Raw genomic sequence first — 115343 nt, forward strand, 5'->3', positions numbered from 1 at the left:
ACTATTATTGAAATGATAAGTCTATTCAAAACTTTCCCTTCTAAAGTATATCGAGTAAATAAAACCTTCTTTTATGAAAGAGAATCAATATAAAGTGGATGGATGAGCAAGTAAATCTCGTTCATTCAGCCAAGTCTTTTTTCCTTTCGCAGGCATAAAATGAATAGATGGAAAAAAGGGGGGATTGGATGAAACAGAGGTTATTACTATGTTTGCTTTTATGCGGTGTGATGCTGTATTATGCCGTGCCGCGCTTGTCGTTGGAAAGTGGCGGTTTGGAGAGCCTGTTTGCCGGAACCTGGTTGTTGTTTGCCTTGTTGGCGGTAGCGGGGAACTTGACGGGAATACTATATTCTCCTAAAAAACAAAAGGTAAAACGCCAGCTGAAATACAAAAGGTTGCGCCAATACTAGCAGTTGTTTGATAAACTAGGCTCTTTGACCTTATAATGGAGAATAGGAATACCGTGAAAAGGGTGAAGCGCTTGGCTACAAAGCATGAACAAATATTAAAACATATCGATGGGCTTCCTGTTGGCGAAAAGATTTCCGTCCGTCAAATTGCGAAAGCATTGAATGTTAGTGAAGGTACGGCATATCGGGCAATTAAAGAGGCGGAGAACCAGGGCTACGTGAGCTCGATTGAGCGGGTAGGCACGATTCGTATCGAGAAAAAGAAAAAAGAGAATATTGAAAAGCTCACTTTTGCTGAGGTAGTTAATATTGTGGACGGACAAGTTCTGGGCGGGAAAACAGGACTTCATAAGACATTAAATAAATTCGTCATCGGGGCGATGAAGCTGGATGCCATGATGAGATATACAGGTGCAGGAAATCTGCTGATCGTCGGGAACCGTACCCAGGCCCATGAGCACGCGTTAAATGCGGGTGCAGCGGTGCTGATCACCGGTGGATTCGATACGGAAGAGCCCGTTAAAAGGTTGGCGGATGAATTGGAGATGCCAGTCATTTCTACGAGTTACGATACCTTTACCGTTGCAACGATGATCAATCGGGCAATCTATGACCAATTGATCAAAAAGGAAATATTGCTGGTGGAGGATATTTTGACACCCGTACAGGAAACGACCTTTTTAACGGTGGGTGACCGGGTTCAGACTTGGCATGAACTGAATCAGGAATCAGGGCATAGCCGTTTCCCTGTTGTCGATGACAATATGAAGGTTCAAGGAATGGTCACATCAAAAGATATCATAGGTCAGGAAGAATTGACGCTCATTGATAAGGTAATGACGAAAAGCCCGATGACAGTAGGAGATAAAATGAGTGTTGCATCATCTGCACATATGATGGTTTGGGAAGGCATTGAATTAATCCCGGTCGTGAATGACAGTCATATCCTGAAGGGAATCGTGAGCAGGCAGGATGTGCTGAAGGCCCTGCAAATGAGTCAAAGGCAGCCTCAGGTCGGCGAAACAATCGACGATACGATCACAAGTCAGCTTGTGATGACTTCGAATCGTGGCAAGGGTGAGGAAGTGTATAACTATGTCGTCACTCCGCAGATGACCAATTATCTCGGGACCATTTCAAGCGGTGTTTTCACGACATTGGTTACGGATTCAGCAAACCGGGCACTTCGAAGCTATAAGCGCGGTGACTTGGTCGTGGAAAATATGACGATTTATTTCATCAAGCCAGTCCAGATCGACAGCACGCTTGAAATCCATCCGCGTGTCCTTGATGTAGGACGTAAATTCGGAAAAGTGGATGTCGAGGTGTTTAACCAAGGCAAACTTGTCGGTAAGGCGATGTTAACCTGCCAATTGCTTGATCGATCATGATAAATAAATCAAAAAGGATAATCGATATTCGATTATCCTTTTTGATTTGCGGCTTCTTCAATTGCATGCGGCAGGTAAAATCTATACATTTTATAGCCTCCCCAAACGCTGAATAGGCCAACGGAAATGAAAACGGCAGAAATGATATAAGTGGTGGTTGTGTGGAATAGAAAAAGCTGATTGATTCCGAATAGTGCGACAAACGCACCAAGGGCAATGGAAGACTTCCCTGAAATCCACTTCTTTTCCATCGGCATTTTAGTTCGGACCGATTTAATCTTATAAAACAAATAGACCCCTAGTGAAAGAACGATCAAGGTGACAAGAATAGGCATCGTTTAAAATTCCCCCAATTTAACATATGTACCTTTTTATTGTAGCGGGAAATGAAAAAGAATGCCACAGTAAACCGAGATGACTCTTCCTATTTCCTCAATTTTTTGATTAAATGAAATATATAAAATCTTAATTAGGTTCGATAATACATATTTTTAGGGGAGATCAATATGAAAGCTGAAATTTTAGCAGATATAAAGCGTTATGATACTATCATTCTCCATCGCCATGTCCGACCAGACCCGGATGCTTATGGTTCACAGGGGGGATTGGCGGAAATCCTGAAGGCATCTTTCCCTGAAAAGCGAATTTATACGGTTGGGAAAGAAGAACCGTCACTGAATTATTTAAGAAGGCTCGATGTGATTTCTGATGAAACATATCAAGGTGCTTTGGTCATCGTTTGTGATACCGCAAATACCGACCGGATTTGTGATTCAAGGTATAAGACGGGGGATAAGCTGATTAAAATTGACCATCATCCTAATGAAGATCCATATGGGGATATGCGCTGGGTCGATACATCAGCAAGTTCTGCAAGTGAAATGATTTATGATTTCTACCAATTCGGTAAAGAAAAAGGTTTGAAGATGAGTGATGAAGCGGCGCGCCTTCTATATGCAGGCATCGTTGGCGATACAGGTCGTTTCCTATTCCAAAGCACGACTGAAAAGACATTTGCCTATGCGAGTGAATTGATTCAATATTCGTTCTCCCGCCCGCAATTATATGAGGAGATGTATGACGTCAATGAAAGTATCGTCAGGTTGAATGGCTATGTGCTGCAGCATTTTGAAATCCTTCCAAATGGCACGGGGAAAATGATCATCACAAAAGATATACTAGAAAAATTCCATGCTTCGGCATCAGAGGCTTCTCAGCTCGTCTCCTCGCTTGGTTCGATTAAAAACGTGAAATCATGGGTCTTTTTCATTGAAGAGGATAAAGAAATCCGAGTCCGTTTCCGTTCCAAAGGGCCAATCATCAATACGATTGCCCGTAAATATAACGGCGGAGGCCATCCGTTTGCAGCAGGGGCTTCGATCCATTCCTGGGGTGAAGTGGATAATATCCTTGCCGATTTGGAAGAGTTGAATAAAGCGAATTAGAAAATGATTTTTTGTTGAAACGACATGAAGACCAAATCAAAGTGATTTGGTCTTTTAGCTTTGCGGATATAATGAGGACTTAGTCGGAAAGCGGTTTTATCAAGAGCTCCTCTTTACTTTGATTTCAATGTTCATTTTCGTATAAAACATGATTTCCACGACTTCAAGGTTATAACGCTTTTTATTAATGGTCACGATTTTATTTTCGATTGATTTTTTCAATAGCATCTTTCCATTGTATACGCTGACGACATCTTTAGCGAGAAGGGAGGAAAGGTCGTCCTCTATCACATCCTCCGCTTCCGCGACACTCAGCTGATCGAGACTGTATGTTTTTCCATTCGTAATCGTCACCTCGACCTCTTGAATCGTTAAGATCTCTTCATTTTGCTGGTTTAATTTTTTATACTCCTGCTCCCAGATCCCAATTTTTTCGTTCAAATCCTTGATCTTTTCTCTTTGGTCATGAATGATCCGTATCTGTGTTTCTTGCTGAACCCCATACATATAAAAGAAAATCACCCAGCTGATCAAACCGCCAAGTGCGGCTCCGGCAAAAAAACGCTGCCAGGTGGGTGCCCGGTGATAGGGGGGGATCCTCATGATGATATATGCTCCTGGGTGAACCAGTTGATGATCAGCGCTCCTGTCTGTGCTCCCCCAAGTGCAGATAGAATCAATAGGACCTGCTTGACTATATCCTTCGTTTCTCCGTGGAAAATACCGCGTTCGAAATTATAGACCATATCAAAGGTTCCGCCGATGGCAGCGACAATCGCCCAAATGCGCAGGCTGTCTGATAATCGAAACACAGTCGTCATTGGGGCTTGTCCCGTGAAAAAAGCAGCCAGCCCACCGATTATCGACCCGCCAAGCAAAACTCCTAGCGATATGAAAAAACTGTTGATAAATGCCGGAACAAAGGCTTCATTCATGTATCATCATCCTTTTGGCTTTATATTCTTCTACTCCATTTATATGGGAAGTACACAGGTAATATGATAGTCTGCGGAAATCAGGGGTGATAAATTGGATTGGTAATGAGAACATATTTTCTTTTTTTGAAATAAACACTATAATGAAAAGAAACATGCCTTACAAAGGTGGGAGAAAAAACGTGTATACTCATCTCCATATTCAGAGCGGATACAGCCTGCTGACAAGTACGGTGAAGATCACTGATCTTGTGGCCAAAGCGAAAGCGGATGGCTGTACAAGTCTTGCCTTAACCGATCGAAATGTTATGTACGGTTCGGTCTATTTTTATAAAGAATGCAAGAAACAGGGAATAAAGCCGATCGTCGGCATTCTTGCAGATGTCCTCGATGAACAGGAATCGGCACATGGCCTTCTTTTATTAGCAAAAAATCTGCAAGGATATCAAAACCTGCTTAAAATAAGCAGTGCCATAAAAACGAAATCCCCGTCAGGCATTCCAATGAACTGGCTTAAAGCCTACTCTAGGGGCTTGATAGCAATCACACCGGGTGCGGAGGGGCAAATAGAAACGCTTTTGAGAGAAGAAAATCCTGAAGAAGCCAAACAGGCTGCAGGTCGATTTTTGCAGATTTTTGGCCATGATAACTTCTTTGTATCCATACAAAGACTTTCGATCGCGAATGAGGAAAAAGGCAACGAAGCCATAAGTCAGTTGGCGAGAGATTTAGAGATAAAGATTGTCGCGACGAATCCAGTCTATTATTTGAACGAAAGCGATGCACTCGCTCAAGAAGTCCTATTGGCAATTGGAAATGGCGACAAGCTTGCGGATGAGACGCATACGGTTCTTGAATCCAATCAATTTTATTTGAAAAGCCGGGCCCAGATGGCAGAACTATTTCATGACAGACCGGATGCACTCGAAAATACACTGCATATTGCCGCGCAATGCAATCTGGAAATTCCATTTCACCGTTCACTTCTTCCTAAGTACCCTACTGAAGATGGAGTCACAGCCGAGGAAATGCTCGAAGCCATCTGTTTCCAAGGGCTGAAGAAAAGATTGCCGGAGCCATCCATTCAATATGAAGAGCGCCTGCGATATGAATTGGATATCATCACCAAGATGAAATTCAGCGATTACTTTTTGATCGTTTGGGATTTCATGAAATTCGCTAAGGATCATCAAATCCTGACTGGTCCTGGAAGGGGATCGGCCGCCGGATCGATGGTCGCTTATGTACTGTCAATAACGGATGTCGATCCAATCGAACATTCCTTGCTGTTCGAGCGTTTCCTGAATCCTGAACGTGTCTCGATGCCGGATATCGATATTGATTTTCCGGATAACCGCCGTGAAGAAGTGATTGCCTATGTCGCGAAGAAGTACGGGGAACTTCATGTAGCACAAATCATTACATTCGGAACATTGGCTGCCAAAGCTGCTTTAAGGGACACAGGACGTGTTTTCGGCTTGAATTCAAAGGAACAGGAAGCGGTATCGAAAATGATTCCAGGCCGTCTGGGCATCACGCTTCCCGAAGCTTTCAAGGAATCGAAAAGGCTCAGGGAATTCGTTAATGAGAGTGAGATGAATCAAAAACTTTTTCAAACCGCTTTATTGCTTGAAGGGCTGCCCCGCCATGCTTCGACACATGCCGCCGGCGTCGTCATCAGCGATCAGGCACTGACCGAGCATATCCCGATTCAGGGAGGGCATGACGGCATCCATCTTACTCAATATCCAATGGACCTTCTTGAAGAACTGGGACTTCTTAAAATGGATTTTCTTGGGCTTCGCAATTTAACGCTCATCGATAATATTTTAAAGAACATCCAAAAGGGAACGGGGAAAAAACTGGACCTGTCCCATATCCCGATGGATGACCCCGAGACGTTAGCCCTTTTAGGGAGAGGTGAAACAACTGGAGTGTTTCAATTTGAATCGGATGGCATCAGAAAGGTTTTGATCAAGCTGAAACCGAACCGGTTCGAGGATATTGTCGCGGTCAATGCCCTATATCGTCCAGGTCCCATGGAAAACATACCGCTGTTCATCGAGCGAAAACATGGACTGGCTCCGATTGATTATCTGCACGAGGATTTGAAAGATATCCTTGAGCCTACATACGGAGTCATCGTTTATCAAGAACAGATCATGCAAATTGCCTCTCGCCTCGCCGGATTTTCACTTGGAGAAGCTGACCTGCTCCGTCGAGCCGTTTCGAAGAAGAAGAAGGATGTGCTGGATCAGGAGCGGCAGCATTTTGTGAGCGGCTCTTTGAAACAAGGATATTCCGAAAAAACGGCAGATGAGATTTATTCCTTGATCGTCCGCTTCGCTAACTACGGATTCAACCGTAGTCATGCAGTTGCGTACAGTGTCATTGCTTATCAGCTTGGTTACTTGAAAACTCACCATCCGGAATATTTCATGGCAGCACTCATGACATCGGTAGTGGGGAATGATGAAAAGATTTCCCAATATATCCGTGAGGCAAAAAAGAAAGGGATAACGGTTCTGACTCCCTCGATTAACCGGAGCGGATACCCGTTTTTACCGGAAAAGGAAGGGATTCGCTTTAGTCTTGGAGCCATAAAAGGAATAGGCGGTACAGTTTTAAAAGAAATCTTTGCTGCAAGAAGGCAAAAGAAGTTCGCTGATTTATTCGATTTCTGTTTGCGCGTTTCGGGGAAAATCGTAAATCGAAAAGTATTGGAGGCGCTTGTGCATTCAGGTGCTTTTGATGAATTCGGTGAGGACCGGGCAACATTATTGGCGAGTTTGGACATAGCGATCAGCCATACGGAATTGGTAAATCCAGATGATGATCTATTCGATATGTTTTCGGATGGCGAGTTTTCACTCAAACCGAAATACAACCGGGTCGAGCCCATTCCTATCGAGCACAAACTCTCATTGGAGAAAAGCGCATTGGGGCTTTATCTATCGAATCATCCGGTGACCAGCTACAGGGAACTATTTCAGTACTTCGGCTGTTTGACCATAGACGAGGCTACCAATAAAAAGGAATCAAAAGTCTTACTTGGCGCATATATTACGTCGGTTAAAACCATAAGGACAAAAAAGGGCGATGTAATGGCCTTTTTAAGCGTCAGTGATGAAGAGGGGGACATTGAGGCGGTCGTTTTTCCCAATGTATATAAAAATCACTCTGCCGACTTGAATCATGGACAACTCGTTATGCTGCAGGGGACATTGGAAGAACGGGATGGAAAAACCCAGCTCCTGATCAGGAACGTATATCCGCTTGAAAGAGTGAAAAGGATGAAAGAGGAACAAAACGGAACGGTTTTCCTGAAAATCGAGGCTGGCAAGCAAACGAAGGACACACTGCAAAAAATAAAAAAAATTTTAATACAGCATAGCGGCGAAACAAAGGTCATGCTTTTTTACGAAAGGGAAAACCGCTATGTACAGCTATCTTATTGGGATTGGGTCAATCCTACAGATAGTTTGATGCAGGCATTATTTGGCTTGGTCGGAAAAGGTAATGTGGTTTATAAGCGAGAATAACTGTTTTACAACTTAAGTAGTTATGTTATATTGAAAACAGGCCGCTGTGGTCTGACCACTAGATTTCAGCATATAAGATTTGGGTTACCCAATTTGTTTTTAGGAGTGAAAATATGTCATTAAGAGAAGAAGCTTTACATATGCACCGCATGAATCAAGGGAAATTAGAAACAGTTTCAAAAGTACCTGTTAAGAATGCAGAAGATTTAAGCCTTGCATATTCTCCTGGTGTCGCAGAACCGTGTAAAGAAATATACGATAAGCCAGAAACCGTTTATGACTATACAATGAAAGGGAACACTGTCGCTGTTATTTCTGATGGAACGGCTGTGTTGGGACTTGGAAACATCGGCCCTGAAGCCGCTTTGCCGGTTATGGAAGGAAAAGCCGTTTTATTTAAAAGTTTCGCTGGAGTGGACTCTTTTCCAATCTGTTTAAAAACGACGGATGTGGATAAAATTGTAGAGACAGTTAAATTACTCGAACCGACATTCGGGGGAGTGAACTTAGAGGACATTGCCGCACCAAATTGTTTTGAAATTGAAGAACGACTTAAGAAAGAAATGAATATCCCTGTTTTTCATGATGATCAGCACGGTACGGCCATTGTAACTGTTGCAGGTCTTGTAAATGCCTTACGACTTGTTAATAAATCAATATCAGAAATTAAAGTGGTAGCGAATGGAGCCGGGGCTGCGGGTATTGCTATCATTAAATTGCTTTATAGCTATGGAGTTCGTGACATTATTATGTGTGACACGAAGGGTGCCATTTATGAGGGCCGTTCGTCAGGCATGAATGATATAAAAGAGCAAGTGGCGAAAATGACCAATCGTAATAAGGTTTCAGGACCTTTGGAAGCGGTCATTCAAAACGCTGATGTATTTGTAGGTGTTTCTGCCGCAGGTGCGTTAACCAAAGAAATGGTTACATTAATGAATAAGGATGCGATCATTTTCGCGATGGCTAATCCAGATCCGGAAATCATGCCGGTGGATGCGAAAGCAGCGGGTGCCAAGGTTGTTGGAACGGGCCGTTCGGATTTCCCGAATCAGGTCAATAATGTCCTTGCATTCCCGGGTATTTTCCGTGGGGCCTTGGATGTACGTGCAACTCATATCAATGAAAAAATGAAGGTTGCTGCTGTAGAGGCCATTGCCGGTTTAATTGAGGAACATGAGTTGAACGAAGACTATGTTATCCCTGCTCCTTTTGATGATAGGGTAGCGCCTGCCGTTGCAGCTGCTGTTGCCAAGGCAGCGATGGAAACGGGAGTGGCTAGGATTAATGTGGATCCCGAGAAAATTAAAGAAAAAACAAGGAAATTAGCGATCATTGGAAAAAGTGAGGAATAATTAATTTGGCAGATCGGACTTCTTCATCTAAAATTTATCTCGATGTCGTTGAGAGCCTACGTAGCATGATTGAAGCGGACAGCCTCCTTCCGGGAGATAAAATCCCATCAGAACGGGAGTTATCGGATCGTTTTAATGTTGGCCGTTCCTCTGTACGGGAAGCATTGCGTGCCTTAGAGCTATTAGGATTAATAGAAACAAGGCGTGGTGAAGGGACATTTATCAGGGATTTCCAGGAGCATAAGCTAGTAGAGCTTCTGGGAACCTTTTTTTTGCAAGATAAAAAAGTACAAGAAGATTTGGCTGAGACGAAAAGGCTGATTGAAATTGACTGTTTACGGATCGTTGCCTTTTTCGCTACGGCTGAGGACATCAAACGATTAATGGTCTGGGTCAAGACAAATGAGTTTCATGATGATGATTTCTTCTTAAGAATTGCCATATTGAATCGCAATAGATTGATGGAAAGAATTTGGCGCATTGTCAACAGCTATGCTAGAACATCAGAGATGGTAGTGGGTAATGTGAAAAAAGAAGATTATCTGACACTTCTTACATATTTACTCGAAAGGGATGAAGAAAAAGCCATCGAAACGTATCTTATTAGAATTAGAAATATGTCGAAGGACGAGTGACACCTTTTTACACGATACTAATTTAATTTCTGATATAGTTTGTACCAAGTATCATATAATAGATAATTGGTGGTAAAGGGAGGATTAAGCTTGCTTAAAGAGCTATTTGCGAAGTCTAAGAAGAAATATGCAACAGTTCCTTTAGATCGGGAGAAACAAGACGTACCAGAAGGAATTATGACAAAATGCCCCGGCTGTAAAAAAATCATGTATACAAAAGAATTAGTGAAAAACAATAAAGTCTGTCTGCATTGCGGGTTCCATCATTCGATGTCATCCCATGAGCGTATCGAATGTTTATTCGACGCCGGCAGTTTTAATGAATTTGATAAAGAAATGATTTCAGTTAACCCACTTGAATTTCCGGATTACTTGGATAAATTGGAAAAGGACAAAAAGAAGGCCAAGATTAATGAGGCCGTTGTTACAGGAGTAGGGAGCATCAATGGGTACCAAGTATCAACAGCCATCATGGACTCCAATTTCCGGATGGGAAGCATGGGCTCCGTTGTTGGTGAAAAAATCACCCGTGCCATTGAACGTGCAGGTGAATTGAAAATTCCGTTTATCATTTTTACGGCATCAGGCGGCGCTCGGATGCAGGAGGGTGTTTTAAGCTTGATGCAGATGGCAAAGACGAGTGCTGCACTCAAGATGTTCAGTAATGAAGGCGGACTGATCATATCAATGATGACCCATCCTACCACAGGTGGCGTTTCGGCAAGTTTCGCGTCACTTGGTGATATTAATCTAGCCGAACCTGGAGCCCTTATTGGTTTTGCGGGACGAAGAATCATTGAACAGACGATTCATGAAGAGCTTCCAGAAGACTTCCAAACATCTGAATTCTTGATGAAGCACGGCCAATTGGATGCGGTTGTCAAACGTACGGAAATGAAAGAAACTTTGACGACAATCCTTAAAATTCATGCCCCGGGTGGTGAATGGTTATGATTTACGAATTAGAGTTCGAGCGTCCCGTTACGGACCTGAGAAATAAGATTAAAGAGCTAAAGGCGATTACGAAGGATGCTGACGTAGACCTTACAGTTGAAATCGAAACGTTGGAAAAGCGTCTAGAGAAGCTGGAAGTGGATATTTATAACCATTTAAAACCGTGGGATCGCGTTCAGATTGCCCGACATCCAGCCCGTCCGACGACGCTTGATTACATTCCGAGATTATTCAATGACTTCATAGAGTTTCATGGAGACCGTTATTATGGGGATGATGAAGCGATTGTGGCTGGAATCGCAGAGTTTGATGGACTTGCCGTGACTGTCATTGGTCATCAAAGAGGTAAGGATACGAAGGAAAATATCCGCCGTAACTTTGGCATGCCCCATCCGGAAGGATATCGAAAAGCTTTACGTCTGATGAAACAGGCGGAAAAATTCAATCGTCCGATTATTTGTTTCATTGATACGAAGGGAGCTTTCCCGGGTAAAGCTGCTGAAGAGCGCGGACAAAGTGAAGCCATTGCGAAAAACCTTTTTGAAATGGCAGGGCTTAAGGTGCCGGTCATCAGTATTGTCATTGGTGAAGGTGGAAGCGGCGGTGCATTAGCACTTGGTGTTGGAGACCGAATTTTCATGCTTGAGAATTCAACATATTCGGTAATTTCTCCTGAAGGGGCTGCGGCATTGCTGTGGAAGGATGCTTCTCAGGCTAAGAGGGCTGCGGAATCGATGAAAATCACGGCTCCCGACTTAAACCGTTTAGGAGTCATCGATGAGATCATTCCTGAAGTGAGAGGCGGCGCCCATCGAGATGCAAATTTACAGGCAGAAGCCATCAAGGAAATCCTGAAACGTTCATTCAATGAACTTCTGCCGTTGAATAGTGATGACCTTATCAACCAGCGTTACATGAAATTCAAGAAAATCGGTGAATATGAATTTGAAAAACAATCTGAGGGGAAACCTAAGGAAGTTGAACAGCATTCATAATACATTTTGCAAAAAGGAAAAACGTGCTGCCAAGGGCAACACGTTTTTTCAGCCTTTAATGGCGGGCATATGTATTCATTACCGAAACCTGTAAAGAATATGGTTTGTGTGAAGTATGTAAACTTTTACACCATTTTACTTCAATTTCTGTAGAGAATCGGTTAGGCTTATAACATCAAGTGAGCATAAGTGTAACAGATACTGCTTATTGAAGCTTGAAAAAGGGTACAATGATATAATGAGCTTAAAATTGATTTAGTGCTGTAGAGAGGTGACATTTATGAAAAGAATTGGTGTATTGACTAGTGGAGGAGATTCTCCAGGCATGAATGCGGCAGTCCGGGCGGTTGTCCGTAAAGCAATTTTTCATGAAATGGAGGTATTCGGGATTTATCATGGATATCAGGGCTTGATAAATGGCAATATAAGGCAGCTTGAACTTGGATCGGTCGGGGATATCATTCATCGAGGCGGTACAATGTTACATACGGCTCGCTGTCCGGAATTTAAGACGGAGGAAGGCCAGCTGAAAGCGATTGAACAACTGAATAAACTTGGTATTGAGGGCATTGTCATAATAGGTGGCGATGGTTCTTACCGCGGAGCGAAAGCTTTGACTGAAAGGGGCTTCCCTTGTATCGGAGTTCCTGGAACGATTGATAATGACATACCGGGCACGGACTTTACGATTGGTTTCGATACGGCCCTGAATACAGTAATCGACGCTATCGATAAAATTCGTGATACGGCAACTTCTCATGAAAGGACTTATGTGATTGAAGTAATGGGAAGAAATGCCGGGGATATTGCGCTTTGGGCCGGACTGGCTGGCGGAGCGGAAACGATCCTTTGCCCTGAATACGAATATGATATGGAAGATCTGATTGGGAAGCTGAACCGCGGACATGACCGTGGGAAAAAGCATAGTATCATCATTGTAGCTGAAGGTGTTGGAAGTGCCGTTGATATTTCCAGGAAAATTGAGGCGAAAGCAGGATTTGAAACCCGTGTAACGGTTCTGGGCCATGTCCAGCGCGGAGGATCTCCTTCGGCAAACGACCGTGTATTGGCAAGCCGACTTGGAGCCAAAGCTGTTGAATTGCTTCTTGAAGGCAAAGGGGGCAGGGCTGTTGGGATAGAACAAAATCGACTAGTTGATTATGATATCATCGAAGCCCTTGCTAAACCGCATACAATTGACAAGAAAATGTACGATTTATCCTCTGAGTTATCCATTTAAATCAGTATTGATCAATGATAATAATTGCTATCTAAAGAATTGGGTATATGTAAGAAGAGACTTATAACACTACGCTCCCTGTCTTCAAAAGGTGGGCAGGAGGCGATTTTTCCTTAAAGGAGGATGACACCATGCGAAAAACCAAGATTGTTTGTACGATTGGCCCCGCAAGTGAAAGTATAGAAAAGCTGGTTCAATTAATAGAAGCGGGGATGAATGTAGCTCGGCTTAATTTTTCTCATGGAAATCATGAAGAACATGCCGCTAGAATCCGCAATATCAGGGAAGCGGGTGAAGAAGCAGGTAAACAGGTTGCTATCCTGCTGGATACAAAAGGACCTGAAATACGGACAAATAATATGGAAAATGACTCCATAGAGCTGGTAGCCGGCAATGATGTCATTATTTCCATGAATGAAGTCCTGGGAACACCTGAAAAATTCTCAATTACCTATGAAGGGCTTCTGTATGATGTCCATCCAGGATCTAAAATCCTTTTGGATGATGGATTGATCGGTCTTGAAGTGATGAAAATAGATGAGGTAAGAAAAGAAATCATTACCAAAATATTGAATAGCGGTACACTTAAGAACAAAAAAGGCGTAAATGTTCCAGGTGTTTCTGTTAACCTGCCTGGCATAACGGAGAAAGATGAACAGGATATTCTTTTTGGAATCGAACAGGGTATCGACTTTGTTGCTGCCTCATTTGTTCGCAGGGCTTCCGATGTACTTGAAGTGCGTGAATTATTGCAGCAGAATAGAGCGGAGCATATTCAAATCATCCCTAAAATTGAAAATCAAGAGGGTGTAGACCGGCTTGATGAAATCTTGGAAGTTTCAGATGGTTTGATGGTAGCCCGTGGCGACTTGGGAGTGGAAATTCCTGCAGAAGAAGTGCCATTAGTCCAAAAACAAATGATTAAAAAATGTAACAATGCCGGGAAACCAGTCATAACGGCGACACAAATGCTCGATTCGATGCAGCGTAACCCAAGGCCGACCCGCGCAGAAGCAAGTGACGTAGCCAATGCCATATTTGATGGAACGGATGCCATCATGCTTTCTGGTGAAACGGCTGCTGGAACCTACCCTGTAGAGGCTGTTCAAACGATGCATAACATTGCTTCACGTGCTGAAACTGCCCTTGATTATCGGGATATATTATCAGTCAGAAGCAAAGTGAACCGTCATAATGTTACGGATGCAATTGGTCAATCCGTTGCCCACACCGCGCTTAATCTTAATGCCGGAGCAATCATCACCCCTACCGAAAGTGGCCATACGGCAAGGATGATTTCTAAATACCGCCCTAAAGCACCGATCATTGCCGTTACATCCAATGATCATGTTTCAAGACGGCTTGCACTGGCTTGGGGAGTCTACCCGCAGATCGGTCCCAAAGCGACGACTACCGATGAGATGCTTCAAACTGCTATTGATGAAAGCTTGCATTCCGGCTTAGTGTCCCACGGGGATTTAGTCGTCATAACAGCCGGTGTGCCAGTTGGTGAAACAGGTACGACTAACTTGATGAAAATTCATGTGTTAGGGGAGGTTCTTTTGAAGGCTCAAGGAATCGGCAGGAAATCTGCGAAAGGTGAAGTGGTTGTAGCTAAGAATGCCAAGGAAGCTTTGGAAAAAGTGACCGAAGGCTCTGTACTGGTTACAATTGGTTCGGACCGCGATATGATGCCAGCGATTGAAAAGTGTGCGGCATTGATAACGGAAGAAGGCGGTTTGACAAGCCATGCAGCTGTTGTAGGAGTCACATTGGGCATTCCGGTCATCGTTGGGGCGGAAAACGCGACCAAAGTTTTCACGGATGGGCAAAGAATAACGGTCGATGCAGGTCGTGGAGTCATTTATGATGGACATGCCAACGTTTTGTAAAACGAAATTTTGGCTGATTCCGTGCCAATGAGGTAAGATGGATGTACCGCACCAGAAATGGGCTGTGCAGGAGGAATGTAGATGAAATATTTTTTATTGTTTATCATTGCGATGCCGGTCATTGAAATCATTGTCCTATTGCTGTCAGGCAATATGATTGGTTTTTGGCCAACGCTGTTCCTGATTGTAGCCACAGGTTTAATCGGAGCCTATTTGGCTAAACGGCAAGGGATGGAAACATGGAAAAGGGCACAGGAACAGATTCGTTACGGAATGATGCCAGGAAATGAAATCATTGATGGAATCTGTATCTTTATCGGAGCTGCACTGTTGCTGTCCCCTGGCCTCATCTCGGATATCATGGGATTGCTCCTTGTATTTCCGCCAACCCGGAATCTCCTCAAACCGATTGTTATCCGGTTTATCATGAATAGGATGAATAAAGGGAAAGTCACCATCATTCGGCATAAATAATATAAGGCTGCCTAAAAGCTCTAGCTTTTAGGCAGCCTTTTTGGTCTGGAAAAAAGAAGTCTTCAAAAGCATCCAAGGTTTTTTCATAGGCTCCATAGGGAGATAATCGGTTTTGTCTGTTTCACCATAATTGAAGAATTCGGATGAAAGTGAAGTAGTGTATAATAACAGGATTTTTTATCCATTACCCCAACGAAAACATGGATAAATCAGGCTTTTTCATGTAAGAAATGATTTTTCTTGAAACTTTTTAGAAAAAACTGGTGACAAATTTATACAACGTGTTATATAATACAAACAAGAAATAAAACAACTGTATTATAACATAGAAGAGTTGGAAAGGATGTGGAGAGGCAACATGATTACGGAAGCAAAAGGCTTACAAATTACAGGCAACATTAAGCCAGGATATGAACAAATACTTACAACGGAAGCTCTTCAATTCATCGAAAGAATTGAACGGCATTTCAGTGGAAGAAGGGCAGAACTTCTAGAACGGAGGAAAATCGTTCAGGAAGAACTGAATCAAGGCAAGCTTCCTGATTTCCTTGAAGAAACGAAGCATATTCGTGAAAGTGATTGGACGATTGGGCCCCTCCCGAATGATTTGCAGGACCGCAGGGTTGAAATCACTGGACCTGTTGATCGTAAAATGATTATTAATGCAATGAACTCAGGTGCCAATGTATTCATGGCTGATTTTGAAGACGCCAACTCACCTACTTGGGAGAATTGCGTGGATGGTCAATTGAATTTGCGCGATGCAATCCGCGGAACCATTTCATTTAAAAATCCAAATGGCAAAGTGTATGAATTAAATGAAAGAACAGCTGTCCTAAAGGTAAGGCCACGTGGCTGGCATTTGGAGGAAAAACATGTCCTTTTGGATGGACAGCCAATATCAGCCAGCATTTTTGACTTTGGACTGTACTTTTATCACAACGCAAAAGCATTGGTCGAAAAACAAAGCGGTCCATACTTTTACTTACCAAAAATGGAAAGCCACCTGGAAGCAAGATTATGGAATGAAATATTCGTATATGCACAGAACGATTTAAGAATTCCGCAAGGAACCATTAAGGCAACGGTCTTGATTGAAACGATACTTGCCGCATTCGAAATGGATGAAATTCTGTACGAGCTAAAAGAACATTCTGCAGGCCTGAACTGTGGCCGCTGGGATTATATCTTCAGTTTCCTGAAAAAATTCCGTCAATCGGATGATGTTATCTTCCCTGACCGGTTGCAGGTGACGATGACCGTCCCGAACATGAGAGCGTATTCCTTATTGGCAATCAAAACATGCCACACTCGTAATGCTCCGGCAATTGGCGGGATGGCAGCGCAAATTCCAGTTAAAAATGACCCGGTTAAGAATGATGAGGCTTTTGCGAAAGTCCGGGCAGATAAAGAACGCGAAGCAAGAGACGGTCATGATGGAACATGGGTTGCCCACCCAGGTATGGTAAGCATCGCAAAAGAGGTTTTTGACCTGCTTGTTCCAAAGCCGAATCAAATTTTCCGAAAACGAGAAGATGTCCATGTAACAGCGCAAGAGTTGCTGGCTGTGCCCAAAGGAACGATTACGGAGGCAGGATTAAGGACGAACATTAACGTCGGCATCCAATATATTGCCTCATGGTTAAGCGGCAGAGGGGCGGCGCCCATTAATAATTTAATGGAAGATGCAGCGACGGCTGAAATTTCAAGAGCACAAGTCTGGCAATGGATCCGTCATCCAAAAGGCATTCTCGAAGATGGCAGGAAAATAACCGAAGAATTATTCCATCAGATTAAAGAGGAAGAAGTGGCGGTCATTAAATCGGAAGTAGGGGAAGAAGCTTTCAAATCAGGAAAGTTTGAAGAGTCTACTAAACTATTCGAAGAATTGATTGAAGCGGATGACTTTGCAGATTTCTTAACCAATCCGGCATACGAACAATTATCTTAATATTTAAAATATTTTATATAAAATAGGAGGAAACTATAATGATGAATGAAAGAGCGCAACAATTACAACAAAACTGGGAAAATGACTCACGGTGGACTGGGATTAAACGTCCTTATACGGCGGAAGAAGTTATTAAATTAAGAGGTTCCATTGATATTGAACAAACACTGGCACGCCGTGGTTCTGAGAAACTATGGAATCTATTAAATACAGAGGATTTCATCAATGCATTAGGAGCATTGACTGGTAACCAAGCAATGCAGCAGGTGAAAGCTGGTTTAAAAGCAATCTACCTAAGCGGCTGGCAAGTGGCGGCCGATGCTAACATCGCAGGGCAAATGTACCCTGACCAAAGTTTATATCCAGCCAACTCCGTGCCGCAAGTGGTTAAACGCATTAATCAGACACTTCAGCGTGCAGACCAAATCAGCTATGCTGAAGGAAAAGAGGATATCGATTGGTTCGCTCCAATCGTAGCGGATGCTGAAGCCGGTTTTGGCGGTTCCCTTAACGTCTTCGAATTAATGAAAGGCATGATTGAAGCTGGAGCAGCAGGCGTTCACTTTGAAGACCAGCTTTCTTCAGAGAAAAAATGTGGTCACCTAGGGGGTAAAGTTCTTCTGCCAACCCAAACGGCAGTACGTAATTTGGTTTCCGCCCGATTGGCAGCCGACGTAATGGGTACACCGACTATCTTAATTGCCCGTACGGATGCTGATGCTGCAGATTTGATCACCGATGATATCGATCCGGTCGATGCACCTTTCATCACTGGCGAAAGGACTCCGGAAGGATTCTACCGCACCAACGCAGGTCTTGATCAAGCAATTGCACGCGGCCTTGCTTATGCACCATATGCCGACCTTATCTGGTGTGAGACTTCTGAACCTAATCTAGCGGATGCTCGTCGCTTTGCTGAAGCGATCCATGCAAAGTTCCCGGGTAAGCTCCTTGCTTACAATTGCTCCCCATCATTTAACTGGAAAGCTAAATTAAGTGATGAAGAAATTGCCAACTACCAAGTTGAATTGGGTAAATTGGGTTATAAGTTCCAATTCGTTACCCTTGCTGGCTTCCACTCATTGAATCATAGCATGTTCAATCTTGCTCTTGGTTATAAAGACCGCGGCATGGCTGCATACTCAGAACTTCAACAAGCAGAGTTCGCCAGTGAACCCGACGGCTATACAGCCACACGCCATCAACGTGAAGTGGGAACTGGTTATTTTGATGAAGTGGCACAAGTCGTTTCTGGTGGAACATCATCCACAACAGCACTTGCAGGATCTACTGAAACAGAACAATTCGAGACATCAAAATAAAGGCTTGAAACCAAAAATCCGCCTCGTACCCGAGGCGGATTATTATATGGGATGGGAGAATGCTATAAGATATGCTGGATTACTTTATATGGTTCTCTTTGTATCTTGCCCGATGATGAAAGACCATATGGCCTTAAAGACATTGGCACGCTGAAGTGTATTGAATATGACAAGCACGACAGGCCCTGCAATCAGCCCAAGGAAACCGATCAATTTGAAGCCGATGAACAAGGCGATGAGAGTGGCGAGCGGATCCAAACCAATACTGGAAGAAAGAACTTTTGGCTCTATTAATTGGCGCTGGACAACAACGATTATGTACAGGACGGATAAACCGATTGCGAGACTTGTATTTCCAGCAATGAATTCAAAGATGATCCAAGGAATGAAAATCGTCCCTGTCCCTAAATAGGGAATGATATCGACCAGTCCGCATATTAGGGCAATGGTAATTGAATAATTCACCCTTAAGATGAGAAAGCCGATTAAAATCGTGACAGTCGTCAATGAAACAAGAGTGAATTGTGCACGGATAAAACCAAATAAAGCCCGTTTTAAATCCCTGAATAAACGCTTGGCACCCGAAAAAATCTTATCAGGCAACACTTTTCCTGTCATACGGCCAAAGGTATCCCAATCTTTGCTGATGAAGAAAGTGCCCAGTAGGGTAAAAAGGAGTGCTGTTGCCGTAGTTGGAAACCATCCGATGATTGCGGGAATGTTCTTCAAGAACGCTTGAATGAAGCCGCTTACTCCGGTAGTGATGGATTCACCGATATTTTGGATATTCTTGAGGACTGTGTCTTGCTGTTCGATATCCAAATTATTGAACATGGCAGCTATTTGATTATATAAAGGGATGATGGTTGACGTGATGTATGTTTCTATAAAGTCCACGATCGTTTCAATGTGTTGTGGTATGACTCCGGCAAGGTAATTGGTCCCTGAAATGATCTCGGTGACCAGTAAGGTAATTAGACCCGCAAATAAAAGGAAAATGAGCAAAAGGGAAATGAACACAGCCAATCCCCTTGGCAGCCTTCCTTTCTTTTCGAAAAAAGTGACCAGGGGGTTCATCAGGAAAGCGATTATCATGGCAATAATGAATGGATATGTATACTTAGATAAATAAAACAAGGCAATTCCACCTAAAATTATTCCTCCGACTACCAGTAAAGAACGAATGAAACGATACATATATACTGGATTCAAGACATATCCTCCTTCTATCATAAAGTTTGTATTATAATTGTAACGATGATGGAAAAGAAAGGAAAGAATCTTTCTTCATTCTGCTTAACTTTTTCCCGCGGAATACATAGCTCCATAAATCGATCTCTTCTTAGGAAAGAGAGGAGTTTGTTATGTTAAAATAACAAAAAAAGAAGAAAGAAGGTGAAGGGAGAATGATCAACGGTCCTGTCGTATTTTTAATTTTACTTGCAGCAATCGGTTGGTTTGGGAAAAATATGTCACTGATCATGGCTGCAGGTTTTCTTTTAAGCATGAAACTGATTGGCCTTGACGCTAAAGTGTTCCCATATCTGGAAGCGAAGGGAATCAACTTGGGCGTTACAATCATCACGATATCCGTACTCATTCCAATAGCGAATGGGGCGATTGGTTTCAAGGAACTTGGGGACGCCATTAAATCACCTTATGCCTGGATTGCGCTTGCATCCGGAATAGCGGTTGCACTAATAGCAAAAAATGGGATTACACTCCTGTCACATGATCCGCATATTACCACGGCTCTTGTTTTTGGGACGATTCTTGCTGTCGCATTATTCAAAGGTGTGGCTGTCGGTCCGTTAATCGGGGCAGGAATTGCTTATTTATGCATGCAGATCTTCAATTTTTTTAAATGAAGCGAGTGGCGGAGGGGAAAAGAGCTCGTCAATCTTGGGAATGGAAATTTTCTATTTAATGTTTCGTTTCTTCTGCTTTGCGACAAATTTTCAAAAAAACGTTTTGGATTACATAAAAAAAAGCAAGAGAATATGTAGCTAATTTTTCTAATGAAATAATAATTTTTTCACATTTTAGTTGCTTTTCATTCCCAAAAAAGTGTTTATTGTTTATAATAATCATGTAACTGCTCTGTTTTATTAAAAATAGGATTCAGAATATCATTGATATTTTTGAGGAACCTTAAAAAAAGATGTAGTTATTGAGCAAGCGCTCAATAGGAATAGCTACAAGCATTATTTTTAGGATTTCGTATAAAAGATTATCGTACATTTTACGATTGTTGGGGTCATATTTCGTGAACGCTTCCAATACAAGATGTATGTCTTCTGCTAAAAAATAGATGGTTGTATCCAGAATAGCTAATTTCCTTGGAAGCGCTATATTTATACGCAATGAGCAAGGGTATAGGGGAATACTTAGGAAAAGGAGAGATTTAGTATGACAGCAACAAAAGGTCTTGAAGGTGTGGTAGCAACAACTTCATCAGTAAGCTCCATTATCGATGATACATTAACGTATGTAGGTTATGACATCGACGATTTGGCTGTAAATGCAACGTTCGAGGAAGTAATCTATCTTTTATGGCACGGAGCTCTTCCAAACAAAAGCCAACTAAAAGAATTAACTAAACAACTTGCTGAAAATGCTGCAATTCCAGCAGAAGTGGTTAATCATTTCAAAACATACCCAATTGATAAAGTACATCCAATGGGAGCTCTTCGCACAGCTGTTTCTCTTCTTGGTCTTTATGATGAAGAAGCAGATGTAATGAGTGAAGACGCTAACTATCGTAAAGCAATCCGCATCCAAGCAAAAATCCCTACATTGGTAACAACTTTCGCTCGCATCCGTCAAGGAAAAGAAGCGGTTGCACCACGTACAGATTTAAGCTTTGCTGCTAACTTCTTATATATGTTAAGCGGTAATGAACCAACGGCAATCGAAGAAGAAGCATTCAACAAAGCATTGGTTCTTCATGCTGACCATGAATTAAACGCTTCTACATTCACTGCACGCGTTTGTGTGGCTACATTATCCGATATCTATTCTGGCGTAACTTCTGCCATCGGCGCTTTAAAAGGCCCACTTCACGGCGGAGCTAACGAACAAGTCATGAAAATGCTTACTGAAATTGGTTCAGTTGATAACGTTGAGCCATATATCAACGAAAAATTAGCCAATAAAGAAAAAATCATGGGCTTTGGCCACCGTGTATACCGTAAAGGTGATCCACGTGCTAAACACCTTAAAGAAATGTCCCAAAAATTGACTGAACTTACTGGACAACCACAATATTATGATATGTCCATTAAAATTCATGAAATCGTAACTGGTCAAAAAAATCTTCCGCCAAACGTAGATTTTTATTCTGCTTCCGTATACCATAGTTTAGGTATCGAGCATGACCTATTTACACCAATCTTTGCAGTAAGCCGTGCTTCAGGCTGGATCGCTCATATCCTTGAGCAATATTCAAACAACCGCCTAATCCGTCCGCGTGCAGAGTATGTTGGACCAGGTATGCAAAAATATGTACCGATTGAAGAACGCTAATTAAAAGTTTTTCAAAAATTATTTTTTATTTCATCGATTTTGTAGTAAATTAATAGATGTGAGTAAAAAGGGTTAGTGGTTCTGCCTCGTTTAATGGCAGGCCATCTAACCTTTGAATTTGAATCGGAGGTAAGAGACATGACACAAAGCCAAAAAATCACAGTTACTAACGGTGCTCTTAACGTACCAAACAATCCAATCGTTCCTTATATTGAGGGAGACGGAATCGGTCCTGATATCTGGGCAGCAGCTTCTCGCGTTTTAGACGCAGCAGTTGAAAAAGCTTACAACGGCGAAAAGAAAATCGAATGGAAAGAAGTTTTAGCTGGACAAAAGGCATTTGACCAAACAGGCGAATGGCTTCCACAAGAAACTCTTGATGTCATTAACGAATATCTAATCGCTATTAAAGGACCTCTTACAACTCCAATCGGTGGCGGTATCCGCTCATTGAACGTTGCATTGCGTCAAGTATTGGACTTATTCGTATGTCTTCGTCCAGTACGTTACTTTGATGGTGTGCCTTCACCAGTTAAACGTCCTGAAGACACTGACATGGTCATCTTCCGTGAAAATACTGAAGACATCTATGCTGGTATCGAATATGCAAAAGGTTCTGACCAAGCTAAGAAATTAATCGACTTCCTACAAAATGAATTCGGTGTTACAAACATTCGTTTCCCTGAAACTTCAGGTATCGGAATTAAACCGATTTCTGAAGAAGGAACAAAACGTCTTGTTCGCTCAGCACTTAACTATGCGATCAAAGAAGGCCGTAAATCATTAACTCTTGTTCATAAAGGTAACATCATGAAATTCACGGAAGGTGCATTCAAAACTTGGGGTTATGAAGTTGCAGAACAAGAATTCGCCGATAAAGTGTTCACATGGAACCAATATGACAAAATTAAAGATGCTGAAGGCACTGAAGCTGCTAACAAAGCACAATCTGCTGCTGAAGCTGAAGGCAAAATCATCGTTAAAGATTCCATTGCTGATATCTTCTTACAACAAATCCTGACTCGTCCTAAAGAGTTTGATGTTGTTGCAACAATGAACTTGAACGGAGATTACATTTCTGATGCATTAGCTGCACAAGTTGGCGGAATCGGTATCGCTCCAGGAGCAAACATCAACTACGAAACTGGACATGCCATCTTCGAAGCAACTCACGGAACGGCTCCTAAATATGCTGGTCTTGATAAAGTTAACCCATCTTCAGTACTTCTTTCAGGCGTTCTTTTACTTGAACATCTTGGATGGAATGAAGCTGCAGACAGCATTACAAAATCAGTGGAACAAACAATTGCTTCTAAAGTCGTTACATATGACTTTGCCCGCCTAATGGAAGGTGCAACAGAAGTTAAATGTTCTGAGTTCGCTGACGAACTTATCAAAAACCTTAAATAATTTTTACTTATGATGCTTTCTGGAAAAGAGCCCGATATGGTCTTCTTTTTCAGAGGGCTTTATATATATATGTGTGGATAAAGACGTTAAAAGTTTTCCAAAAATATTTGCATATTTTAAGGAGGAAATGACATGTCTAAACGCAAAAAAATTACAGTAGTTGGTGCCGGTTTCACTGGTGCTACAGCAGCTTTTCTAGCAGCTCAAAAAGAACTTGGTGATATCGTTTTAGTTGATATTCCACAAGCTGAAAACCCTACAAAAGGTAAAGCGCTTGATATGGCGGAAGCAGGCCCGGTTCTAGGCTTCGACGCTAACATCATCGGTACCTCAGACTATGCAGATACAGCTGATTCTGACGTAGTCATTATCACTGCTGGTATCGCTCGCAAACCTGGTATGAGTCGTGACGACTTAGTTCAAACTAACCAAAAAGTTATGAAATCTGTAACTAAAGAAGTGGTTAAACATTCTCCAAATACAACAATCATCGTATTAACTAACCCAGTAGATGCAATGACCTACACTGTATACAAAGAATCAGGTTTCCCTAAAGAACGCGTAATTGGACAATCTGGTGTTCTTGATACAGCTCGTTTCCGTACTTTCGTAGCTCAAGAATTAAACCTGTCTGTTAAAGATGTAACTGGTTTCGTTCTTGGTGGACACGGGGACGATATGGTTCCTCTAGTACGTTACTCATACGCTGGCGGAATTCCTTTGGAAACATTGATTCCTCAAGATCGTTTAGAAGCAATCGTTGCCCGTACACGTACTGGTGGCGGAGAAATCGTTAACCTGCTTGGAAACGGAAGTGCGTATTATGCACCCGCTGCCTCTCTAGTAGAAATGGCTGAAGCGATCCTTAAAGACCAACGTCGCGTTCTACCTTCTATCGCTTACCTTGAAGGCGAATACGGATTCGAAGGGATCTATCTTGGCGTGCCAACTGTACTAGGTGCAAATGGTATCGAACAAATCATCGAACTTGAATTGACTGAAGACGAAAAAGCATCACTTTCTAAATCAGTTGAATCAGTTAAAGCAGTAATGCAAGTTCTTCAATAAGAGATAGTGAAAACTTATCTCTTGATCAGACTGCCCGGAATATTGGAAGGGAAGGCCAAGGCCATCTTTCCAGCCCTGGGCAGTTTTTTTATCCGCTTAAAAAAGACGGTTGGAAGAAATCGGGGACGATAAGCCCCTGCTTAAGGTAGGAATAACTTTCAATACGGTTTTTTTATGTGTAAATTTCATATAATATTCTTTATAATGGAATTGGATGAGTAGACTGAGAATTTGGTCTATGGGGTAATACATAATTCAGGAGGATCTAATGTCAAAGAAAATTCTCGTAGTGGATGATGAACAATCAATAGTTACCTTACTTCAGTACAATTTAGAACAAGCAGGCTATTCGGTAATCACGGCTTTGGATGGAGAACAAGGGCTACAGGCTGCTGTGGACATACGCCCCGATTTAGTGGTATTGGATTTGATGCTGCCTAAAATGGATGGGCTTGAAGTATGTAAACAGCTTCGCCAGCAGAAAATCAATATACCGATCTTGATGCTGACTGCTAAGGACGATGAATTTGACAAAGTGCTGGGACTTGAACTTGGAGCGGATGATTATTTAACCAAACCGTTTAGTCCGCGGGAGGTAGTAGCACGGATTAAAGCCATATTAAGGAGATCCCAGTTTCAATCGAACGGCAGTGAGTCGGGTAATGATCAGGAAGAAGGTCTCTTGAAATTAGGGGAATTGAAAGTATTCCCGGATCGGTACGAAGCATTCTTTGATGAACAGCAATTAGAATTGACTCCAAAAGAATTTGAATTACTTTTATACTTGGCAAAGAATAAAGGAAGAGTATTGACTAGGGACCAACTGCTCAGTGCGGTATGGAATTATGATTTCGCGGGAGATTCCAGAATCGTCGATGTGCATATTAGCCATCTTCGTGAAAAAATAGAGAAGGATACAAAAAAACCTCTATATATCAAAACGATAAGGGGCTTGGGGTATAAGCTTGAGGAGCCTAAAAAAGAATGACGACCTATCGTAAAAAGCTCTTATATACCCTCATCACGCTGGTGATGGTCGTCCTGATGGCCGTGGGCTTTTTATTGGGGCATTTGTTCAAAAGTTATTATATTACAACGTTCAATGAGCGCATACAGAACGAAACATTCTTCATTTCTACATATATTCAAGAGCATGGGGGGATCGTGTCCTTTTTGGAAAAAGGGAAGACGGCAAAACTGACACCCCTTTTAGATTCGAACTTAACGATTCTCTCCACGAGTGGGGAAATATTATACGATTCGACATCATCAAATGAAATACTTAAAAGCCATGCCAAGGTCCTTCGCAAAATAACTTTGGAAAAAGGGCTTAAGTATGGGGAAGGGTTTGAAGTGGTTGAAGGGGAATCGGACCTCCATTATTATTGGAAGACGGTCGAAAAGGATGGCGAGATTGAAGGTTTTGTCGTCCATAGCAATGAAATAGAGGCCATCCATCAAGTGAATAAACAAATGTGGCAAATATTGATCATTTGTTTAGGGGTTGCCTTGATCATCATTCTCATGCTCGCGAGTAAAATCACTTCATATTATACCCGTCCGATCGAGGAGGCCACGATGGCAGCCATCGAACTGGCAAAAGGGAATTATGGAACTCGGACATTCGGGAGGCAAACTGATGAAACCGGAATGCTGACAACTTCCTTGAACATATTGGCGAGGAATCTTCAGGAAACTGAAATAGCAAGGGAAATGAATCAGGATCGTTTGGAAGTACTTGTTGAAAATATCGGTAGCGGTGTCTTGCTCATAGACAGTAAAGGGTATACCACCTTAATCAACCGGGAATTCAAGAAAAGCTTCCATGTAAACTCCGCTACTTTTTTGTTTCAGGAATATTACTCGGTCATTAAAGATCAGGAAGTGATTGCCATAATCGAAGAGATCTTTCGGACGGAAAAAACGATAAAACGCCAGGTGAAGATACCACTTGCACTAGAACGTAAGCATTTTGAGATTTACGGGGCTCCCATTATCGGGAATCATGATGAATGGAAGGGGATCCTCCTCATTTTCCATGATATTACCGAATTGAAAAGGCTCGAGCAAATGCGGAAGGATTTCGTGGCTAATGTGTCCCATGAATTGAGAACCCCGATCACTTCTATTAAAGGCTTTTCAGAAACATTGTTAGATGGGGCTTTAAAAGACGAAAAGACCTTAAAGCACTTTTTAACGATTATCTTGAAAGAAAGTGATCGGCTGCAAGAACTCATTCAGGAGCTTCTGAATTTATCAAAAATGGAGCAACAGGAATTCGTTTTGAACGCAGGTGTCGTGGATATTACGAAAGTACTTGGCGAAATACAAGAGATGCTTATTGGGAAGCTGAAAGAAAAAGAAGTATCGCTTGAAATTAAAGCATCACAGGAACCTGTATTCATTGAAGGGGAATCTGACAGGATCAAACAGGTTTTCATTAATTTGATAACGAACGCATTGACCTATACCCCAAATGGCGGGAGGGTCACCGTGAATATCATTGAGAATGAACAGACGGTTGATATTGCAGTTCAAGATAGCGGGATCGGCATCGAAGAAAAAGAACTGCCAAGGATCTTTGAACGGTTTTACCGGATCGATAAGGCAAGGAGCCGCGATTCAGGAGGAACTGGCATTGGGTTGGCAATCGTCAAGCATATAATAGAAGTCCATAAAGGTAAAATCAACGTGGAAAGCACACCTGGAACCGGTACGACTTTTACAGTCACTTTAAATAAAAGCTTAAAAGGAAAAATGTAGCGGGTGTCGTGAATTTACATGTCCTTTACAATTTCTTAAAACGGACTTCATAATGCAGGGGTACAATGGTTGTACAACCCCTCATCCAAGGAGTTAAACATTGACAGAGACGCATAGTCTCTGTCTTTTAATTTTGTCTTATTCCCCCGGGAACCATTCCTCTATCCTGTTTTCTTAGGAAAATATTTGATTTTCATGAAACTTTAGGCCCTTTCTTGCGTAAATAAGATATAACGGCAAAGAAGGGGTGATACATATCGTTAGCTTAAAAAGGATATATACGATCATAGGACTTGTCTTTCTAATTTTAATTTTGGGTGTAGTTGCGATATCGACCTGGTACACGGTTGATGAATCCGATCAAGCTGTCATAATGACGTTTGGTAAGGTGGAGCAGACGATAACAGAACCAGGACTTCACTTTAAGCTGCCTTGGCCAATTCAATCGGTTGAAAAATTATCGAAAGAAACATTCAGCCTTAAATTTGGATATAAGGAAGAGGATGGAGAGGTTAAGGATTACCCGAGTGAGACCAAAATGATTACGGGTGATGAAAATATTGTGCTAGCCGACCTAGTGGTGCAATGGAAAATCACAGACCCTCCAAAATATCTATACAATGCAGATGATCCAGAGAAAATATTATATGATACGACTTCAGCTGCCTTACGGAGCATTATCGGCAGCACGAAAATAGATGATGCACTTACATCCGGTAAAGCGCAAATTGAAGCGGATGTATGGGAGTTATTGTCACAGCTACTGGAGAAATATGATGTCGGAATTTCGATATCTGCGGTTAAACTCCAGGATGTGGAGCTACCGAATGAAGAAGTCCGGAAAGCATTCACCAATGTAACGGATGCCAGGGAAACGGCGAATACGAAAATAAACGAAGCGGATAAATATGAAAATAAACGGATGAATGAAGCGGAAGGGGAAAAAGACGCCATCATTTCACAGGCCAATGGGGATAAAGCTGCCCGTACGGAAGCTGCTCGTGGGGATGTAGCCGTCTTCGAAAAATTACTAAGTGAGTATAAGGGCAATAAGGGGATTACCAAGGACCGCCTTGTTCTGGAGACCCTTGAAGGAGTATTGCCGAATGCGGAGATTTATATCATGAATGATGATGGAAACACAATGAAGTACTTGCCGCTTCGCTCGCTTGAAAAAGAGGAAACGAAAAAAACGCCTGCATCTGATGAAGCCGTTGCTCCAGAAGAAGAAACGAAAAAAGGGAATGCGACGGAAGAAAAAGCGGCGGGGGAAGGGGGCGCTAAACAATGAGCGGAAAAATAATAGATTTCTCTGAGTCGAAAAAAGGTGATTTTCATTGGAGAGGATACGTGAAAGTTGGCATTTTCCTCATTATTGTCGTCGCGTTGCTGTTAATCATCTTCACCAATGTATATATCGTCAAAGAGGGCGAATATAAAGTCGTCCGTCAATTCGGTGAAGTGGTAAGAATTGATAAGACCCCGGGTTTGAAGGCGAAGGTGCCATTCGTTCAGAGCGTCATGACCTTGCCAAAGTATCAGATGAGTTCTGATGTATCCGAGGCGGAAATCAATACGAAAGATAAAAAGCGGATGCTGATCGACAACTATGCAGTATGGAGAATAGAAGATCCGAAGAAATTGATTACAAATGCAAGGACACTACAGAATGCCGAAACGAAAATGGAAGAGTTCATTTATTCGGCAGTTCGTTCAGAGCTGGGCCAGCTGAATTATGATGAAATCATCAATGATGAGAAGTCATCCAGGGGAAGTTTAAACGACCGTATAACAGAAAAAGTCAACGAACTGCTGCAAAAGGACAGTTATGGCATCAGTCTGACGGATGTCCGGATAAAGCGGACTGACCTCCCAGCCGCAAATGAAGCATCCGTCTTCAAGAGGATGATTTCAGAGCGGGAATCGAAAGCGCAAGAGTACCTTTCCAAAGGTGATGCGAAGAAAAATCGTATCATTGCGGATACTGATCGTAAAGTGAAAGAATTGCTCTCGACTGCAGAAGCTGATGCAGAAGTGATCAGGGCTGAAGGAGAAGGGGAAGCAGCGATAATCTATAATAAGTCGTTTTCCAAAGATCCGGAATTCTATAAACTATACCGGACTCTTGACTCCTACAAAAAAACGATTGGAGATCAAACGGTCATCGTTCTGCCGTCGGATTCCCCATATGCCAGCTTGTTAATGGGAAATACTAAATAACCGCAGTGCCGTCATTTTTCTTTCCGCTTCTACTCATGGTAGAATAGAGAAAGAAAATGAACGGCTTTTTGCGTTTTTAAATAGAAGCTAAAACTACATAACCCTGTATGACTGGAGGAATACGGAATTGGATAAAAAGTTAGTACTCATAGATGGAAATAGCATTGCTTACCGTGCGTTTTTTGCGCTTCCGCTCTTGAATAATGATAAGGGGGTACATACGAATTCCGTTTACGGATTCACCATGATGCTCAATCGCATTCTTGAAGAAGAAAAGCCAACACACATACTTGTTGCATTCGATGCGGGTAAAACGACATTCAGACATGCGTCATTTAAAGAATATAAAGGAGGACGCCAAAAAACGCCGCCTGAATTATCTGAGCAATTTCCTTTCATTCGTGAGCTGCTTGATTGTTTTCAAATAAAAAGGTATGAACTGGAGAACTATGAAGCTGATGATATAATCGGGACGCTGTCTTTACAAGCTGAAAAAGATGGTTTTGAGGTGAAGGTCATTTCCGGTGATAAGGATTTAACACAATTATCCTCCCCTAGTACGACGGTGTCCATTACTAAAAAGGGGATTACTGAAATTGAGGAATACACTCCAAAGCATATACATGAAAAATACGGTCTATCTCCCTTTCAGATCATTGATTTAAAAGGACTGATGGGAGATGCCTCCGACAATATTCCTGGCATACCGGGTGTTGGTGAAAAAACTGCGCTTAAGTTATTGCATCAATTTGAAACGGTTGAAAACCTCCTGCAGTCGATTGATGAGGTAAGCGGACAAAAATTGAAAGAGAAAATAGAGGAACATAAAGACCTGGCTCTATTAAGTAAAGAGCTGGCTACAATAACGAGGGAAGCACCGCTTGAAGTTTCTGTAAACGAGACCGAGTACAGCGGCATGAATCAGGAACGAGTCATCTCATTCTATAAAGAGCTAGGCTTTTCGACTTTGCTCGATAAATTGGATGTAACGGAAAGTGTACCTCTTGAACAGGAAAAGATAGAGGTTCACACGGGTGAAATGACAGAAGGAATGTTTGCAGATGAAAGTGCTTTATATGTTGAAACGTTAGAAGATAATTATCATCGCGCAGATATTATAGGGATAGCTATCAGTAATGAACAAGGTCATTTTTACTTCCATGGTGATGATGCTCTGAGTTCCGCGGCATTTAAAACTTGGGCAGAGGATGAAACAAAAAAGAAAACGGTTTTCGATGCGAAGCGTACGGTTGTGGCACTCCGTCATAGAGGCGTCGAAATAAAAGGCATCGATTTTGATGTGTTTTTGGCATCCTATATCCTGGATCCGGCAGAGTCAGTGGATGAAGTGGCCGAGATCACAAAAACACAAGGTGCAATCCGTCTTGAGACAGATGATGTTTTTTATGGGAAAGGTGCAAAACGCAAGATACCAGGGCAAGCTGAATTGAGCGAGCATATCGCCAGAAAATCGAAGGCGATCCTTGCTCTTAAAGAACCGATGAGCGATAAGCTGCAAGAGTTCGAGCAATATCATCTGTTAACGGACTTGGAGCTGCCTTTGTCGATCATCCTGGCTAATATGGAATGGCAGGGCATCAAGGTGGATATAGGCAGGCTGAAAAACATGGGGCAGGAATTAGCCATTCGCTTAAGAACCATTGAAGCACGAATTTTTGATTTGGCTGGAGAGGCATTCAATATCAATTCACCTAAACAGCTTGGGGCCATCCTTTTTGAAAAGTTGGAGCTTCCGGTCATGAAGAAAACCAAAACAGGTTATTCCACTTCAGCCGATGTACTGGAAAAACTGGAGAGCCAGCATGATATTGTTAAGGAGATATTACTGTACCGCCAGCTTGGTAAGTTGCAATCCACTTATATTGAAGGCTTGCTCAAAGTGGTCAATGGTAAAACGGACAAGGTGCACACCCGGTTCAACCAAGCATTGACCCAGACCGGCCGCTTAAGTTCTACAGATCCCAACCTGCAGAACATCCCTATCAGACTGGAAGAAGGCAGGAAAATCAGGCAGGCCTTCATTCCTTCCGAAAAGGATTGGATCATTTTTGCTGCGGACTATTCGCAAATCGAGTTACGCGTGCTGGCGCATATCGCCAATGACAGCGGATTGGTGGAAGCATTCCAGGCCGGGATGGACATCCATACAAGGACTGCGATGGATGTGTTCCATGTAAAGGCGGAGGAAGTCACGTCAAACATGAGGCGCCAAGCAAAAGCCGTAAACTTCGGAATCGTTTATGGTATAAGTGACTACGGGCTATCGCAAAGCCTTGGCATCACGAGAAAAGAAGCTGGAGAGTTCATCGAGAAGTATTTAAGGAGCTTTCCAGGTGTTCAGGAATATATGGAAGAAAGCATACATGAGGCACGTCAAAAAGGGTATAGCACGACTTTGCTGCAAAGAAGGCGCTATATTCCTGAGATTACAAGCCGCAATTTCAACATCAGGAGCTTTGCCGAACGGACAGCGATGAACACACCGATTCAAGGCAGTGCCGCGGATATCATCAAGCTTGCGATGATAAATATGAATAAGCGCCTGAAAAGTGAAGGGCTGAAAACGAGAATGCTTCTTCAGGTGCATGATGAATTGATTTTTGAAACTCCTCCCGAGGAACTCGAAATCCTTAAGGTGATCGTTCCGGAGGAAATGGAAAATGCCATTGAATTGAACGTGCCCCTTAAAGTGGATTATGCTTTCGGGCCAACATGGTTTGATGCCAAATAATAAAAGATAGGTGATTGTAATGCCAGAACTTCCAGAAGTGGAAACAGTCAGAAGAACGTTAGAGCAGCTCGTACTTGGAAAAGAGATCAAGGAAGTGTCTGTCTTCTGGCCAAAGATCATTAAAGCGCCTGAGCCTGTTGAACAGTTTCAGGATGCTTTAAGAGGGCAAACGATTCAGAGTATAGGCCGTCGGGGCAAGTTTCTCATTTTCACCTTGGATGATTATTCGATGGTTTCGCATTTAAGGATGGAGGGGAAATACGGGGTGCATCCAAAAGAAGAGCCATACGATAAGCATACACATGTGATCTTCACTTTCACGGATGGCAGTGAACTTCGGTACAGGGATGTCCGGAAATTCGGAACGATGCATCTATTTGCTAAAGGAGAAGAGTTTGAGCGGTTGCCGCTGTTGCATTTAGGGCCTGAACCGTTATCTGAAGATTTTACTGTCGAGGGGCTAAGTGCGAAATTGGCCAGAACCAACAGGAAAATCAAGCCGGTTCTTCTTGATCAAACGGTAGTCGTTGGAATTGGGAATATATATGTGGACGAGTCATTATTCCGTTCCGGTATCCATCCGGAGAGAGTAGCTTCTTCACTATCCTTGCCGGAAATCAAAAAGTTGCATGCGGAAATCATTGCAACATTGGGTGAAGCGGTGGAAAAAGGTGGGAGTACGATTCGTTCGTACCTTAACTCTCAAGGGCAAATCGGCATGTTTCAGTTAGAACTGAATGTCTATGGACGAAAGGGCGAGGAATGCAAAACATGCGGCACACCACTAGAAAAGCTGGTTGTTGCAGGACGCGGCACACATATTTGCCCGTCGTGCCAGCCGCTTATTTAACTAATGTTTTTTGAAAACACATCGGATGGGCTCCTACCATATACTAGGGTAGCACCGAGAAGGGAAGGAGTAATATTCCGATGTGGCTACAAATTATTTTTCTTGCTTTTGCAGTTAGTATTGACGGATTTGGCGTAGGTTTGACATTCGGTATGCGGAAGATGAAAATCCCCTTAAAGTCAATAGCGGTCATTTCATTTTGTTCTGCATTGAGTTTAGGCATAGCGATGGTCATCGGTCAATTCATCAGTCAGCTCATATCTATCGGGGCGGCTGAAAAAACGGGGGGCATCATCCTTATTTTTCTTGGTGCCTGGATGGTATACCAGTACTTTAAGCCTGACAAAGATTTGAAAGATGATAGATATCATGAAAAGATCATCTTTAATTTTGAAATTAAATCACTTGGGGTAGTCGTTAATATTTTACAAAAACCATTGAATGCCGATTTTGATAAATCAGGTACGATCATGGGTGTTGAAGCGCTTGTTTTGGGGTTTGCACTTTCGCTGGATGCGTTCGGGGCTGGAGTCGGAGCGGCCATGATCGGGATTTCACCGATTATCCTCGCAGTATGCATCGCTGTTATGAGTTCAATTTTCATCTGGAGCGGACTGCAAAGCGGGAAATTGCTTTCAAATAATAAAGTTATCCAGCATTTAACCTTTCTTCCAGGTGTACTATTAATTATAATCGGTTTATTCAAGTTATGATACATGGTTTAAAAGGGGGAGCTTATGGGACAAATCATCGGAATCACCGGAGGCATCGCCAGCGGGAAAAGCAGTGTCAGCCTCTATTTACAGGAACTCGGATTCACGATTGTAGATGCAGATTTGGCTTCCCGTGCTGTCGTTGAGCCAGGTGAAGAAGCCTATCATCAAGTTGTGGAGGCGTTTGGAGAAGATATCTTATTGACGGATGGGAATATAGATCGCGTAAAGCTAGGGTCGATAATATTTCATGACCAGGAAAAGAGATTGCTATTGAATGGCATCGTTCACCCTGCTGTCAGGAATTGGATGCGCCTCAAAACGGAAGAGGCACTCGCTGCAGGGGAAGAAACGGTATTCATGGATATTCCGCTCCTATTCGAAAGTAAGTTGACATTCATGGTGGAAAAGACGCTTTTAATATATGTGGATGAACAAGTTCAATTGGAACGTTTAATGACCAGGAATGGTCTATCGGAGAAGGATGCGCTTGCCAGGATCCACTCGCAGATGCCCTTAGCTGATAAAAAGGCTTTAGCGGATGCCGTCATCGATAATAATGGGGACATTAAGGAAACGAAGAAGCAGGTGAAGGCCCTGCTTAGTGAATGGCATGTCATATAGTTATGATAAAAGGAAGAAATCTTCGGGTTTCTTCCTTTTGTGTTGAAAAAAATAAACAATCAGCATTTTTATTAGCACAATACAACTGAATTATGTTATACTAATTACATGCGAGAGGTAATAAGTATAACATTAATATTTTCAGGAGGGTCCGAACAATGAATTCAAGAATAGCGATTAACGGATTTGGGAGAATTGGAAGAATGGTTTTCCGAAAGGCCATAATAGATGAGAGTTTGGACATTGTTGCCATTAATGCAAGCTATCCTGCTGAAACTTTAGCACACTTACTAAAGTATGATACGATACATGGTAAATTCGACGGTATCATTATTGCGGAAGATGATTCACTTGTAGTGAATGGCCGCCGAGTACAACTGATAAATAACCGCGATCCAAAGCTATTGCCTTGGAAAGAGCTGGACATAGATATTGTAATTGAAGCTACTGGGAAATTCAATGATCGTTCTAAAGCGGCTCTTCATTTAGAAGCAGGGGCAAAAAGGGTGATTTTATCAGCGCCGGGTAAAAATGAAGACGTTACCATTGTCATGGGCGTCAATCAGGAAGTGCTGGAAATTGACAAGCATTTTGTCATATCTAATGCATCTTGTACAACTAACTGTCTTGGACCGGTTGCAAAAGTGCTTGATGAGAAATTCGGCATCAACAATGGTTTAATGACAACGATACATTCATATACAAATGATCAAAATAATATCGATAACCCGCACAAAGACTTACGACGTGCTCGTGCCGCTGCGGAAAGCATCATTCCTACGACTACAGGAGCTGCAAAAGCCATCTCACTAGTGTTGCCTCAATTAAAAGGTAAGCTTCACGGAATGGCGTTACGCGTACCGACACCTAATGTGTCCCTAGTCGACCTTGTTGTGGATTTAAACTGTGATGTCACGATTGATGAAGTGAATCAAGCTTTCATCGACGCTTCAGAAAATGAACTCAAAGGAATCATGGAATTCACGATGGAACCTTTAGTTTCAAGTGATTTTAAAACTAATCCTCACTCTGCCATCATCGATGGTTTGACAACGATGATGATTGGTGACAGGAAAGTTAAAGTCCTGGCTTGGTATGATAATGAGTGGGGTTACTCCAATCGGGTAGTGGACCTTGTAAAATTAGTTGCGTCCGAGTTGAAAAAAACTTCCGAAGTCGAATTATCAGTAAAATAATGAAAAAATCGAGCCTGCTAAATTTTTTAGCGGGCTATTTTCAATTCGGCTGATCAATCAATTCCTGGCGGTTTTAAGCGCTGAATAAACACAAGAAAGATTTTCCTTCTATGGGCCCCCTTCCATATCTTTATTACATAAAAGTTTATCTATCTAAAAATTCAATTTGGAGTTGCAAAAAAAAATCAAACCATATATACTATGAATCGTGAACTTCTAAAAAAGCGGTTTACGTGATGGCTACTTAAAGGGTTAGGACCTCTTTGGACTAACTTTCCCCCGTGGTAGTTATCAGACTTATTTTTTAATCATGGTAAGGGGGAAGCTTAATATGGAAACAGCTTACACTATGGAAACTATGGGTAGACATGTCATTTCTGAACTTTGGGGTTGTGACTTTGAAAAACTGAACAATATCGATTTGATTGAAAAGATTTTTGTTGATGCTGCTTTAAAATCAGGTGCAGAGGTACGAGAAGTTGCCTTTCACAAGTTTGCTCCACAAGGAGTTAGTGGGGTTGTCATCATTTCTGAATCACACTTAACGATTCACAGTTTTCCTGAACACGGCTATGCCAGCATTGATGTCTATACATGCGGTAACTTGGATCCGAATATTGCGGCAGATTATATTGCAGAAGCTTTGAATGCGCAAACACGTGAAAATATAGAATTACCACGTGGATTAGGTCCTGTACAAATGAAAAAAACCAATATAAGTGCCCTATAAAAAACACGTATACACAGAGATGCCATGGGTGCATCTCTTTTTTAATGCAATGAATCAATTTATAAGGGTAGAAGATCCCAGAGCACAAAGACTTTGATAACGGTGCTTCTAGTGCGTGACAAAAAGTGCCTACTGCTGGAAGTTACACTTTTTACTTGTACTGGCCGTTCCTTTTAATATAAGATTAAGATAGAAAAGTAATTCCTTGGGGAACATTTAGATAGGGGAGTCCTACATAAAATACGGAGCTGATAATGATGAAATGCCCATCATGTCAATATAACGGAACAAGAGTGCTCGATTCCAGGCCAGTCGATGAAAGTAAATCGATTCGACGACGCCGTGAATGTGAGGCATGTGGTTTTCGATTCACGACATTTGAAAAGGTGGAGGAAACACCGCTCATTGTAGTGAAAAAAGGCGGTACACGGGAAGAGTTCAGTCGTGATAAAATCCTGCGTGGCTTAATCAGGGCTTGCGAAAAACGCCCGGTTCCCTTGAAAGAACTAGAGCAAATTACCAGTTATGTAGAAAAAGAACTACGCAACCAGGGCATATCGGAAGTGAAAAGCGACAGTGTCGGCGAAATGGTAATGGACAAGCTGGCAGAAGTCGATGAGGTTGCCTATGTTAGATTCGCATCCGTCTATCGACAATTTAAAGATATCAATGTCTTCATCGATGAATTGAAAGATTTAATAAATAAAGAAAGAAAGTAGAGCTGAAGATTTACTTTGGCTCTTTTTTCACTACATCTTTTGAAAGGTTTGAATGGAGATGTCAATGCATTGGCAAGAATTGCTCCCAGCTGATTCATATTTGGTCTCATCTGCGGGGCTGCTTCATGATTATGATCGGAAAATACTTACCCGACTATATCAACCTCTTATTGGACCTATCTGTATTAGCCTATATATGACGTTATGGAGTGAGTTGGAGGAAAACAGGCTATGGTCGGAAACCTCCTCACATTATCAATTAATGAATACCATAGGCCTTAAGTTAGGTGATATTTACGAAGCACGCCTTTTACTTGAGGGAATCGGTTTGTTGAATGTATATAAGAAATCGAAAAATGAGACAAAGGAATTTATCTATGAGATAAATCCGCCGCTTTCCCCCCAACAGTTCTTCACGGACGGAATGCTGAATATCTATTTATACAAAAAGATCGGTAAAGCACAATTCAACCGGTTAAAGAGATTCTTTTGTGATGATCATATCTTAACGGATCAATATGAAGGTGTGACTAAATCTTTTGCGGAGGTATTCTCATCAGATCATTTGGACTCTTTATATGTAACGGATGAAGCGAAAAACGAATGGAAACCCATGCCTGAACAGCAATTTATCGACCGGACGGATGGCGTAGAGCCTTCGGGGTTTGACAACTTATTTGATTTTGAACTTTTATTTGCCGGGATGAAATCTTCGATTGTACCGAAAAAGGCCTTTACTCCGAAAATTAAAAGTACGATTGCCAAACTTGCTTTTTTATATGGCATTGATCCGCTTGAAATGCAAAAACTAGTAATGGATGCCGTTTCATTGGATGATGAGATCGATGAGGAAATGCTCAGAAAGGCAGCAAGGGACTGGTATCAGATCGAACGGCAGGCCGATATGCCTTCCCTTGTCAATCGTGTGCAGCCGATTCGTGAACGGACACAAAAAGAAGAACCGAAAACGCAGGAACAAGAGCTAATCCGACATTTGGAGACGATATCCCCGCGGGAGCGGCTGATGCAATTGTCCGGCGGCGCAGAGCCATCAAGCGGTGATTTGAAAGTGGTGGAGGGCGTAATGATCAATCAAAAGCTGAATCCTGGTGTCGTCAATGTTTTGATTGAATATGTCATGCTCAAAACGGATATGAAGTTCACGAAGGGCTATGTGGAAAAGTTGGCAGGCCATTGGGCACGGCTAAAGGTCTCAACCGTCATCGAGGCGATGGAACTAGCTAAAAATGAACACCGGAAATATCAGGACTGGGCTCAAGGAAGCAGGAATGCTGCAAAAGGCGGCCGGAAAAAGACAATACGGGAAGAAGTGGTTCCGGAGTGGCTTGAGAAAAAAGAAGAAGCGCAGCAAGAGCAGAATGCGGATCAGCCCGAATTGAATGCCCAGAAACGTGAGCTTCAGGAAAAATGGAAGCAGTGGAAAGCTGGAGGTGAAATGAACGATGGAAAAGATTAATAGATCCCTGAATAAATTGGCCAATACAAACCAATTTCAACAGCGTTATGAAAAGCTGAAACAGGAGATTTTTGAAGATGAACAGGTGCGGTTATTTTTGAATGCCAACAGTTCGACGGTCACGGAAGACATGATTGAAAAAAACTTAGGGAAGCTTTATGAGTTCACTTCACAAAGCAATAAGTGCGATAAATGTCCAAGCTTGGACGGCTGCATCAATATGATGCAGGGGTATTATCCCAAATTGGTCGTTCAAGGGAAGGCCCTGAATCTGAATTATGAAATCTGCCCGCGGAAATTGGCAGAGGATGAAAAGCGGAAACGCGAAAAATTGATCCGCAGCCTTTACGTGCCGAAGGATATTTTAAAGGCGACCATTGATGACTTCACTCAAACGGATGATGAAAACAAACGCTTGGGTGTTTTAAGTAAAGCGATGTCGTTCATTATGGAGTATGAACCAGGCAAAAGGCAAAAAGGCTTATATATATATGGTAAATTCGGTGTTGGGAAAACGTATTTATTAGGTGCGATTGCCAATGAACTTGCAGAAAGGCAAATTTCCTCCCTTATTGTCTATGTACCTGACTACTTGAGGGAACTTAAGGGTTCAATAGGTGACAATACGGTCAATGAAAAAATTGAGATGGTGAAAACGGCACCAGTCCTCATGCTGGATGATATTGGAGCGGAGTCCATGACAAGCTGGGGACGCGATGAGGTTTTTGGCCCGATTTTGCAATTTAGAATGCTGGAAAACCTTCCGACGTTTTTCACTTCGAATTTTGACATGAATGGCCTGGAGAATCACCTGACCTTTTCACAACGTGGTGAAAAGGAAGAAGTGAAGGCGGCCAGGGTACTGGAAAGAATTCAATATTTAGCGGAGCCGGTCAAGCTTGATGGCGTGAATCGGAGAAGATGAAGAAAAGTGGTCTCTTAATGGAGGTCACTTTTTTCTTCTTACAAGGTCCATCCCACTTCTAAACACGTCCCCATCCCCATATACATGAAAAAAGAAGCAAGGGGGAAGGGGGGATGTCGTAGTGCAAATTTCGTTTCAAAACGATTCAGAGGCATTGAAATTACTGGATTTCGTTTCTGTCCATCCACTGGGGGCAGAATTTCAAGCATACATTCGATTTCTTCCGCAACAAGGCATGCATGTGGATATGACGGAGTCTTCAGGTGATAAATGGCTAATTCTGCTTCGCGATGCATTTCATTCTTTTTTATTGGAAGAAAAGACGCTTCCTGTTCTGGAGCAAATAATAGTCGGTAAATTTTTTTATAGGGAACGGGAAGAAATTGAAGCCATCATTGAAATTGCATCATCAATCATCGAAGTGGAAAGAGCCAGGAATCAAGATGAAGCATTCAGTACGGAGAAACGATTGATTGAGGAAGGACTCCAAAGCATATTGGCGGGAAAGGTATCTTTTTCATTTGATTCTTTTACGACCTTCCGTTTAAAATCATTTCAGCAAACTTTGGAAAAGTATGTCGTCAAGGCGATTGATGAATACAAGCTGGAACAGGACTATCAAAATTTCATTGCCACTCTCCGTGATTGCCTTCATGGGCAGGAGTCGAAACTAAGAAAGCTTCACCTGGTCAACCGGGATGGTTTTCATTTCTATGATCAGAAATTCAGCAAACTCGACCGTCCGAAAATCAATAGTATGATCGACAGGAGGCTTCTTGCCAAAAGTTCACTTTTTCTCGATACGGTGATACTTGCCCCGCTTTTATCGATTGCTCCTGAAAACTTGTGCATCTATACCGATGACAAGGAAGAGGGGCTGATTCAGACCATTTCAAGGATTTTCGAAGAACGGGTGACCGTCCTGCCGCTTTCGTCCTTTTCAAATGCATTTGAATAATCTTTCTTCGAAAAAAGAAAATTAACCTTGATTTTCACCGTATAACAAATTATAATTTCCTACATACTATTAAAAAACTAAAAGTTATGATGAGGACAAGGGTATTCTAGTCGCCGATTATCAGAGAGGGGAGCCAATAGGCTGTAAGCTTCCTATTCGCATGGAACACTTACCACCTTTAAACTTCGGCTCGGAAAGCAGGCATTCTGCGAATATGAGCTGACGGGAAGCTGCCGTTACCAAGTTACAAGTGCCGTTTTGCCTTGAAAAGCAAGATGGAACGAGGGTGGAACCGCGGGTTAATGATATTTATTACTAAGCTCGTCCCTGTTTTATACAGGGGCGGGCTTTTTTGTGTTGTAATGGAATCAAAAACCCTTAATTTGTTTGAACAATAAGAAGGAGTGAAACGGAATGTCTGAATTACTGAAAATATCTTTTCCTGACGGAGCGGTCAAGGAGTTTGCTAAAGGCACAACAACTGAAGAAATCGCTGCATCCATCAGTCCTGGTTTAAGGAAAAAATCCATTGCTGGAAAATTCAATGGTGAATTATATGATTTGAAACGCCCGATTGAACAAGACGGTACAATCGAAATCGTAACACAGGACGCAGCGGATGCTCTTGAAATATTGCGTCACAGTACAGCACACTTGATGGCACAAGCGATCAAACGTTTATACAAAAACGCCAAGTTTGGTGTAGGGCCAGTCATTGAGGGCGGTTTTTACTACGATATGGATCTAGAGGAATCATTGACTCCTGAAGACCTCCCATTGATTGAAAAAGAAATGAAGAAAATCGTCAACGAAAACTTGGAAATTTCCCGCATCGAAGTGAGTCGTGATGAGGCCATTTCCCGTTTTAAAGAAATAGGCGACGAGTATAAACTGGAGTTGATCGATGCGATTCCAGCCGATCAGCAAGTAACGCTCTATGAACAAGGGGAATTCTTTGACCTTTGCCGTGGAATTCACGTTCCATCAACTGGGAAAATTAAAGAATTCAAGCTATTGAGCATTGCTGGTGCATACTGGAGAGGCGATAGCAAAAACAAAATGCTTCAGCGCATTTACGGAACAGCTTTCTATAAAAAAGAAGAGTTAGCCGAACACCTGCGTTTCCTCGAAGAAGCCAAGGAACGTGACCACCGTAAAATCGGTAAAGAATTGAACTTGTTCATGAGCTCACAAAAAGTGGGGCAAGGATTGCCGATGTGGTTGCCAAAAGGCGCGACCATCCGCCGGACAATCGAAAGATATATCGTGGATAAGGAAGAACGCCTTGGTTACGATCATGTCTACACACCTGTAATGGGAAGCGTGGACCTTTATAAAACTTCTGGACACTGGGATCATTACCAGGACGGCATGTTCCCTGTCATGGAAATGGAAAACGAACAGCTTGTCCTGCGTCCCATGAACTGCCCGCATCACATGATGGTATATAAAAACAGTATTCACAGCTACCGCGAACTGCCAATCCGGATTGCCGAGCTCGGCTTGATGCACCGCTATGAAATGTCAGGTGCCCTTTCCGGCCTTCAGCGTGTACGTGGGATGACATTGAATGATGCGCACATATTCGTCCGTCCAGATCAAATCAAAGAAGAGTTCAAGCGCGTTGTGAACCTGGTTCAGGAAGTATATAAAGATTTTGATATCAAGGATTATTCATTCCGTCTGTCATATCGCGATCCGCAGGATACAGAAAAATATTTCGATGATGATTCCATGTGGGAAAAAGCACAAAGCATGTTAAAAGATGCTATGGATGAACTTGGTCTTGATTATTTTGAAGCGGAAGGTGAAGCGGCATTCTACGGTCCTAAGCTTGATGTCCAGGTTCGTACTGCCTTAGGGAAAGATGAAACGCTTTCCACTGTTCAGCTTGATTTCTTGCTCCCTGAACGTTTTGATCTTAATTATGTCGGTGAAGACGGCAAGCAGCACCGTCCGGTTGTAATCCACCGCGGGGTCGTTTCCACAATGGAACGTTTCGTCGCTTACTTGATCGAAGAATACAAGGGAGCATTCCCGACTTGGCTGGCACCTATCCAAGCACAAGTGATTCCGGTCTCACCTGAAGTGCACCTGGATTATGCGAAGGAAGTGCAGGAAAAACTTAAAGCGCAAGGCATTCGTGTCGATTTGGATACACGTGACGAGAAAATCGGTTATAAAATCCGTGAAGCACAAATGCAAAAAATACCGTACATGCTGGTTGTTGGAGACAATGAAGCCAAAGAAGGCAGTGTGAATGTACGAAAATACGGTGAACAAAAATCGGAAACGATCGCTTTTGAAGATTTTGTTGCAGCGATTAAAGCGGAAGTAAGCCGTTAACAGCAAAAGGGGGGCACATAATCGTTGTGTCCCCTCTTTTTAATTAAGGAATGATAAAATGAAACTATTATGTGAATATAGCAATGAAAAGGAGGGTCAGCATGAAAAAGAAATTTTCATATCTATTTGGGCCAACATTCCTTGCCATCATCATCTTATTGTTATTGGATGATTATCGACAATATGCGATTGTCCCGGTCCTGATTTTTTGGATAGCTCTATATTCTTGGGACACCATTGAGAAAAGGAAAAAGGCGAAAGAAAACTCTTAACATTTGATGGTTCTATCCGTTTGGCCTGTAACCAATGAGGGAGCGGAAGAAATGGACATTCGAAAGGCCACAAGCCAAGATGCAGGGAAATTGGCAGCTCTTTATCAATCATGTTGAGGATTCCGGGTTCATGTTGAACAATCCGGGGGAAAGAAAAGCAACGAAGAATAAATAGGAGAGGCAAATTGAAAGTAACCCCTCTCCGTTTTCCTCGTTGCAGCAAGCGGCGACGACTTGATAGGGCATCTCATCTTATTGGGCAATGATCTTAGCAGAACAAAGCATTCTGCCAAAATTGTTATCGGCATCTCCGAACAAGAGAGAGGAAAAGGAGTCGGTGCGAAGCTGTTTCAAAAAATGGAGGAGCAAGCACTTGAATATGAAATCCGGTGCCTAGAATTGACCGGTTATTGCTAACAACGAACCGGCACTTTCCCTTTATAACAAGATTGGTTTTGAACTAGAAGGAATGAAACGGGACTCATTATTTTTTCGATGAAAGGTATCATGACGAATACTATTTGTCCAAATTACTTAAAAAAACATATTGTCAAATAACAGAATGTCTGATAATATTAATTTTGTTGTGAAAAACGTATAAATTAGCATTTGACAAGTCATCAGTGTTTATGATATATTTCTAAAGTGAATTGAATACGTGTTTGAGGAAAAGAAGAAGCACCCGCTTCTCACCTGGTTGACGCAAGCAATGCAGTTAACAGGTCATGATTTGATTATTTGGATCTTTCTGAATGAGTCTATCAGTGTGGGTGCAGCATGCATCCACACTTTTTTATTATGATTATATCCTGTAAGCGAGTTGTGAGCGTGACCGAATTGATTCAAATATTCGTATTCGCCAATATCTTTGGAGGTGGCTAACTATTAGTAAAGACGCGATGGTAAACGAGGGCATCCGAGCCCGTGAAGTTCGTCTTATTGACCAAAACGGAGAACAACTTGGAATTAAAACGAAATTCGAAGCATTGGAAATTGCCGCTCGTGTAAATCTTGATCTAGTTTTAGTTGCTGCAAATGCAAAGCCTCCGGTAGCCCGGATCATGGACTACGGAAAACACCGCTTCGAGCAGCAAAAGAAAGACAAGGAAGCACGTAAAAATCAAAAGGTCATCAGTCTAAAAGAGGTTCGTTTGAGCCCGACGATTGAAGAACATGATTTCAATACGAAGCTTCGCAACGGTATTAAATTCCTTGAAAAAGGCGATAAAGTAAAAGCTTCTATCCGATTCAAAGGACGTGCCATTACGCATAAGGAAATTGGTCAACGTGTACTCGTTCGTTTTTCTGAAGCATGTAAAGAAGTGGCTACAATCGAGCAACATCCAAAAATGGACGGACGCAGCATGTTCATTATCTTAGCACCGAAAAACGAAAAGTAATTGTAAAGTAATTTGTAATGAGGAGGAATACCTTATGCCTAAAATGAAAACTCACCGCGGATCTGCTAAACGTTTCAAAAAGACTGGATCCGGCAAACTTAAGCGTTCTAACGCTTACACAAGCCATTTATTTGCTAACAAATCTACTAAGCAAAAGCGTAAGCTTCGCAAAGCTAGCCTTGTAAGCAAAGGTGACTTCAAACGTATTCGTCATATGCTAGACAACATTAAATAAGTTCGATTTATCGAGTTAAATAGGAGGGAAATAACATGCCACGTGTAAAAGGCGGTACTGTTACTCGCAAACGTCGTAAAAAGGTAATAAAATTAGCTAAAGGTTACTATGGCGCGAAACATATTCTTTTCAAAGTAGCTAACCAACAAGTAATGAAGTCAGGAAACTATGCTTTCCGTGACCGTCGTCAGAAAAAACGTGATTTCCGCAAACTTTGGATCACTCGTATCAACGCTGCAGCACGCATCAACGGTCTTTCTTACAGCCGTTTAATGCATGGTCTAAAGCTTGCTGGTATCGAAGTGAACCGCAAAATGCTTGCAGATCTTGCTGTTGCTGACGAACAAGCTTTTGCTCAATTAGCAACTGCTGCTAAACAACAATTAGACAAATAAGTCTAACTGATATCAGCCACTCTCTTTTCAAGAGGGTGGCTTTTTACATAGTTAAAGGAGGGGATGAGGATGCAAGTAGTATGGTTCATTGCAGGTTATATGATCATCACGAACATCATCGGGTTTGCCATAATGGGAGTAGACAAAAGGAAAGCGCGTAATCGGGAATACCGGATCAGCGAAAAGACGCTTTGGTTTTGGGCGGTCATAGGTGGAGGGACAGGGTCATTTCTGGGGATGAAGCATTTCCGCCATAAGACGAAGCATGCCGCTTTCAAGTGGGGTCTGCCTATATTGATGATTCTTCAAATAGGCTTATTGACTAAGATATTCATACAATGGTAATATGTAGCCCGTATAATGTATATGCTTGTAGAAGCAGCAAAGAGTAGCTGGAGGGAGAGCATGAATGATAAACTGACACTTGTGATGAGTTACGTTCAATCTGGCAGCGTGTTTGCACCGTTGATCTTTATCACTTTTCATCTATTAAGGCAATTTTTATTCATTCCCGTCATTGTGGTTTGCATGTCCGGCGGAGTTTTATTCGGGGCGGCTTTTGGAACCATATATTCCGTAATCGGTTTGACGTTGTCCAGTATGGCCTTTTATTTCGTGATCGGCAAATTTCCGAAAACAAAGGATAAGCTGCTGCGCCTTAAGAATAAACTGTTTGGAAACCGAAAGCTAAACAGCCGGCAAATTGCAGTACTGAGACTAATACCATTCATACATTTTTATTTATTGTCGCTTTGCTTATTGGAATCCAATAAAGGATTGAAAAATTATTTTTACCATTCCTTCATGACTAATATCCCCGTAGCCTTCGTATACACGGTTTTTGGCCACTATATTGCAGATTTCAGTCCGACACTGATCGTCATTATTTTATTATCATTGACCTTATTGCTATATTTATTGAGGGAGAAGCAGACGGTCGTACCATGGAAGGAATTTTTCCGTTCACATGATTAATATGGAGCCTTGAGTTCGTTTCTCAAGGCTCTTCATAACGCGCGGTATTTTTCATTTTTCCAAAAATTCCTTAACCGGGCTTTTCCAATCAATGACGGCATCCGGATATTGTTTTTTTATGGCTGCCTCGATTTTTAAAAAGTCATTTCGCTTCAAGCCTTTCAGGCCTGCCACTTTTTTAGGCCATATGAAGATGGAGATGACTTCAAAGGAGCGTTCCGTCGTCCCTAAATACTTTTCCCCTTCAAACATCACCCCGTTGTATGTCAATAAAAAATTCTTGCGTATATTGGCTGTATCGTCGAGCAAAAAGAATTTTTTCTGTTCATGTGCCAGCTCTAATTTTCTTTTCGGATTAAATAGGTATTTGATAACTGTATATATTAAGAAGATGATGAGAGCCAAAATAATGAACCGCATGATCAATACCATGGAGCTACCTCCCTTAAACAGAGTGATTCTCTTCATTTACGTATGGGTTTTTAATAAGTTTCATTTATTTGATATAATTTAAAGGAAGACGATAGAAAGTAGTGATGATAAATGAACATAGGTAAATTATTGGACATGCAGGCGGCTTTAGATGAGCATATACAATCCAAGCATGATTTAGGTGCCGAAGACTTGGTCGAACGTAAGATACTTGCCCTCTTAGTGGAGCTTGGCGAGCTAGCTAATGAAACGAGATGTTTTAAATTCTGGAGTCTAAAAGGTCCCTCTGATAAAGAAACGATTTTGGCTGAATATGTGGATGGCATTCATTTCATTTTGTCACTCGGAATCGAACGGGGATTCGTGCCGGAAGTCCCATCTGCCCTCAAGGTGCAGCATAGGGATTTGACAGCTCAATTTACTGCCATTTACGGCTACATCAGTGAATTTCGGACGCAATTGACAGAATCATCTTTCCAAAAGGTTTTTGCTGAGTATTTGCATTTAGGGGAGTTGCTTGGATTTTCGGCAGTGGATGTGGAAAAAGCATATGTAAGTAAAAATGAAGTGAACTACGAACGGCAAAAGCAAGGCTACTGATTGTTTATGCAATCGAATTTATGTATAATTATTCTTATAATGTAAGTAATAGGGAGGTATGGGGATGGTTCAATTAGATGAAACGTTAAGAATGCTGCGGGATTTAACGGATGCTAAGGGTATTGCGGGAAATGAAAGTGAAGTAAGAAAAGTGATGACCGAATACATAACACCATTTGCTGATGAAATATCGACAGATGGCCTGGGAAGTTTGATTGCGAAGAAAACGGGGGATGCAAACGGTCCGAAAATCGTCGTTACTGGGCATATGGACGAAGTCGGTTTCATGATTACCCAAATTGATGATAAAGGATTTTTGCGTTTTCAGCCGGTAGGAGGCTGGTGGTCACAGGTCATGCTGGCCCAACGCGTGACGATCGTTACAAGTAAAGGTGATGTAACTGGCATTATCGGTTCCAAGCCGCCACATATCCTGTCAGCGGAGGCGAGGAAAAAGCCGATTGATATTAAGGATATGTTTATTGATATTGGTGCAGCAAGCAAAGAAGAGGTTAAGGAATGGGGCGTCAAGCCAGGGGATATGGTTGTGCCATATTTTGAATTCACGGTCATGAATAATGAAAAGATGCTGCTTGCCAAAGCCTGGGACAATCGAATTGGCTGTGCAATTGCCATTGATGTGCTTAAACAGCTGAAAGATAGCAACCATCCTAATGTCGTTTATGGAATTGGCGCGGTGCAAGAAGAGGTCGGCCTGCGTGGTTCTAAAACATCCACATTCAAAATTCAGCCGGATATCGGTTTTGCAGTCGATGTTGGCATAGCTGGTGATACACCGGGGGTATCCGATAAAGAAGCGATGAGTAAGATGGGTGAAGGTCCGCAAATCGTTATATATGATGCATCGATGGTAGCACATAAGGGATTACGCGATTTCGTCACCGACACGGCTGATGAAATGAATATACCTTATCAATATGAATCGATTCCAGGTGGCGGGACGGATGCCGGCTCCATCCATTTGACGGCAAATGGAGTACCTGCTCTGGCAATCACGATTGCAACTCGTTATATTCATTCACACGCAGCAATGCTTCACAGGGATGATTATGAAAATGCCGTTAAGCTTATTGTCGAAGTGATCAAACGCCTGGACCGTGAAGCGGTTGATCGGATCATTTACGAGTAAGATAGTGAAATATGAAAATGGAGAGGGCCTGATTAGGTCCTCTCCATTTTTTCCTCATTTCTATTTATCTTCGACCACTATATAGACCGCTTTGATCGGCCCATGGACGCCGACGACAAGATCCATTTCGATATCGGCGGAATTGCTCGGTCCTGTTATGAAATTAATGCAGGAAGGAACGATTTCGCCCCGGGTTACTTTCGAACGAATGGCCGCCGCAGCCTGGGTCATTCGTGGAACGATAGTGCTTTTTGGAATGATGGAAACATGGCAGGAAGGAAGGAAGCTGATGGAGCGGCCGTGGTCCTTGTCGCTGAACAAGACGACGGTCGCTGATTCAGCTAGTGTCATTTCACTGAATGTGATTCCGATGTTAGCACTCTCGGCTTTCTCGATATTTTCTTTCCCTGCTTGGTGATCCCATACATGGACATCTTTTTCCTTTAAGATATCCTCTAACTTATAGGCAGAAAACCGATCGTCCTTAGGGATGATCAAGGGGCCGTTTCCAAGTTCCTCGATCACCTGTTTTAAACACTGCATCACTTGCTTGGAGTCGGTGAGGTGGAGCTGAGTATGTACCCGTTTGCACTGCTCCTCCAATACCTCGATAAGATCATTGGGTTTCGCATGTTTCAAAACCTCTTTTTGGGGGGCGTGCTTCCATACGGGAACGGAAATGCCTTCCATAATAGGAGCCCTTCCGAGGTTTTTGGCAACATTGTTTAAAAATGTCCCTTCATTGTGTATGGTTCCATTCATGATGGTTTCCCTCCCTTTTCACGATTTTTGAACCAGTCACGAAAGCTTTCTTTATCTGGAGCAGGGAACTCGCGGCTTTCTGTCCAAGTTTTGAGTGGTCCGGGTCCTTTTGAGATGATATCCCCAGTTTTAAAAGGAGACATCGCTGATGGGGCCATTTTGGAACCGAACTTATAAAGCATAGGAGAAGATGCACCGATTCCGAATGCTTTCATGGCCATCTTTTCTGTAAATGGAGCCATTTTTTCCTTTTCAACGATGACTTCACGATGCTTCCTCAGTAAATCGTGGAGAGGGATCTTTACCGGACAGGCATCGGTGCAAGCAGCACAAAGAGTTGAGGCATACGGCAGCTCCTTGAAATCATCATACCCTCCGAGCAAGGGTGAAAGCACAGCACCGATTGGTCCAGGATATATTGAACCATATGAATGGCCGCCAACCTGGCGATAGACCGGGCATACATTTATACAGGCAGCACAGCGAATGCATTGAAGAACGGATTGAAACTCAGTTCCTAAAATGGAGGAACGTCCATTATCTACGATTACAAGGTGGAATTCCTCAGGTCCGTCTACATCGCCTTCATCACGCGGGCCGGTAAGTGCGGTGATGTAACTGGTCAATCTTTGACCGACAGCGCTTCTTGTCAATAAACTGACAAGGACTTCGAATTCATCGAATGTAGGCACAAGCCGTTCCATTCCCATCACGGTGATTTGCGTTTTTGGAAGGGCAGTGACCAAATCGGCGTTTCCTTCATTCGTCACCAAACCGATTGAGCCCGTTTCCGCAATCGCAAAGTTGCAGCCGGTAATTCCCACATCGGCGTTTAAGAAATCTTTCCGAAGAATGCCCCGGACATGGGCGGTTAGCTCTTCTGGTTTTTCGGTTTGCGTATACGCAAGCTTCTCTTTAAAAACATCTCTTATCTGTTCTTTATTTTTATGGAGAGCAGGTGCCACAATATGGGAAGGGGGATCATGATCATCCACTTGTAAAATGTATTCACCAAGGTCCGTTTCAACGACATCGAGGCCAACTGCTTCCAAAGTTGCATTCAAATTGATTTCTTCCGTGACCATCGATTTCGATTTCACGACTTTTTTGGCATTCTTCTTTACAATGACATCTTTGATGTAGCCGCTTGCTTCCTCAGCCGTTTCAGCGAAGAAGACATGACCGCCCCTTTTCGAAACGTTTTCTGCAAGCTGGTGCAAATAGAAATCAAGGTTGCTGAGCACATGCTGCCGGATTTCCTCCCCAAGGGAACGCCAATCCTCCCAGTTTCCCAATTCATCAACGGCCGTCAGCCGCCGTCCGTGTAATCGTTCTTGGGCACTGGAAACGGCCAAACGCATAAAATCATTATGTATTCCTTCATCCACCCGGTCTTTAAACTTGGCAGAACTGGTTTTCATAGCCATCGTCTTTCCCTCCTCGCTTTCTTTAAATACTATTCAGGACTTCCGCAATATGGAGCACTTTCACCGGTTGTCCCTTCCTTTGAATCCGTCCACCGATATTCATCAAACATCCTGCATCCCCACCTATTAAAATATCGGCCCCGGTATCTTCAATATTGCAGACTTTTTCCTCTACCATTTGCCCGGAAATGTCACCCATCTTAACTGAAAAGGTTCCCCCGAATCCGCAGCAATTTTGAGCATCCGGAAGGGGTGTCATTTCCAGGCCCTTAACATGGCTTAACAAAATAAAAGGTGCCTCCTTCACCTTAAGCAGCCGTGTCATATGGCATGAAGTATGATAAGTAGCCTTTCCCTTAAGGGTCGCCCCGACGTCGGTCACTTTTAAGACATTCACGATGAATTGGGTCAATTCATATGTTTTATCCGCTAATGAGGCTGCTTTCTTTTCCCATTCGGCATCGCCTTTGAAAAGGACCGGATATTCTTTGAACATCGCTGCACAGGAACCGGAAGGGGTTACGATATATTCAGCATCGGCGAAGGTTTTAATCATCTTTTTCATAGCTTCCTTCGAATCCTTCGTATATCCGCTATTATATGCCGGCTGTCCACAGCATATCTGGGATTCCGGGAAATCGATCTCACAGCCTAATCTCTCGAGTAGCTCCACTGTAGCCTTACCGACATTGGATTGAAACAAATCAACTAAACATGTTGCAAAGAGAGTAACTTTCAATCTGAACTCCTCCTTTTTCGAATAGGTTAACAGGTCATCTGATGACTAAAAAATAGAAAAAGGAAATGGTTAAGAGAATAAACCAATTTCCAATATTTAAATGTAGTATCATTTTCAAAGTAATATATCAATTTTATCATTGTTTGTATAGAGTATTTTTGAAAATTAAAAGAATATCAACTATTCTTTTGCTGATTTTTTTGGATGATCCGGTTCAGTGATTCCTCGACGCCTTGAAGGTGAAACAGCATGGCATTGCGGGCTCCAGCTTCATCTTGTGCCACGATTGCATCATAAATCAGCGCATGTTGCTGATAAAGCTGCTTAAGTGTCATCTCTTCGGAATAAAGCGCAACCCGACGGATATCACGCATCTTTTCCGTCATTAATTCTGAAACGTGGTTCATCAATGTAATCAGCAGCTCATTTTGTGAAGCGTTGGCCACTGCAACATGGAAGGCAATATCCGCTTTATCACTAAGTTCTTCATCGTGGGATACCTTTTCCATATCAAAAAGCCTTTCCTTAAGTTCGATAAGGTCTTCTTCCGATCTTTTCTTCGCGGCCACTTCTGCCGTTCCAGATTCAAGGATTTTTCTAACTTCCAGCAAATGCTTAATATTATCTTGATTCATCAAAAGGGCAGCAGACAAGGGATGGTTCATGATGGTAGGGTCGAAGGTTTTAACGAATGTCCCTTCCCCTTGCTTTATTTCAATGAGACCCATTGAATTTAATGCACTTAATGCTTCACGGATGGCCGGACGCCCGACTTGGAAATTTTCGGCAAGCTGCTGAATAGAATCCAATTGTTCACCTGGTTTCAGGTTACCAGACCGAATCATTTCATAAAGTTCATCGCTGACTTCTTCATAAATTTTTTTCGGCTTTATTTTTTTATACACCAAGGAGTAGCACCTCTATTTTCTATGAGTTTCTCTGGTTAATATTATATAACACAAATGATCTTTCACACTTCCAGAAGGTTAAAAATTAGTAAAAAGTAAAAAAAAATCTTGATTTTATATTTTTAATCATTTAATTTTAATGAATACTCATCAAGTCATCTGATGACTTTGAATATTCGCATATGTAAGGGTTTTCAACTAGCGATTGATTTCAGAAAATTTAAAAAATCTATAGAAAATGGAGTCGAAATGAATGACATGGACACAAAACTTTACGCCGATCACCGATAATTTAGTTTTATCATCTATTGCCGCACTCATCCCAATTCTTTACTTTTTCTGGGCACTTACCATCAAACGGATGAAAGGCTACTTTGCTGGTATAACGACGTTGCTTGTAGCTCTTGCAGTGGCTGTATTGATATATGGAATGCCTGCAGGAAAAGCAGTGATGTCTGCTTCACAAGGAGCGGTATATGGGCTGCTCCCAATCGGATGGATAATCATCACTTCAGTATTTTTGTACAAAATGACAGTTAGAAGCGGACAATTCAATATTATTCGCTCATCGGTGCTTTCGCTTACCGAAGACCGCCGCCTTCAGGCTTTATTGGTGGCATTTTCTTTCGGGGCCTTTTTGGAAGGTGCCGCGGGATTTGGAGCACCTGTCGCCATTTCAGCCGCGCTTTTGGTTGGTCTCGGTTTTAACCCGCTATATGCAGCAGGGCTTTGTTTAATTGCGAACACCGCTCCGGTAGCATTTGGGGCGGTTGGCATACCGATCATCGCCATGGAAGGCCCAACTGGCATAGCTGCCATGGAAATTTCAAAAATGGTTGGCCGTCAATTGCCATTCCTTTCGGCTTTCATCCCGCTTTATCTCATTTTGATAATGACTGGGTGGAAAAGGTCGCTCGAAGTCTTGCCAGCCATTTTGGTTTCCGGATTTTCCTTTGCCATCACCCAGTACTTAAGTTCAAATTTCCTTGGGCCTGAATTACCGGACATCCTTTCTGCATTAGTGTCACTATTTGCATTAGCGATTTTCCTTAAATTCTGGAAACCTAAAACGATCTTTCGCTTTGCATCAGAGGAAACGGCAGCAGCTGTCGAACAATTGGACGACACAGCCGAAGCGGAAACAAAGTACACGAAGTGGCAGATATTCCATGCTTGGTCACCATTCCTTCTGTTAACGGCTTTCATCACAATTTGGGGGATGAACCCAATTAAGCCGGCGCTTTCAGGGCATTATGAAGGCACCAATGCGTTGCTTGGCGGAATCAATGAAATCGGGAAACTATTAACCTTCCAAATCGAAGTGCCAGGTCTGCATAATGAGATAATAGGAAGCAATGGACTGCCGATCGCCGCTTTTTATAAAATAGAACTGCTTGGAGCAGCCGGGACCGCCATTTTGCTGGCTGCCATCGTTACGAAGTTCATAGTTCAAATGTCAGCAAAAGATTTTACGAGGACCTTTGCCGAATCGATGAATGAGTTGGCGAAACCGATTTTGATGATTTCTTCCGTTGTGGCTTTTGCCTACGTAACGAATGCTTCAGGCATGTCGACTACACTTGGGATGACCCTTGCAAAATCGGGGGATTTGTTTCCGTTCTTCGCCCCGGTTCTAGGGTGGCTTGGTGTGTTCATTACTGGGTCTGATACATCAGCCAATCTCTTATTTGGCAGTCTTCAGAAAGTCACCGCTCTTAAAGTGGGAATGGAACCGGTCCTGGCACTTGCGGCAAACTCATCCGGAGGGGTCACCGGAAAGATGATTTCACCCCAATCGATAGCGATTGCTTGTGCTGCCGTTGGATTGGCGGGCAGGGAATCTGAATTATTGAGATTCACGCTTAAGCATAGTTTATTCTTATTACTGCTTATTTGTGTGATTACCTTCTTGCAAAATGGTGTCCTTTCCTGGATGATTCCATAAGTATGAGGCTCCCGTTTGGGAGCCTCGAAATATTTTCCAAGCTCATTCAAAAAAGGAGGAAATCTAATGCAATTGGCAGCAGTGGCAGAAAAATTGGTTCATGAGGTTCGGAAGCTGATTGATGAGGAAATCATCATTATTGATCATGCTGGCACGATTATCGCAAGCACCGATAGCAGCCGTATTGGATCTTACCATGAAGGAGCCATCCACGCTTTCAAAAATCGTGAGAAATTGATCATCAATAAACAGGATGAACGAAGTTGGAAAGGGGTGAAAGCAGGAATAAATCTACCCATTTTCTTTAACCATGAAGCCGTTTGTGTAATTGGAATTACGGGAGACCCCAAACATGTTTCCCCCTATGCAGAACTTTTAAAAAAGATGACGGAGATGTTCATTCAGGAAAGCTATCACATCGAACGAGCAGAATCCCAATCACGGCTGATGGAATTCTTTGTATTTGAATGGCATCAGCTGGAGCTGTTCAATGAGCCATTCCTTCAGAAGGCTAAGTTGCTTGGGGTCGATGTTCATGCAGACCGAATCATCACTCTAGGTGAATTTAAGACTGAAAAAATCATCGAACCCCATGTGTGGAAAACGCTTCAGATATACATAGGTCAGCAGCATCCCAAGGACATCGTTGTCCGTTGGGGAAGGAATCAATTCGTCATTCTTTCAATAGCCGATTTTATCGGTTCAAAAGTCCAACAATTAAAGAAATTAAGTAAACTGCAAAGAAAGCTGGAAGAGAGTTCTGGTTATAAAGTGAGTGCAGGGGTTAGTTCGCGTACACCGGGATCAGCATTCAGGCAAGCATTTTTTAAAGCGGAACGTTCCTTGAAAATTGCGTTTCCTTCATCGGGAATTATATTTGACGAGGACTTGAAGCTTGAGGTCCTGCTTGATGAAGTTACCGCTGAAACAAGACAGGAATATTTATCCCGGACGATACAGGATTTGCTTCCTAATGAGGAGCTGCTTAAAACCCTTTCCATGTATTTTGCATGTGATCTATCTTTGAAAGAAACCGCTGCAGCCCTACATATCCACATCAATACCCTCCATTACAGGCTCAAGCGCATAGAAGATTTGACCCAACTCAATCCTAGGAAGCTAGCCGATTTAGTCATTATGTATCTATCCCTAAGAGTATTGGATAAACATCCAAATTAATTCGATTTAAATCTGTATATTCTATATGTTCATACATAGAAGGTTGAATGGTTTTTTTCTTATACTTAAATCATATAAAAAATATCGAATTCCATTTTATTTATGAGGAGGATATACATGTTAACAAAGCAGGTTAAGCAACTACTTCTTGCCATCGTTGGCCAGGAAAATTACGATGACTCGAAAGTGGAATGTCTTGTCTATTCGTATGATGCCACACCAGGGTTTCAAGCGATGCCGGATGCTGTCATTAAACCTGGCTGTACAGCTGAAGTCGCAGCCATCGTCAAAGTTTGCAACGAATACAATGTTCCAATCATTCCACGCGGATCGGGGACGAATTTGAGCGGAGGCACTTGCCCGACAGAGGGGGGGCTTGTCCTGTTGTTCAATCGAATGAATTCATTACTAGAAATAGATGGAGAGAACCTAACGGCAACCGTACAACCTGGGCTCATCACATTGGACTTGATATCTGCAGTTGAAGAGAGGGGCTTGTTTTATCCGCCCGATCCAAGCTCGATGAAAATCTCCACGATTGGCGGCAACATTAATGAGAACTCCGGTGGACTGCGAGGGTTAAAGTACGGAGTCACCCGTGATTATGTCATTGGGCTTGAAGTGGTCCTTCCGAATGGGGATATCATTCGAACGGGAGGCAAGCTTGCCAAAGATGTAGCTGGATATGACTTAACGAAGCTTTTTGTCGGCTCAGAGGGGACCTTGGGCATCGTTACGGAAGCGATCTTAAAACTGATTCCAATCCCGGAAACGACAAAGACCATGCTTGCCCTATATCAAGATCTGGATGCTGCAGCCCAGTCAGTGGCTAAGATCATTTCAAATAAAATCATTCCTGTCACACTGGAATTTCTTGATCAGCCGACTTTGATCGTGGTTGAAGACTTCGCGAAAATTGGTTTGCCCACCAATGTGGAAGCGGTCCTGCTGATTGAACAGGATGGTCCGCCTGAAGTGGTGGAACGTGATATGAAAAGGATGGCAGATATCTGTCTAGGGGAAAAAGCAGTTTCCGTGGAAATTGCCGAAACGGAATCTGACGCAGTTGCTTTGAAAACGGCAAGGCGGACAGCCCTTTCCGCACTGGCACGCCTCAAGCCGACGACCATTTTGGAAGATGCTACCGTTCCCCGGTCGGAAATTGCCAAAATGGTTAGAGCGATTAATGAAATTGCCAGCAAGCATAACGTGAACATTTGCACTTTCGGTCATGCTGGGGATGGGAACCTGCATCCAACTTGCATTACCGACGCTCGTGATCATGATGAAATGGAGAGAGTGGAGCAAGCTTTTGCCGACATTTTTGCCGTGGCTATCGACCTTGGCGGGACAATTACCGGTGAACATGGTGTAGGAGCGATGAAGGCCCCTTATCTTGAGTGGAAGCTGAAGAAAGAAGGGATTGATGCCATGAGAGCGATTAAACAAGCTTTCGATCCCAATAACATCATGAATCCCGGCAAAGTATTTGCCAAGGAAACCAGGAAAAGGGTGGTGGTTTCTTCATGACGACAGTTCAGGAAAGGGAAACTATTGCCACTCAATTCGCGGAAAAAATGAATGAAGATGAATTGTTGAATTGCATGCGCTGCGGCTTTTGCTTACCCCATTGCCCGACATACATTGAATCGGGGCTGAAAGAATCCCATTCACCAAGGGGCCGGATTGCACTTATGAAAGCAGTGGCAGATGGTGTGATTGAGCCCGATGAGGATGTAGAACGATCATTGAGTCTTTGCCTCGGCTGCAGGGCATGTGAGCCTGTCTGTCCTTCTGGTGTGAAATATGGACATCTTCTTGAAGAAGCAAGGGATATCATCCATCAGAATAAAAAACACAGTCTCCCTGTAAAAACGATTCGCAAGGCCGTTTTTAGTGGATTATTCCCGCATCAGGAGCGAATGCAAGCCATGACGGGATTGCTTGGCTTCTATCAGAAATCAGGCCTGCAATACCTGGCTCGTAAAACGGGGGTCCTAAACATGCTTCCGGATAATTTGGCAACCATGGAAAAAGTGCTGCCAAAAGTCCCGAAAAAATCAGAAATGAAAAATAGGCCAACCGAGCTGCCAGCAATCGGTACGCCACTCAAAAAGGTGGCTTTCTTTTCCGGCTGTTTGATGGATACGATGTTTTTGGAAACGAACAAGGCCACACAAAAGCTTCTTCAGCTAGCTGGATGTGAAATCGTGATTCCGAAATCACAGGCTTGTTGCGGGGCGCTACATGGGCACAGTGGTGAAAAAGAAGGGGCAAAGCAACTGGCCAAGCGTAATATTGAAGCTTTTGAAACGGACGAAGTGGATTATATTATTACGAATGCCGGCGGTTGTGGAGCTTTTCTCATAGATTATGATCATTTGCTCCAAGATGAACCGGAATGGCATGACCGGGCAATCGGATTTAAAAATAAGTTGAAAGATATCAGCGAGATCCTTGTTGATTTGCGTTTTCAGGAAAAAGTTCGACTGAAACTGCCAGATCAATCAGTAACTTTTCAGGATTCCTGTCACTTACGGAATGTGATGAATACCTCTGTGGCTCCGCGAATTCTCCTTCAATCGATAGAAGGAATCGATTTCAGGGAAATGAAGGATGCGGATCGCTGCTGCGGCTCGGCAGGGATTTATAATATTGTTGAATCAGAGATGTCCATGAATATTCTCGACTCTAAAATGGTGCACACTAAATCGACAAAGGCCGATATTGTTGTCACGGCAAACCCTGGCTGTCTATTACAAATGCAATTGGGGATTGAGAGGGAAAATTTGGGGGCATGCACGAAAGCGGTGCATATTGTGGACCTGTTAATGGAGGCAGTTGATCTTTAATAGAAGAAAAGAAAAAATGAAATAGCAGTATTTGGTTAAACATTACATTTTTATAAATGGGGAAAACCTTGAAAAGTCTGAATTTCAATTAAAAAAGCGTTCTGTGCTGAGAACAAATTGTAATGATATAACATAATTGAAATATTGATTCCTCGTTTACTTAGGTATATGGCGGGTAGAGTTTATATATAAAACCAGTCAACAAAACCTAAGGAGGAATATTAAATGAATAAAACAGTATATGGAGTATATGAATCAAATGCAGAAGTGATCCAAGCAATCAATGTACTAAAGGCTAAGGGCTTTGAAGGGGACGATATTACGGTCGTCGCAGACAAGGAAGAAACTTTGGATTTTACGAACCATCAACGCGAAACGGATGTTCATACAATGACGAAAGTTCCTAACGACGAATCATTTATGGACAAGGTGGCACGCTTCTTCATGCCGGATGATACGGCAGACCTTTCAACAAGATTGGCGAACGCAGGTCTTTCGAATAGTGAAGCGGCTGAACATGTCTTTGATGTAGAAAACGGAAAAGTCCTGGTTCTTGTCGATGAAAGTGAAGGCCGCTTTGGAACGACAAGGGATAAATTCACGCCTGGAAAAACGGACACTGCCCGTACAAGGCTGGATACAAACTCTGCCAACCCTCTTTACAAAGGTACCGAAAAAGCCGATGCATTAAATAAAGATGATGTATATGGAGTGAACGGGCAAGGCCGTGAATTGCCTGAAGATGAAAGGACGCTTCGGCTCAGGGAAGAACAGCTGAACATTGACAAAGAAAGAGTTCAGACAGGCGAAGTGGTCATTAATAAAGAAGTCAATGAACAACATAAAACGATTAATGTCCCTGTTGAACACGAAGAATTGACAGTCGAGCATAGATCAGTTTCAGGACGTGAAGCGAATCAGGAAACTGGAAGCATTGGAGATGGGGAAACATTACGTATCCCCGTTGTAGAAGAAAAATTGGAAGTTTCGAAAAAACCGGTTGTCACAGATGAAATCGTCATCAAGAAACATGCTGTACAAGAAACGGAACAAGTTCAGGATACCCTTAGAAGGGAAGATATCCAGCTCGATAGTAAAGATGAATCGATCGTAAATGAAAAAAAGGCAAATGATCGAAAAATCGACCGCTTCTAAGAGTGAAGAAAAGGGCCTGCAGTTTTTAAACTGCAGGTTTCTTTTTGATTTTAAAGCCTGGTTAAAGGTTCGAACTTAGGGCGAGGCAAACCTTTGAATGAGCCATTTTTTGTTTAAATAACGCCCATCAGGGTATAAATACACATAAGAAGGAATATCGGAATGATCAGAGGAGGAAGATGCATGGAAAAAACATTATATGGTGTTTTTAATACGGAAAAAGAAGTAATCCAAGCTATACAATCCCTCCAGGAAAAAGGGGTTCATGAAAGTGAAATAACCGTAATGGCTGATAAGAAAGAAGATTTAGATTTTGTCAATGAAAAGCCGGATGTGGATGTCGTTACTAATTCTGACGAGGATTCCTTCATTGATAAGATGAAGCACTTTTTCCTGAACGAGGACTCAGAAGATATAAGGAACAGATTAGGTGACTTAGGGCTTTCCGATAGTGAAGCCAACGCTTATATAAACGAAGTTGCGGCCGGAAAATTCCTGATTCTTTTAGATGAATCGAAAACCGTATCACAACGAGATGGCGTAACTTCAAACGGCATGAAGGATGCGGACGGAATATCTGAAGTAAATTCGCTTAAAACAGGGGTGGTGAACAATCCGGACCCGAACCTTTTTCCTGAAACAACAGCGAATGCATATCAAACAAGGGAAGTAGAAACACAGCCAGGAAGAAGCGAGGAACTCCACGGAAATTCTGCTAACATCTTTGAAAAGGAAGAGCTGGATATGAAGCAAGCCCAAGAAAGGGAAATCAGGGGGAACTCCATCGAAAAATATAATGCAGACCCTAAAAAAGATCTGGATGCTCAAGGAGCACGAGATCGGACCGTGACCCCGAATGTAAAAAATGGTCAGCAGGAGACAGGCTTGAAGGATGAATACATCAAAAATCGAATTAACACCGATAATTTGTAAGACGAAATAACAGCCTGCATAAGGCTGTCACAGTTTGTAGACAAAAGGGGTTCGGAATGAAAACATTCCCGAACCCCTTTTGATTTTCCATTGAATTTTGCTTCATTCTTGGACCTTGCCATGTCCAATTGGCCATCTTCTTTACATTCATGGCAGAGAAAGTAAGCATCGCCTGCATCGATAATTTTTTAAGTCGAATAGGCAAGCTGGTTTGTTCATTCATAGTAGACATTTTCAAAGTCCGTTGTACGTTCTTTAATCTCTTTGGTTTCTTCTTTATCAATTATGTTCAAACAGGTCTATATCTTTAAAGCGACGCTCATAATTTTTCCCCAACGTTGAAAAGTGAGGAACTTTATCAGGGAAACCATAACCTAAACAAAAAAGACTATAGGCCAAAGTGGTTCTATCTAATTGTTAAAACAAAGTTGATTGGAGCGGGTGTTCGAGACTCCTGCGGGAAAAGCGTGTCTAGGGGAGACCCCACAGGCGCAAGCCGAGGGCCGATCGCCCGCGGAAAGCGAGTGCCTGAAGTGGAAATCAACGGCCACATTGTACATTTTTGATGACTGGAAAAAACCCTTTAGGCAAGGGGTTCCCTCGTTCATTAGTTAGGAATCCCCAATGGACTATTTGCTTGTTTATTGATAAAGCCGCAAGGTATAATGACATTGGAATTTTATTTTAAGTAGAGTAACAAGGAGGGGGAGAAACATGGAAAAAAACGTATATGGTGTTTTTGACTCTAATCCGGAACTACTTGCTGCAATTCAAAACTTAAAAGCTAAAGGCGTGACTGGCACCCACATGACAGTAGCAGCTAATATAAAAAATGATGTGCAGCTTGGAAATGAACATACGGATATCCTGATCATCGCCAATCAGGATAAGGAGGACACTCTTTTTTTAAGAATCTTCCACTACTTCACAGATGAAGGATCTGGAGATTTACGCAGTTTTTTCACGAAATACGGCTATTCTTATGATGAGACAAAAGCGATGCTTGAAGAAGTGAGCGCAAAAAAGTTCATCTTGCTGCTTGATGAAGAAGTCTCCATCGAAGAACTGAAGGCTGGCCAAGTACCGATAAAGAAGTAAGCGAATCAAAAAAAATAACAGCCTAAGAGGGCTGTTATTTTTTTAGTCCTGATTCGAGGGTAGTGATCATTTCCTGTTTTTCCTGCTCTGATGAATTTTGCCAGATGACCTCGAATAATACGCCCAAGCCAGGAAGCATTTTTTCCTCGCCATTCTGTATGGCATCGACAATCGTGTCTTCCAGCTGATCTTGCGAATTTCCGCTTACATTTTGGATGATCGCATTACGTAGGTTTAAGTTCACAATTATTCCTCCTCTAACACATAATGACTGACATTAATAGCATTTCACAAACTGGCATGCAATATGTATGTGAATTGCGTTATAATAGGAAAATCAGTGTGAAGTTAAAGGAGCGTTTACCCTTGAAATATATTGAATCCGTAAAAAATCCGCAAGTGAAGCAATGGAAAAAGCTATTGACGAAAAAAGAACGCGATAAAACAGGCAAATATTTAGTCGAGGGTTTTCACCTAGTTGAAGAAGCCTTAAAAGAAGAAATCGTCATGGAAGTGATCGTAAATGAAGAAACTGAAATGCCTGGCCATTTTAAGCTGGAAGGTACAGAAGTCATTTATGTGAAAAGTGATATTATGAAAGCGATTTGCGATACCGAAGCCCCACAGGGAATCGCAGCGGTTTGTGAGCAGAAATTAACGAACATGACGTCCATTAACCCGGATAAACTATTGTTGATCGATGCCGTACAGGATCCGGGGAATATTGGAACGATGATCAGGACAGCTGATGCGGCAGGAATCGATGCGGTCATTCTTGGCGAAGGGTGTGCCGACTTGTATAATCCCAAAGTGGTCCGTTCGACGCAAGGGAGCCTATTCCATATGCCTGTCATTAAAGGGAACCTTTCAGAAATCATCGATGAGCTGAAGCAAGTCGGCACACCGGTTTATGGCACGGCATTAGAAGGCGCATCCCCATTTGAAGAAGTGGAAAAGTCTTCACGTTTTGCCCTGCTGGTTGGCAATGAAGGTCAAGGAGTGTCTAAGGAATTACTAAAGAAAACGACTAAAAACCTTTATATTCCCATCTACGGAAAAAGCGAATCACTGAATGTGGGGATCGCTGCCGGGATTTTAATGTACCATTTACGAAAATCGATTTGAAACGGCCGTGGAATTATAATATAATAAAACAGAATTTTATATTGAAACAACGATGACAAAGAGTAGTAACTTAAGTTATCCATATCCAGGGAAAAAATGCCTTGACTGAAAGCATTTTTATGGCACCTTAAGGGAATTCACCTTTCGAGTTGGCATTGGGAAGACAGATTGTCCGAAAAATGTTCCGGTGAAGAGCCGTTATTTTTAATGAAGTGAGTGCAGACGTTTATTTGTTCGTGCACTAATAAGGGTGGTACCGCGATACATAAACCTCGTCCCTTTAGGGATTAGGTTTTTTTTGTGTTCATTTTTACAAAAGGAAAATAAAGGAGGAAGACAAGATGCAGGAACGTTTACTAGAACTGCAGGAAGAAGCGTTGCAAAAAGTTGCCGCCGCTTCCGAATTAAAGGAACTGAATGAAGTCCGTGTTGCTTATTTAGGGAAAAAAGGGCCAATCACTGAGGTATTGCGCGGCATGGGTAAATTATCAGCCGAAGAACGTCCGAAGATCGGGGCACTAGCCAATGATGTTCGGGAAGCGATTGCAACAAAGATCGAGGAGAAACAAAAAGCACTTGAAACTGCGGCAGTCAATGCAAAGCTAGCAACTGAAACGATTGACGTAACACTCCCAGGACGTCCGGTTAACAAGGGGAATCTTCACCCATTAACACGTGTCGTGGAAGAAATCGAAGACTTATTCATCGGAATGGGTTATACCGTTGCAGAAGGTCCCGAAGTTGAAAGCGACTACTACAACTTCGAGGCACTTAACTTGCCAAAAAGCCATCCGGCACGTGATATGCAGGACTCTTTCTACATCACGGATGAAATCCTGATGCGTACGCACACTTCACCTGTTCAAGCTAGAACGATGGAAAAACATAAAGGTCAAGGCCCTGTTAAAATCATCTGCCCAGGAAAAGTATATCGCCGTGATAACGATGATGCGACACACTCCCATCAATTCCAGCAAATTGAGGGCTTGGTCATCGATGAGAACATCAGCATGAGCGACCTGAAGGGGACTCTTGACGTATTTGCGAAAAAAGTATTCGGGCAAGACCGTGAAATCCGTCTTCGTCCAAGTTTCTTCCCATTTACGGAGCCTTCCGTCGAAGTGGATATTTCTTGTAAAATCTGCGGCGGTAAAGGCTGCAGCGTTTGTAAACAAACAGGCTGGATCGAAGTGCTTGGCGCTGGGATCGTTCATCCGAACGTCCTTGAGATGGCTGGCTTCGATTCCAAGAAATACTCTGGATTCGCATTTGGAATGGGCGTCGAACGGATTGCCATGTTGAAGTATGGTGTGGATGATATCCGTCATTTCTATACGAATGATGTTCGATTCTTAAAACAATTCAACCATCACGAAGCATAAATTTTTATTTTAAAAAGGAGGACCTACCATGTTTGTGTCATATAAATGGTTACAAGATTATGTTGACCTTTCAGGCATCAATGCGACGGAGCTAGCTGACAAAATCACGAAAAGCGGCATTGAGGTTGAAGGGGTGGAAAAGAAAAGTGAAGGGCTAAAGGGGGTCGTCATCGGGCATGTCTTAGAACGTGAACAGCATCCAAATGCGGATAAATTGAATAAATGCCAAGTTGATATCGGGGCCGAAAATCCCGTTCAGATCATCTGTGGAGCACCGAATGTCGATAAAGGCCAAAAAGTCGCAGTCGCTACTGTTGGCGCAGTCCTTCCAGGTAATTTCAAAATCAAGAAAGCGAAACTTCGCGGAGAAGAATCGCACGGAATGATTTGCTCGCTTCAAGAATTGGGCTTCGAATCCAAGCTTGTGTCCAAGGACTTTGCAACAGGTATCTTCGTCTTCCCTAATGATGTGGAAGTAGGGAAAGATGCATTGGAAGAACTCGGTTTAAGTGATGAAGTGCTGGAACTTGGGCTGACTCCAAATCGTTCTGACGCATTGAGTATGCTTGGTGTTGCATATGAAGTGGGTGCCATTCTAGGCCGGGAAGTGAAATGGCCGGTTATCGAGAAAGAAGAGGCAGCTGAAAAAGCATCTGATTATATCAGTGTCAAAGTGGAAGCCAAAGAAGATAACCCGATATACATTGCTAAAATCATCAAAGATGTTAAGGTCGGACCCTCACCGCTTTGGATGCAGACTCGGCTAATGTCTGCAGGTATCCGGCCTCATAATAATGTGGTCGATATCACGAACTACATTTTACTTGAATACGGTCAACCGCTACATGCCTTTGATTATGACCGCTTTGGTTCAAAGGAAATCGTCATCCGCAGAGCGAAGGATGCTGAAAAAATCGTAACATTGGATGAAGCGGAACGGACTTTGACGCCTGACCATTTAGTGATCACAAATGGCAGCGAGCCTGTTGCGATTGCTGGTGTGATGGGCGGAGCGGATTCCGAAGTGAAAAATGATACAACGAACATCATTATTGAAAGTGCATATTTTGCAGGTACAGTAGTTCGGAAAGCTTCAAAAGACCACGGCTTGCGCAGTGAAGCAAGTGCCCGTTTTGAAAAAGGTGTCGATCCGGCCCGTGTTCGTGAAGCTGGAGAACGTGCCGCACAATTGATTGCACAATATGCTGGCGGAACAGTCTTACAAGGAACGGCAGAAGTTGACGAATTGACAATGGAACCAGCGGTCATTAGCATCACACTGGAAAAAATCAACACACTACTTGGAACCAGCATGAGCGTGACTGAAGTGGAGTCCATCTTCAAACGCCTGCAATTCAGCGTGCAACTTGAGAATGAAACGTTCACAATCACTGTCCCTACACGCCGTGGCGATATTACTATTGAAGCTGATCTAGTTGAAGAGGCTGCGCGTTTATATGGATATGATAACATTCCCGCTACGCTGCCAATCGGTTCTGCTACTCCAGGGCAATTGACTGACTATCAAATTAAACGGCGGAAAGCACGCCGTACTCTTGAAGGTGCAGGCCTTTATCAAGCGGTGTCCTATTCACTGACAAGCCAGGAAAAAGCGTCCCAATTCGCATTGGAAGCAAGAGAATCCATTCGCTTAGCAATGCCGATGAGTGAAGAACGAAGCCAGTTGCGTTTGAGCATCGTACCTCAATTGCTGGAAGTCGTGAAATATAACAATGCCCGCCAACTTGATTCACTTGCTTTATATGAAATCGGTTCAGTATTCTTTAAGCAGGACGAACAAGAACTGCCTGAAGAAAAAGAACATATTGCTGGAGCAATCACCGGCCTATGGGAGTCACATCTATGGCAAGGTGAAAAGAAACCAGTGGATTTCTTTGTAGCCAAAGGCGTGATCGAAGCATTATTCGATACACTTGGATTAGCTGATCAAATCAGTTACCGCCAAGCGGAAATTAACGACATGCATCCAGGACGGACAGCGGAAGTACTGTTGAATGGTGATGTGATTGGCTTTATCGGCCAAGTGCATCCAACTGTCCAAAAAGACTTGGATATTAAAGAAACATACATTTTCGAACTTTCCTTAAAAGCATTGGCCGAAGCCGAAGTCGCGCCGATTGCATACCAAACCATTCCGCGCTATCCATCAACCACACGCGATATCGCGCTCGTTGTGGATCAAGCTACGAAAGCCGGGGACATTCAGGATATTATTGAAGAAGCCGGTGGCAAACTGCTGAAAGAAGTAAGCATCTTCGACTTATACGAAGGTGAAAAAATGGAGGAAGGCAAGAAATCCGTTGCCTACTCACTGAAATACTTCGATCCGGAACGCACATTAATGGACGAGGATATTACAAAAGCACATGATAAAGTACTTGCTGCCGTTAAAGAAAAAGCTGGCGCAGAACTAAGAGGATAAAACCAAAAAGACAGCTCCCTGAATCTTGGGAAGCTGTCTTTTTATGAACTCACGAGTAAATGGAGTAAATTCACGAGTAAAGCATGCGAACTCACGAGTAAATGGTATAAATTCACGAGTAAAGCGTGTGAACTCACGAGTAAATGGAGTAAATTCACGAGTAAAGCATGCGAACTCACGAGTAAATGGTATAAATTCACGAGTAAAGCATGCGAACTCACGAGTAAATGGTGTAAATTCACGAGTAAAGCATGCGAACTCACGAGTAAATGGTGTAAATTCACGAGTAAAACGTGTTTTTCATCAATATTACCGATAAAAAGCGGCTGTTCCCTTATTTATGATATTTCTGTTGATATAATCGCTTCGCTTTTTCTGTATTGGCGAAGTGGATTTTCGTGAATTCGTGCAATGAATCGATTCCTTTTTCATGAATCAATCTTGCAGCCGCTTCATCGACTGCAAAGCCGGCACCTTTAGGGATTTTGAATCCGGCTTTTTCACTTAGCAAATCAAAGCGTTTGACGAATGCATAACGGGCCAGGATGGAAGCGGCTGCCACTCCAAGGTGTATGCCTTCTGCTTTTGTGCATAAATAGGTGGCATTAGCTTGAAATAGTTCTTGGCCTTTTAGGTAATTGAAAAATACATCTGGTTGAGCGAATTGATCAATAAGGACCGCTTCCGCTTGTTCCGGGTGGATTTTTTGCATGAGATGCTTGATTGCTTGGTTATGCAGGAGGGCCTTCATTTTTCCTTGTGACATTCCCTTTGCCTGCAGCGTATTATATTTCGGGTTGTCGCATGTGAGCAGACTGAATGGCACCACATCCTTAATCTGTTTGGCAATTTCGATGATCTGTGGATCTTTCAGGTTTTTGGAATCCTGGACACCAAGTTCCTTCAATAGGGCGAGTTGCTCCTTTTTTGCATATACGGCTACAACGGTGATCGGGCCGAAATAATCCCCTGTTCCTACTTCATCGGAACCAATCACTGACATGGTTCCGATATTTGCAGGTGGTGAATATCGATGGACGTTGACTGATGCAGAGGATGCCGTTTTTTTCTTTGGAGCGGCAGCGGTGGCACCTTGTTGCCATTTTACTGCTTCTATTTCGGCATTCTTACCTTGAAAGAGTACTTTGCCGGATTTATAGGCGGTCACCGTACATAGCGGCGGTTTGGCGGAAAAGATGCTCCCCGGCGGCAGTTTGGCGGCTAAGGATGAAGAATAATGGGATTTCATCACCTTTATTTGTTCAGGGCTGATAATTAAAACAACATGGGACATAATGGGTAAACTCCTAACATCATTTTATTTTTCAGGTAATTTTCATCCTAAAGTCGTTTCTGTTTGACAAATTATTGCAATTTTTAAGCGAGAAATGACGCTGTACTATCTTTCGTGACGAAAAACTTCATGATATGATAGAATTAGGATTGTTTAGATTGGGGGCATCATTTTGTCAGACGATAAACGAAATAAAACAACAGTTGATATATACGGACAACCATACACAATCGTCGGTACAGAAAGCGCAAGCCATATGCGCCTGGTCGCTTCGATGGTTGACGAAAAAATGCGAGAGATCAGGATGAAAAATCCATATTTGGATACAAGCAAGCTGGCGGTACTAACGGCCGTGAATGCCATCCACGAATATATTAAATTAAAAGATGAACTAGACCAGCTTCAACTGGAATTAAAGAGAGAGAAGGACTGAGTACATGCTTGATTTAGCAATTCTGGCCATTCTTTTAATCGGTTTATTAATCGGTTTAAAGCGTGGCTTCATTTTACAAATGGTTCATATGACAGGGTTCATAGTAGCCTTCATCGTCGCATATGTATTTTACGGAGATTTTGCTCCCAATTTGAAATTGTGGATTCCGTTTCCAACGATGGGTGATTCCTCGACCCTTAATATGTTTTTCGATACAGTCGGGCTTGAGACGGCGTATTACAATGCGATTGCCTTTGCGATCATTTTCTTTGCTGCCAAGATTCTTTGGCAAATGATAGGATCTATGCTCAATTTCATTACCCACCTCCCGATTTTAAAACAGCTGAATCGCTGGGGTGGAGGGGTATTGGGTTTTATCGAAGTCTATCTTATCATGTTTATTATATTATATATAGCTGCCATGCTGCCAATGGATTCCATCCAGAAACCATTAACGGGATCTTTTCTTGCAGAAACGATCGTGAAGCATACGCCGTTCCTGTCCGAGCAAGTGAAAGAACTTTGGTTTAAGAATTAAAAACAATCTTAATGTCAGTATACGAGGGCCTGCCTCCCTTTCTCAAAGTCCTAGATTCCTATACTTTGAACGGGGGAGGCCCCTTTTTATGTAGTTGAATGCAGCCTCCTCCTAATTGATTCGAAGTTAAGAATCGGACTGCTTGTACTTTACCTCCAAGAAAGGTATCTTTAAGAAAGTAAACATGGGACATCCTATTAATTTTTTCGGCGGTGAATTAAATGACAATGAATAAAAAAGATATCATTAAATTATTAGAAAAAATAGCAATATATATGGAATTAAAAGGAGAGAACCCGTTCAAGGTTTCAGCTTTCCGAAAGGCAGCAGGCGCCTTGGAAACAGATGATCGGAGCCTCACTGCTATCGAAGACTTTACCGCTTTAAATGGAATCGGGAAAGGAACGGCCTCCGTCATCGAAGAGTATATAAATGTGGGGAAATCGACCGTACTTGAAGAGCTGCAGGAGCAGGTGCCGAAAGGGTTGATTCCGCTCTTGCAGCTTCAAGGTTTGGGCGGGAAGAAAATTGCCAAACTTCATAAAGAGCTGCATGTCAATGATGTGAATGATCTTAAAATAGCCTGTGAAGAGGGCAGGGTCGCGGCGCTTGCAGGTTTCGGCAAAAAAACGGAAGAGAAGATCCTGTCTGCAATTGCCGAGGCAGGTTCAAGGCCTGACCGGCTGCCCCTTGCCTTTATGAGGCCGATTGCGGATGATATTGAAACGGCTCTTGCTAACATGGGATACATAATTCGTTCTTCCAGAGCCGGCAGCATCCGGCGTTTGAGGGAAACGATCAAGGACCTCGATTTCATCATCTCGACAGATCATCCGGAAGAAGTTAAGGATCAACTGCTTGCATTAACGGGAATAAAGCAGGTGATTGCGGCCGGTGAAACAAAAGTATCGGTCGTGCTTGATTATGAATACGATATTTCTGTTGATTTCCGAATCGTCAAGGATAAGGAATTCATCACGACGCTCCATCATTTTACAGGTTCGAAGGATCACAATGTGCGGATGCGCCAGCTTGCTAAAGATCGCGGAGAGAAAATCAGCGAATATGGGGTGGAAGTGGCTGAAACCGGTGATGTATTGACGTTTGAAACGGAAGAACAATTTTATAATCATTTTGGCCTTCCTTTCATTCCGCCAGAACTGCGTGAAGACGGAACGGAAGTGGAGCATTATGATGCTAAGGAAGCTCTCATATCTTTAGAGGCCATCAAAGGTGACTTGCATATGCATACTACATGGAGTGACGGGGCTCATACGATTGAAGAAATGATTGAAGCATGCCGTGCAAAAGGGTATTCATATATGGCCATCACCGATCATTCGCAATATCTGAAAGTGGCGAACGGCTTGACCGTGGAACGTTTACGTGAACAAAAACGGATCATCCATGAACTGAATGAAAAATATGATGACTTTACCGTTCTTTCAGGGATTGAAATGGATATACTTCCTGATGGGACACTTGATTATGAAGATGAGCTGCTCGCAGAGATGGATTTGGTGATCGCATCGATCCACTCAAGCTTTTCACAGCCTAGAGAAACGATCATGGAGCGCTTAAAAACGGCTCTGAATAATCCGCATGTCGATATCATAGCCCATCCAACGGGAAGGATTATCGGCAGACGCACCGGATATGATGTTGATATAGAGATGCTGATCGAACTGGCACGCGAGACGAATACCGCATTGGAATTGAATGCGAATCCGAACCGATTAGATTTAGCGCCACCCCATCTCCGCAAGGCACAGGAAGCAGGCGTTCCGATCGTAATCAATACCGATGCCCACAGCATTGATATGCTTGAACATATGCCTGTTGGGGTCTCGGCGGCCAAAAAGGGCTGGATTAAAGAATCAACGGTCCTTAATGCAAGGGATAAGGATGGATTATTAGCGTTTTTAAAGAGAAATGATTAACTATTTGCCCATAAATAAGGAGGAGCTTTAACTCCATGCATAATAAAGCTTTAAAGACATTGGAATTTCATAAAATAAAAGAACAATTAGTCTCACACGCCTCCTCTTCCATAGGAAAAGAGAAGGCACAGCATTTGATGCCTTCCACTGATTTTGAAGAGGTGTCGAGATGGCAGGAAGAAACAGATGAGTCAGCCAAAATCGTCCGGCTGAAAGGTAACTTGCCGTTGGGCGGGATTTTTGATATCCGTCCGCATGCAAAAAGGGCACAGATTGGCGGAATGCTCTCGCCGATGGAATTGATGGAACTCGCGAGTACGATTCGTGCCGGCAGGATCCTGAGCCGTTTCTTCGATGAACTCGCAGAGCAGGAAATTGATGTTCCGCTTTTAGCGGAATATATCGATTCCCTTCATCCATTGATTGATTTGCAACAGGAAATTACGTATGCAGTAAGTGAACATGGCGAAGTGATGGATTCTGCCAGCGATAAGCTTCGTACCCTAAGAAACCAAATTCGGACGAACGAAAGCCGTGTCAGGGAAAAACTAGAAAGCATGATCCGTTCTTCCAACGCATCAAAAATGTTATCGGATGCGATCATCACCATCAGGAATGACCGTTTTGTCATCCCGGTAAAACAGGAATACCGCAGTGTGTATGGAGGGATCATTCATGATCAATCCTCATCTGGGCAGACGCTGTTCATTGAACCGCAAGCTATCGTTCAACTGAATAATGTCCTGCAGGAAACCCGAGTGAAGGAAACACAGGAAATAGAACGGATATTGGTCGAACTATCGGAAAAAGTCGGTGCGTTCACCCCAGAATTGCTTCATAATGTCAAAGTGCTTGCACAAATCGATTTCCTTGTCGCCAAGGCAAAGTATGCAAAAGCGATAAAAGGATCCAAACCGATTCTGAATAATGAGGGACGCGTGAAATTATTCAAAGCGAAACACCCGCTCATTCCGAGTGATGTAGTCGTGGCCAATGACATTTTCCTTGGTGATGAATTTACGACAATCGTCATTACTGGTCCCAATACAGGAGGTAAAACGGTTACACTGAAAACAATTGGCCTCTGTACCTTAATGGCCCAGTCCGGTCTGCAAATCCCTGCGCTGGATGGTTCCGAAACGGCTGTGTTTTCCTCTGTTTATGCCGATATTGGCGACGAACAGTCGATTGAACAAAGCTTAAGTACATTCTCTTCGCATATGGTCAATATTGTCGATATCCTAAAGAATGTCGATTATGACAGCCTTGTTTTATTCGATGAGCTTGGTGCGGGAACCGACCCTCAGGAAGGTGCCGCTTTAGCCATTTCAATCTTGGATGAAGTGTATAAGCGCGGAGCACGTGTGATTGCAACGACACATTACCCAGAATTAAAAGCGTACGGATATGATCGGGAAGGCGTCATTAATGCAAGCGTTGAATTTAATGTGGAAACCTTAAGTCCTACCTATAAACTTTTGATCGGTGTACCGGGACGGAGTAATGCATTTGAAATTTCCAAGCGCCTTGGTTTGGAAGAAAGCGTGATAAGCAGCGCCCGCAGCCACATTGGTGAGGATACGAATAAAGTTGAGAATATGATAGCGTCCCTTGAAGACAGCCGCAAGAAGGCTGAAGAAGAGGAACGGGAAGCAGCGGATCACCTGAAACAGGCTGAAGATCTTCATAAAGACCTTCAAAAGCAAATTGGTGAATACCATGAAGAACGGGATGCCATGGTCGAAAAGGCTGCAAAAGAGGCAGCGGCAATCGTTGAAAATGCACAAAAAGAAGCGGAAGCGATTATTGCCGACTTACGTAAACTGCGTCTGGAAAAGCATGCCGATGTTAAAGAGCATGAACTGATCGATGCAAAAAAACGGCTTGAAGACGCGACGCCAAAAGTGAAAAAAACATCAAATAAAGCGGCGAGGCCGCTGGATAAAAGCCTGAAGCCTGGAGATGAAGTGAAGGTCGTAAGCTTTGGTCAAAAAGGTCACTTGATCGAGAAGGTCTCAAATAATGAATGGCAGGTTCAGATCGGCATCATGAAGATGAAGGTGAAGGAGTCTGACCTAGAATTCATCAAGGCAACGAAAGTAAAAGAAACAAAACCGCTTACCACGATAAAAGGACGGGATTATCACGTTAGCGTGGAACTTGACCTGCGTGGTGAACGCTTTGAAAATGCAATATCAAGAGTGGAAAAGTACGTTGATGATGCCCTTTTGGCCGGTTATTCGAGTGTCTCCATCATTCATGGTAAAGGAACGGGTGCTCTCCGGTCCGGTGTTCAGGAATACTTGAAGAATCACCGCTCCGTCAAAAGGATTCGCTTCGGTGAAGCCGGTGAAGGCGGAACAGGTGTTACGGTGGTAGAATTTAAATAAAGGAAAGTGGTCATTCCGGCTAACCTGCCAAGCCGGGTGGCTAGTTACCATTCGGGAGTTGGACCATGGAGAACATGTGGGAAAATGAATATGTATATATAGCTGCTCGTTACAGTGTCGTTATTCTGTGCATGATTGTTTTTTTAGCCATTTTTGAACTTGTCACAAAGTACAAGAACTGGGAGGAAATCAAACAGGGAAACCTTTCTGTCGCGATGGCAACTGGTGGTAAAATATTTGGGATCGCCTATGTATTCCAACAGTCCATCCTCCATCAGGATTCGCTTCTTACCATGATTGGCTGGGGCGTATACGGATTTGTCCTTCTGTTGATCGGTTATTTCATTTTTGAATTTATGACCCCTAGATTTAAAATAGATGAAGAGATACAAAAAGATAATCGGGCAGTTGGATTCCTATCGATGATTATTTCAATCGCATTATCTTTTGTCATCGGCGCCGGAATTTCTTAATGCCCTTCATGAGAGGGAGAAACCTGTGGAGAAGCTTGCAAAAGTATTAATTGTTTGTTGCGGAATCTTTTTTCTGTTAGGAATCGTTTATATGATTTTCTTCAATTGAAGCGGCCGTTGTGCCGCTTCTTTTATTTGAAGTCTATTAAAAAAAGGGCGGGCGTGTATAATGATAATGGTCAAATAGACTTTTCGGAAGAGGAGGAAGAACATGAATCGCTCTAAATTGATGCAAAAGATTGAAGAATTATCGATGAACGCTTTACCGGCCCTGCAAACGCAAATCTATGATGGCTGGGTTATCCGATTTGCGGATGGATATACGAAACGGGCGAATTCTATCAATCCCATCTATTTATCGAATGAAAATGTGAAAAAGAAAATAATGAATTGTGAACAATTGTATTTTGCAAGAAATGATAAGGCCGTGTACAAAATCACTCCACAGGCTAAGCCTATCATCTTGGATAATGTTCTGGAAGAGTCCGGATATGTCCTTGAAGGTACAACAAGTGTCCAGGTATTGAATTTGGTAGAAACAGAATCACCGAATGAAACCAATGTCATGAAGTATGAGCATTTACACGATGACTGGTTTCACCATTTCTGCCTGCTAAGTAATGTTCATGATCATGATCAAACCATCCTAAAAAAGATGTTAGGGAATATCATTCCAAAAACATGCTTTATGTTGTTGACTGATGAGAGTGGAACCGTGTCAGCAAGTGGATTGGGTGTTTTGGAAGACGAATACATAGGCCTGTACAATATCATTACCCATGAAAACTTTCGAAACCAAGGCTATGGTGCAAAACTCATTCGTAATCTATTGCATTGGGGTAAAGAAAATGGGGCAAAAAATGCTTATCTTCAGGTCGTAGAAACGAATGAGCCTGCTTCTTGCTTATACGAAAAATTGGGATTTGAAGAAAAATATAAATATTGGTATAGAATTAAAACTAAGGAGTAAAACACTCCTTTTTTTGTTTCTCTTTTTTAGTGTTTCATCCAATATTCCATCATGGCCGGTACAAGTCATAATGACTGCTCCACCACTCATTAACAGCTTTTATGCTTATTTTTTCTGAATTTCAGCAATTGTAAGAAAATCCCGGTTGTATTATAATGATAAAGAGTATTGAGAATATTCAGAAGGAGGGGGCAAATGAGCAATAAGCCATGGCAAGCTATTTATCCGGAAGAGATACCAGCTGTTTTGTCGTACGAAGATAAACCTCTTTATTCTTTTTTGAAGGAATCAGCCGAAGAATTCCCTGATAAAGTTTCGATTCATTTCCAGGGAAAAGAATTAACTTTCCAAGAAGTGTATGAATCTGCCTTAAAGTTCGCAGCCTATTTAAGAAGTATCGGTCTTCAAAAAGGAGAGCGCGTTGCCGTCATGCTTCCTAACTGCCCTCAGGGTGTCATAAGCTTTTTTGGGATATTGATGGCCGGCGGAGTCGTGGTTCAAACGAATCCAACCTATACCGAACGTGAACTAGAGTATCAAATGAAAGATTCCGGAGCGAAAATAATTTTAGCGATGGATATTTTATTTCCCCGTGTCGCTGCCGTCGCTTCAAGAACGGATATAGAACATATAATTGTAACCGCTATCAAAGAATATTTGCCTTTCCCGAAAAATCTTATCTATCCTTTTATTCAAAAAAAGCAATACGGCATCGTCATCAATGTGGAGCATTCGGGCAATCATCATTTATTTTCTGAAATCATGAAACGAAAGATCCCCGAAGAAGTCACCGAGCCGATCGATGTGAATAATGACCTTGCCCTTTTGCAATATACAGGGGGGACAACAGGCTTTCCCAAAGGTGTCATGCTTACCCATAAGAACTTGCTGTCAAATACGAAAATGTGCAATGCCTGGCTTTATAAAAATAAGCGCGGTGAGGAAAGGGTCCTTGCCATTCTGCCATTCTTCCATGTGTACGGTATGACGACAGTCTTGGTTCTTTCCGTCATGGAGGGGAACACCATGATCATCATGCCGAAGTTTGATGTTGAAGCGACGCTTAAAACCATCCAAAAACAGAAACCGACCATGTTTCCAGGAGCGCCAACGATGTATATCGGCCTATTGAATCATCCGGATATCGCTAAATATGACCTTTCTTCCATCAATGCCTGTATAAGCGGTTCTGCACCATTGCCATTAGAGGTCCAAGAGCGGTTTGAGAAAATTACCGGCGGGAAGCTGGTTGAAGGTTTTGGACTGTCTGAAACCTCCCCTGTGACCCATGCTAATTTCATCTGGGATCAGCCGCGTGTAAAAGGAAGCATTGGATTGCCATGGCCAGATACAGACTCTGTGGTTCTATCCTTGGAAACCGGTGAAGAGCTTCCTCCGAACGAAATTGGTGAGATTGCCATAAAAGGACCACAGGTAATGCAAGGTTACTGGAACCGCCCGGATGAAACGGAAAGCACTTTTAAAAATGGCTGGCTGCTAACAGGCGATCTGGGTTACATGGATGAGCAGGGGTTCTTTTATGTAGTCGAGAGGAAAAAAGATACAATCATTGCAGGCGGCTTCAATATCTATCCACGTGAAGTGGAAGAGGTGCTATACGAACATGAGGCCATACAGGAGGTAGTCGTGGCAGGTATCCCTGACCCATATCGCGGTGAGACCGTCAAAGCCTATGTCGTACTGAAAAAAAATGCCAGGGTCACTGAAGAAGAATTGAATGATTTTGCAAGAAAGAGCCTGGCTTCCTATAAGGTACCGCGCAGCTATGAATTCAGGGAAGAACTTCCTAAAACGACGATAGGAAAGATTTTGAGAAGAGTCCTTATCGAAGAAGAAAAGAAAAAAATATCCGAGGAAAGAAAAGAAGCTTAAACAAGCATCCCATTTATACGGAGCAGCGGAATGAAGCTCCGTGTTTTTCAGAACGGCTGGACAACCTATGGATGGGGGCTGTACAATAAGCAAGTGGAATGTCAGCACTCTTAGAAGTTTTTTCTTGACAGTAAAGGGTCGTCATTTTATGATAGAAATATGAATGATGATTCATTCATTTTCTGAAAGGGGACATCCAGTGAAACGCAACAGACCAAAGTATAATCAAATTATTGATGCGGCCGTTATCGTCATTGCCCAAAACGGCTACTATCAAGCCCAAGTATCCAAAATCGCCAAGCAGGCAGGCGTAGCGGATGGCACCATTTATCTTTATTTTAAAAATAAAGAAGATATCCTAATATCATTATTTCATGAAAAGATGGGCTATTTTGTGGAACAGATCGAAGAAGAAATAAAAGGAAAGAGAACTGCTTCGGAAAAACTGCAGGTGCTCATCCAAAAACATTTTCAAAACCTTTCAGAAGACGTGAATTTAGCAATTGTCACTCAGTTGGAATTAAGACAGTCGAATAAAGAATTACGCCTAAGAATTAATGATGTGTTAAGAGGGTATTTAAATTTAATCGATCAGATCATTATAGAAGGAAAAGAGAACGGCGAATTTCTGCCTGATTTAAATAATTTACTAGCAAGGCAGATGATTTTTGGAACGATTGACGAAACAGTGACGACTTGGGTCATGAATGAGCAAAAGTATTCGCTCCCAGACCTTGCACCAGACGTTCACCGCCTTCTAATTGGCGGCTGTGGCTTGAAAAGTTAACGATTTAAATAGAGGGTGGCTAGCCATCCTCGAAAGAATCGGTTAATTCTGCTTCCAGTTTTATCGGGAAGTGATACATATTGAATTATCGAAAAAGTTTGACTACATGCCTGGAGGGATAGATATGGAATACCTTAAGCTTTCTGTCGAAAATCATGTGGCATTTATAACGATTGATCATGCACCCGCAAATGCTCTTTCATCGGCAATCATTGGGGAGCTTTCACAAGCCTTCGATCAAATTGAGCAGGACGAAGCCGTACGGGTTGTCCTTCTTCATGGTGAAGGAAGGTTTTTCTCTGCAGGAGCAGATATAAAAGAGTTTACAGAAGTGAAAAATGGTAAAGCTTTCGAGAAACTGACCAAGAATGGTCAATCTGCATTTGAGAAAATTGAATCTTTTCCAAAACCGGTCATTGCAGCCATTCATGGAGCGGCGCTTGGCGGAGGATTGGAGCTGGCTATGTCCTGTCACATCCGTTTGGTAACCGAAAGGGCAAAACTAGGTTTGCCTGAGCTGCAGTTGGGCTTAATCCCCGGGTTTGCCGGCACCCAACGTCTTCCGCGATATGTCGGTATGGCAAAGGCCGCTGAAATGCTGTTTACAAGTGAACCGATTACAGGTATCCAAGCGGTGCAATGCGGATTGGCAAATCATTCCTTCACCGATGAAGAACTGATTCCAAAAGCGAAGGAACTAGCCAATAAAATTGCCAAGAAAAGCCCACTGGCTTTAAAGGCGGCTATAGAATTATTAAATTATTCCAAGCATGATTCCTACTATAAAGGAGTGGAGAGGGAGGCAGTTCTCTTTGGCCAAGCTTTCGATACTGCTGATGCACAAGAAGGAATTGGCGCTTTTATTGAAAAAAGGGATGCTGTATTCAAAGGGAAATGAGGTTTACGGTCAGATAAATAACTATTTTTAAATATTATGCAGGATTTTGCTGAAACTTGAAGAATACAATAATATATATCAATAAAATTCATAATCTTCAAAACTCAAATCATTCGGGAGGTATTATCGTGAACATTTATGTGCTGCTGAAAAGAACATTTGATACAGAAGAAAAAATTACACTATCCAATGGGAAAATTAATGAGGATGGAGCAGAATTCATCATTAACCCATACGATGAGTATGCTGTTGAAGAAGCAATTCAAGTGCGTGATGCACAGGGCGGCGAAGTTACGGTTATTTCTGTCGGAACCGAAGAGGCTGAAAAGCAATTACGCACAGCGCTTGCAATGGGGGCTGACAAAGCCGTATTGATAAATATAGAAGACGACATAGAAAATGGCGACCAATTCACGACTGCCAAAATTATAGGCGAATACTTAAAAGGTAAAAATGCCGATTTAATCATTGCAGGGAACGTTGCAATCGATGGCGGTTCCGGTCAGGTGGGGCCACGCGTTGCCGAGATATTGGAAATTCCTTATATTACAACAATCACGAAACTTGATATCGCAAATGGAAATGTAAGCGTTATCCGTGATGTTGAAGGGGACTCTGAAACGATCGAAGCTTCCCTTCCATTGTTAGTGACAGCTCAGCAAGGTCTAAATGAGCCACGTTATCCTTCTTTGCCAGGAATTATGAAAGCGAAGAAGAAGCCTCTTGAAGAATTGGAATTGGATGACCTGGACTTGGAAGAAGAAGATGTTGAAGCAAAAACAAAAACGATTGAAATCTATCTTCCTGCTAAAAAAGAAGCTGGAAAAGTATTGAACGGCGAAATCGGTGATCAAGTTAGCGAACTTGTTCAATTATTACGAAGCGAAGCAAAAGTGATTTAATCGAAACGGTCCTTTTCAAAACAACAGCACACGACAAAAAGATAAAATAGAGCACAGGAGGTTTTTATAAATGGCTAGAAAGTTTCTTGTATTGGGCGAAGTTCGCGACGGTTCACTAAGAAATGTATCATTTGAAGCTATCGGTGCGGCTAAACTTGCTGCAGATGGCGGGGAAATCGTAGGTGTTTTAGTTGGTGACAGTGTTCAAAATTTTGGTGATGAATTGATCCAGTATGGTGCAGACCGGGTTATTGCTATAGAAAATGATCAATTGAAACAATATACTTCAGATGGTTATGCTCAAAGCTTGCTTGCTGCCATCGAGCAGGAAAAGCCAGAAGGGATTTTCTTTGGTCATACGGCCTTAGGAAAAGACCTTGCACCTAAATTGGCTGGAAAACTTGAATCAGGATTGATCTCCGATGTTACATCCATTGAAGAAGAAGGCGGAAATATCGTTTTCACCCGCCCGATATATTCTGGTAAAGCATTTGAAAAGAAAATTGTTACAGATGGCGTGATATTCGCGACAATCCGTCCTAACAATATTGAACCATTAGCGAAAGATGAGGCACGCACTGGTGAGGTTACTGCATTAAGTGTGGATATTAAGGATTTACGCACAATCATTAAAGATGTTGTTAGAAAAGCTAGTGAAGGGGTCGACCTTGCAGAAGCAAAAGTAATCATCGCAGGCGGCCGTGGCGTGAAAAGTGAAGATGGTTTTGAACCATTAAAGGAACTGGCACAAGTTCTTGGCGGAGCGGTAGGTGCTTCCCGCGGTGCATGTGATGCGGACTATTGCGATTACTCTTTGCAAATCGGGCAAACGGGTAAGGTCGTTACACCTGATCTTTATATCGCCTGCGGGATTTCTGGAGCGATACAGCATTTAGCTGGGATGTCCAACTCCAAGGTTATCGTTGCCATCAACAAAGACCCCGAAGCCAATATATTCAATGTAGCTGATTATGGAATTGTCGGGGACCTTTTCGAAGTCGTTCCATTACTGACGGAAGAATTCAAAAAACTAAAAGTTAACGCTTAATAGAAAAAAGGGGCAAGACATTTGGCAAAAGCCGATACATGTCTTGCCCCTTCATTTTTTGGGGTTATTCGGCAACGCTTGAGCCTGTATATTTACACTTTTTTTGGACATCCTACCACTGAAGCAAAAAATTAGCGTCGATTCTAGCAACAATGGTATACTGTCTTTAGTTATTTAAGTAAATTTGAGGAGGAAATATATATGGCTATTGTAAATGCAACTGACCAAACTTTCACTACAGATACTAACGAGGGTGTAGTTCTTGTAGATTTTTGGGCTCCATGGTGCGGACCTTGTAAAATGATCGCTCCTGTTCTTCAAGAGCTTGATACTGAAATTGGCGATAAAGCGAAAATCGTAAAAGTGGATGTAGATGAAAACCAAGAAACAGCTGGGAAATTCGGTGTGATGAGCATCCCGACACTAATCGTCCTTAAAGACGGTGAAGTGGTGGATAAAGTGGTTGGTTTCCAACCTAAAGAAGCACTTGCTGAACTTATTGCAAAACACGCGTAATAGTAAGTTAGCTAAAAAAAGCTTCAAGTCTGCGGACTTGAAGCTTTTTTCGCTATCTTGATATATAATAATTGTAAAATGGGAGAACAGGAGGCTGAATGCATGAACCAACAAATAAAGAATAAACTTGCCCTTCTTCCCGATCAACCTGGTTGTTATTTAATGAAAGATCGTCAGGGAACAATCATATATGTAGGCAAAGCTAAAGTGTTGAAAAATCGTGTACGTTCTTATTTCACGGGATCACATGATGGAAAAACATTGCGGCTTGTGAGTGAGATAGAGGATTTCGAATACATCGTAACCTCTTCCAATATTGAGGCTCTCATTTTAGAGTTGAACTTAATCAAAAAACATGATCCAAAATATAATGTCATGCTTAAGGATGATAAGACGTATCCTTTCATCAAGCTGACAGCGGAACGGCATCCACGTCTAATCATTACGCGTAAAGTCAAAAAAGATAAAGGGAAGTATTTCGGTCCATATCCGAATGCTTTTGCAGCCAACGAAACGAAAAAATTGCTCGATCGCATCTATCCCCTAAGAAAATGCAATACCTTACCGGATCGCGTTTGTCTTTATTATCACCTTGGCCAGTGCCTTGCCCCATGTGTATATGATGTTGAGGAACAGGAATATAAAAAAATGGTGGATGATATCAACCGGTTCTTGAATGGCGGACATACTGAGATAAAAAAAGAACTGACTGAAAAAATGCTAGAGGCATCAGAAGAGCTCGATTTCGAGAGGGCCAAGGAGTATCGTGACAAAATTGCCCACATCGATATTACGATGGAGAAGCAGAAAATGATGACGACCGATTTCATCGACAGGGATGTATTTGGGTTTGCCTATGATAAAGGCTGGATGTGCGTTCAGGTATTTTTTGTCCGACAGGGTAAATTGATCGAAAGGGATGTTTCACTTTTTCCTGTCTATGATGAACCGGAACAGGAACTTCTTACATTCCTCGGTCAGTTTTACGAGATTACCAACCACTTTAAACCAAAGGAAATCCTGCTGCCTGAGTCAGTGGATGCTGAAATGGCCGAAGGTCTGCTAGGTGTCAAAACGATTCACCCGAAACGGGGATCGAAAAAAGACATGCTTAAATTGGCGAATGAAAATGCCTCCATCGCCCTTCAAGAAAAATTTTCATTGATAGAACGGGATGAAGAAAGAACGATTAATGCGGTGGAAAACCTCGGGAACCAATTAGGGATCTACACCCCGCATCGAATTGAAGCTTTCGATAACTCGAATATCCAGGGAAGTGACCCTGTTTCCGCTTTAGTCGTGTTCATTGATGGGAAACCGGAAAAAAGGGAGTACCGTAAATATAAAATCAAAACGGTCCAGGGACCTGATGATTATGAATCGATGCGTGAAGTTGTCAGAAGAAGGTATTCACGAGTATTAAAAGAAGGGCTGCCGCTCCCGGACTTAATTATCATTGATGGCGGAAAGGGCCATGTGGAAGCAGTTCGGGATATTTTGGAAAATGAATTGGGTCTTGATATTCCACTTTCCGGTCTGATTAAAGATGAAAAGCATAGGACTTCGCAATTAATGATTGGAAATCCGCTTGAACTTGTTCCGCTTGATTCACGTAGTCAGGAATTTTATTTATTGCAAAGAATTCAGGATGAAGTGCATCGGTTCGCGATTACGTTTCATCGCCAGCTGCGCGGGAAAAACGCGGTTCACTCCCAGCTTGATGATATTCCGGGAGTCGGGGAAAAGCGGAGAAAGCAATTATTAAGGCATTTTGGGTCATTGAAGAAAATCAAAGAGGCATCGGCCGAGGAAATCATGGAAGCTGGCATGCCAAAAGGGGTAGCTGAGGGAATCGTTAGAAAATTGCAAGAATAATCTTGCTGCCTGCAATTCTCTATGCTATGATTAGAAGGAATTTTTAACTAGACAACTTAAAAGTGCTGATAGAGGTGCGGAATTCAAGAGTAAAAACCTGGAGAAGTATGAGCTTCCATGAAAGGTTTTGAAAGGGGATGACGCCGAAGGAAGACAAGACTCATACCTTGTTTTTCTGGTCTGACATTTAATAAATGGCGGATTGTCAGGGTTTATGCCCTGGAGAGCTATCTCACTGTGTTTACAGTATTGGATATGTGATCACAGCAATGAGATATTTCTCATTGCTTTTTTTATTGCCTAAAAGGGTAGAGAGGGTGCATTAGGATGGTATTAATCGTTCAAAAATTCGGCGGGACATCGGTCGGAAGCGTAGAAAAAATAAAAAATGTTGCCAATCGGGTTATTGAGGAAGTGAACAATGGAAATGAGGTAGTCGTCGTTGTTTCAGCTATGGGGAAAACCACGGATCAATTGGTTTCCATGGCCCAGGATATTTCCGGAACACCGAGCAAGAGGGAAATGGATATGCTATTGACCACGGGGGAACAGGTCACGATATCCCTGTTAACGATGGCATTGATTGAAGAGGGACATGAAGCCATTTCGTACACTGGCTGGCAGGCTGGCATGCAAACGGAATCCGTTCATGGGAATGCCCGGATTTTAAACATCGATGCCACGAGGATTCAAGCTCAGCTCCAGGAGAAGAAAATTGTGGTCGTTGCCGGTTTCCAGGGGAACGATGTAAATGGGGAAATCACGACCTTAGGGCGAGGCGGTTCCGATACGACGGCAGTTGCCATCGCTTCAGCGCTGAAGGCGGATAGGTGCGATATTTATACGGATGTAACGGGTGTTTTCACTACGGATCCACGCTACATAAAAGGCGCACGTAAACTCCAATCCATTTCTTATGATGAGATGCTGGAACTTGCCAACCTAGGGGCCGGCGTCCTTCATCCAAGGGCTGTAGAATATGCAAAAAATTATCAAATTCCGCTTGAAGTCCGTTCGAGCATGGAGAGAGAATCAGGAACGATCATTGAGGAGGAAGCAACTATGGAAGAAAACTTAATTGTACGCGGCATTGCTTTTGAAGACAGTATTACAAGGGTCACAATATATGGCTTGCCCCAATCACTTGGTGCATTATCCACAATTTTCACGACACTTGCGAAAAACCGGATTAATGTGGACATCATCATTCAAAGCATGACAGCCGAGGATACGACCAATCTATCATTTTCCACAAAAAGTGAAGACATGGAAACGGCCTTGATCGTACTGGAAAACAATAAGGAACAATTGTCATTCGACCGAGTCGAAACGGAGGGTGGATTGGCCAAAGTGTCCATCGTCGGATCTGGTATGGTTTCCAACCCAGGAGTGGCTGCCGAGATGTTTGAAGTGATGGCCAATACAGGCATCCAAGTGAAAATGGTCAGTACATCTGAAATTAAAGTCTCGACTGTCGTCAATGAAAAGGAAATGGTTAAGGCGGTCGAATCTCTTCATGAAGCATTTAAACTTGGACAGCATGCAAATGTGCTAGCTTGAGAGAGTAGGGAGTCCAATAAAAAACAGACTTCCGGTAAAAAGGGTAAGTCTGTTTTAAGGGCTCATTAGATTTGATCTCTGGGATCCCATTGAATGGTGAATATCACTTTTTTTGCGCGGCGTTTGATTTCTTCCGTTGATTCGCTGAGGAATTTTTTTTGCAGTGTAAACTGCTCGGCAAGGAAACCGGCTTCAAGTTGGAAGTGACAGTCAGGATGTAAATCCATACGGCGGCTGATTATTTCACCCGACAGGGATAATTCCATCTGATTTTTCGTAAACTTCATGATTTCCAGGTTGCCCCATCCCGCGCTCTGGAAAAATTCAATAACTTCTTGATCGCCATTCAATGGGAATTTTCGTGCTAACTGTTTACCTGCCCAATAGAGGATTTGATTAGAGTCTTTTCCGAGAATATCGTTCAATAGAACTTCTCTGATTAATTCGTATCCGAAAGCTGGAACTTGGAATTCTTCAGTTTGAATTTCTTCAGTTTGAATTTCTTCAGCTTGAATCTCTTCTTCTATCGCAGCAGCAATATTTTTTTTCATAGTTTATCGCCTCTTTCTGTAAATCTATTATAAACGTTTTTCTTTTGCAAATTATACTGTTTTTTATTTATTTAAACAGCAATTGGAAAAAAATGATAAATTATACCGAGATAATTAGTAATTTCTCCAAAATATCTTCTTGATGAATAAAAAATAGGCAATTTAATCCAATAAAATCTATTCTGAAAAAGAGATTTCTTGTATCCGTTTTCTTGACGCACATAGAAGTCAGGAGTAAAATGGACATGTCACATAATTGTAAAGGGAAGTATAGGGGTAGTTGTTTGACTCTATACTTTATTTTCACGCGGAGATAAAAGGTAGCCACCAGTTTATCTTTGCATGATTTTTCACAAATTAAGGGGGGGCACTTAGTGGCAAAAAATCGTGAGTTTGGGAATCGTAGACTTCATTCACTACTTGGAGTTATTCCGATCGGGCTGTTCTTGTTGGAGCATTTAGTTACCAACTATATGGCAACAAAGGGACCGGAAGCATTTAATTCAGCAGCACATTTCTTAGAAAGCATACCGTTTCGTTATTTTCTGGAAATCTTCATCATTTTCTTACCTTTGATTTATCATGCGGTTTACGGGATTTATATCGCGTTCACAGCTAAAAATAATTTAGGTAAATTTAGTTTTTTCCGAAATTGGATGTTCTTTTTACAACGTCTAAGCGGAATCATTACGTTGATTTTCCTTGTTTGGCATGTATGGTCAACTAGGATTCAAGTAGCTATGGGTACAGAGGTTGACTTTGACATGATGGCAGAGATTTTCTCTAATCCATTTATGATTGCATTTTATTTAGTTGGTGTCATTTCGACAATTTTCCACTTCTCAAATGGATTATGGTCATTTGCAGTGAGCTGGGGTCTGACAATTTCACCTAAATCACAAAAAATCATGACTTACGTTACTTTGATCATTTTCGTTCTTCTTTCTTATGTTGGAGTAAGTGCAATTTTCGCTTTCGTATAAGAAGATGGAGTTCATTTATAATTGTTAGGAAAAACATAGCTTTGCTAATGGAAATAAGGGAGTGACAGAATTGGGTAAAGGTAAAATTATTATCGTAGGTGGAGGTCTAGCTGGATTAATGGCTACGATCAAAGCAGCAGAGCTGGGACAACAGGTTGATTTATTTTCTTTAGTACCTGTTAAACGCTCTCACTCAGTTTGTGCCCAAGGCGGAATCAATGGGGCAGTAAATACAAAAGGTGAAGGGGATTCTCCATTTATCCACTTTGACGATACAGTTTATGGCGGAGACTTCTTGGCTAACCAACCGCCGGTTAAAGCAATGTGCGATGCAGCACCATCAATCATCCATATGTTTGACCGTATGGGCGTTATGTTCAACCGTACTCCTGAAGGTCTTCTTGATTTCCGTCGTTTCGGTGGTACTCAACACAGCCGTACAGCATTCGCTGGTGCAACAACTGGTCAGCAATTACTTTACGCATTGGACGAGCAGGTTCGCCGTTATGAAGTGGAAGGCCTTGTAACGAAATATGAAGGCTGGGAATTCCTTGGAGCCGTTATCGATGATGATCAAACGGCACGCGGTATCGTAGCTCAAAACCTGACTTCAATGGAAATCAAATCATTCCCTGGCGACGCAGTCATCATGGCGAGCGGCGGCCCTGGAATCATTTTCGGTAAATCGACTAACTCAATGATCAATACAGGCTCAGCAGCCTCCATCGTTTATCAACAAGGTGTAAATTATGCAAATGGTGAGTTCATTCAAATTCACCCAACAGCAATCCCTGGAGATGACAAACTTCGTCTAATGAGTGAATCCGCTCGTGGTGAAGGTGGACGTATCTGGACATATAAAGACGGAAAACCTTGGTATTTCCTTGAAGAAAAATACCCTGCTTACGGTAATCTAGTACCTCGTGATATCGCGACTCGTGAAATTTTCGACGTATGCATGAACATGAAGCTTGGTATTAATGGAGAAAACATGGTTTACCTGGATCTATCTCATAAAGATCCTAAATTACTTGATATTAAACTTGGCGGAATCATTGAAATCTACGAGAAATTCATGGGTGAAGATCCTCGTAAAGTTCCAATGAAAATTTTCCCTGCCGTTCACTATTCTATGGGCGGACTTTGGGTGGATTATGACCAAATGACCAACATTAAAGGTTTATTCGCTGCAGGTGAGTGTGACTACTCTCAACATGGCGGTAACCGTCTTGGTGCGAACTCACTTCTTTCTGCAATTTTTGGTGGTTCAGTCGCTGGACCGAATGCCGTTAAATATATCGAAGGCCTTGATAAAACTTCAGAATCCATTCCTGCTTCATTGTTTGAAGGCTACGAAAAACAACAACAGGAAAAATGGAATGAAGTCATGTCTCTTGATGGTAACGAAAATGCTTACGTCCTGCACAAAGAACTTGGTGAGTGGATGACACAGCATGTTACTGTAGTTCGTTACAATGACAAGTTGAAAGAAACTGATAACAAGATTCTTGAGTTGATGGAACGTTACAAGAAAATTAACATCAACGATACTGCTAAATGGAGCAACCAAGGAGCTGCCTTCACTAGACAGCTTCAAAACATGATGCAATTGGCTCGTGTAATCACAATTGGTGCTTTAAACCGTGACGAAAGCCGTGGAGCTCATTACAAACCTGATTTCCCAGAACGTAATGATGATAAATTCATGAAAACAACAATGGCAACATTCAAAGGCTTGGATCAAGCACCTGAATTCCATTATGAAGATATTGATGTATCACTGATCGCACCACGTAAACGTGATTACACAACGAAACATTAAAGAGGGGGAGCAAAAAAATGGTTGAAACTAAATCTGAGACTAAAACAGTCCGTTTTATAATCACTCGTCAAGATACACCGGATTCAGCTCCTTATGATGAGGAATTTGAATTAGCGTACCGTCCGAATATGAATGTAATTTCCGCTTTAATGGAAATTCGTCGTAATCCAGTAACAGTACAAGGTAAACACACTACAGCAATTGCTTGGGACATGAACTGTCTAGAAGAAGTATGTGGTGCTTGTTCAATGGTTATCAATGGTAAACCTAGACAATCATGTACAGCTCTTATTGACCAATTAGAACAGCCGGTTCGTCTTGCTCCAATGCGTACTTTCCCTGTTGTTCGTGACCTTCAAGTCGATCGCAGCCGTATGTTCGACTCATTGAAAAAGGTAAAAGCATGGATTCCAATCGATGGAACGTACAATCTTGGACCAGGACCGCGTATGCCAGAAAAGAAACGCCAATGGGCATATGAATTGTCTAAATGCATGACTTGCGGTGTTTGTTTGGAAGCTTGTCCGAACGTAAACAGCAATTCAGACTTCATGGGACCACAACCATTATCACAAGTTCGTTTATTCAACGCACATCCAACTGGTGCAATGAATAAAGCGGAACGTTTAAATACAATCATGTCCGATGGAGGACTTGCAAACTGCGGTAACTCACAAAACTGTGTGCAGTCTTGCCCTAAAGGAATTCCATTAACGACTTCGATTGCAGCATTGAACCGTGATACTGCCATTCAACAATTCCGTAACTTCTTTGGAAGCGACGAAGTTTAATCATGACAATGAAAGAACCTGTATCTTTGGATATGGGTTCTTTTTTTCTCTTTGTAATTCAAGACTTGAACGATAGAGACCGGTAGCAAATCCATAAAATATGATAGCTTTGCATGGCGTTCTGAAAAAAATTAAGAACGAAGTGTGAATGGTTCGCGGCATCGGAGGGGGAAATCGACCATATCCACTGACATCGGCCTCCTGCAAAGGATACTCGATATGATTAGTGAAGTGAGCAATAATCAAATTAAACAGCTTTCAATAGAAAACCCTTTTCATTATCGTAATTTTCTTATAAAATGAGTGAATAGTCATTCATATTTGAAAGGGAGTGCACAAGTTGAGCAGAATATCATATATCGATAATATAACCGAGTGGATCAATGATTTTTCCTTTAAACATGAGATTAAGGTCCGCTTTTCGGAAACTGATATGTTTAGGCACTTGAATAACACGATTCCTTTTACTTATTTTGAAGAAGCGCGGATTGATTATTTCGAGAGCATGGGTTTTATGAAGGATTGGACATCGGATGGATGTGATGAGATACCGGTTGTTGCAGATCTACAGTGTGATTACCTGCAGCAGGTGTTTTTCAATGATCAATTGACAATCCATGTGAAAGCTGACCATATCGGAAAATCTTCTGTAGACATACATTATATGGGAACCAAACAAGACGGTTCAATTTGTTTGACGGGTAGGGGAACGATTGTCCAGGTCTCCAAAGCCACCGGAAAGCCGATACCTTGGACAGAAGAGATGAAGCGATTGATGTGGGGCATACGGAGCTTGAACATCCCTAAAAATATTTCGATTTAGACAAGTAAAAGAGTCACTTCCTTGAACTGGCCGACATACTATATCTTGACTAAATAGACACCCACTCCGGGTTTTATGCTGGTGAAGGCAAGGAGGGTAACATTACTTGAAGGAGAACGAATTCACTCATAAGCCACTACTCACCAAAAGAGAAAAAGAAGTATTTGAGTTACTAGTACAAGACAAAACAACAAAAGAAATCGCAGGTGAATTGTTTATTAGCGAAAAAACAGTTCGAAACCATATTTCAAATGCGATGCAGAAGCTTGGAGTCAAAGGACGTTCGCAGGCAGTCATAGAACTCCTTCGTATGGGAGAACTTAAGCTTTAATGTGTTGACACTTAATACGTAAGCCTTATAAATATTTTCTCTCCCGTTCTATTTGGCAGCATATAAGGAAGGACAAAACAATTTGGTTGTTTTGACTTCTTTGGATGCTGCTTATTTTTATGAAGGGGGTTTCATTATGATTCCGGACAATCAATCTTGAAAATCATTTCACTTTCATCCAAAATGGTAGTATGATAAGTTTCATGAAGTGGGGAGCTGTGTGTATGGATGAAGAGAAGCAGGTTGCTTATGTAGCCGATATTGAGAGGGAATTGCGCTATGTATCGTCATGGATAAAGCAAAGGGGACGGGAAATTCTCAATGATTATAAAATTACCATTCCTCAATTCCTGGCTTTGCAATGGCTTTTTGAAGCAGGCGACATGACGATTGGCGAATTATCCACGAATATGTTTCTCGCCTTCAGCACAACGACGGATCTGATTGACCGCATGGAGAAACATCAGCTTGTTAAGCGTGTCAAAGATGAAAAGGACCGGCGTGTGGTTCGTATTCACCTTCTTGACGAAGGTGAACGGATTATCGAAGAAGTGATTAATAAACGCCAGCAGTACTTGAGTGGCGTGTTAGTCAATTTCAACGAATCTGACATCGTGTCCCTCCGAGGGATTCTAGCAAAACTACATCAAGAAATGAAAGAAAAATGAGGCGAGTTTTTTGAAACAACCGATAGGAATCATTGATTCAGGGGTAGGCGGCTTGACAGTAGCTAAAGAAGTCATGCGTCAGCTTCCAAATGAAAATATAATTTACTTAGGTGATACAGCAAGATGCCCTTATGGGCCGAGGACCAAAAAAGATGTCCAAACCTTCACATGGCAAATGACGAGGTTCCTGATTAAGAAGGATATAAAAATGCTGATCATCGCTTGCAATACAGCGACTGCAGCTGTACTGGATGAAATCAGGGCAATACTTCCGATTCCTGTATTGGGTGTTATCCATCCTGGGGCAAGGGCGGCATTGAAAGTTTCGAACTCCTTGCATATTGGCGTTATTGGTACGGAAGGCACGGTGAAAAGCAAAGCTTATGACGATGCACTTGCTTCCATCAATTCCGATGTGAAAGTAGATAGTCTAGCGTGCCCGAAATTTGTCCCTATCGTAGAAAGCGGAGAGTTTCAAGGGGATATCGTTAATAGGGTCGTGGCACAAACCTTGAACCCGCTGAAGAAAACGAAGATCGACACATTGATTCTTGGCTGTACCCATTATCCACTGCTGGGGCCTGTAATCTCAAACTATATGGGGGATGAAGTACAAGTCATTTCCTCTGGGGAAGAGACGGCCCGTGAGGCAAGTGTCATTTTGGATTATTATAAATTAATCAATAAAAGCAAGTTCCGTCCGGTTCATCGCTTTTATACTACCGGTTCAAGAGATATGTTTGGTTCTATCGCATCGAGCTGGCTCGGTATTCATACCAATACAATCGAAACCATTAAAATTGATCACCTATAAGGCTTCCATTTGGAAGCCTTATTTTCGTAAAGGGGAAAAATGAAAAAGCATATAGTTATGTTTATACAAGCCTGGATGGATATAATGCCAGAGAAGAATGGAGCATAAGTAGGATTGAAGAGACAGAAGGGGAAGCGGACAATTGATACGGCGATTATGGGAAATAAGACATATCAACAGAATCATATACTGGCAGAAGTCCCGAAATTGCGTTGAAGCTTACAAACATGCAGCAGTACAGGCAAATTGCCCAGCTCCATTATCAGAGAGGAAAATAATTGGTCTATTTTCCTTTAGGGCTCGTATAAATAGGAGTACAAACTGTCCTAGGAGTGATTTTATGTCCAATAAATCAAAAGTAACAATGGCTGTGACCATTCTGGCATCTTCTTTTTGGCTTTCAGGCTGCGGATTATTTGGCGGTGAAGAGAAAAAGGAAATTGATCCACCAAAGGATGTATCATTAGTCGAGGATGAATCTTCATTAAAAGAAATGAATGGTGAAGAAAAGCCTGCAACAGATGGAAAAAAAGGCGCTGGTGCTGTTGAATCGAAAACAGTGAAGACAGAGTTATATTTAATTGATAAAAGTGGGTATGTGGTTCCACAGACATTGGAACTTCCTAAATCCGAAGCCATCGCAAAACAGGCGCTTGATTACCTTGTCAATAACGGTCCAGTCACGGATAAACTTCCAAATGGATTCAGGGCCGTCATTCCTGCCGATACCCAAATAAGCGTGGACATTAAAGATGGAGTGGCTGTAGCGGACTTTTCACCGGAGTTCAAAAACTATCAAAAAGAGGATGAACTTAAAATCCTTCAAGCCATTACATGGACCCTGACGCAATTCGACTCGGTCGATAAAATCCAAATGAGAATAAATGGGGAAGATATTTCCGAAATGCCGGTCAATGGGACACCGATAGATGAGAATATCTCGAGATCTTCAGGAATCAATATCGATACGAGTGACGTGGTCGACATTTCGAATTCAAAAGCTCTGACTGTTTATTATGTAGGCGGTAACGAGGAGTACGCCTATTATGTTCCGGTAACACGTCGGATCAGCGAAACGGTGTCTGATAATGTAACTGCAGTCATCCAGGAATTAACGAAGAGTCCTTCGGGTTCTAACTTGCAAACGGGGTTCATGAGTGATGTAGCTTTACTTGACAAACCTAAAGTGGCAAAAGGTAAGGTCAGCCTTAATTTCAATGAAAATATCCTTGGAAGTTTTAAAGAGAAAAAGGTGTCACAAGAAGTCCTTGATGCCTTGGTCCTTTCTTTGACGGAACAGAAAGGAATTGAAAGCGTTGAAGTACAAGTGAAGGGCAGCGCCGATATTCTTAATGAGGAAGGTAAGAAACTATCTGAACCAGTGGTCCGTCCAGAGAAAGTCAACACAGGTAGTTTTTAAGGAAGATATATATGGATATAGCACAAGGAGGCAGCCAGCAGCTGCCTCTTATTCTTTTTTTATCACCAATAACAATAGTCTAATGGTTACCTGCTTTTTGAAGACAGAGCCCCTTGCTTAAATGTTCATAGAAAAATCTAATGCCATATATCCGATTCTTGATAAAACTTATTTTAACCATTGTTTAGATTGATAGGTAATCCCCAAACATTCACTATTCGTTAGAAAGTTTCTACATAAATAAAATTTTAAAAGGAAAAAATATCTTGTAATAATGTAATTCATCGGGGGGAATCTTTAACATAAGTGAAGGCACTTCCCCTAAACCGATAACTTCTGATACCCTTTGTGCTTAATTATTTGACTGCATCTCCAAGTGCTAAAGAGCTTCAATGGTCTTTCTGAAACATTATGATTTTTTTAAGGTATTCCGAAGTTCATAGACAGAATCTAAGTTTTTAACATGAAATTGAGGCTTGAAAATGTAGGTTAATCTTCTTCTGTTTAAATCTTTCCTTTATTAACAGTCATGCGAAGGCGCCCGGTGTTCAATCGACCTAAATTTATTATGGTGTAATTCACGCAGACGGCGGTACCCGGACAGGTTCCATTAAAGAAGCCTTCGTCGCTTTGTCTCCTTGTTTTAAAAATTGCAGGAGGACTGGCAGTTTTTCAGCTAAAAATTTCTGGCGGCTACAATTTTCGGGGTTATTGAAGAAGCGGGAGTTGTGTTAGACTTAAATTATCTGGAAGATTCAGCGGCCCTTGTTATCTGAATTTCATCATGACAGGCAGCGGTGAATTCATTCAATTGCGGGGAACTGGAGAAAAAAACGGCTTTTACATTACATATCACGAGCCATAGCCGATAAAATACAAAAAGGGTGAAATGAAGAATGAAGTCAGTAATCATTGCAACGAAAAATAAAGGGAAAGCCAAGGAATTCGAAAGCTTGTTCTCTGCTAAAGGGTATGAAGTCAAAACGCTTCTCGATGTACCGGATGCACCGGATGTGGAGGAAACAGGTACAACTTTTGAAGAAAATGCGATCCTGAAAGCAGAGGCCATCGCCCATCAGCTAGGCCACTTTGTCATTGCGGATGATTCCGGATTGATTGTAGATGCATTGGATGGCCGTCCGGGCGTATATTCTGCACGCTATGCTGGAGAGTCCAAGAGTGATGAAGCGAACACGGAAAAAGTCCTCAGGGAACTGGAAGGAGTGCCGGAAGAGGAAAGAACGGCGAGATTTTATTGCGCCTTGGCACTCGCGTCGCCCAACCAGGAAACGATTACTGTATCGGGAACGATGGAGGGCTTGATTACAGAACAGCCTTCAGGAACGAATGGATTTGGTTATGATCCAATCTTTTTTGTTAAAGAGCAGGGCAAAACAAACGCCGAATTGACAAAAGAGGAAAAAAACCAAATCAGCCACCGTGCCCGCGCATTGAGGACGCTAGATGAAAAGCTTGATTTATTTCTAAAAAGGGAAGAAGGAAAGTGACGATGAAAGTGCTAATAATGAGTGACAGTCATGGCCTAACTCATGAAATCAGCATGATAACCGACCGTCATAAACAAGAAGTTTCTGCCGTAATCCATTGCGGTGATTCAGAGCTGGAAAGAAATGATCCTCATATGTCCGATTTCTTAGCCGTACGCGGGAATTGTGACTATGATTCGGCATATCCGACTGACATTGTGGAGAACATCGCAGGCAAGTGTTTTTTCATTACTCATGGACACCTCTATAACATAAAGATGACCCTGATGAATTTATCATATAAAAGTGAAGAGACTGAAGCGGATATTATTTGTTTTGGTCATTCCCACGCTGCAGGTTCCGAATTGATTGACGGCAAGCTCTTCATCAACCCGGGAAGCATACGCCAGCCGCGTGGACGAAAAGAGAAAACCTATGCCATTTTGGAAATGGGAACAGGCCAACTCGAAATCACCTATTATGACCTTGAAGGAAAAATCGTTGAGGAACTAAGAAATGCTTATCAAATGGGATGACTTCATGTATAATGACCAGGAAGCGTTTTTCCCCGCTTCCTGGTTCATGAAAAAAAGAAAAAAACTTTTTATGAAAAACCGTTGACTTTCTTTTCATATCCTACTATAATAAGAAGTGTCCTAAGGGAACAGTTAAGGTAATACATAAGTTTTACCGCAACTTATATCATAAACGTCTCAGTAGCTCAGCTGGATAGAGCAACGCCCTTCTAAGGCGTCGGTCGGGAGTTCGAATCTCTCCTGGGACACTAACGTAAAAAGCCAAAACCTTTTAAGGTTTTGGCTTTTTTACTTTTTCTGTGCCGCTTTTAGTTAACGAGGGAATATGGAATGAACGTAGAAAAAATGCATTTCCTTTTGCATCCATTGAATCAATACTGATTGTAAGAAGTTTTTTATTTCATATTTATCGCAGGTGGATGATCTTTTGTGTCGAACTTGTTATAAATAAGGAGATGTTTAAATGAATAAAGATCGATTATTCAAGTTCATTCAAACTTCCACTCGGGGCAATTTCTTTTCAGTCGAAATATCCGAAGATGGAACTAAGGTGGTCCAATTAGCCAAGGAGCTAGAAAAAGAGGGAAGAATCAAGTTGAGGGAATGCTCGCGAAAAGAACAAGGTGTTTATCTGGAAGGAATACTTAAGTTTGTGCCAAGCTAATATTTTATAAGCTTTAACGAAGGACTTATACTAGGAATTTCATATGCCCCATAGAAAAAGGCATCCAATCATGGATGCTTCAGACTGTAGATAAACTTGAACTGCCCCGTAAATGTTAGACACGAAACTAACATTTACGGGGTGTTTTTTTAGGTTTGTACAATTTGAACATTGCCTCGAGGCTCTCAACTTTCCGCGGGCGGTCCGCTCGCGGCGTCTCCCCTGGACGCGCTTTTCCCGCATGAGTCTAGCACACCCATTCCAAAGATATAACCCTTGTGTCTACAAACTGCAGCATGATGTCTTTTTCTATATTTATCAAGTTCTATTTAAGGTTTGGACTTTTATGATCTTCTTCACTAAGTTGATGCATACTTGATTTGTTTTTGTAAAAGTATTTCAATTTTATCGCGTAATTCTGTCAGTGAGACCTTGAATTGTTCAGATAAATAATGTAATGGCAAATGTAAACCGGGGTTATGGTTTGGTTTGAAGAAACAATCGGTTCGTGTTCATCTTCATCTTTCAATGATATATCCTCATCCAAAGCTTTTTCGCTCTTATATAGCATATTATTTAGATAAGATAGATGAAGGCTATATTTCGACATTTACGCTCAATTATTCAATGCATTATAGCGGAATAGTACCAGGGGGATCATTAACTTGGTTGAATGGAGAAAGGTCGATCACCCGCCCCCCTCGGAAAACTTGTTCACTTTACCTGTCACCCTCGTTTTATGAATCCCTTCCGACTTTCAAGAATGCTGGTATAATCCGTATATACTTTGGTGCAATTATAAAAAAACGAAAAAACATTGACATATTATAAACAAATTAATATTATGTTTAGTATATTATAAACTTTATGAGGAAGTGTTTGGTTTTATGAAGGACGCTGAAATGTTTTGGAGCGCATCTCAGGATGAGCTTAAACAAGGGTATATCGAAGGAGGGAACCAGTATATTTGTTTACTGTGCGGAAATACAATTGAAAAGGGGATAGTATATCCGGAAGAGGGGGTTCTTTATGAAGCTGAGAGGTATATGCGGATTCATATTGAGCATGCACACCGTTCCGTTTTTGAATACTTGATTGATCTGGATAAAAAACTTACAGGTCTTACGGACCACCAAAATCGCCTTCTTCGCCTTTTTTACCAGGGGAAGAATGATGCTGAGGTTCAAGAGGAAATGGGGATTGGAAGTTCTTCCACGATTCGTAACCATCGCTTTGTGTTGAAAGAGAAAGAGCGGCAGGCTAAGTTGTTTTTAGCCATGATGGAACTTTTGAAAGATAAAGATGAATATGCGCCAGCGTTCATCCCCCTTCATCAAAAAGCAAGGATGGTCGATGACCGTTATAACGTTACCGAGGATGAAAAGATTACTGTACTGAAAAAGTATTTCCCTAATGGCAGTCAAGGTGGATTAAAGTCTTTCCCGCCAAAGGAAAAACAAAGGCTTATCATTCTCCTGGAAATTACGAAGCGTTTTGAAAATGAGCGAAAATACGAAGAAAAAGAAATCAATCAAATATTGGGTGCTGTTTATCATGATCATGTTCTATTGCGAAGATATTTAATAGAATATGGATTTTTGGATAGGAAGCCTGATGGAGGCCAATATTGGCTGAAGAAATGATGACTGGAGGCAAGGAAGATGGATCGTAAAAAAGAATTGAAGCAATTATATAAAGAAACGAAAGTTGAAGCGGGTGTATACCAAATAAGAAATACGGTAAATAATAAAGTCTTTATCGGCAGCACCAGAAATTTAAAGACGTTGAAGGGGAAGCAGTTTGAATTGGAAATGGGAACGAACACCAATAAAATGCTGCAAGGTGAATGGAATCAATATGGGAAAGAGGCTTTTTCTTTTGAGATACTGGAGATATTGAAGCCAAAAGAAACAGGATTTTTCGATGCAAAACGCGAATTGAAAAAACTTGAAGAAGTGTGGATGGAAAAAATACAGCCATATGAAGAACGGGGATACAATAGAGTGAAATCAAACTGACTTATTTCTCCGAATTCCTGGCTCTCGATTTAGCGTTAACACATCTCGTCTTATAATTTAAATTAGATAAATTTCGTATAATTAAAAGCTGAGGGTTATATATTTAAGTGTTTAGGTGCCGGAATGGAAAATGGAGATGGATATCTAAGAGCGAAAAAAAGGGTGGAAAACCTTAAGGCATTTTACATTCATTTAACGGTGTATTTATTGGTGAATGTAATGCTTTTTGCAATTAACCTATTGTCGGATCCTGGTTATTGGTGGTTCTTTTATCCACTTGGAGGGTGGGGGATTGGAGTTCTGGTTCACGGTCTAACAACCTTTGCACACGGAAGCTTTGGGTCTGAGTGGGAAGAGAGAAAGATAAAAGAATACATGGAGAAGGATAAAAAGGACAGCTGAAAATGGGGATATTCAAAACAGGGAGTCATTATGGCTCTTTTTTTCGTGGGAAGATAATTATGATATCTCACTTGTTGTTGGTTTTTAAATGGTTTAAGCTATTAGTGAGGAGGGGATCCTGTTTGTAAAACTTAGGGGGAACCCTTGAAGGATCTTCTCTAAATACATCATTTTAGGAGTTGCGAATGAAAAAAGTAGGATGGACCATAACGGGGATAGGGGCAATCAGTGCACTGGGTGCCTTACTTTATCCTTTGGATATTATTGATAAAACACAATGTATATATTTATTGCTTGGCGGTGCAGGCCTAATGTTTGTCGGGTCTATGTTCAGGGCCTTTTCGTTCCTTAAGAGATGAATGATAATGAGAGACCCGAGTCCTGAAGGCGGCGGATTAAGGTACAAGTCTTTCACATAAGTTACATAAGAATCGAATCTAAAATGTTCAATTAAGGTGATGACATGGAGAAAAATCAATTGAAATATGCTCAACAGCATCTGGCTAATGAACGCACTTTTCTGGCGTGGATTAGAACGGTGATTGCGATAGTGGGGGTTGGCTTTCTCACGACGAGCCTGCATTTTACGATTGGTGTGCATCGGGATGCCCGAATTGACTTGATCAGTATCATACTGGGGATGTTTGCATGTGCTTTGGGCCTTGTGATTACGGTGCTGGCAACGTTCGGTTATCTGCAGAAGAAACGGCAAATCAATGAAGGTACGTTTCGGCCCTCAAGTGCGCACGTAATTCTTATCGCTGTTTTTATGGTCATATTGTTATCGATCATTATTTTATATTTTCTGTTCATAAAAGTATAACGCTCTGTCCTATCCTATATAGGGCAGTTTTTTAGTTTCAATTTACTTATTCTTACATCTCAATGGGAGGATTCCTTCTGTTAATTAGTTGCAATAAAAAAATAGAAGCTTGAAAAACTCTAAATTACATTATGGTTGAACAAGAGTAAGAAAAACCTTGTTAAAAGATTTCATAATCAATCATGATTTCCTAGTCATGTCTTTTTACCTCCCTGGGATCATTTTTTATCATCCCTCTTTTATTTGTAAGTAAACTTCACATCAGTAATAATTTGAACAAGTTTTAAATATTTGTTTATTTTCCATTTTGTGAGATATGATAAAAAGGAATTATAAGGAGGTCATCGAGATGGTGGATATCAAAAAAGGTGAAAGTTCTTTTTTTGTCGAAGAATCTGGCGAGAAACTGGCAGAAATCACATTCTTTAAATCAGGTGATGATGAAATCACAGTTGATCATACCGTAGTTTCTGACAAGCTTCGCGGACAAAAGGTTGGAAATGCCCTTGTCGAAAAGGTAATAGGATTCGCCCGTGAGGAAAAACTTAGAATTGTTCCGGTATGTTCGTTCGTTCAAAAACAGTTTGAAAAAAATGCAGAATACGAGGATGTTTTGGCTAAATGAAACAGAGGGCTGGACACTGGGATTGGATTATATCCTTCTGTGTTCAGCCCTTTTGCATGATGGTGAATCCAGTACCCCTTGAATTTCTTCCGGTCATATATTTAGCATAAAGCGCCTTTCCGTCTGCGGCATTGTTCGCATTAAATATAGGGGAGGTGCCAGGATGGCTATCAAATTACAAACCTTGTTGAATCGCGCAAAGGGGAACATGGGAAGCAAAATGGACCCGGTCGTGAACGAGTCGATACTTGAAGTGGTTAAATTAGCTTATGAAGCGGGGATATTTGTTCAAATTACGGCTGGTTACCGAAGTTTCTCAGAACAAAATGTATTGTATGAACAAGGCAGAACGAATAAATCAAAGCCAATCGTGACATATGCCAGAGCGGGCCAATCCTTGCACAACTATGGATTTGCTATAGATTTTGTCATTGTTAGTGATGACGGCAAGCGGGTATTGTGGACAGAGGAAGAAAAGTGGACAAGAGTTGCAGCCATAGCAAAATCCCTGGGATTTGTTTGGGGAGGGGACTTAGAATTGTTCCGGGATTTTCCGCATCTTGAAATGTCGGGCGGTTTATCTACGAGAGACCTTCAAAAGGGATTGAGGCCAAGTCTTCTATCAAGAGTTGCGTTAACAACCTTTTCGGAGATTGACAGTGAGAAGTGAAGCCGAAAGGAAAAATGGGTGATTCCGCATATTGGAATGGATCATGGAAACACATGGATGTGTATTTGGAGTTTCTGATGAATAAGTTTTTTATCACTTTAAAATTCTAAATGGAAATCTAACATTTTTAAAAATTAATAATTGAAATAATTTATTTATAGAATGTGGTAATGATAGGTATGTAAGCGTATACACTAAAACTTTCAATTTAGAATTATCAAAAAATTCTCAAAAACCTGTTGACTACTACATGAAATACACGTAAGATAATCACAAATACAAGACATCAAACATAAGCGTTTCGAAAAAATATGAATAATGCGAAAAACATTGAAGAGGATAAGTAGTCTTTTTAAAAGGCATTCACAGAGAGCCGGGTTGCTGAGAACCGGTATTGTCCCAAAAGATGAACTCACCTTGGAGTTTCAGCTTGAACGTCAGACTAGTAAGGCTGAACGGGTGCGTACCAGTACCCGTTACCAAAACAGAGAATAGTGTAGGCTATTCAAAGTGCGCATGGAGTTTCATGCGAAAAAGGGTGGTACCGTGGAGTGGCTCATCAAGCCTTTTCACCCCTTTAACTTGCCGAGTGCAAGTACATTTGGGGTGAAAAGGCTTTTTTGTATGCCTTAAAGGCTGAAAATTCTGAATCTTAGGAAATCATTTCATGGGAAAGTGAAGGGGGTATTTACGAAATGACACAAAAATCAGTGGTAGCTGATCGGAACGGTGGAAAGACACATTATAGTGGTGCCGAATTCCTGCTGAATGCATTGAAAAAGGAAAATGTTGAAGTCATCTTTGGATATCCGGGTGGTTCCGTATTGCCGATTTATGACAAGCTTTACAGTTCAGAGCTTTTTCATATTTTGACAAGACATGAACAAGGTGCGATCCATGCAGCGGAAGGATACGCCAGGATTACCGGCAAGCCGGGGGTGGTCATAGTCACATCCGGACCAGGGGCGACGAACATTGTCACAGGTTTGGCTGATGCAATGATCGACTCATTGCCACTTGTGGTTATTTCGGGTCAGGTCGCTACCAGTGTAATTGGTTCAGATGCATTCCAGGAAGCTGATGTACTGGGGATCACTACACCGATTACAAAACATAATTACCAGGTAAGAAAGCCGGAAGACCTCCCGCGCATGATAAAAGAAGCATTTTATATCGCTTCAAGCGGCCGGCCCGGTCCAGTATTAATTGATATACCTAAAGATATGGCTATTTTAGAAGGTGTATCCACGGATGCGGAGCCAGAAATGGATCTCCCTGGTTACCAGCCGACCACCAAGCCGAATTACTTACAGATCAGAAAGCTTGTTGAAGCCGTAAGTGGAGCGAAAAGACCAGTCATTCTTGCAGGGGCAGGCGTCCTGCATGCGAAGGCATCCCACCTATTAAAGGACTATGTCGAGCAGCAAGGCATTCCCGTCGTCCACACATTATTGGGTCTTGGAGGTTTTCCGGCGGACCACCCCCTCTTTATCGGAATGGGTGGTATGCATGGCTGTTTTGCAGCAAACATGGCGTTATCAAAATGTGATCTATTAATCAATATCGGTGCCAGGTTCGATGATCGATTGACTGGGAATCTAGCGAAGTTCGCACAGCATGCAACGGTGGCCCATATCGATATTGATCCAGCGGAAATCGGTAAAAATGTACCGACGAAAATTCCAGTTGTCGGAAGTGCCAAGGAAGCACTGATGGAGCTGATCGCACAAAATGGCAAGAAGCCTGAAATTGAAAAATGGACCACACAGCTGACTGCATGGAATGAAGAGTTCCCATTGCGTTATACACATGAAGAAGGCGTGCTGAAACCACAGCGAGTCATCCAGATGCTTCATGAAAAAACGAAAGGGGAGGCCATTGTTACGACGGATGTTGGACAGCATCAAATGTGGGCAGCGCAATACTATCCGTTTAACAAACCGAATTCATGGGTCACATCCGGTGGACTCGGAACGATGGGCTTTGGCTTACCTTCGGCTCTCGGGGCGCAACTGGCGAATCCGAAAGCGACGGTGCTTTCCATATCGGGAGATGGCGGTTTCCAAATGTGCCTGCAAGAACTTTCGGTCATTGCCGAAATGAATCTGCCGATCAAAATCATCATCGTCAATAACGGGGCACTCGGGATGGTAAGGCAGTGGCAGGAACTCTTTCATGATAACCGTTTCTCACACAGTATTTTTCAATCGCATCCGGACTTTGTGAAATTGGCCGATGCTTATGGAATTCCGGGTTACAAGGTGACGACGGAGGAAGAAGCCAGCAACTGCCTGGATGAAGCGTTAGCGACTGATGGTCCGGTATTAATCGATTTCCGTGTAAAGCAAAAAGAAAATGTCTTTCCGATGGTAGCACAAGGAAAAGGACTTGATGAAATGGAAGGAGTTTAATCAATGAAAGGAATTCTAAGCCTTACCGTGAACAACCGGCCAGGCGTCCTGAATCGGATTACGAACCTGTTCACGAAAAGAAATTATAACATTGAAAGCATGGCTGTCGGACCATCCGAACAGGAAGGCATTTCAAGGATGACCTTCGTGGTCGATGTTGATGACGAAGCAGTCGTTGAACAGATCACCAAGCAATTGAACAAGCAGATCGAAGTATTGAAAGTATATGATATTACGAATCAATCGATTGTGGCGAGGGAACTTGCACTCATCAAAATATTGGTGACTACACATACCCGAGCTGAGATTTATTCAGTCATCGAACCCTTCCGTGCATCAGTAATTGATGTCAGTAAAGATAGCCTGACAGTTCAAATCACAGGGGAATCGGATAAAATCGAAGCCTTCATCGAACTGATCAAGCCATATGGCATCAAGGAATTGGCAAGGACAGGGACAGCCGCCATCCCGCGTGGAATGCAAATAGCACACGCCAAGAGCGCGACAATCGTATAAAACAAAAAAACAATGAAAAGAAAAGGGAGATGTAATTATTATGGCAAAAGTATATTATAACGCAGAAGCAAACGAGAATTTTTTCAACAATAAAAAGGTAGCGGTCATCGGATATGGTTCACAAGGACACGCACACGCACAAAACCTACGTGACAGCGGTGTAGAAGTAATCATCGGAATCAGGAAAGGTAAATCCTTCGATAAAGCGGTGGAAGACGGGTTCAATGTTTACACAGTTAAAGAAGCCGCTGAACAGGCAGACGTAATCATGAACCTTTTGCCTGATGAAACTCAGCCGAAAGTATACCAAGAAGAAATCAAACCGGTATTGCGTGCAGGTCAAGCGTTAATGTTCGCGCACGGATTCAACGTCCATTTTAATCAAATCGTTCCTCCGGCAGACGTAGATGTATTATTAGTCGCTCCAAAAGGTCCAGGACATCTTGTTCGCCGTACATATGAACAAGGTGCAGGGGTGCCGGCATTGTTTGCCATCTATCAAAACGTTACAGGGGAAGCAAGAGAATTAGCACTTGCTTATGCTAGAGGAATTGGCTCATTAAGAGCTGGTGGCTTGGAAACAACATTCCAAGAAGAAACAGAAACAGATCTATTCGGGGAGCAAGCGGTACTTTGCGGCGGCTTAACTGCCCTTGTGAAAGCAGGTTTCGAAACTTTGACAGAAGCTGGGTACCAACCGGAAGTTGCATACTTTGAGTGTTTACATGAACTTAAATTAATCATCGATCTTATGTATGAGGGCGGAATGGAAAACATGCGCTATTCCATTTCTGATACAGCTCAATGGGGAGATTTCGTTTCTGGACCACGCGTTGTGACGGAAACTACGAAAGAGGCCATGAAAGCGATCTTGAAAGACATCCAAGACGGTGAGTTCGCTAAAGGATGGATTTTGGAAAACCAAGCGAACCGTCCAGTCTTCAATGCTATCAATAATCGTGAAAACCAACATCAAATTGAAGTCGTGGGCCGTGAATTAAGAAAAATGATGCCATTCGTAAAGCCCCAACAAAAAGAGAAAGAAGTGGTAGCCGTTGCGAAAAATTAATATATTTGAAACCACACTTCGAGATGGGGAGCAATCCGCCGGTGTAAATTTAAATTTTACCGAAAAGCTTGAAATTGCTTATCAGCTTGAAAGATTGGGTGTTGATATTATCGAAGCCGGTTTTCCGGCAGCATCCAAAGGGGATTTCAACTCCGTACAGGAAATCGCGCGCAAAATTAAAAACAGCTCTGTTACGGGGCTGGCGCGTGCTGTAAAAGGAGATATTGATGCAGCTTGGGATTCATTAAGGGTCGGGGCGGAACCAAGGTTGCATACGTTCATCGCCACTTCGCCCATTCACCGTGAATATAAGTTGAAAATGTCGAAGCAGCAAGTGATTGAAAAGTCCGTTGAGATGGTCAAGTACGGGGCAGCGCGTTTTCCGATTGTACAATGGTCTGCAGAAGATGCAAGTCGTACAGAGCTGGACTACTTGGCTGAAATCGTTGAAGCGGTCATTCAAGCTGGTGCAAAGGTCATTAATATACCAGATACTGTAGGTTATGCAGCTCCGATAGAATACGGAAACATTTTCCGGTACCTTCGTGAACATGTTCCTTCTATTAATAAGGTTAGCTTATCTGCACACTGCCATGATGATCTTGGCATGGCAACGGCCAATTCATTGGCTGCCATCGAAGGCGGGGCTACACAAGTCGAAGGCACAATCAACGGCATTGGTGAACGTGCCGGAAATGTGGCACTTGAAGAGGTGGCCATGGCACTCTACATCCGGAAAGATTTCTATCAAGCGGAAACGGGCCTTGTATTAAATGAAATTAAAAGGACCAGTGACTTGGTCAGCCGCCTTACGGGAATGCAAGTTCCTGCTAATAAAGCCATAATTGGTGCCAATGCTTACGCACATGAATCTGGCATTCATCAGGATGGCATGTTAAAAGAAAAAACGACATACGAAATCATATCGCCTGAACTCGTCGGAGTTTCGTCCAATTCACTTGTTTTAGGGAAGCATTCAGGACGGCATGCTTTTAAAGAAAGATTACAAGAGTTGAATTTTTCGGTAACGGATGAGGAAATGAACTCATTATTCGTTCAATTCAAGGAATTGGCCGATAATAAAAAGACCATGACTGATGAAGATATCGTGGCGCTGGTGCTTGAAGAGAAAGCGACGGATATCAGTTTCTATGACTTGATTTCTTTCCAGATTTCCCACGGTACACATCAAGTTGCAACAGCGACGGTTACACTGAAAAAAGGTGATAATGAAGAGATTCAAGAAGCGGCTACAGGGGCAGGAAGTGTTGAAGCCCTCTATAACACGCTTGAAAGATGCTTGGGCAGTGAAATCAACTTACTGGACTATCGAATTCAATCGGTGGGTGGCGGTATGGATGCCCTTGCTCAGGTTTTTGTGAAAATTGATTATAACGGTGTGGAAACGAGCGGCCGCGGTCTTGATCAGGACGTCTTGGAAGCATCCGCCAAAGCGTATTTGAACGCTGTGAACCGTGTGATCATTATGAAGGAACTGGAAGAAAAAGCAGTATTACAATAGGAAGGGGAGATTTCGATGAAAAGGAATATTGCGGTGCTTCAAGGAGATGGCATCGGGAAAGAAGTAACAAGAGGCGCTGTAGAAATCCTCGAAGCCGTTGCCCAAAGATATGGACACGATTTTGAATTTCAATATGGTGAGATTGGCGGCGGGGCCATCGATAACACAGGTTCCCCCTTGCCGGATGAAACAGTGGAGATTTGTAAAAACAGCGATGCGGTATTATTGGGTGCCGTTGGAGGACCTAAGTGGGATGACCAGCCCGCACACCTAAGACCGGAACGTGGTTTGTTGAAAATCCGAAAAGATTTGAATCTTTATGCTAACATCCGTCCAATCAGCTACTATTCCAGCTTGTCGGAATCTTCTCCTCTAAAAAGGGAATTCATTGAAGATGTGGATTTCGTGATTGTCAGGGAACTAACTGGCGGCCTTTATTTCGGTAAGCCAAGTGAGCGCGTTGAAAGAGAAGGGAAAGAAGCGGTTGTCGATACCCTTTTCTATCAGAAAAGCGAAATGAAGCGCATTATTGAACTTGCTTTTGAGTTAGCATCGGAACGCAAGAAAAAAGTAACATCCGTGGATAAAGCGAATGTTCTTGAATCCAGCAGGATGTGGCGTGAAACGGCTGAGGAAATCGCCAAGGATTACCCGGGTGTAATCCTGGAACACATGCTTGTGGATAATGCAGCCATGCAACTGATCAAAAACCCGAAACAATTTGATATCATCGTGACGGAGAATATGTTCGGTGATATTTTAAGCGATGAAGCGTCCGTATTGACGGGCTCGCTTGGAATGCTTCCTTCCGCATCCATATCAACGGAAGGGCCTAATCTATATGAACCGATTCATGGCTCTGCTCCTGATATTGCGGGCAAAAACTTAGCTAATCCAATTGGGACCATTTTATCAGCGGCGTCCATGCTGCGTTTGTCCTTTGGTTTGGAAGATGAGGCACATGCCGTTGAGCAGGCAGTGGAAACGGTCCTTGATTATGGTTTGAGAACAGGCGATATCGCAAATGGCCAAACAATTATTACGTCTACTTCAGAGATGATTGCAGAAATAAAAGCCAATCTTTTAGACCAGGAAGCCATTTCCAACATCATGGGAGCTTATGCATAAACTTCTTTCACGGCCTAATATTAGGCCGTGTTTTTTAAAAAAATATAAGATTGATCGAGGTGGGATAAGATGGGAAAGTCGATAATAGAGAAAATATGGGATCGCCATATTGTAAATGAAGAGGAAAATAAACCGGATTTAATTTATATAGACCTTCAATATATTCATGAGGTGACATCTCCGCAAGCATTTGAAGGATTAAGATTAAAAGGACGCACAGTCAGGAGACCAGACCGTACTTTTGCGACAATGGATCATAATGTACCAACCGTTAATCGCTATTTCATCGAGGATGATGTTGCTAGAAAGCAATTAGAGGCACTAGACCAAAACTGTAAGGAGTTCGGTATCCGCCTGGCTGATTTGGACAGCCCGGAGCAAGGGATCGTTCACGTTATCGGGCCGGAATTAGGGCTTACACAGCCAGGGATGACGATTGTCTGCGGTGACAGTCATACTTCCACACATGGTGCGTTTGGATCGATTGCGTTTGGAATCGGTACGAGTGAGGTCGAGCATGTTTTGGCCACACAAACCCTTTGGCAAACAAAACCGAAAACATTAAAGCTTGAGGTTAATGGCAAACTTGGACACGGTGTGATGGCGAAAGATGTCATTTTATATGTGATTTCTAAATTCGGCGTCGATTTCGGCACGGGGCACATCATTGAGTATTGCGGGGAAGTTTTCCGGGATATGTCGATGGAAGAGAGAATGACGGTTTGCAATATGTCGATCGAAGGCGGGGCAAGGGCGGGGCTGGTTGCTCCTGATGAAACAACTTTCTCATATTTGAAAGGTCGTAAATATTTGCCGAAAGGGGAAGAGTTCGAGCAATGTGTTCAGGAGTGGAAGTCACTTTCTAGTGATGAGGATGCTGTATATGACCAAGAAATCATTCTTGATGGCAGCCTGATTTCACCAATGGTCAGCTGGGGTACAAATCCTGGAATGGCTAGTGGGGTGGACGGTAAGGTACCTACCTTCGGGGAAGGTATCATGGATTCTAAGGAGCTGAATCGTGCACTTGAGTACATGGGTCTTGAGGAAGGCATGCCAATCACGGATATTCCAGTTCAGCATGTATTCATAGGATCTTGTACGAACTCACGCATTGAAGACTTGCGGCAGGCCGCAGAAATGATCGACGGCCAGACTGTCCAAAAAGGAGTTCGGGCGATGGTCGTTCCCGGTTCACAGAGTGTTAAAAGGCAAGCGGAAGAAGAAGGGTTGGATGAGATCTTCAAATCTGCGGGCTTTGAATGGCGTGAATCAGGTTGCAGCATGTGCTTGAGCATGAACCCTGATGTGGTTCCAGCCGGAGAGCATTGTGCCTCCACCAGTAATCGGAACTTTGAAGGCAGGCAAGGGGCTGGTGCAAGGACACACTTAGTTAGTCCGGCAATGGCTGCCGCGGCGGCCATTCATGGGAAATTTGTCGATATTAGGAATTCGAAAAAGACTGAACAAGTCCATTAAGAATAAGAATTAATTGGAGGTGCAGAGAATGGAACCCATTACTATTTACAAAGGAAGAGCGGCGGCACTTGACCGTAAAAACGTGGATACTGATCAAATCATTCCAAAGCAATTTTTAAAACGGATTGAGAGAAGCGGATTTGGCGAATTTTTATTCTATAACTGGCGTTTTGATGAGAATGGAAAAGAAAGTCCTGATTTTGAATTGAATCAGCCCCATAATAAAAACGCGTCCATTTTAATAGCAGGTGAAAATTTTGGCTGCGGTTCTTCTCGTGAGCATGCTCCGTGGTCATTGAAAGACTATGGATTCGATATCATCATCGCACCGTCTTATGCTGATATCTTTAAAAGTAATTGCATGAAAAATGGCATGGTCCCCATCGCTTTAACCCAGGCTGAAGTAAAGTACTTAATGGAAAGGGTGTCGGCAACCGACTATGAGTTGACTATCGATCTTCCCAATCAGACTTTGCAAGATGGTCAAGGGTTTGAAACAAGCTTTGACATTCATCCATATTGGAAGGAAATGCTGATCAAGGGCTGGGATGAAATTTCCATAACCCTTCAATATGATCAAGAGATTTCTGCCTATGAATCGCAAGAAAAAGTTGTATCGAATATTTAATTGAAGAATGTCATTTTCCCGATATCCTTTCATATGTGAAAGGATGCGGGTTTTTTTTTTTTGAGGAAGCTGGTTAATGGACGGAATGGCGTTCATCCGCCCATCTAAATTTTGTGTTTCCTGCTATTACATGCTAAACTGTTTTTCAAAAAGCGACGGTGAGGCGGAAAATAGGATGGATAATGAGAACAACCAAAAGAAGGCTGGAGAAACCAAGATTATCGCCTTTCCAAATCTCGGTGAAAGGCTGATTGTAAAAGGGCTGGATGAGCTTGGGAACAGAAACTTTAAAGCGGCTGCACAGCTTTTCAGCCAAGCTAGGGAGTATGAGCCCGAAAATGATGAAGTTTGCATGGGGCTAGTAGTCTCACTAGTAGAACTTGAGTATTATGAGGAATCAAAAGAGTTATGTATAGAGATGCTGAATAAAGGCATAGGTGACTATTTTCAACTTATCAATATCTATTTGATGGTACTGCTGCAATTAGGCGAGCATCAGGAAATGGTCACGACAATCGAGCTGCTATTTGAAGAGAGCCAAATTCCCTTTGATAAAGAGGAACATTTCGAAAAGATGCTTCAGTTCAGTAAAAGGGCCCTTGAGGATAAAAAAGAAGAAAAAGACAGGCAAAATCAGCAGCTTGCAGAGGAATTGCAGGAGGATGTTCTTTTTGAAGGGAAAATGGATAATGAAATGTTCATGGTCATTTCAAAACTCACGAATATCAATATTCGTCCATTTATCCCGCAAATCGAACAATTTCTACAAAATGATGAGGGGCACCCTTTCTTTAAAACGATGCTCCTTAACATCCTTATTGACCAAGAATATAACGAGGAAGTGACAATTAGGAAATTCAATCAAACGAAGTCGGTCATACCAAGGGAATTGAAAAGTTTGAAGGAGACGGACTTCTATAAGAAGGTCACCGGCCTGACTGAAGGGGAAATCAGTCAGGAAAATCCGAGCTTATTTGAAATGGTCCATAGTTTGATTGACCGTCATTCCTTTCTATTGTATCCCTTTGAACCTGGACCTGAAAGCTTTGCGGCTTGGGCAGCTGCCTATCATGCCTTAGCGGAAGAATATATGACCGGGGAAGTTTTTGGGAGCGACTTGGCGGACCTTTATCTGGCTGATGGGGAAACCGTTGCGGATATTCTATCCTATTTAAAAGAAATTGAGGAAATTTCTTATCCCATTATTTAAGCTATTGCTGTTGTAACAGATTAAACCTGTGGTATAATGTAGTGGTTGTAATGTATAATCGTCAAGTTTAGACGATTTCCCAATATTTTTTTGGGTATATTTGAGGGATGACTTGTTAACACTTGCAAAGCATATTCATCCAATGCTTATTATTGAAGTATATAGATTTTTTGGAGGGAAACACATGTCTGTAAAATGGGAAAAACAAGAAGGTAATCAAGGCGTACTAACAATTGAAGTTGACTCTGCAAAAGTAAACGAAGGTTTAGACGCAGCTTTCAAAAAAGTCGTGAAACAAGTAAATGTACCTGGCTTCCGTAAAGGTAAAATGCCACGTCAAATGTTCGAAAAAAAATTCGGCGTAGAATCACTATACCAAGATGCGCTTGATATCATTCTTCCAGATGCTTATGCAAATGCTGTCGAAGAAGCTGGAATCCAGCCTGTAGATCGTCCAGAAATCGACATCGAGAAAATGGAAAAAGGCGAAAACCTAATCTTCACTGCAACTGTAACAGTTAAGCCTGAAGTTAAATTGGGAGATTACAAAGGTGTTGAAGTTGAAAAATTCAATACTGAAGTAACTGACGAAGATGTTGAAAACGAATTGAAAACTTTGCAAGAGAAGCAAGCTGAGCTTGTTGTTAAAGAAGAAGGACAAGCTGCTGAAGGCGATACAGTCGTTCTTGACTTTGAAGGATTCGTTGATGGTGAAGCATTCGAAGGCGGAGCTTCAGAAAACCATTCATTGGAAATCGGTTCAAACTCTTTCATTCCAGGATTTGAAGAGCAAGTTGTTGGTCTTGAAACTGGCGCTGAAAAAGATATCGAAGTTACTTTCCCTGAAGAATACCATGCTGCTGAACTTGCAGGTAAACCAGCTGTATTCAAAGTGAAAATTCACGAAATCAAAACTAAACAACTTCCTGAGTTGGATGATGAGTTCGCGAAAGATGTCGACGACGAAGTGGAAACTTTGGCTGAACTAAAAGAAAAAACAAAACATAAATTAGAGCATGACAAAAAACACGAAGAAGAAAACTTCATACAAAATACTGTAATTGGTAAAGCTGTTGAAGGTGCAGAAATGGACGTTCCTGAAGCAATGATTTCAAACGAAGTGGACCGCATGATGAATGAGTTCTCTCAACGCATTCAATCTCAAGGACTTAATTTGGAACTTTACTACCAATTCTCAGGTCAAGACGAAGAAGCTTTAAAAGCACAAATGAAGGAAGAAGCTGAAGGACAAGTTCGTACGAGCCTGACTCTTGAAGCAATCGCTGAAGTTGAAAAACTTGAAGCGACTGACGAAGATGTAGAAGCTGAACTTGGACAAATGGCTACAATGTACAATATGGAAATTGAAGCGATCAAACAAGCTCTTGGAAACTTAGAAGGAATCAAAGGCGATCTTAAAATTAAGAAAGCTATTGACTTCTTGGTAGAAAACAGCAAAACAGTTGACGCAAAATAATTTTTATAAATAAGTAGATTTAAATATTTCTTTAAAAAACAAGGCGCGAGTAATCGTGCCTTGTTTTATACATATTGAGAATTAGTGGAAATTTCAAATATCGGTTAGTTCCTGATTGATTTTTTTTGAATTTCAGTGTAGATTAGTTCTAATACGGCATATACATATTTATACAGCAAATCCTGATTTTAAAAATCAAAAGGTTTGGGCATACTGGTAAAAGGCAAATACATATTGATTGATTATTGTACTTATTTATTTAACAACTCGGACGCGTGAGCATTTTTGTTACTAAACTTCCAAGAACATGATAAAATGCAAAACATACTAGGGATTTTGGAATGCTTAAGTAGGTGTGCCCAGTTTTTTTATTACGATTGGGTATCGCTATGTAATAGAGTTGGAAGAGTATTTGAAGGGGTGAACGTACATGTTTAAATTTAATGATGAAAAAGGACAGTTAAAATGTTCTTTTTGCGGTAAAACACAAGAACAAGTCCGTAAACTGGTTGCTGGTCCAGGTGTATATATTTGTGACGAGTGTATCGAGCTTTGTACGGAGATCGTCGAAGAAGAGTTGGGGACTGATGAAGAAGTAGAATTCAGAGATGTGCCTAAACCTATGGAAATCCGCGAAATTCTTGACGAATATGTGATTGGACAAGAACCGGCGAAGAAGTCTTTGGCCGTCGCTGTTTACAATCATTATAAACGTATCAATTCCAATAGCAAAGTCGACGATGTGGAGCTTTCTAAAAGTAACATCGCCTTGATCGGACCGACGGGAAGCGGGAAAACCCTTCTTGCGCAAACATTGGCGCGATTACTGAATGTTCCTTTTGCCATAGCTGATGCGACTTCATTGACTGAAGCTGGATATGTTGGGGAAGATGTCGAAAACATCCTTCTGAAATTGATCCAAGCAGCTGATTATGATGTGGAAAAAGCGGAAAAAGGCATCATTTATATTGATGAAATCGATAAAGTTGCCCGTAAATCGGAGAATCCTTCCATTACACGTGACGTGTCAGGTGAAGGTGTGCAACAAGCTTTATTGAAAATTCTTGAAGGAACGGTTGCAAGCGTACCGCCTCAAGGTGGACGTAAACACCCACATCAAGAATTCATCCAAATCGATACGACCAATATCTTGTTCATCTGTGGCGGTGCCTTTGATGGCATCGAACCGATAATCAAGCGCCGTCTTGGTCAAAAAGTCATTGGTTTTGGCTCTGACGTGAAAAAGGATGATATTGCAGAAAAAGAATTGCTTTCCAAGGTCCTTCCTGAAGACTTGCTTCGTTTCGGTTTAATTCCGGAATTCATCGGGCGTCTTCCGGTAATTGCCACTCTTGAGCAATTGGATGAAGCTGCTTTGATTGAAATCCTGACAAAGCCGAAAAATGCCCTTGTTAAACAATATCAAAAATTGCTTGAGCTTGACGATGTTGAATTGGAATTCGAACAGGAAGCGCTAAGTGAAATTGCTAAAAAGGCAATTGAACGTAAAACTGGTGCACGTGGTCTGCGATCCATCATTGAAGGCATCATTCTTGAAGTGATGTTCGATCTGCCTTCACGTGATGATGTTGCAAAATGTGTAATCACAGGCAGCACGATTTCGAAAAATGAATCTCCAAAGCTCGTCCTTAAAGACGGTACAACCATCAAAGGGCAAGAAAAGAAAACATCTGCTTAATTTATAGGAAAAGTAAGGCTGTCAGTTCATCCTGGCAGTCTTAGTTTGTAGACAAAAGGGGTTCGGAATGAAAACATTCCGAACCCCTTTTTGGATTTTCTTTAAAATTTTGCTCAAGCTTAAGAGAATGAGCCTCTACAGGCCACCTATATTAAGGAATTCTTGGACCTATCCATGTCCAATTGGCCATAATTCTTTACATTCATGGCAGTGTAAGGTAAGCATCGCCTGCATCAATAATTTTTATTCGCATGGACTTTCACATGTGTTTTTAATCAACGAATGCGTGCTCTGCGCCCATTAACTTCCTTTCTGAAGCTGTCATTAAGATACGAAAAAATCTGTTCAAACAGGTCTATATCGTTAAAGCAACGCTCATAATTTTTCCCGAATGTTTAGAAGTGAGGCACCTTATCAGGGAAACCATAACCTAAAAACCAACGGTAATCCATATTCATTTCCACTTCTTCCTTTGTTTTATGAATGAATGCAATTTAACTAAAATAATATCTGAATCAATACTTCGGCGCCCTATCTCTGAATACATATCTTTTACCAAGTCATAAATGAAAGAAGTCATTGGCCGCCTCTGTAAAACCATAATGACTTTAGGGAAAAGGGTCCTATGAGTTAAAACAAAGTTAATTGTTGCGGGTGTTCGAGACTCCCGTGGAAAGCGAGTGCCCTACGTTCAAATTTCTAAGGTATTTTACAAACCAAATGTTCTCTGGCATCAGTTGATCCAAAGTACTCATTTTAAGTTGATTTCGCTGAATAGAAGTATGTTTCGAAAGCATCGCAACTCCTCAAGTTTTAATGCTCCTATTTTAAAACAAAGCTTTGTTAAATAATATTGTTGACATTCGAATTGGTTATTTAAGGTAAAATAACAAATAAAGGGGGAGTTGAATTGAGAAAGTATCTAGGTATTATATCTATTCTTATATTAATAGGAACCTACTTCATTTTCTATATACCTGGAATTGATAAATTACCTTTACCTTACTGGTTCTTGTATGTATTTCTTTTGACTGGCTATATAGCTGCTGCCTTTGCTTCATGGTACAGTCATAGTGGGTTTTGGAGAAGGGCTTCAGCAACGATTTTAATTATTCTTCCAATTGGGTTCATTATTATCGTTGTAGGAATTGCAAAGTCAGGATTGTAAAAGTTAAAAATAATTCTATAACAAATATCAACATTGTTGTTTATCACAGCTTTAAACAAAAAAGAATGTAGCAAAAGCGGTTATATTAATTGGTAAAACAAAGTTAATTGGAACGCAAGGTACGAGACTCCTGCGGGAAATGCGAGTCAAGGGAGACCCCGCAGGCTGAAAGCCGAGGAGGCTCACGGACCGCCCGCGGAAAGCGAGTGCCTGGAGTGGAAATAAATTAACGTTTCAAATTTAACAAGCCATAAAAAACACCCCGTAAATGTTAGTTTGGTGTCTAACATTTACGGGGCAGTTCGAGTTTGTATACAGTCTGAGGCTGCCAGTTCATCCTGGCAGTCTTTTTTTGATTTTATTGAGAAAATGCTGTTCATTGAGATGAAAACCCCAAAATTTACAACACGAAATTTTTGGATAATTTCGCCCTTCCAAAGGAGATACTAACAGAAATGACAAACTTGGAGAGTGCAGGAGGGAATACGATGAATTGGACAGGATTGGCGTTGTTTATCCAGCTGTTTTTTGGGATCATTATTGGATTGTATTTTTTGAACTTATTGAAAGGCCAGCGGACACAAAAAGTTTCCATTGACCGTGATTCGCGTAAGGAAATGGACCAATTACGGAAGATGAGATCGATTTCTTTAACAGAGCCATTGGCGGAGAAAGTTAGACCAAGCACATTTAATGAGATCATCGGCCAGGAAGATGGCATTAAATCTTTAAAGGCTGCTTTATGTGGACCAAATCCCCAGCATGTGATAGTTTATGGTCCTCCAGGGGTAGGGAAAACAGCAGCGGCCAGACTTGTTTTGGAAGAGGCCAAGAAAAATGGTAAGTCCCCTTTTAAGAATTCCGCAGTGTTTGTTGAATTGGATGCCACCACAGCCAGGTTTGATGAACGGGGGATTGCCGATCCGCTGATTGGTTCTGTGCATGATCCAATCTATCAAGGGGCAGGGGCGATGGGACAGGCTGGCATTCCGCAGCCAAAGCAAGGTGCAGTAAGCAATGCTCATGGAGGTGTACTGTTCATAGATGAAATAGGGGAGCTTCATCCAATACAGATGAATAAACTGTTGAAGGTATTGGAGGATCGCAAAGTCTTTCTGGAAAGTGCCTATTACCAAGAGGAAAATCAAAATATTCCCACTCACATCCATGATATTTTTAAAAATGGACTTCCGGCTGACTTTCGATTGATTGGAGCCACAACAAGAACGCCAAATGAAATCGCACCTGCGATACGCTCGAGATGCATAGAAGTGTTTTTCCGTGAACTTGACCGGGAAGAAATCATCACTGTGGCTAAGAATGCCTCCGATAAAGTTGGAATTACCATCAGTGAAAAAGGCTTGCAGTCAATTTCGGATTATGCCCGAAATGGCAGGGAAGCTGTCAACATGATTCAGACTCTTGCAGGAATATCAATTAATGAAAACAGGACTTTTATCAGAGAAGAAGATATTGATTGGATGGCACATAGCAGCCAACTTACCCAAAGAATGGACAGGAAAATAGAATCGAATTCTAAAATAGGCCTTGTCAACGGTCTTGCAGTCTATGGTCCCAACAGCGGGGCATTGCTGGAAATCGAGGTTATGGTCATGGCCTCCTCTGATGAAAAAGGTTCGATAAATATTACCGGCATCGTCGAAGAAGAGAGTATTGGCGGTGGGAATGGCAAGTCGATTCGCCGTAAAAGCATGGCAAAAGGTTCGATTGAAAATGTGATTACGGTTTTACGGTCGATGGGAGTGCCTGCCGATCAATTCGATATCCATGTGAACTTCCCGGGCGGAAGTCCTGTAGATGGTCCTTCTGCTGGAATTGCAATGGCAACAGGCATATACTCGGC

108 protein-coding genes, 1 tRNA gene, 1 pseudogene, 1 riboswitch and 3 other annotated features (2 of these 114 only partly in view) are annotated in these 115343 nt (G+C 42.1%); of the genes and pseudogenes, 97 read left to right on the plus strand and 13 right to left on the minus strand.

The annotated features are described in order from the left end of the window. On the minus strand, positions 1 to 29 hold the start of the coding sequence (locus ACQKKK_RS00895) for a hypothetical protein (RefSeq protein ID WP_427613391.1). It extends 211 nt beyond the left edge of the window; only the first 29 of its 240 coding nucleotides appear in the window; the start codon lies at positions 27 to 29; its stop codon lies beyond the left edge, outside the window. 159 nt (positions 30 to 188) lie between these two features. Between ACQKKK_RS00895 and ACQKKK_RS00900 the strand changes: the two genes are divergently transcribed. Both ACQKKK_RS00900 and ACQKKK_RS00905 read left to right on the plus strand, forming a co-directional pair. Beyond that, positions 189 to 413: a hypothetical protein gene (locus ACQKKK_RS00900; RefSeq protein WP_427613392.1), complete on the plus strand. Its 225-nt coding sequence runs from the start codon at positions 189 to 191 to the stop codon at positions 411 to 413. A 71-nt stretch (positions 414 to 484) separates the two neighbouring features. Continuing rightward, the gene (locus ACQKKK_RS00905) at positions 485 to 1804 is read left to right on the plus strand and encodes a DRTGG domain-containing protein (protein WP_427613394.1); all 1320 of its coding nucleotides are present in this window, start codon (positions 485 to 487) and stop codon (positions 1802 to 1804) included. A 32-nt stretch (positions 1805 to 1836) separates the two neighbouring features. On the opposite strand, the gene ACQKKK_RS00910 is transcribed toward ACQKKK_RS00905, so the two are convergent. After that, complete coding sequence (locus tag ACQKKK_RS00910) at positions 1837 to 2139, minus strand: YtpI family protein (protein WP_427613396.1); 303 nt, start codon at positions 2137 to 2139, stop codon at positions 1837 to 1839. Between the two features lie 171 nt (positions 2140 to 2310). Between ACQKKK_RS00910 and ACQKKK_RS00915 the strand changes: the two genes are divergently transcribed. After that, the gene (locus tag ACQKKK_RS00915) at positions 2311 to 3249 is read left to right on the plus strand and encodes a DHH family phosphoesterase (protein ID WP_427613397.1); all 939 of its coding nucleotides are present in this window, start codon (positions 2311 to 2313) and stop codon (positions 3247 to 3249) included. 99 nt (positions 3250 to 3348) lie between these two features. Here ACQKKK_RS00915 and ytrI read toward each other — a convergent pair whose 3' ends face one another. Together ytrI and ACQKKK_RS00925 are read right to left on the minus strand one after the other, a co-directional pair. After that, complete coding sequence (gene ytrI, locus ACQKKK_RS00920) at positions 3349 to 3852, minus strand: sporulation membrane protein YtrI (RefSeq protein ID WP_427613399.1); 504 nt, start codon at positions 3850 to 3852, stop codon at positions 3349 to 3351. Then, on the minus strand, positions 3849 to 4184 hold the full coding sequence (locus ACQKKK_RS00925) for a YtrH family sporulation protein (protein ID WP_098369973.1): 336 nt from the start codon (positions 4182 to 4184) through the stop codon (positions 3849 to 3851). The genes ytrI and ACQKKK_RS00925 overlap by 4 nt, the downstream gene beginning before the upstream one ends. 182 nt (positions 4185 to 4366) lie before the next feature. Between ACQKKK_RS00925 and dnaE the strand changes: the two genes are divergently transcribed. The 10 genes from dnaE (at position 4367) to aceA (ending at position 18544) form a co-directional block, all read left to right on the plus strand. Next, positions 4367 to 7726, plus strand: a complete 3360-nt coding sequence (gene dnaE, locus ACQKKK_RS00930) for a DNA polymerase III subunit alpha (RefSeq protein WP_427613401.1) — start codon at positions 4367 to 4369, stop codon at positions 7724 to 7726. Positions 7727 to 7839: 113 nt separating this feature from the next. Continuing rightward, the gene (locus tag ACQKKK_RS00935; protein ID WP_427613402.1) at positions 7840 to 9081 is read left to right on the plus strand and encodes an NAD(P)-dependent malic enzyme; all 1242 of its coding nucleotides are present in this window, start codon (positions 7840 to 7842) and stop codon (positions 9079 to 9081) included. Positions 9082 to 9086: 5 nt separating this feature from the next. Beyond that, entirely contained in the window at positions 9087 to 9716 is a 630-nt protein-coding gene (locus ACQKKK_RS00940) for a FadR/GntR family transcriptional regulator (RefSeq protein WP_427613404.1), read from the plus strand. Positions 9717 to 9806: 90 nt separating this feature from the next. Further along, complete coding sequence (gene accD, locus ACQKKK_RS00945; RefSeq protein ID WP_427613405.1) at positions 9807 to 10670, plus strand: acetyl-CoA carboxylase, carboxyltransferase subunit beta; 864 nt, start codon at positions 9807 to 9809, stop codon at positions 10668 to 10670. Next, positions 10667 to 11665, plus strand: a complete 999-nt coding sequence (gene accA, locus ACQKKK_RS00950; RefSeq protein WP_427613406.1) for an acetyl-CoA carboxylase carboxyl transferase subunit alpha — start codon at positions 10667 to 10669, stop codon at positions 11663 to 11665. The genes accD and accA overlap by 4 nt, the downstream gene beginning before the upstream one ends. A 280-nt stretch (positions 11666 to 11945) precedes the next feature. After that, entirely contained in the window at positions 11946 to 12905 is a 960-nt protein-coding gene (gene pfkA / locus ACQKKK_RS00955) for a 6-phosphofructokinase (protein WP_427613408.1), read from the plus strand. Between the two features lie 131 nt (positions 12906 to 13036). Then, complete coding sequence (gene pyk / locus ACQKKK_RS00960; protein WP_427613410.1) at positions 13037 to 14797, plus strand: pyruvate kinase; 1761 nt, start codon at positions 13037 to 13039, stop codon at positions 14795 to 14797. A gap of 81 nt (positions 14798 to 14878) precedes the next feature. Beyond that, positions 14879 to 15271, plus strand: a complete 393-nt coding sequence (locus ACQKKK_RS00965; RefSeq protein ID WP_125160143.1) for an FxsA family protein — start codon at positions 14879 to 14881, stop codon at positions 15269 to 15271. Positions 15272 to 15629: 358 nt separating this feature from the next. Then, positions 15630 to 17222 (plus strand): malate synthase A, encoded by a 1593-nt coding sequence (aceB, locus tag ACQKKK_RS00970; RefSeq protein ID WP_427613411.1) that lies wholly within the window; start codon positions 15630 to 15632, stop codon positions 17220 to 17222. A gap of 38 nt (positions 17223 to 17260) precedes the next feature. Beyond that, positions 17261 to 18544 (plus strand): isocitrate lyase, encoded by a 1284-nt coding sequence (gene aceA, locus ACQKKK_RS00975; RefSeq protein WP_427613412.1) that lies wholly within the window; start codon positions 17261 to 17263, stop codon positions 18542 to 18544. A gap of 84 nt (positions 18545 to 18628) precedes the next feature. On the opposite strand, the gene ytvI is transcribed toward aceA, so the two are convergent. Continuing rightward, on the minus strand, positions 18629 to 19756 hold the full coding sequence (ytvI, locus tag ACQKKK_RS00980) for a sporulation integral membrane protein YtvI (protein WP_427613414.1): 1128 nt from the start codon (positions 19754 to 19756) through the stop codon (positions 18629 to 18631). Positions 19757 to 19950: 194 nt separating this feature from the next. On the opposite strand from ytvI, the gene ACQKKK_RS00985 reads away from it, so the two are divergent. The 26 genes and pseudogenes from ACQKKK_RS00985 to ACQKKK_RS01110 all read left to right on the plus strand — a co-directional run bounded on the left by ACQKKK_RS00985 (position 19951) and on the right by ACQKKK_RS01110 (position 46097). Next, entirely contained in the window at positions 19951 to 20412 is a 462-nt protein-coding gene (locus tag ACQKKK_RS00985) for a DUF441 domain-containing protein (RefSeq protein WP_125160139.1), read from the plus strand. 541 nt (positions 20413 to 20953) lie between these two features. Next, positions 20954 to 22069, plus strand: a complete 1116-nt coding sequence (gene citZ, locus ACQKKK_RS00990; protein ID WP_427613416.1) for a citrate synthase — start codon at positions 20954 to 20956, stop codon at positions 22067 to 22069. Between the two features lie 93 nt (positions 22070 to 22162). Beyond that, positions 22163 to 23479 carry an NADP-dependent isocitrate dehydrogenase gene (gene icd, locus ACQKKK_RS00995; RefSeq protein WP_427614037.1) on the plus strand — a complete coding sequence of 439 codons (1317 nt, stop codon included), beginning with the start codon at positions 22163 to 22165 and terminating at the stop codon, positions 23477 to 23479. Between the two features lie 132 nt (positions 23480 to 23611). Then, entirely contained in the window at positions 23612 to 24547 is a 936-nt protein-coding gene (gene mdh / locus ACQKKK_RS01000; RefSeq protein WP_427613417.1) for a malate dehydrogenase, read from the plus strand. 268 nt (positions 24548 to 24815) lie between these two features. After that, positions 24816 to 25535 carry a response regulator transcription factor gene (locus ACQKKK_RS01005; RefSeq protein ID WP_427613418.1) on the plus strand — a complete coding sequence of 240 codons (720 nt, stop codon included), beginning with the start codon at positions 24816 to 24818 and terminating at the stop codon, positions 25533 to 25535. Beyond that, the gene (gene pnpS, locus ACQKKK_RS01010) at positions 25532 to 27310 is read left to right on the plus strand and encodes a two-component system histidine kinase PnpS (protein ID WP_427613420.1); all 1779 of its coding nucleotides are present in this window, start codon (positions 25532 to 25534) and stop codon (positions 27308 to 27310) included. Before ACQKKK_RS01005 ends, pnpS begins: the two co-directional genes overlap by 4 nt. 256 nt (positions 27311 to 27566) lie before the next feature. Continuing rightward, entirely contained in the window at positions 27567 to 28601 is a 1035-nt protein-coding gene (gene hflK, locus ACQKKK_RS01015; RefSeq protein ID WP_427614039.1) for an FtsH protease activity modulator HflK, read from the plus strand. After that, a complete protein-coding gene (gene hflC / locus ACQKKK_RS01020) occupies positions 28598 to 29530 on the plus strand; it encodes a protease modulator HflC (RefSeq protein WP_427613422.1) in 933 nt (310 codons plus the stop codon). Before hflK ends, hflC begins: the two co-directional genes overlap by 4 nt. A 127-nt stretch (positions 29531 to 29657) precedes the next feature. Further along, complete coding sequence (polA, locus tag ACQKKK_RS01025; RefSeq protein ID WP_427613423.1) at positions 29658 to 32282, plus strand: DNA polymerase I; 2625 nt, start codon at positions 29658 to 29660, stop codon at positions 32280 to 32282. Between the two features lie 19 nt (positions 32283 to 32301). Continuing rightward, positions 32302 to 33132, plus strand: coding sequence for a DNA-formamidopyrimidine glycosylase (mutM, locus tag ACQKKK_RS01030; RefSeq protein WP_427613424.1), 831 nt, complete (start codon positions 32302 to 32304; stop codon positions 33130 to 33132). Between the two features lie 80 nt (positions 33133 to 33212). Next, on the plus strand, positions 33213 to 33845 hold the full coding sequence (ytaF, locus tag ACQKKK_RS01035; RefSeq protein WP_427613426.1) for a sporulation membrane protein YtaF: 633 nt from the start codon (positions 33213 to 33215) through the stop codon (positions 33843 to 33845). Positions 33846 to 33869: 24 nt separating this feature from the next. After that, positions 33870 to 34469, plus strand: a complete 600-nt coding sequence (gene coaE, locus ACQKKK_RS01040) for a dephospho-CoA kinase (protein ID WP_427613428.1) — start codon at positions 33870 to 33872, stop codon at positions 34467 to 34469. A 158-nt stretch (positions 34470 to 34627) separates the two neighbouring features. Continuing rightward, positions 34628 to 35665 (plus strand): glyceraldehyde-3-phosphate dehydrogenase, encoded by a 1038-nt coding sequence (locus tag ACQKKK_RS01045; RefSeq protein ID WP_427613430.1) that lies wholly within the window; start codon positions 34628 to 34630, stop codon positions 35663 to 35665. Positions 35666 to 36014: 349 nt separating this feature from the next. Beyond that, complete coding sequence (speD, locus tag ACQKKK_RS01050) at positions 36015 to 36395, plus strand: adenosylmethionine decarboxylase (RefSeq protein WP_061142319.1); 381 nt, start codon at positions 36015 to 36017, stop codon at positions 36393 to 36395. Between the two features lie 257 nt (positions 36396 to 36652). Then, entirely contained in the window at positions 36653 to 37114 is a 462-nt protein-coding gene (nrdR, locus tag ACQKKK_RS01055; protein WP_034309080.1) for a transcriptional regulator NrdR, read from the plus strand. Between the two features lie 64 nt (positions 37115 to 37178). Then, positions 37179 to 38591 (plus strand): replication initiation and membrane attachment family protein, encoded by a 1413-nt coding sequence (locus ACQKKK_RS01060; RefSeq protein WP_427613432.1) that lies wholly within the window; start codon positions 37179 to 37181, stop codon positions 38589 to 38591. Next, on the plus strand, positions 38578 to 39516 hold the full coding sequence (gene dnaI / locus ACQKKK_RS01065) for a primosomal protein DnaI (protein ID WP_427613434.1): 939 nt from the start codon (positions 38578 to 38580) through the stop codon (positions 39514 to 39516). The genes ACQKKK_RS01060 and dnaI overlap by 14 nt, the downstream gene beginning before the upstream one ends. A 121-nt stretch (positions 39517 to 39637) precedes the next feature. Next, complete coding sequence (ytxC, locus tag ACQKKK_RS01070) at positions 39638 to 40474, plus strand: sporulation protein YtxC (protein WP_427613435.1); 837 nt, start codon at positions 39638 to 39640, stop codon at positions 40472 to 40474. A 414-nt stretch (positions 40475 to 40888) separates the two neighbouring features. After that, a complete protein-coding gene (gene thrS / locus ACQKKK_RS01075) occupies positions 40889 to 42820 on the plus strand; it encodes a threonine--tRNA ligase (RefSeq protein WP_427613437.1) in 1932 nt (643 codons plus the stop codon). Between the two features lie 101 nt (positions 42821 to 42921). After that, positions 42922 to 43092 carry a hypothetical protein gene (locus ACQKKK_RS01080; RefSeq protein WP_410861169.1) on the plus strand — a complete coding sequence of 57 codons (171 nt, stop codon included), beginning with the start codon at positions 42922 to 42924 and terminating at the stop codon, positions 43090 to 43092. A 216-nt stretch (positions 43093 to 43308) separates the two neighbouring features. Further along, positions 43309 to 43509 (plus strand): annotated as a pseudogene (locus tag ACQKKK_RS01085) (GNAT family N-acetyltransferase); the annotation flags it as partial. Positions 43510 to 43756: 247 nt separating this feature from the next. Beyond that, positions 43757 to 43893, plus strand: a sequence feature (ribosomal protein L20 leader region). Between the two features lie 98 nt (positions 43894 to 43991). Then, positions 43992 to 44492, plus strand: coding sequence for a translation initiation factor IF-3 (gene infC / locus ACQKKK_RS01090; protein ID WP_034309072.1), 501 nt, complete (start codon positions 43992 to 43994; stop codon positions 44490 to 44492). 34 nt (positions 44493 to 44526) lie between these two features. Beyond that, the gene (gene rpmI / locus ACQKKK_RS01095; RefSeq protein ID WP_034309070.1) at positions 44527 to 44727 is read left to right on the plus strand and encodes a 50S ribosomal protein L35; all 201 of its coding nucleotides are present in this window, start codon (positions 44527 to 44529) and stop codon (positions 44725 to 44727) included. Between the two features lie 35 nt (positions 44728 to 44762). Then, positions 44763 to 45122: a 50S ribosomal protein L20 gene (gene rplT / locus ACQKKK_RS01100; protein WP_034309067.1), complete on the plus strand. Its 360-nt coding sequence runs from the start codon at positions 44763 to 44765 to the stop codon at positions 45120 to 45122. Positions 45123 to 45191: 69 nt separating this feature from the next. After that, on the plus strand, positions 45192 to 45467 hold the full coding sequence (locus ACQKKK_RS01105; RefSeq protein ID WP_427613438.1) for a DUF1294 domain-containing protein: 276 nt from the start codon (positions 45192 to 45194) through the stop codon (positions 45465 to 45467). A gap of 60 nt (positions 45468 to 45527) precedes the next feature. Next, entirely contained in the window at positions 45528 to 46097 is a 570-nt protein-coding gene (locus tag ACQKKK_RS01110; RefSeq protein WP_427613439.1) for a TVP38/TMEM64 family protein, read from the plus strand. 51 nt (positions 46098 to 46148) lie between these two features. Here the strand turns inward: ACQKKK_RS01110 and ACQKKK_RS01115 are convergent, their stop codons facing one another. Beyond that, the gene (locus tag ACQKKK_RS01115) at positions 46149 to 46529 is read right to left on the minus strand and encodes a sigma-w pathway protein ysdB (protein WP_427613440.1); all 381 of its coding nucleotides are present in this window, start codon (positions 46527 to 46529) and stop codon (positions 46149 to 46151) included. A 111-nt stretch (positions 46530 to 46640) separates the two neighbouring features. Between ACQKKK_RS01115 and ACQKKK_RS01120 the strand changes: the two genes are divergently transcribed. Both ACQKKK_RS01120 and ACQKKK_RS01125 read left to right on the plus strand, forming a co-directional pair. Beyond that, positions 46641 to 47129 (plus strand): dUTP diphosphatase, encoded by a 489-nt coding sequence (locus tag ACQKKK_RS01120; protein ID WP_427613442.1) that lies wholly within the window; start codon positions 46641 to 46643, stop codon positions 47127 to 47129. Positions 47130 to 47193: 64 nt separating this feature from the next. Further along, positions 47194 to 48279, plus strand: coding sequence for a M42 family metallopeptidase (locus ACQKKK_RS01125; protein WP_427613443.1), 1086 nt, complete (start codon positions 47194 to 47196; stop codon positions 48277 to 48279). Between the two features lie 60 nt (positions 48280 to 48339). On the opposite strand, the gene ACQKKK_RS01130 is transcribed toward ACQKKK_RS01125, so the two are convergent. The 4 genes from ACQKKK_RS01130 to ACQKKK_RS01145 all read right to left on the minus strand — a co-directional run bounded on the left by ACQKKK_RS01130 (position 48340) and on the right by ACQKKK_RS01145 (position 52115). After that, on the minus strand, positions 48340 to 49044 hold the full coding sequence (locus ACQKKK_RS01130; RefSeq protein WP_427614042.1) for a LutC/YkgG family protein: 705 nt from the start codon (positions 49042 to 49044) through the stop codon (positions 48340 to 48342). Beyond that, on the minus strand, positions 49038 to 50468 hold the full coding sequence (locus ACQKKK_RS01135; protein WP_427613444.1) for a LutB/LldF family L-lactate oxidation iron-sulfur protein: 1431 nt from the start codon (positions 50466 to 50468) through the stop codon (positions 49038 to 49040). The genes ACQKKK_RS01130 and ACQKKK_RS01135 overlap by 7 nt, the downstream gene beginning before the upstream one ends. Before the next feature lie 22 nt (positions 50469 to 50490). Then, entirely contained in the window at positions 50491 to 51207 is a 717-nt protein-coding gene (locus ACQKKK_RS01140; RefSeq protein ID WP_427613445.1) for a (Fe-S)-binding protein, read from the minus strand. A gap of 176 nt (positions 51208 to 51383) precedes the next feature. Next, a complete protein-coding gene (locus ACQKKK_RS01145; protein ID WP_427613447.1) occupies positions 51384 to 52115 on the minus strand; it encodes a FadR/GntR family transcriptional regulator in 732 nt (243 codons plus the stop codon). Between the two features lie 253 nt (positions 52116 to 52368). Here ACQKKK_RS01145 and ACQKKK_RS01150 point away from each other — a divergent pair, with 253 nt between their 5' ends. The 7 genes from ACQKKK_RS01150 to ACQKKK_RS01180 all read left to right on the plus strand — a co-directional run bounded on the left by ACQKKK_RS01150 (position 52369) and on the right by ACQKKK_RS01180 (position 61277). Beyond that, positions 52369 to 54060 (plus strand): L-lactate permease, encoded by a 1692-nt coding sequence (locus ACQKKK_RS01150; RefSeq protein WP_427613449.1) that lies wholly within the window; start codon positions 52369 to 52371, stop codon positions 54058 to 54060. Between the two features lie 66 nt (positions 54061 to 54126). Further along, on the plus strand, positions 54127 to 55239 hold the full coding sequence (locus ACQKKK_RS01155; protein ID WP_427613451.1) for a PucR family transcriptional regulator: 1113 nt from the start codon (positions 54127 to 54129) through the stop codon (positions 55237 to 55239). 117 nt (positions 55240 to 55356) lie between these two features. Further along, complete coding sequence (gene glcD, locus ACQKKK_RS01160; RefSeq protein ID WP_427613453.1) at positions 55357 to 56769, plus strand: glycolate oxidase subunit GlcD; 1413 nt, start codon at positions 55357 to 55359, stop codon at positions 56767 to 56769. After that, positions 56766 to 58091, plus strand: a complete 1326-nt coding sequence (locus ACQKKK_RS01165; protein WP_427613455.1) for a (Fe-S)-binding protein — start codon at positions 56766 to 56768, stop codon at positions 58089 to 58091. The genes glcD and ACQKKK_RS01165 overlap by 4 nt, the downstream gene beginning before the upstream one ends. Before the next feature lie 225 nt (positions 58092 to 58316). Further along, the gene (locus ACQKKK_RS01170; protein WP_427613457.1) at positions 58317 to 59246 is read left to right on the plus strand and encodes a YsnF/AvaK domain-containing protein; all 930 of its coding nucleotides are present in this window, start codon (positions 58317 to 58319) and stop codon (positions 59244 to 59246) included. Positions 59247 to 59429: 183 nt separating this feature from the next. Next, on the plus strand, positions 59430 to 60179 hold the full coding sequence (locus ACQKKK_RS01175) for a general stress protein (protein ID WP_427613458.1): 750 nt from the start codon (positions 59430 to 59432) through the stop codon (positions 60177 to 60179). A gap of 714 nt (positions 60180 to 60893) precedes the next feature. Beyond that, a complete protein-coding gene (locus ACQKKK_RS01180; protein WP_427613460.1) occupies positions 60894 to 61277 on the plus strand; it encodes a general stress protein in 384 nt (127 codons plus the stop codon). Between the two features lie 34 nt (positions 61278 to 61311). On the opposite strand, the gene sspI is transcribed toward ACQKKK_RS01180, so the two are convergent. Then, positions 61312 to 61521, minus strand: a complete 210-nt coding sequence (sspI, locus tag ACQKKK_RS01185) for a small acid-soluble spore protein SspI (RefSeq protein WP_427586021.1) — start codon at positions 61519 to 61521, stop codon at positions 61312 to 61314. Positions 61522 to 61643: 122 nt separating this feature from the next. Between sspI and ACQKKK_RS01190 the strand changes: the two genes are divergently transcribed. The 4 genes from ACQKKK_RS01190 to ACQKKK_RS01205 all read left to right on the plus strand — a co-directional run bounded on the left by ACQKKK_RS01190 (position 61644) and on the right by ACQKKK_RS01205 (position 66546). Beyond that, positions 61644 to 62402, plus strand: coding sequence for a TrmH family RNA methyltransferase (locus ACQKKK_RS01190; protein ID WP_427613461.1), 759 nt, complete (start codon positions 61644 to 61646; stop codon positions 62400 to 62402). A gap of 43 nt (positions 62403 to 62445) precedes the next feature. Further along, positions 62446 to 62685 (plus strand) — a binding site (T-box leader). Positions 62686 to 62743: 58 nt separating this feature from the next. Continuing rightward, on the plus strand, positions 62744 to 63784 hold the full coding sequence (gene pheS, locus ACQKKK_RS01195) for a phenylalanine--tRNA ligase subunit alpha (protein WP_427613462.1): 1041 nt from the start codon (positions 62744 to 62746) through the stop codon (positions 63782 to 63784). Positions 63785 to 63812: 28 nt separating this feature from the next. Continuing rightward, positions 63813 to 66227 (plus strand): phenylalanine--tRNA ligase subunit beta, encoded by a 2415-nt coding sequence (gene pheT / locus ACQKKK_RS01200; RefSeq protein WP_427613463.1) that lies wholly within the window; start codon positions 63813 to 63815, stop codon positions 66225 to 66227. 43 nt (positions 66228 to 66270) lie between these two features. After that, positions 66271 to 66546, plus strand: coding sequence for an alanine-zipper protein (locus ACQKKK_RS01205; protein ID WP_427613464.1), 276 nt, complete (start codon positions 66271 to 66273; stop codon positions 66544 to 66546). Positions 66547 to 66561: 15 nt separating this feature from the next. Here the strand turns inward: ACQKKK_RS01205 and rnhC are convergent, their stop codons facing one another. After that, positions 66562 to 67521 carry a ribonuclease HIII gene (gene rnhC / locus ACQKKK_RS01210; protein WP_427613466.1) on the minus strand — a complete coding sequence of 320 codons (960 nt, stop codon included), beginning with the start codon at positions 67519 to 67521 and terminating at the stop codon, positions 66562 to 66564. A 172-nt stretch (positions 67522 to 67693) separates the two neighbouring features. On the opposite strand from rnhC, the gene zapA reads away from it, so the two are divergent. The 14 genes from zapA to ACQKKK_RS01280 all read left to right on the plus strand — a co-directional run bounded on the left by zapA (position 67694) and on the right by ACQKKK_RS01280 (position 83744). Beyond that, positions 67694 to 67954: a cell division protein ZapA gene (gene zapA, locus ACQKKK_RS01215; protein WP_427613467.1), complete on the plus strand. Its 261-nt coding sequence runs from the start codon at positions 67694 to 67696 to the stop codon at positions 67952 to 67954. A 4-nt stretch (positions 67955 to 67958) separates the two neighbouring features. Further along, complete coding sequence (locus tag ACQKKK_RS01220) at positions 67959 to 68492, plus strand: CvpA family protein (protein ID WP_427613468.1); 534 nt, start codon at positions 67959 to 67961, stop codon at positions 68490 to 68492. Positions 68493 to 68713: 221 nt separating this feature from the next. Next, positions 68714 to 70432 (plus strand): DNA polymerase/3'-5' exonuclease PolX, encoded by a 1719-nt coding sequence (gene polX / locus ACQKKK_RS01225; protein WP_427613470.1) that lies wholly within the window; start codon positions 68714 to 68716, stop codon positions 70430 to 70432. Positions 70433 to 70467: 35 nt separating this feature from the next. Continuing rightward, positions 70468 to 72822 (plus strand): endonuclease MutS2, encoded by a 2355-nt coding sequence (locus ACQKKK_RS01230; protein ID WP_427613471.1) that lies wholly within the window; start codon positions 70468 to 70470, stop codon positions 72820 to 72822. Positions 72823 to 72887: 65 nt separating this feature from the next. Further along, positions 72888 to 73295, plus strand: a complete 408-nt coding sequence (locus ACQKKK_RS01235) for a DUF350 domain-containing protein (protein ID WP_427613472.1) — start codon at positions 72888 to 72890, stop codon at positions 73293 to 73295. 211 nt (positions 73296 to 73506) lie between these two features. Continuing rightward, positions 73507 to 74265, plus strand: a complete 759-nt coding sequence (locus ACQKKK_RS01240) for a GNAT family N-acetyltransferase (RefSeq protein ID WP_427613474.1) — start codon at positions 73507 to 73509, stop codon at positions 74263 to 74265. A 195-nt stretch (positions 74266 to 74460) separates the two neighbouring features. Beyond that, positions 74461 to 76158, plus strand: coding sequence for a long-chain-fatty-acid--CoA ligase (locus ACQKKK_RS01245; RefSeq protein ID WP_427613475.1), 1698 nt, complete (start codon positions 74461 to 74463; stop codon positions 76156 to 76158). Positions 76159 to 76357: 199 nt separating this feature from the next. After that, positions 76358 to 76945: a TetR/AcrR family transcriptional regulator gene (locus ACQKKK_RS01250; RefSeq protein WP_427613477.1), complete on the plus strand. Its 588-nt coding sequence runs from the start codon at positions 76358 to 76360 to the stop codon at positions 76943 to 76945. Positions 76946 to 77069: 124 nt separating this feature from the next. Further along, complete coding sequence (locus ACQKKK_RS01255; RefSeq protein WP_427613479.1) at positions 77070 to 77843, plus strand: enoyl-CoA hydratase; 774 nt, start codon at positions 77070 to 77072, stop codon at positions 77841 to 77843. A gap of 128 nt (positions 77844 to 77971) precedes the next feature. Further along, entirely contained in the window at positions 77972 to 78745 is a 774-nt protein-coding gene (locus ACQKKK_RS01260; protein ID WP_089361703.1) for an electron transfer flavoprotein subunit beta/FixA family protein, read from the plus strand. Between the two features lie 70 nt (positions 78746 to 78815). Continuing rightward, positions 78816 to 79793, plus strand: coding sequence for an electron transfer flavoprotein subunit alpha/FixB family protein (locus ACQKKK_RS01265; RefSeq protein WP_427613481.1), 978 nt, complete (start codon positions 78816 to 78818; stop codon positions 79791 to 79793). 201 nt (positions 79794 to 79994) lie between these two features. Beyond that, the gene (gene trxA / locus ACQKKK_RS01270; protein WP_427613482.1) at positions 79995 to 80309 is read left to right on the plus strand and encodes a thioredoxin; all 315 of its coding nucleotides are present in this window, start codon (positions 79995 to 79997) and stop codon (positions 80307 to 80309) included. 102 nt (positions 80310 to 80411) lie between these two features. Continuing rightward, entirely contained in the window at positions 80412 to 82184 is a 1773-nt protein-coding gene (gene uvrC, locus ACQKKK_RS01275; protein WP_427613484.1) for an excinuclease ABC subunit UvrC, read from the plus strand. A 61-nt stretch (positions 82185 to 82245) separates the two neighbouring features. Continuing rightward, positions 82246 to 82422, plus strand: a riboswitch (Lysine riboswitch). Positions 82423 to 82511: 89 nt separating this feature from the next. Further along, on the plus strand, positions 82512 to 83744 hold the full coding sequence (locus ACQKKK_RS01280; RefSeq protein WP_427613486.1) for an aspartate kinase: 1233 nt from the start codon (positions 82512 to 82514) through the stop codon (positions 83742 to 83744). Between the two features lie 65 nt (positions 83745 to 83809). Here ACQKKK_RS01280 and ACQKKK_RS01285 read toward each other — a convergent pair whose 3' ends face one another. After that, positions 83810 to 84295 carry a YslB family protein gene (locus ACQKKK_RS01285; RefSeq protein ID WP_427613488.1) on the minus strand — a complete coding sequence of 162 codons (486 nt, stop codon included), beginning with the start codon at positions 84293 to 84295 and terminating at the stop codon, positions 83810 to 83812. A gap of 374 nt (positions 84296 to 84669) precedes the next feature. Here ACQKKK_RS01285 and ACQKKK_RS01290 point away from each other — a divergent pair, with 374 nt between their 5' ends. The 31 genes from ACQKKK_RS01290 to lonB form a co-directional block, all read left to right on the plus strand. After that, a complete protein-coding gene (locus tag ACQKKK_RS01290; protein ID WP_427613490.1) occupies positions 84670 to 85278 on the plus strand; it encodes a succinate dehydrogenase cytochrome b558 subunit in 609 nt (202 codons plus the stop codon). A gap of 70 nt (positions 85279 to 85348) precedes the next feature. Beyond that, complete coding sequence (gene sdhA / locus ACQKKK_RS01295; protein ID WP_427613492.1) at positions 85349 to 87100, plus strand: succinate dehydrogenase flavoprotein subunit; 1752 nt, start codon at positions 85349 to 85351, stop codon at positions 87098 to 87100. A gap of 17 nt (positions 87101 to 87117) precedes the next feature. Further along, a complete protein-coding gene (sdhB, locus tag ACQKKK_RS01300; RefSeq protein WP_061464304.1) occupies positions 87118 to 87891 on the plus strand; it encodes a succinate dehydrogenase iron-sulfur subunit in 774 nt (257 codons plus the stop codon). Between the two features lie 340 nt (positions 87892 to 88231). Continuing rightward, positions 88232 to 88714, plus strand: coding sequence for an acyl-CoA thioesterase (locus tag ACQKKK_RS01305; RefSeq protein ID WP_427613493.1), 483 nt, complete (start codon positions 88232 to 88234; stop codon positions 88712 to 88714). Between the two features lie 106 nt (positions 88715 to 88820). Beyond that, a complete protein-coding gene (locus ACQKKK_RS01310; protein WP_028392149.1) occupies positions 88821 to 89045 on the plus strand; it encodes a helix-turn-helix domain-containing protein in 225 nt (74 codons plus the stop codon). Positions 89046 to 89248: 203 nt separating this feature from the next. Beyond that, positions 89249 to 89713, plus strand: a complete 465-nt coding sequence (locus ACQKKK_RS01315) for a MarR family winged helix-turn-helix transcriptional regulator (protein ID WP_427613495.1) — start codon at positions 89249 to 89251, stop codon at positions 89711 to 89713. 10 nt (positions 89714 to 89723) lie between these two features. After that, positions 89724 to 90527: a glutamate racemase gene (gene racE / locus ACQKKK_RS01320; protein WP_427613497.1), complete on the plus strand. Its 804-nt coding sequence runs from the start codon at positions 89724 to 89726 to the stop codon at positions 90525 to 90527. A 340-nt stretch (positions 90528 to 90867) separates the two neighbouring features. After that, entirely contained in the window at positions 90868 to 91947 is a 1080-nt protein-coding gene (locus ACQKKK_RS01325; protein WP_427613499.1) for a GerMN domain-containing protein, read from the plus strand. Between the two features lie 896 nt (positions 91948 to 92843). Next, positions 92844 to 93455, plus strand: a complete 612-nt coding sequence (locus ACQKKK_RS01330) for an XTP/dITP diphosphatase (protein ID WP_427613501.1) — start codon at positions 92844 to 92846, stop codon at positions 93453 to 93455. Positions 93456 to 93457: 2 nt separating this feature from the next. After that, entirely contained in the window at positions 93458 to 93970 is a 513-nt protein-coding gene (locus ACQKKK_RS01335; RefSeq protein WP_427613503.1) for a metallophosphoesterase family protein, read from the plus strand. Positions 93971 to 94144: 174 nt separating this feature from the next. Continuing rightward, a tRNA-Arg gene (locus tag ACQKKK_RS01340) sits at positions 94145 to 94218 on the plus strand. A gap of 215 nt (positions 94219 to 94433) precedes the next feature. Further along, entirely contained in the window at positions 94434 to 94634 is a 201-nt protein-coding gene (locus tag ACQKKK_RS01345; protein ID WP_061464291.1) for a hypothetical protein, read from the plus strand. A gap of 887 nt (positions 94635 to 95521) precedes the next feature. Further along, positions 95522 to 96277, plus strand: a complete 756-nt coding sequence (locus ACQKKK_RS01350; protein ID WP_427613505.1) for a DUF2087 domain-containing protein — start codon at positions 95522 to 95524, stop codon at positions 96275 to 96277. Between the two features lie 18 nt (positions 96278 to 96295). Next, complete coding sequence (locus tag ACQKKK_RS01355; RefSeq protein WP_427613507.1) at positions 96296 to 96652, plus strand: GIY-YIG nuclease family protein; 357 nt, start codon at positions 96296 to 96298, stop codon at positions 96650 to 96652. A 123-nt stretch (positions 96653 to 96775) separates the two neighbouring features. After that, positions 96776 to 97054, plus strand: a complete 279-nt coding sequence (locus tag ACQKKK_RS01360; RefSeq protein WP_427613509.1) for a 2TM domain-containing protein — start codon at positions 96776 to 96778, stop codon at positions 97052 to 97054. Positions 97055 to 97239: 185 nt separating this feature from the next. After that, on the plus strand, positions 97240 to 97413 hold the full coding sequence (locus tag ACQKKK_RS01365; protein ID WP_427613511.1) for a hypothetical protein: 174 nt from the start codon (positions 97240 to 97242) through the stop codon (positions 97411 to 97413). A 104-nt stretch (positions 97414 to 97517) separates the two neighbouring features. Next, positions 97518 to 97877: a YidH family protein gene (locus tag ACQKKK_RS01370; protein ID WP_427613513.1), complete on the plus strand. Its 360-nt coding sequence runs from the start codon at positions 97518 to 97520 to the stop codon at positions 97875 to 97877. A gap of 349 nt (positions 97878 to 98226) precedes the next feature. Further along, positions 98227 to 98502 carry a GNAT family N-acetyltransferase gene (locus ACQKKK_RS01375; RefSeq protein ID WP_089361687.1) on the plus strand — a complete coding sequence of 92 codons (276 nt, stop codon included), beginning with the start codon at positions 98227 to 98229 and terminating at the stop codon, positions 98500 to 98502. 163 nt (positions 98503 to 98665) lie between these two features. After that, complete coding sequence (locus ACQKKK_RS01380) at positions 98666 to 99172, plus strand: M15 family metallopeptidase (RefSeq protein WP_427613516.1); 507 nt, start codon at positions 98666 to 98668, stop codon at positions 99170 to 99172. A 321-nt stretch (positions 99173 to 99493) separates the two neighbouring features. Then, positions 99494 to 99752: a binding site (T-box leader), on the plus strand. 115 nt (positions 99753 to 99867) lie between these two features. Next, positions 99868 to 101583, plus strand: coding sequence for an acetolactate synthase large subunit (ilvB, locus tag ACQKKK_RS01385; protein ID WP_427613518.1), 1716 nt, complete (start codon positions 99868 to 99870; stop codon positions 101581 to 101583). Between the two features lie 3 nt (positions 101584 to 101586). Further along, positions 101587 to 102099, plus strand: coding sequence for an acetolactate synthase small subunit (gene ilvN, locus ACQKKK_RS01390; RefSeq protein ID WP_427613520.1), 513 nt, complete (start codon positions 101587 to 101589; stop codon positions 102097 to 102099). 40 nt (positions 102100 to 102139) lie between these two features. Beyond that, on the plus strand, positions 102140 to 103168 hold the full coding sequence (ilvC, locus tag ACQKKK_RS01395; protein ID WP_063575544.1) for a ketol-acid reductoisomerase: 1029 nt from the start codon (positions 102140 to 102142) through the stop codon (positions 103166 to 103168). Beyond that, positions 103155 to 104690: a 2-isopropylmalate synthase gene (locus tag ACQKKK_RS01400; protein WP_427613523.1), complete on the plus strand. Its 1536-nt coding sequence runs from the start codon at positions 103155 to 103157 to the stop codon at positions 104688 to 104690. Before ilvC ends, ACQKKK_RS01400 begins: the two co-directional genes overlap by 14 nt. A 15-nt stretch (positions 104691 to 104705) precedes the next feature. Further along, on the plus strand, positions 104706 to 105818 hold the full coding sequence (gene leuB / locus ACQKKK_RS01405) for a 3-isopropylmalate dehydrogenase (protein WP_427613524.1): 1113 nt from the start codon (positions 104706 to 104708) through the stop codon (positions 105816 to 105818). A 69-nt stretch (positions 105819 to 105887) separates the two neighbouring features. Further along, entirely contained in the window at positions 105888 to 107297 is a 1410-nt protein-coding gene (leuC, locus tag ACQKKK_RS01410) for a 3-isopropylmalate dehydratase large subunit (protein WP_427613525.1), read from the plus strand. 28 nt (positions 107298 to 107325) lie between these two features. After that, on the plus strand, positions 107326 to 107925 hold the full coding sequence (gene leuD, locus ACQKKK_RS01415) for a 3-isopropylmalate dehydratase small subunit (RefSeq protein ID WP_427613527.1): 600 nt from the start codon (positions 107326 to 107328) through the stop codon (positions 107923 to 107925). Between the two features lie 175 nt (positions 107926 to 108100). After that, positions 108101 to 109135 carry a tetratricopeptide repeat protein gene (locus ACQKKK_RS01420; RefSeq protein ID WP_427613529.1) on the plus strand — a complete coding sequence of 345 codons (1035 nt, stop codon included), beginning with the start codon at positions 108101 to 108103 and terminating at the stop codon, positions 109133 to 109135. 184 nt (positions 109136 to 109319) lie between these two features. Beyond that, on the plus strand, positions 109320 to 110612 hold the full coding sequence (tig, locus tag ACQKKK_RS01425) for a trigger factor (protein ID WP_427613531.1): 1293 nt from the start codon (positions 109320 to 109322) through the stop codon (positions 110610 to 110612). A 430-nt stretch (positions 110613 to 111042) separates the two neighbouring features. Continuing rightward, complete coding sequence (gene clpX, locus ACQKKK_RS01430) at positions 111043 to 112311, plus strand: ATP-dependent protease ATP-binding subunit ClpX (RefSeq protein ID WP_427613533.1); 1269 nt, start codon at positions 111043 to 111045, stop codon at positions 112309 to 112311. A 910-nt stretch (positions 112312 to 113221) separates the two neighbouring features. Further along, entirely contained in the window at positions 113222 to 113479 is a 258-nt protein-coding gene (locus tag ACQKKK_RS01435; RefSeq protein ID WP_427613535.1) for a hypothetical protein, read from the plus strand. 488 nt (positions 113480 to 113967) lie between these two features. Beyond that, positions 113968 to 115343: the 5' portion of an ATP-dependent protease LonB gene (gene lonB, locus ACQKKK_RS01440; RefSeq protein WP_427613537.1), read on the plus strand. Its footprint extends 295 nt past the window's final position; 1376 of the gene's 1671 nt are visible here — the first part of the coding sequence; its start codon is at positions 113968 to 113970; its stop codon lies beyond the right edge, outside the window.

Source organism: Peribacillus sp. NPDC006672 (genome assembly GCF_050274955.1).
Taxonomy (GTDB): domain Bacteria; phylum Bacillota; class Bacilli; order Bacillales; family DSM-1321; genus Peribacillus.

What these genes read in the sequence shown, in the direction of transcription:
- ACQKKK_RS00935 (WP_427613402.1), top strand. Translation starts at nt 7,840, where the DNA reads ATGTCATTAAGAGAAGAAGCTTTACATATGCACCGCATGAATCAAGGG.
- pnpS (WP_427613420.1), top strand. Translation starts at nt 25,532, where the DNA reads ATGACGACCTATCGTAAAAAGCTCTTATATACCCTCATCACGCTGGTG.
- trxA (WP_427613482.1), top strand. Translation starts at nt 79,995, where the DNA reads ATGGCTATTGTAAATGCAACTGACCAAACTTTCACTACAGATACTAAC.
- ACQKKK_RS01365 (WP_427613511.1), top strand. Translation starts at nt 97,240, where the DNA reads ATGAAAAAAGTAGGATGGACCATAACGGGGATAGGGGCAATCAGTGCA.
- clpX (WP_427613533.1), top strand. Translation starts at nt 111,043, where the DNA reads ATGTTTAAATTTAATGATGAAAAAGGACAGTTAAAATGTTCTTTTTGC.
- ACQKKK_RS01125 (WP_427613443.1), top strand. Translation starts at nt 47,194, where the DNA reads ATGGTTCAATTAGATGAAACGTTAAGAATGCTGCGGGATTTAACGGAT.
- leuC (WP_427613525.1), top strand. Translation starts at nt 105,888, where the DNA reads ATGGGAAAGTCGATAATAGAGAAAATATGGGATCGCCATATTGTAAAT.
- accA (WP_427613406.1), top strand. Translation starts at nt 10,667, where the DNA reads ATGATTTACGAATTAGAGTTCGAGCGTCCCGTTACGGACCTGAGAAAT.
- ACQKKK_RS01350 (WP_427613505.1), top strand. Translation starts at nt 95,522, where the DNA reads ATGAAGGACGCTGAAATGTTTTGGAGCGCATCTCAGGATGAGCTTAAA.
- ytrI (WP_427613399.1), bottom strand. Translation starts at nt 3,852, where the DNA reads ATGAGGATCCCCCCCTATCACCGGGCACCCACCTGGCAGCGTTTTTTT.
- infC (WP_034309072.1), top strand. Translation starts at nt 43,992, where the DNA reads ATGGTAAACGAGGGCATCCGAGCCCGTGAAGTTCGTCTTATTGACCAA.
- ACQKKK_RS01245 (WP_427613475.1), top strand. Translation starts at nt 74,461, where the DNA reads ATGAGCAATAAGCCATGGCAAGCTATTTATCCGGAAGAGATACCAGCT.
- ACQKKK_RS01105 (WP_427613438.1), top strand. Translation starts at nt 45,192, where the DNA reads ATGCAAGTAGTATGGTTCATTGCAGGTTATATGATCATCACGAACATC.
- ACQKKK_RS01230 (WP_427613471.1), top strand. Translation starts at nt 70,468, where the DNA reads ATGCATAATAAAGCTTTAAAGACATTGGAATTTCATAAAATAAAAGAA.
- ACQKKK_RS01080 (WP_410861169.1), top strand. Translation starts at nt 42,922, where the DNA reads ATGAAAAAGAAATTTTCATATCTATTTGGGCCAACATTCCTTGCCATC.
- ACQKKK_RS00915 (WP_427613397.1), top strand. Translation starts at nt 2,311, where the DNA reads ATGAAAGCTGAAATTTTAGCAGATATAAAGCGTTATGATACTATCATT.
- ACQKKK_RS01285 (WP_427613488.1), bottom strand. Translation starts at nt 84,295, where the DNA reads ATGAAAAAAAATATTGCTGCTGCGATAGAAGAAGAGATTCAAGCTGAA.
- ACQKKK_RS01060 (WP_427613432.1), top strand. Translation starts at nt 37,179, where the DNA reads ATGCATTGGCAAGAATTGCTCCCAGCTGATTCATATTTGGTCTCATCT.
- ACQKKK_RS01180 (WP_427613460.1), top strand. Translation starts at nt 60,894, where the DNA reads ATGGAAAAAAACGTATATGGTGTTTTTGACTCTAATCCGGAACTACTT.
- ACQKKK_RS01255 (WP_427613479.1), top strand. Translation starts at nt 77,070, where the DNA reads ATGGAATACCTTAAGCTTTCTGTCGAAAATCATGTGGCATTTATAACG.
- rpmI (WP_034309070.1), top strand. Translation starts at nt 44,527, where the DNA reads ATGCCTAAAATGAAAACTCACCGCGGATCTGCTAAACGTTTCAAAAAG.
- leuB (WP_427613524.1), top strand. Translation starts at nt 104,706, where the DNA reads ATGAAAAGGAATATTGCGGTGCTTCAAGGAGATGGCATCGGGAAAGAA.
- ytaF (WP_427613426.1), top strand. Translation starts at nt 33,213, where the DNA reads ATGTGGCTACAAATTATTTTTCTTGCTTTTGCAGTTAGTATTGACGGA.
- ACQKKK_RS01330 (WP_427613501.1), top strand. Translation starts at nt 92,844, where the DNA reads ATGAAGTCAGTAATCATTGCAACGAAAAATAAAGGGAAAGCCAAGGAA.
- ACQKKK_RS01115 (WP_427613440.1), bottom strand. Translation starts at nt 46,529, where the DNA reads ATGGTATTGATCATGCGGTTCATTATTTTGGCTCTCATCATCTTCTTA.
- ACQKKK_RS01205 (WP_427613464.1), top strand. Translation starts at nt 66,271, where the DNA reads ATGAACTCACGAGTAAATGGAGTAAATTCACGAGTAAAGCATGCGAAC.
- ACQKKK_RS01360 (WP_427613509.1), top strand. Translation starts at nt 96,776, where the DNA reads ATGGAAAATGGAGATGGATATCTAAGAGCGAAAAAAAGGGTGGAAAAC.
- thrS (WP_427613437.1), top strand. Translation starts at nt 40,889, where the DNA reads ATGTCTGAATTACTGAAAATATCTTTTCCTGACGGAGCGGTCAAGGAG.
- ACQKKK_RS01315 (WP_427613495.1), top strand. Translation starts at nt 89,249, where the DNA reads ATGAAGTGGGGAGCTGTGTGTATGGATGAAGAGAAGCAGGTTGCTTAT.
- ACQKKK_RS01150 (WP_427613449.1), top strand. Translation starts at nt 52,369, where the DNA reads ATGACATGGACACAAAACTTTACGCCGATCACCGATAATTTAGTTTTA.
- ACQKKK_RS00900 (WP_427613392.1), top strand. Translation starts at nt 189, where the DNA reads ATGAAACAGAGGTTATTACTATGTTTGCTTTTATGCGGTGTGATGCTG.
- tig (WP_427613531.1), top strand. Translation starts at nt 109,320, where the DNA reads ATGTCTGTAAAATGGGAAAAACAAGAAGGTAATCAAGGCGTACTAACA.
- ACQKKK_RS01165 (WP_427613455.1), top strand. Translation starts at nt 56,766, where the DNA reads ATGACGACAGTTCAGGAAAGGGAAACTATTGCCACTCAATTCGCGGAA.
- ACQKKK_RS01155 (WP_427613451.1), top strand. Translation starts at nt 54,127, where the DNA reads ATGCAATTGGCAGCAGTGGCAGAAAAATTGGTTCATGAGGTTCGGAAG.
- leuD (WP_427613527.1), top strand. Translation starts at nt 107,326, where the DNA reads ATGGAACCCATTACTATTTACAAAGGAAGAGCGGCGGCACTTGACCGT.
- ACQKKK_RS01420 (WP_427613529.1), top strand. Translation starts at nt 108,101, where the DNA reads ATGGATAATGAGAACAACCAAAAGAAGGCTGGAGAAACCAAGATTATC.
- ACQKKK_RS01110 (WP_427613439.1), top strand. Translation starts at nt 45,528, where the DNA reads ATGAATGATAAACTGACACTTGTGATGAGTTACGTTCAATCTGGCAGC.
- mdh (WP_427613417.1), top strand. Translation starts at nt 23,612, where the DNA reads ATGTCTAAACGCAAAAAAATTACAGTAGTTGGTGCCGGTTTCACTGGT.
- ACQKKK_RS00925 (WP_098369973.1), bottom strand. Translation starts at nt 4,184, where the DNA reads ATGAATGAAGCCTTTGTTCCGGCATTTATCAACAGTTTTTTCATATCG.
- polX (WP_427613470.1), top strand. Translation starts at nt 68,714, where the DNA reads ATGACAATGAATAAAAAAGATATCATTAAATTATTAGAAAAAATAGCA.
- ACQKKK_RS01370 (WP_427613513.1), top strand. Translation starts at nt 97,518, where the DNA reads ATGGAGAAAAATCAATTGAAATATGCTCAACAGCATCTGGCTAATGAA.
- coaE (WP_427613428.1), top strand. Translation starts at nt 33,870, where the DNA reads ATGGGACAAATCATCGGAATCACCGGAGGCATCGCCAGCGGGAAAAGC.
- rplT (WP_034309067.1), top strand. Translation starts at nt 44,763, where the DNA reads ATGCCACGTGTAAAAGGCGGTACTGTTACTCGCAAACGTCGTAAAAAG.
- ilvB (WP_427613518.1), top strand. Translation starts at nt 99,868, where the DNA reads ATGACACAAAAATCAGTGGTAGCTGATCGGAACGGTGGAAAGACACAT.
- ACQKKK_RS01380 (WP_427613516.1), top strand. Translation starts at nt 98,666, where the DNA reads ATGGCTATCAAATTACAAACCTTGTTGAATCGCGCAAAGGGGAACATG.
- ACQKKK_RS01005 (WP_427613418.1), top strand. Translation starts at nt 24,816, where the DNA reads ATGTCAAAGAAAATTCTCGTAGTGGATGATGAACAATCAATAGTTACC.
- ACQKKK_RS01335 (WP_427613503.1), top strand. Translation starts at nt 93,458, where the DNA reads ATGAAAGTGCTAATAATGAGTGACAGTCATGGCCTAACTCATGAAATC.
- ACQKKK_RS01265 (WP_427613481.1), top strand. Translation starts at nt 78,816, where the DNA reads ATGGCTAGAAAGTTTCTTGTATTGGGCGAAGTTCGCGACGGTTCACTA.
- ACQKKK_RS01240 (WP_427613474.1), top strand. Translation starts at nt 73,507, where the DNA reads ATGAATCGCTCTAAATTGATGCAAAAGATTGAAGAATTATCGATGAAC.
- ACQKKK_RS00985 (WP_125160139.1), top strand. Translation starts at nt 19,951, where the DNA reads ATGATCAACGGTCCTGTCGTATTTTTAATTTTACTTGCAGCAATCGGT.
- aceB (WP_427613411.1), top strand. Translation starts at nt 15,630, where the DNA reads ATGATTACGGAAGCAAAAGGCTTACAAATTACAGGCAACATTAAGCCA.
- ACQKKK_RS01120 (WP_427613442.1), top strand. Translation starts at nt 46,641, where the DNA reads ATGAACATAGGTAAATTATTGGACATGCAGGCGGCTTTAGATGAGCAT.
- ACQKKK_RS00965 (WP_125160143.1), top strand. Translation starts at nt 14,879, where the DNA reads ATGAAATATTTTTTATTGTTTATCATTGCGATGCCGGTCATTGAAATC.
- ACQKKK_RS01170 (WP_427613457.1), top strand. Translation starts at nt 58,317, where the DNA reads ATGAATAAAACAGTATATGGAGTATATGAATCAAATGCAGAAGTGATC.
- ACQKKK_RS01045 (WP_427613430.1), top strand. Translation starts at nt 34,628, where the DNA reads ATGAATTCAAGAATAGCGATTAACGGATTTGGGAGAATTGGAAGAATG.
- ACQKKK_RS01345 (WP_061464291.1), top strand. Translation starts at nt 94,434, where the DNA reads ATGAATAAAGATCGATTATTCAAGTTCATTCAAACTTCCACTCGGGGC.
- pheS (WP_427613462.1), top strand. Translation starts at nt 62,744, where the DNA reads ATGCAGGAACGTTTACTAGAACTGCAGGAAGAAGCGTTGCAAAAAGTT.
- pfkA (WP_427613408.1), top strand. Translation starts at nt 11,946, where the DNA reads ATGAAAAGAATTGGTGTATTGACTAGTGGAGGAGATTCTCCAGGCATG.
- ACQKKK_RS01325 (WP_427613499.1), top strand. Translation starts at nt 90,868, where the DNA reads ATGTCCAATAAATCAAAAGTAACAATGGCTGTGACCATTCTGGCATCT.
- nrdR (WP_034309080.1), top strand. Translation starts at nt 36,653, where the DNA reads ATGAAATGCCCATCATGTCAATATAACGGAACAAGAGTGCTCGATTCC.
- speD (WP_061142319.1), top strand. Translation starts at nt 36,015, where the DNA reads ATGGAAACTATGGGTAGACATGTCATTTCTGAACTTTGGGGTTGTGAC.
- rnhC (WP_427613466.1), bottom strand. Translation starts at nt 67,521, where the DNA reads ATGTCCCATGTTGTTTTAATTATCAGCCCTGAACAAATAAAGGTGATG.
- ACQKKK_RS01235 (WP_427613472.1), top strand. Translation starts at nt 72,888, where the DNA reads ATGGAGAACATGTGGGAAAATGAATATGTATATATAGCTGCTCGTTAC.
- ACQKKK_RS01175 (WP_427613458.1), top strand. Translation starts at nt 59,430, where the DNA reads ATGGAAAAAACATTATATGGTGTTTTTAATACGGAAAAAGAAGTAATC.
- ACQKKK_RS01220 (WP_427613468.1), top strand. Translation starts at nt 67,959, where the DNA reads ATGCTTGATTTAGCAATTCTGGCCATTCTTTTAATCGGTTTATTAATC.
- pheT (WP_427613463.1), top strand. Translation starts at nt 63,813, where the DNA reads ATGTTTGTGTCATATAAATGGTTACAAGATTATGTTGACCTTTCAGGC.
- aceA (WP_427613412.1), top strand. Translation starts at nt 17,261, where the DNA reads ATGATGAATGAAAGAGCGCAACAATTACAACAAAACTGGGAAAATGAC.
- icd (WP_427614037.1), top strand. Translation starts at nt 22,163, where the DNA reads ATGGCAGGCCATCTAACCTTTGAATTTGAATCGGAGGTAAGAGACATG.
- ilvN (WP_427613520.1), top strand. Translation starts at nt 101,587, where the DNA reads ATGAAAGGAATTCTAAGCCTTACCGTGAACAACCGGCCAGGCGTCCTG.
- glcD (WP_427613453.1), top strand. Translation starts at nt 55,357, where the DNA reads ATGTTAACAAAGCAGGTTAAGCAACTACTTCTTGCCATCGTTGGCCAG.
- ACQKKK_RS01280 (WP_427613486.1), top strand. Translation starts at nt 82,512, where the DNA reads ATGGTATTAATCGTTCAAAAATTCGGCGGGACATCGGTCGGAAGCGTA.
- mutM (WP_427613424.1), top strand. Translation starts at nt 32,302, where the DNA reads ATGCCAGAACTTCCAGAAGTGGAAACAGTCAGAAGAACGTTAGAGCAG.
- ilvC (WP_063575544.1), top strand. Translation starts at nt 102,140, where the DNA reads ATGGCAAAAGTATATTATAACGCAGAAGCAAACGAGAATTTTTTCAAC.
- dnaI (WP_427613434.1), top strand. Translation starts at nt 38,578, where the DNA reads ATGGAAAAGATTAATAGATCCCTGAATAAATTGGCCAATACAAACCAA.
- ACQKKK_RS01375 (WP_089361687.1), top strand. Translation starts at nt 98,227, where the DNA reads ATGGTGGATATCAAAAAAGGTGAAAGTTCTTTTTTTGTCGAAGAATCT.
- ACQKKK_RS00910 (WP_427613396.1), bottom strand. Translation starts at nt 2,139, where the DNA reads ATGCCTATTCTTGTCACCTTGATCGTTCTTTCACTAGGGGTCTATTTG.
- ACQKKK_RS01135 (WP_427613444.1), bottom strand. Translation starts at nt 50,468, where the DNA reads ATGGCTATGAAAACCAGTTCTGCCAAGTTTAAAGACCGGGTGGATGAA.
- sdhB (WP_061464304.1), top strand. Translation starts at nt 87,118, where the DNA reads ATGGTTGAAACTAAATCTGAGACTAAAACAGTCCGTTTTATAATCACT.
- ACQKKK_RS01355 (WP_427613507.1), top strand. Translation starts at nt 96,296, where the DNA reads ATGGATCGTAAAAAAGAATTGAAGCAATTATATAAAGAAACGAAAGTT.
- pyk (WP_427613410.1), top strand. Translation starts at nt 13,037, where the DNA reads ATGCGAAAAACCAAGATTGTTTGTACGATTGGCCCCGCAAGTGAAAGT.
- hflC (WP_427613422.1), top strand. Translation starts at nt 28,598, where the DNA reads ATGAGCGGAAAAATAATAGATTTCTCTGAGTCGAAAAAAGGTGATTTT.
- citZ (WP_427613416.1), top strand. Translation starts at nt 20,954, where the DNA reads ATGACAGCAACAAAAGGTCTTGAAGGTGTGGTAGCAACAACTTCATCA.
- uvrC (WP_427613484.1), top strand. Translation starts at nt 80,412, where the DNA reads ATGAACCAACAAATAAAGAATAAACTTGCCCTTCTTCCCGATCAACCT.